At 53.0% G+C, this 83,766-nt stretch carries 76 protein-coding genes, 1 tRNA gene, 1 other RNA gene and 3 pseudogenes (1 of these 81 cut by a window edge); 28 read left to right on the forward strand and 53 right to left on the reverse strand.

Translation table 11 applies throughout. The annotated features are described in order from the left end of the window. From kduI to OGX89_RS16090, 3 genes are all read right to left on the reverse strand, one after another. On the reverse strand, window positions 1-524 hold the 5' portion of the coding sequence (gene kduI / locus OGX89_RS16080) for a 5-dehydro-4-deoxy-D-glucuronate isomerase (protein WP_003825578.1). It extends 313 nt beyond the left edge of the window; the window shows 524 of its 837 coding nt (coding positions 1-524); it begins with the start codon at window positions 522-524; its stop codon lies beyond the left edge, outside the window. Between the two features lie 484 nt (window positions 525-1,008). After that, entirely contained in the window at window positions 1,009-2,187 is a 1,179-nt protein-coding gene (locus OGX89_RS16085; protein ID WP_032944867.1) for an acetyl-CoA C-acetyltransferase, read from the reverse strand. Between the two features lie 102 nt (window positions 2,188-2,289). Next, window positions 2,290-3,174, reverse strand: coding sequence for a LysR family transcriptional regulator (locus OGX89_RS16090; RefSeq protein ID WP_003825574.1), 885 nt, complete (start codon window positions 3,172-3,174; stop codon window positions 2,290-2,292). Between the two features lie 101 nt (window positions 3,175-3,275). On the opposite strand from OGX89_RS16090, the gene OGX89_RS16095 reads away from it, so the two are divergent. Together OGX89_RS16095 and OGX89_RS16100 are read left to right on the forward strand one after the other, a co-directional pair. Continuing rightward, window positions 3,276-3,731 (forward strand): multidrug/biocide efflux PACE transporter, encoded by a 456-nt coding sequence (locus OGX89_RS16095; protein ID WP_008785723.1) that lies wholly within the window; start codon window positions 3,276-3,278, stop codon window positions 3,729-3,731. Window positions 3,732-3,873: 142 nt separating this feature from the next. Further along, window positions 3,874-5,103, forward strand: a complete 1,230-nt coding sequence (locus OGX89_RS16100; protein ID WP_003825569.1) for an amino acid permease — start codon at window positions 3,874-3,876, stop codon at window positions 5,101-5,103. 52 nt (window positions 5,104-5,155) lie between these two features. Here the strand turns inward: OGX89_RS16100 and rcnR are convergent, their stop codons facing one another. Further along, window positions 5,156-5,428, reverse strand: coding sequence for a Ni(II)/Co(II)-binding transcriptional repressor RcnR (gene rcnR / locus OGX89_RS16105; RefSeq protein WP_003825567.1), 273 nt, complete (start codon window positions 5,426-5,428; stop codon window positions 5,156-5,158). Window positions 5,429-5,548: 120 nt separating this feature from the next. On the opposite strand from rcnR, the gene OGX89_RS16110 reads away from it, so the two are divergent. After that, window positions 5,549-6,439 carry a nickel/cobalt efflux protein RcnA gene (locus OGX89_RS16110; RefSeq protein WP_126956631.1) on the forward strand — a complete coding sequence of 297 codons (891 nt, stop codon included), beginning with the start codon at window positions 5,549-5,551 and terminating at the stop codon, window positions 6,437-6,439. 45 nt (window positions 6,440-6,484) lie between these two features. On the opposite strand, the gene OGX89_RS16115 is transcribed toward OGX89_RS16110, so the two are convergent. The 7 genes from OGX89_RS16115 to OGX89_RS16145 all read right to left on the reverse strand — a co-directional run bounded on the left by OGX89_RS16115 (window position 6,485) and on the right by OGX89_RS16145 (window position 14,988). Then, complete coding sequence (locus OGX89_RS16115; RefSeq protein WP_063940928.1) at window positions 6,485-7,867, reverse strand: amidohydrolase family protein; 1,383 nt, start codon at window positions 7,865-7,867, stop codon at window positions 6,485-6,487. Window positions 7,868-7,879: 12 nt separating this feature from the next. Further along, on the reverse strand, window positions 7,880-8,830 hold the full coding sequence (locus tag OGX89_RS16120) for a carbamate kinase family protein (RefSeq protein ID WP_103284757.1): 951 nt from the start codon (window positions 8,828-8,830) through the stop codon (window positions 7,880-7,882). Window positions 8,831-8,856: 26 nt separating this feature from the next. Next, a complete protein-coding gene (locus OGX89_RS16125; RefSeq protein ID WP_003825560.1) occupies window positions 8,857-10,407 on the reverse strand; it encodes a hypothetical protein in 1,551 nt (516 codons plus the stop codon). A gap of 117 nt (window positions 10,408-10,524) precedes the next feature. Beyond that, window positions 10,525-11,943 carry a YlbE family protein gene (locus OGX89_RS16130; protein WP_126956628.1) on the reverse strand — a complete coding sequence of 473 codons (1,419 nt, stop codon included), beginning with the start codon at window positions 11,941-11,943 and terminating at the stop codon, window positions 10,525-10,527. Beyond that, a complete protein-coding gene (gene fdrA, locus OGX89_RS16135; protein WP_003825557.1) occupies window positions 11,943-13,490 on the reverse strand; it encodes an acyl-CoA synthetase FdrA in 1,548 nt (515 codons plus the stop codon). The genes OGX89_RS16130 and fdrA overlap by 1 nt, the downstream gene beginning before the upstream one ends. Beyond that, window positions 13,468-14,367 carry an oxamate carbamoyltransferase subunit AllH family protein gene (locus OGX89_RS16140; protein ID WP_082190868.1) on the reverse strand — a complete coding sequence of 300 codons (900 nt, stop codon included), beginning with the start codon at window positions 14,365-14,367 and terminating at the stop codon, window positions 13,468-13,470. Before OGX89_RS16140 ends, fdrA begins: the two co-directional genes overlap by 23 nt. Before the next feature lie 15 nt (window positions 14,368-14,382). Next, a complete protein-coding gene (locus OGX89_RS16145; RefSeq protein WP_003825553.1) occupies window positions 14,383-14,988 on the reverse strand; it encodes an ankyrin repeat domain-containing protein in 606 nt (201 codons plus the stop codon). A 390-nt stretch (window positions 14,989-15,378) separates the two neighbouring features. On the opposite strand from OGX89_RS16145, the gene OGX89_RS16150 reads away from it, so the two are divergent. After that, complete coding sequence (locus OGX89_RS16150; RefSeq protein ID WP_003825551.1) at window positions 15,379-16,308, forward strand: LysR substrate-binding domain-containing protein; 930 nt, start codon at window positions 15,379-15,381, stop codon at window positions 16,306-16,308. 42 nt (window positions 16,309-16,350) lie between these two features. On the opposite strand, the gene OGX89_RS16155 is transcribed toward OGX89_RS16150, so the two are convergent. The 6 genes from OGX89_RS16155 to pgaA form a co-directional block, all read right to left on the reverse strand. Next, window positions 16,351-16,623 carry a GNAT family N-acetyltransferase gene (locus OGX89_RS16155; protein ID WP_003033869.1) on the reverse strand — a complete coding sequence of 91 codons (273 nt, stop codon included), beginning with the start codon at window positions 16,621-16,623 and terminating at the stop codon, window positions 16,351-16,353. A gap of 11 nt (window positions 16,624-16,634) precedes the next feature. Next, window positions 16,635-16,865 carry a 4Fe-4S mono-cluster protein YjdI gene (yjdI, locus tag OGX89_RS16160; protein ID WP_003825544.1) on the reverse strand — a complete coding sequence of 77 codons (231 nt, stop codon included), beginning with the start codon at window positions 16,863-16,865 and terminating at the stop codon, window positions 16,635-16,637. 82 nt (window positions 16,866-16,947) lie between these two features. Further along, window positions 16,948-17,454: a poly-beta-1,6-N-acetyl-D-glucosamine biosynthesis protein PgaD gene (pgaD, locus tag OGX89_RS16165; protein WP_003825542.1), complete on the reverse strand. Its 507-nt coding sequence runs from the start codon at window positions 17,452-17,454 to the stop codon at window positions 16,948-16,950. Next, window positions 17,451-18,785 (reverse strand): poly-beta-1,6-N-acetyl-D-glucosamine synthase, encoded by a 1,335-nt coding sequence (gene pgaC, locus OGX89_RS16170; protein WP_003033859.1) that lies wholly within the window; start codon window positions 18,783-18,785, stop codon window positions 17,451-17,453. Before pgaC ends, pgaD begins: the two co-directional genes overlap by 4 nt. Then, window positions 18,782-20,803, reverse strand: coding sequence for a poly-beta-1,6-N-acetyl-D-glucosamine N-deacetylase PgaB (gene pgaB / locus OGX89_RS16175; RefSeq protein WP_003825535.1), 2,022 nt, complete (start codon window positions 20,801-20,803; stop codon window positions 18,782-18,784). The genes pgaC and pgaB overlap by 4 nt, the downstream gene beginning before the upstream one ends. 9 nt (window positions 20,804-20,812) lie before the next feature. Then, window positions 20,813-23,275, reverse strand: a complete 2,463-nt coding sequence (gene pgaA / locus OGX89_RS16180; RefSeq protein ID WP_003825533.1) for a poly-beta-1,6 N-acetyl-D-glucosamine export porin PgaA — start codon at window positions 23,273-23,275, stop codon at window positions 20,813-20,815. A gap of 816 nt (window positions 23,276-24,091) precedes the next feature. Here pgaA and OGX89_RS16185 point away from each other — a divergent pair. Then, entirely contained in the window at window positions 24,092-24,628 is a 537-nt protein-coding gene (locus tag OGX89_RS16185) for a GNAT family N-acetyltransferase (protein WP_126956626.1), read from the forward strand. A gap of 33 nt (window positions 24,629-24,661) precedes the next feature. Here OGX89_RS16185 and OGX89_RS16190 read toward each other — a convergent pair. Both OGX89_RS16190 and actS read right to left on the reverse strand, forming a co-directional pair. Beyond that, a tRNA-Gly gene (locus OGX89_RS16190) sits at window positions 24,662-24,735 on the reverse strand. Window positions 24,736-24,814: 79 nt separating this feature from the next. Beyond that, window positions 24,815-25,573: an amidase activator ActS gene (gene actS / locus OGX89_RS16195; RefSeq protein ID WP_003825529.1), complete on the reverse strand. Its 759-nt coding sequence runs from the start codon at window positions 25,571-25,573 to the stop codon at window positions 24,815-24,817. Window positions 25,574-25,739: 166 nt separating this feature from the next. Here actS and idi point away from each other — a divergent pair, with 166 nt between their 5' ends. Continuing rightward, on the forward strand, window positions 25,740-26,288 hold the full coding sequence (gene idi, locus OGX89_RS16200) for an isopentenyl-diphosphate Delta-isomerase (RefSeq protein WP_126956624.1): 549 nt from the start codon (window positions 25,740-25,742) through the stop codon (window positions 26,286-26,288). A 95-nt stretch (window positions 26,289-26,383) separates the two neighbouring features. Here idi and lysS read toward each other — a convergent pair whose 3' ends face one another. The 5 genes from lysS to xerD form a co-directional block, all read right to left on the reverse strand. Then, a complete protein-coding gene (gene lysS / locus OGX89_RS16205; RefSeq protein ID WP_003026911.1) occupies window positions 26,384-27,901 on the reverse strand; it encodes a lysine--tRNA ligase in 1,518 nt (505 codons plus the stop codon). A gap of 9 nt (window positions 27,902-27,910) precedes the next feature. After that, window positions 27,911-29,009 (reverse strand): peptide chain release factor 2 gene (gene prfB / locus OGX89_RS16210; protein ID WP_100194817.1). Its coding sequence is split into 2 segments (ribosomal slippage): window positions 27,911-28,933 and window positions 28,935-29,009, totalling 1,098 coding nucleotides; the frame shifts between segments, so codons are not numbered across the junction. A gap of 91 nt (window positions 29,010-29,100) precedes the next feature. Then, window positions 29,101-30,834 (reverse strand): single-stranded-DNA-specific exonuclease RecJ, encoded by a 1,734-nt coding sequence (recJ, locus tag OGX89_RS16215; RefSeq protein WP_126956622.1) that lies wholly within the window; start codon window positions 30,832-30,834, stop codon window positions 29,101-29,103. Window positions 30,835-30,839: 5 nt separating this feature from the next. Beyond that, window positions 30,840-31,553 carry a bifunctional protein-disulfide isomerase/oxidoreductase DsbC gene (gene dsbC / locus OGX89_RS16220; protein ID WP_003825520.1) on the reverse strand — a complete coding sequence of 238 codons (714 nt, stop codon included), beginning with the start codon at window positions 31,551-31,553 and terminating at the stop codon, window positions 30,840-30,842. A 23-nt stretch (window positions 31,554-31,576) separates the two neighbouring features. Further along, window positions 31,577-32,473 carry a site-specific tyrosine recombinase XerD gene (gene xerD, locus OGX89_RS16225; protein WP_003825519.1) on the reverse strand — a complete coding sequence of 299 codons (897 nt, stop codon included), beginning with the start codon at window positions 32,471-32,473 and terminating at the stop codon, window positions 31,577-31,579. A gap of 113 nt (window positions 32,474-32,586) precedes the next feature. Between xerD and fldB the strand changes: the two genes are divergently transcribed. Next, a complete protein-coding gene (gene fldB / locus OGX89_RS16230) occupies window positions 32,587-33,108 on the forward strand; it encodes a flavodoxin FldB (protein ID WP_003825517.1) in 522 nt (173 codons plus the stop codon). Window positions 33,109-33,209: 101 nt separating this feature from the next. Here fldB and OGX89_RS16235 read toward each other — a convergent pair whose 3' ends face one another. Both OGX89_RS16235 and sdhE read right to left on the reverse strand, forming a co-directional pair. Continuing rightward, the gene (locus OGX89_RS16235; protein WP_126956620.1) at window positions 33,210-33,617 is read right to left on the reverse strand and encodes a protein YgfX; all 408 of its coding nucleotides are present in this window, start codon (window positions 33,615-33,617) and stop codon (window positions 33,210-33,212) included. Continuing rightward, on the reverse strand, window positions 33,598-33,864 hold the full coding sequence (sdhE, locus tag OGX89_RS16240; protein ID WP_126956618.1) for an FAD assembly factor SdhE: 267 nt from the start codon (window positions 33,862-33,864) through the stop codon (window positions 33,598-33,600). The genes OGX89_RS16235 and sdhE overlap by 20 nt, the downstream gene beginning before the upstream one ends. 257 nt (window positions 33,865-34,121) lie before the next feature. Between sdhE and ygfZ the strand changes: the two genes are divergently transcribed. Beyond that, on the forward strand, window positions 34,122-35,105 hold the full coding sequence (ygfZ, locus tag OGX89_RS16245; RefSeq protein WP_126956615.1) for a tRNA-modifying protein YgfZ: 984 nt from the start codon (window positions 34,122-34,124) through the stop codon (window positions 35,103-35,105). A 131-nt stretch (window positions 35,106-35,236) separates the two neighbouring features. Here ygfZ and trhA read toward each other — a convergent pair whose 3' ends face one another. Together trhA and yqfB are read right to left on the reverse strand one after the other, a co-directional pair. After that, the gene (gene trhA, locus OGX89_RS16250; protein ID WP_063940912.1) at window positions 35,237-35,899 is read right to left on the reverse strand and encodes a PAQR family membrane homeostasis protein TrhA; all 663 of its coding nucleotides are present in this window, start codon (window positions 35,897-35,899) and stop codon (window positions 35,237-35,239) included. Window positions 35,900-36,062: 163 nt separating this feature from the next. Continuing rightward, window positions 36,063-36,374: a N(4)-acetylcytidine aminohydrolase gene (gene yqfB / locus OGX89_RS16255; protein WP_048225466.1), complete on the reverse strand. Its 312-nt coding sequence runs from the start codon at window positions 36,372-36,374 to the stop codon at window positions 36,063-36,065. Between the two features lie 52 nt (window positions 36,375-36,426). On the opposite strand from yqfB, the gene OGX89_RS16260 reads away from it, so the two are divergent. Both OGX89_RS16260 and bglA read left to right on the forward strand, forming a co-directional pair. Beyond that, complete coding sequence (locus OGX89_RS16260; protein WP_008785744.1) at window positions 36,427-37,155, forward strand: MurR/RpiR family transcriptional regulator; 729 nt, start codon at window positions 36,427-36,429, stop codon at window positions 37,153-37,155. A 120-nt stretch (window positions 37,156-37,275) separates the two neighbouring features. Next, complete coding sequence (gene bglA, locus OGX89_RS16265) at window positions 37,276-38,709, forward strand: 6-phospho-beta-glucosidase BglA (RefSeq protein WP_126956613.1); 1,434 nt, start codon at window positions 37,276-37,278, stop codon at window positions 38,707-38,709. A gap of 93 nt (window positions 38,710-38,802) precedes the next feature. Here the strand turns inward: bglA and OGX89_RS16270 are convergent, their stop codons facing one another. The 8 genes from OGX89_RS16270 to OGX89_RS16305 form a co-directional block, all read right to left on the reverse strand. Further along, window positions 38,803-39,546, reverse strand: coding sequence for an SDR family oxidoreductase (locus OGX89_RS16270; RefSeq protein ID WP_003825501.1), 744 nt, complete (start codon window positions 39,544-39,546; stop codon window positions 38,803-38,805). A 77-nt stretch (window positions 39,547-39,623) separates the two neighbouring features. Then, on the reverse strand, window positions 39,624-42,497 hold the full coding sequence (gcvP, locus tag OGX89_RS16275) for an aminomethyl-transferring glycine dehydrogenase (RefSeq protein ID WP_279892147.1): 2,874 nt from the start codon (window positions 42,495-42,497) through the stop codon (window positions 39,624-39,626). 131 nt (window positions 42,498-42,628) lie between these two features. Next, the gene (gene gcvH, locus OGX89_RS16280) at window positions 42,629-43,018 is read right to left on the reverse strand and encodes a glycine cleavage system protein GcvH (RefSeq protein ID WP_003026965.1); all 390 of its coding nucleotides are present in this window, start codon (window positions 43,016-43,018) and stop codon (window positions 42,629-42,631) included. A gap of 25 nt (window positions 43,019-43,043) precedes the next feature. After that, window positions 43,044-44,138 (reverse strand): glycine cleavage system aminomethyltransferase GcvT, encoded by a 1,095-nt coding sequence (gene gcvT / locus OGX89_RS16285; RefSeq protein ID WP_003825494.1) that lies wholly within the window; start codon window positions 44,136-44,138, stop codon window positions 43,044-43,046. Window positions 44,139-44,590: 452 nt separating this feature from the next. After that, window positions 44,591-45,793, reverse strand: coding sequence for an FAD-dependent 2-octaprenylphenol hydroxylase (gene ubiI, locus OGX89_RS16290; protein WP_126956609.1), 1,203 nt, complete (start codon window positions 45,791-45,793; stop codon window positions 44,591-44,593). 115 nt (window positions 45,794-45,908) lie between these two features. Next, on the reverse strand, window positions 45,909-47,087 hold the full coding sequence (gene ubiH / locus OGX89_RS16295) for a 2-octaprenyl-6-methoxyphenyl hydroxylase (protein WP_126956607.1): 1,179 nt from the start codon (window positions 47,085-47,087) through the stop codon (window positions 45,909-45,911). Further along, window positions 47,084-48,409, reverse strand: coding sequence for a Xaa-Pro aminopeptidase (gene pepP / locus OGX89_RS16300; protein ID WP_126956605.1), 1,326 nt, complete (start codon window positions 48,407-48,409; stop codon window positions 47,084-47,086). Before pepP ends, ubiH begins: the two co-directional genes overlap by 4 nt. A gap of 24 nt (window positions 48,410-48,433) precedes the next feature. Then, window positions 48,434-49,012: a YecA/YgfB family protein gene (locus OGX89_RS16305; protein ID WP_003026978.1), complete on the reverse strand. Its 579-nt coding sequence runs from the start codon at window positions 49,010-49,012 to the stop codon at window positions 48,434-48,436. 167 nt (window positions 49,013-49,179) lie between these two features. Here OGX89_RS16305 and zapA point away from each other — a divergent pair, with 167 nt between their 5' ends. The 3 genes from zapA to OGX89_RS16320 all read left to right on the forward strand — a co-directional run bounded on the left by zapA (window position 49,180) and on the right by OGX89_RS16320 (window position 50,350). Further along, entirely contained in the window at window positions 49,180-49,509 is a 330-nt protein-coding gene (gene zapA, locus OGX89_RS16310; RefSeq protein ID WP_003026980.1) for a cell division protein ZapA, read from the forward strand. Window positions 49,510-49,550: 41 nt separating this feature from the next. Further along, window positions 49,551-49,734, forward strand: a non-coding RNA gene (ssrS, locus tag OGX89_RS16315) — 6S RNA. Window positions 49,735-49,753: 19 nt separating this feature from the next. Beyond that, window positions 49,754-50,350 (forward strand): 5-formyltetrahydrofolate cyclo-ligase, encoded by a 597-nt coding sequence (locus tag OGX89_RS16320; protein ID WP_003825482.1) that lies wholly within the window; start codon window positions 49,754-49,756, stop codon window positions 50,348-50,350. A gap of 120 nt (window positions 50,351-50,470) precedes the next feature. Here OGX89_RS16320 and serA read toward each other — a convergent pair whose 3' ends face one another. Both serA and rpiA read right to left on the reverse strand, forming a co-directional pair. Then, the gene (gene serA, locus OGX89_RS16325) at window positions 50,471-51,703 is read right to left on the reverse strand and encodes a phosphoglycerate dehydrogenase (RefSeq protein ID WP_003825480.1); all 1,233 of its coding nucleotides are present in this window, start codon (window positions 51,701-51,703) and stop codon (window positions 50,471-50,473) included. 271 nt (window positions 51,704-51,974) lie between these two features. Next, window positions 51,975-52,634, reverse strand: coding sequence for a ribose-5-phosphate isomerase RpiA (rpiA, locus tag OGX89_RS16330; RefSeq protein ID WP_003825479.1), 660 nt, complete (start codon window positions 52,632-52,634; stop codon window positions 51,975-51,977). 170 nt (window positions 52,635-52,804) lie between these two features. On the opposite strand from rpiA, the gene argP reads away from it, so the two are divergent. From argP to scpC, 5 genes are all read left to right on the forward strand, one after another. Then, the gene (gene argP / locus OGX89_RS16335; protein ID WP_003825477.1) at window positions 52,805-53,698 is read left to right on the forward strand and encodes a DNA-binding transcriptional regulator ArgP; all 894 of its coding nucleotides are present in this window, start codon (window positions 52,805-52,807) and stop codon (window positions 53,696-53,698) included. 233 nt (window positions 53,699-53,931) lie between these two features. Then, the gene (gene scpA, locus OGX89_RS16340) at window positions 53,932-56,076 is read left to right on the forward strand and encodes a methylmalonyl-CoA mutase (protein ID WP_206160005.1); all 2,145 of its coding nucleotides are present in this window, start codon (window positions 53,932-53,934) and stop codon (window positions 56,074-56,076) included. Continuing rightward, a complete protein-coding gene (meaB, locus tag OGX89_RS16345; protein ID WP_003825474.1) occupies window positions 56,069-57,064 on the forward strand; it encodes a methylmalonyl Co-A mutase-associated GTPase MeaB in 996 nt (331 codons plus the stop codon). Before scpA ends, meaB begins: the two co-directional genes overlap by 8 nt. A gap of 10 nt (window positions 57,065-57,074) precedes the next feature. Next, on the forward strand, window positions 57,075-57,860 hold the full coding sequence (scpB, locus tag OGX89_RS16350; protein ID WP_003825473.1) for a methylmalonyl-CoA decarboxylase: 786 nt from the start codon (window positions 57,075-57,077) through the stop codon (window positions 57,858-57,860). A 24-nt stretch (window positions 57,861-57,884) separates the two neighbouring features. Then, window positions 57,885-59,351 carry a succinyl-CoA:acetate CoA-transferase ScpC gene (gene scpC / locus OGX89_RS16355; protein WP_048225482.1) on the forward strand — a complete coding sequence of 489 codons (1,467 nt, stop codon included), beginning with the start codon at window positions 57,885-57,887 and terminating at the stop codon, window positions 59,349-59,351. Here the strand turns inward: scpC and srsR are convergent. The 8 genes from srsR to tkt all read right to left on the reverse strand — a co-directional run bounded on the left by srsR (window position 59,348) and on the right by tkt (window position 68,974). Next, window positions 59,348-60,244 carry a LysR family transcriptional regulator SrsR gene (srsR, locus tag OGX89_RS16360; RefSeq protein ID WP_003026999.1) on the reverse strand — a complete coding sequence of 299 codons (897 nt, stop codon included), beginning with the start codon at window positions 60,242-60,244 and terminating at the stop codon, window positions 59,348-59,350. The genes scpC and srsR overlap by 4 nt on opposite strands. A 123-nt stretch (window positions 60,245-60,367) precedes the next feature. Next, window positions 60,368-61,114 (reverse strand): oxidative stress defense protein, encoded by a 747-nt coding sequence (locus tag OGX89_RS16365; RefSeq protein ID WP_003825465.1) that lies wholly within the window; start codon window positions 61,112-61,114, stop codon window positions 60,368-60,370. Window positions 61,115-61,207: 93 nt separating this feature from the next. Then, entirely contained in the window at window positions 61,208-61,843 is a 636-nt protein-coding gene (gene argO / locus OGX89_RS16370) for an arginine exporter ArgO (RefSeq protein ID WP_003027005.1), read from the reverse strand. Window positions 61,844-62,039: 196 nt separating this feature from the next. Further along, window positions 62,040-62,900: a small-conductance mechanosensitive channel MscS gene (locus OGX89_RS16375; protein WP_003825461.1), complete on the reverse strand. Its 861-nt coding sequence runs from the start codon at window positions 62,898-62,900 to the stop codon at window positions 62,040-62,042. 191 nt (window positions 62,901-63,091) lie between these two features. Beyond that, window positions 63,092-64,171, reverse strand: coding sequence for a class II fructose-bisphosphate aldolase (gene fbaA, locus OGX89_RS16380; protein ID WP_003027029.1), 1,080 nt, complete (start codon window positions 64,169-64,171; stop codon window positions 63,092-63,094). Between the two features lie 88 nt (window positions 64,172-64,259). Beyond that, a complete protein-coding gene (pgk, locus tag OGX89_RS16385; RefSeq protein ID WP_003027032.1) occupies window positions 64,260-65,423 on the reverse strand; it encodes a phosphoglycerate kinase in 1,164 nt (387 codons plus the stop codon). 39 nt (window positions 65,424-65,462) lie between these two features. Then, entirely contained in the window at window positions 65,463-66,491 is a 1,029-nt protein-coding gene (gene epd / locus OGX89_RS16390) for an erythrose-4-phosphate dehydrogenase (protein WP_008785759.1), read from the reverse strand. 491 nt (window positions 66,492-66,982) lie between these two features. Next, window positions 66,983-68,974, reverse strand: a complete 1,992-nt coding sequence (gene tkt, locus OGX89_RS16395) for a transketolase (RefSeq protein WP_003825453.1) — start codon at window positions 68,972-68,974, stop codon at window positions 66,983-66,985. A 279-nt stretch (window positions 68,975-69,253) separates the two neighbouring features. On the opposite strand from tkt, the gene loiP reads away from it, so the two are divergent. Further along, a complete protein-coding gene (gene loiP / locus OGX89_RS16400) occupies window positions 69,254-70,012 on the forward strand; it encodes a metalloprotease LoiP (RefSeq protein WP_126956601.1) in 759 nt (252 codons plus the stop codon). A 99-nt stretch (window positions 70,013-70,111) separates the two neighbouring features. Here the strand turns inward: loiP and speB are convergent, their stop codons facing one another. The 4 genes and pseudogenes from speB to yqgG form a co-directional block, all read right to left on the reverse strand. Further along, the gene (speB, locus tag OGX89_RS16405) at window positions 70,112-71,032 is read right to left on the reverse strand and encodes an agmatinase (protein ID WP_003825449.1); all 921 of its coding nucleotides are present in this window, start codon (window positions 71,030-71,032) and stop codon (window positions 70,112-70,114) included. 207 nt (window positions 71,033-71,239) lie between these two features. Beyond that, on the reverse strand, window positions 71,240-73,216 hold the full coding sequence (gene speA / locus OGX89_RS16410; RefSeq protein WP_071692619.1) for a biosynthetic arginine decarboxylase: 1,977 nt from the start codon (window positions 73,214-73,216) through the stop codon (window positions 71,240-71,242). Between the two features lie 8 nt (window positions 73,217-73,224). Next, window positions 73,225-73,356 carry an acid stress response protein YqgB gene (yqgB, locus tag OGX89_RS16415; protein WP_003027062.1) on the reverse strand — a complete coding sequence of 44 codons (132 nt, stop codon included), beginning with the start codon at window positions 73,354-73,356 and terminating at the stop codon, window positions 73,225-73,227. 258 nt (window positions 73,357-73,614) lie between these two features. After that, window positions 73,615-73,716, reverse strand: a pseudogene (yqgG, locus tag OGX89_RS16420) (small protein YqgG); the annotation flags it as partial. Between the two features lie 418 nt (window positions 73,717-74,134). Here yqgG and metK point away from each other — a divergent pair. From metK to ruvX, 8 genes are all read left to right on the forward strand, one after another. Further along, window positions 74,135-75,289, forward strand: coding sequence for a methionine adenosyltransferase (metK, locus tag OGX89_RS16425; protein WP_020996311.1), 1,155 nt, complete (start codon window positions 74,135-74,137; stop codon window positions 75,287-75,289). Window positions 75,290-75,687: 398 nt separating this feature from the next. Beyond that, a complete protein-coding gene (gene galP, locus OGX89_RS16430) occupies window positions 75,688-77,082 on the forward strand; it encodes a galactose/proton symporter (RefSeq protein WP_126956597.1) in 1,395 nt (464 codons plus the stop codon). 76 nt (window positions 77,083-77,158) lie between these two features. After that, on the forward strand, window positions 77,159-77,656 hold the full coding sequence (locus tag OGX89_RS16435; RefSeq protein WP_126956595.1) for a SprT family zinc-dependent metalloprotease: 498 nt from the start codon (window positions 77,159-77,161) through the stop codon (window positions 77,654-77,656). 94 nt (window positions 77,657-77,750) lie between these two features. Further along, the gene (endA, locus tag OGX89_RS16440; protein ID WP_003825437.1) at window positions 77,751-78,458 is read left to right on the forward strand and encodes a deoxyribonuclease I; all 708 of its coding nucleotides are present in this window, start codon (window positions 77,751-77,753) and stop codon (window positions 78,456-78,458) included. 74 nt (window positions 78,459-78,532) lie between these two features. Further along, window positions 78,533-79,264 (forward strand): 16S rRNA (uracil(1498)-N(3))-methyltransferase, encoded by a 732-nt coding sequence (gene rsmE, locus OGX89_RS16445; RefSeq protein WP_008785768.1) that lies wholly within the window; start codon window positions 78,533-78,535, stop codon window positions 79,262-79,264. Window positions 79,265-79,283: 19 nt separating this feature from the next. Then, the gene (gene gshB, locus OGX89_RS16450; RefSeq protein WP_003027083.1) at window positions 79,284-80,231 is read left to right on the forward strand and encodes a glutathione synthase; all 948 of its coding nucleotides are present in this window, start codon (window positions 79,284-79,286) and stop codon (window positions 80,229-80,231) included. Between the two features lie 176 nt (window positions 80,232-80,407). Continuing rightward, window positions 80,408-80,971 (forward strand): YqgE/AlgH family protein, encoded by a 564-nt coding sequence (locus OGX89_RS16455; RefSeq protein ID WP_003027086.1) that lies wholly within the window; start codon window positions 80,408-80,410, stop codon window positions 80,969-80,971. Continuing rightward, window positions 80,971-81,387, forward strand: a complete 417-nt coding sequence (gene ruvX, locus OGX89_RS16460; RefSeq protein ID WP_003825428.1) for a Holliday junction resolvase RuvX — start codon at window positions 80,971-80,973, stop codon at window positions 81,385-81,387. Before OGX89_RS16455 ends, ruvX begins: the two co-directional genes overlap by 1 nt. On the opposite strand, the gene OGX89_RS16465 is transcribed toward ruvX, so the two are convergent. Beyond that, window positions 81,384-82,364: a type IV pilus twitching motility protein PilT gene (locus OGX89_RS16465; protein ID WP_003825426.1), complete on the reverse strand. Its 981-nt coding sequence runs from the start codon at window positions 82,362-82,364 to the stop codon at window positions 81,384-81,386. The two genes, ruvX and OGX89_RS16465, sit on opposite strands and share 4 nt — an antisense overlap. A 17-nt stretch (window positions 82,365-82,381) precedes the next feature. Here OGX89_RS16465 and OGX89_RS16470 point away from each other — a divergent pair. Beyond that, a pseudogene (locus tag OGX89_RS16470) lies at window positions 82,382-82,552 on the forward strand (YggS family pyridoxal phosphate enzyme); the annotation flags it as partial. A 5-nt stretch (window positions 82,553-82,557) separates the two neighbouring features. Here the strand turns inward: OGX89_RS16470 and OGX89_RS16475 are convergent. Together OGX89_RS16475 and OGX89_RS23900 are read right to left on the reverse strand one after the other, a co-directional pair. Continuing rightward, window positions 82,558-82,977 carry a DUF3828 domain-containing protein gene (locus tag OGX89_RS16475; RefSeq protein WP_126956593.1) on the reverse strand — a complete coding sequence of 140 codons (420 nt, stop codon included), beginning with the start codon at window positions 82,975-82,977 and terminating at the stop codon, window positions 82,558-82,560. 710 nt (window positions 82,978-83,687) lie between these two features. Continuing rightward, window positions 83,688-83,766: pseudogene (locus OGX89_RS23900) on the reverse strand (hypothetical protein); the annotation flags it as partial.

Genomic DNA, 83,766 nt, shown 5'->3' on the forward strand with positions numbered 1-83,766 from the left:
CAGGTTTCCAGAACATCCGGCACAAAGTATTTGTTGATGGTGCGACGATTGCTGGTGAGGTTATCGCCCAATGTCACTGGCGCAACGTCTGCAGGCGTGACTTTCTTAGTTGGGTAAGTCGAGTGTGCCGGCGCGCAGTTGTAGTAAAATTTCGCCGGTTTCGCCGCATCAATACTGGCGAAGACCACTTCTTTTGCCCCTTTTCCGACGTACAGCGCGTCGCGATGACCAATTTCATAGCACTGGCCGTCAACGGTAATCGTGCCCGGGCCGCCGATATTGATCACACCCAGCTCACGACGTTCGAGGAAATAGGTTACGCCCAGCTGTTTGCCGACTTCGCCACCCACAGAGACGGTTTTGGCCACTGGCATAATGCCGCCAACAATGATGCGGTCGATGTGGCTGTAGACCATGGTGTATTCATCTGCGACAAACACTTCTTCGACCAAAAACTCATTACGCAGCCCCTGAGTGTCCAGGGTTTTCGCATGCGCACTATGGATACTTTGTCTTACGTCCACATTTACCTCCAGTGATAAATTGACCGTGAATGCTTAAACGAATAGCAAAACGCTGTTCCGTTTTATCTTATGCGCTCATGATATCCCTCCCTGAATGTGTTTTCAATTATAACTAAAACGATGTTTCACTTTTTCCGCATCTTATTATCAAAAGTGTAAGTGTGATCACGCTAGCGCATATAAATCGCAAAATTTGTTTCAATAAAATCATTTAAAACAATTAGATAGATAAAAACACAAAAAAGCAGATCATTAGTGGCAGGGATAAGATATTGAAAATACAGCCAGGCTCATACGTCATTCACACACCTTTTCTAACAAAGTGCGCTATCAATCACATGAAATGAAACAACGTTTTGATATGTTGGTAGGGTTTAGAGTGTATGTTTCTGTAACTGGCCTTGCCCTCCTGTTGGAGGGCTTTTTTATAGATGCAGGAGAAAATCATCAGAAAAGGCGTTTAAGCAGAGAAATCGAAGGGAAATTAGTCTCGTTCGATAGCGAGCGCCACCCCCTGACCGCCGCCGATACACAGCGTTGCCAGTCCTTTGTGCGCCCGACGCTTCACCATTTCATGTACCAGCGAAACCAGAATACGACAGCCAGAAGCGCCAATCGGATGACCGAGCGCAATGGCCCCGCCGTTCACATTTACCCGCCGTTCATCCCACTCCAGCATTTTCCCAACGGATAATGCCTGCGCGGCGAAGGCTTCATTAGCTTCGATAAGATCAACATCAGCCAGTTGCCAGCCCACACGCTCAAGGCAACGGCGCGTTGCATACACTGGCGCAATCCCCATGAGCGCGGGATCGACCCCGACGCTGGCAAAGGCGCGAATACGGGCCAACACAGGTAAGTTCAGTTCCTGCGCCTTGGCCTCACTCATCATCATCACCGCAGCGGCGCCATCGTTGATGGATGACGCGTTACCCGCCGTTACCGAACCGAGTCTGTCAAAGGTAGGATCCAGACGCGCCAGCCCCTCGGCGCTGGCATCGGTACGCGGTTGTTCGTCGGTGTCCACCACGAACGATTGCCCATTACGCTGTGTTACCACCGGCACGATTTCATCTTTAAAGCGTCCGGCATCAATTGCCATCCGCGCTTTGTGCTGCGAGTGCAGCGCGTAGGCATCCTGCAATTCGCGGCTGATTCCGTATTCTCGCGCCAGGTTTTCCGCGGTAACGCCCATGTGATAATCGTTGAAGGCATCCCACAGACCGTCATGTACCAGGCTGTCGACCAGTTGGCTGTTCCCCAGCTGTGCGCCAGTGCGGCTATCGGTAAGGACATGCGGTGCACGGCTCATATTCTCTTGCCCGCCCGCAATCACAATGTCGGCTTCGCCACACTGGATAGCCTGGGTCGCCAGATGCAGCGCTTTCAGACCCGAGCCACAGACATCGTTAATGGTGATGGCGGAAACGGTATTGGGTAGCCCACCATTGATGGCAGACTGACGTGCAGGGTTCTGCCCGGCACCTGCGGTAAGCACCTGTCCGAGGATCACTTCATCCACAGCGTGAACGTCCACGCCCGTGCGTTCCAGTAACGCCTTGACCACCATGCTGCCTAACTCAACGGCAGAGTGGCGCGCCAGCGTCCCCTGGAAGCAGCCAATCGGTGTCCTTAATGCCCCGACGATCACAACCTCTTTCATCACTACCTCAGCGCAAAATAACACCGCAATAGTAGATGATTGTTAAAAATAGTTATCAAGGTTGTTTAAAAACGGTGATTTTTATCACAAAGGAAATTCGTATCACTTATTGGTCATCTGAACGCCACTCTGCTGCAAATGGTCACGCAACCAGCTTCCTGCCACACCAGGCGGTGATTTCTTATTCCACAACAGATCGATCGAGATAGCCTTTGGCCAGCCGGGCAGTTGTAATTGAACCAGTGGTTTTTCTGCCGCAAACTCCTCCACCAACGCACAAGGGAGCGCGCACCAGCCAAATCCCTGAACAGCCATACTCAGCAATAACAGATAGTTAGGAGCAGACCAGACGGGACCGCGCGCCACGTTGGTGCCGCTTTCCAGATAGGTATTCAGACGCAGCTCGCGCCAGGTGTGGAGTTGCTCCCACTGCAGTTTTTCTTGAGCCGCGAGCGGATGCGACGCTGCAACGTATAATCCCATCCAGGTTTGCATCGGCAGACGCGTAACACCCATGTCGGTCGGGTAATCTTCCCGCGCTTCGATCAACCCCACCTGTGCGCGTCCTTTTTGCAGCAGATCGATCACGTCTTCATCTTCGCCAATCAGGCATTCAAACTCGGTATGGGGAAACTTGCGATCAAACTGCACCATCAACTCTTCCAGCACATCCGGATGCAGCGTGTCAGACAGCACAAAGGTCAGACGCGCCTCAGTTTCACCCGACAGCGAGATCGCCGCCTCATCGAGACGTTCGCTGGCCGTCAGAATAGCCTGCACATAACCCAACACCCGCTTACCTTCTTCGGTCAGCGTTGGCTGGCGGGATGAGCGGTCAAACAGTGCAAAACCAAGATCGGCTTCCAGATGCGCAATGGCCGTACTGATAGTGGACTGGCTTTTACGCAGCCGCCGGGCCGCCGCAGAAAATGAACCGCAGGAAACGGTCTCCACAAATGCCGTTAATGCTTCAGGAGAATAACGCATGAGCTATCTACTTTATCGATGGATACTATCTTTTAGATATCACATAAAACGATAAAATTGCCACCATTCCGTTATCCGGGCATCAAAGAAGGTTTTAGGTTATGCAACACGATACTGTCCAACGCCGCTCGTTAGTTGAGCGTATTTTTCATGCCGTCTGCTTTGAAGGCATTGCCACCGCGATCCTCGCACCGACCACCGCATGGTTGATGCAGCGCTCGGTGCTGGAAATGGGCGGACTGACCATTCTTCTCGCCACTACAGCGATGATCTGGAATATCATTTATAACGCCCTGTTTGACCGTCTGTGGCCGTCGCACCTGGTAAAACGTACGGCGAAAGTGCGAGCATTTCACGCCTTAGGTTTTGAGAGCGGTTTTATTGTGATCGGGGTGAGCATCGTGGCGTATGTGCTAAACGTCAGCCTGGTTCAGGCATTCACGCTGGAAATAGGTTTTTTCCTGTTCTTCCTGCCGTACACCATGTTCTATAACTGGGCTTATGACACGTTACGCGAGCGCGTTATGAAGCGCCGCCAGCAGCGCGTTACTGCCTGATAATTAAAATAATAGTCGGAATATTCTCGGTTCCGGCTATTGTCCCATTCACTCGCCCGCTTGTTCACATCTCCCCCAGCCCCTGCCATTTGTGGTAAATTGCGCTTCTTTTTGTTTATTTTATAGTTGATACGTTCAAATAATGTCGAAATTTTGGTCAAAAGAAGAGACTCTCTGGAGCTTCGCACTATATGGGACTGCCGTCGGCGCAGGAACCCTCTTCCTCCCCATACAGCTGGGTTCTGCAGGCGCGGTGGTATTGTTTATCACCGCTCTCGTCGCCTGGCCTTTAACCTACTGGCCGCACAAGGCGCTATGCCAGTTTATCCTGTCCTCAAAAACGTCGGCTGGTGAAGGGATCACTGGCGCGGTTACCCACTACTACGGCAAGAAGATTGGCAGCCTGATCACCACCCTCTATTTTATTGCCTTCTTTGTGGTGGTGCTGATCTACGCCGTAGCGATAACCAATTCACTCACTGAACAGCTGGCAAAACATATCACTATCGATCTGCGGATCCGCATGCTGGTCAGCTTTGGCGTGGTGCTGGTGCTGAACCTGATTTTTCTGATGGGCCGACAAGCCACTATTCGGGTCATGGGCTTTTTGGTGTTCCCGCTCATCGCGTACTTTTTGTTCCTTTCGCTCTACCTGACCGGAAGCTGGCAGCCAACGCTACTCACCGGCCAGATGTCTTTCGATCAGCACACGCTTCATCAGGTTTGGATATCTATTCCCGTGATGGTTTTCGCTTTTAGCCATACGCCAATTATCTCTACGTTCGCCATCGACAGACGAGAGAAATACGGCGAGCAGGCCATGGGTAAATGCAAAAAAATCATGAAGGTAGCCTACGTCATCATCTGCCTGAGCGTACTGTTTTTCGTCTTCAGCTGTTTGCTTTCGATTCCGACAAACTATATCGAAGACGCGAAAAATGAAGGCGTGACGATTCTTTCCGCGCTGTCGATGATGCCAAACGCGCCGGCATGGCTGTCGATTTCCGGGATCATCGTTGCCGTCGTAGCGATGTCAAAATCGTTCCTCGGCACCTACTTTGGCGTGATTGAAGGGGCAACGGAGGTAGTAAAAACGTCGTTGCATCAGGTGGGTGTGAAGAAAAGCCGGGCCTTTAACCGCGCTCTGTCCATCATGCTGGTCTCGGCTATCACGTTTATCATCTGCTGCATTAATCCTAATGCCATTTCAATGATTTACGCGATAAGCGGCCCGCTGATTGCCATGATTCTGTTTATCATGCCGACATTGTCTACCTATCTGATCCCGGCGCTGAAGCCGTACCGTTCAGTGGGTAATCTGATCACCCTGATTGTCGGTCTGCTGTGCGTATCTGTGATGTTTTTTGGCTAAAACGTGTTGTTTAACGGCTCATTCCAGTAAGCGGATGAGCCGTTAAACTGACTTATTTGATGTACGAATCCAGCACTTTCAGGACCACATCCAAATCCTCTTCGCGCTTAATTTCATCGCCCTGATGCACAATGTGCTCGGTCAGATGACCTTTAATCACTTCACGCATTAATCCGTTTACTGCCCCGCGGATCGCCGCTATTTGCTGCAATACCGCCGCGCATTCATGCGGTTCATCCAGCATGGTTTTCAACGCCGCTACCTGCCCCTGAATCTTGCTGGTTCGGGCTTTCAGCTTTTGTTTGTCGCGGATCGTATGTGACATAACTTTACCTTTTTAACGTCTGGCTGTAGGGACAATACCATCGACATTCTACTGGGGGGTAGTATTTGATACTGGGGGGGAGTAGAATCAGACGAAACTAAACAACTAAGAATCATTCTCATGGGTGAGTTTTCTACGCTTCTTCAGCAAGGCAACGCCTGGTTTTTCATTCCCAGCGCGATTCTACTGGGTGTGTTACACGGCCTGGAGCCGGGGCATTCCAAGACGATGATGGCGGCCTTTATTATTGCCATTAAGGGGACCATCAAACAGGCGGTGATGCTGGGGCTGGCAGCAACGCTGTCGCATACCGCCGTAGTTTGGTTGATTGCGCTCGGTGGCATGTATATCAGCAAAGCGTTTACCGCCCAGGCCGTTGAGCCCTGGCTGCAATTTGTCTCGGCGATAATTATTCTCGGGACCGCATTCTGGATGTTCTGGCGAACCTGGCAGGGAGAGCAGAACTGGCTGGCCCAGACGCATCACGACCACGATCACGGGCATCACCACCACCATGATCATGACGACCATCATCATGACCACGATGACGATCATCACCATCATCATCACGAACACGAGCATAATCACGACCATGCCGCACTGGCAGGACTCACCGAAGGATCGAAAGAGTATCAGGATGCCCACGAACGGGCGCATGCCACCGATATTCAGCGCCGCTTTGCGGGCAAAGAGGTCACCAACGGCCAAATATTATTGTTCGGTCTGACCGGCGGGTTAATCCCGTGTCCAGCCGCCATTACGGTGCTGCTGATTTGCATCCAGCTCAAAGCCTTCACGCTGGGTGCCACCATGGTGCTGTGCTTTAGCCTCGGGCTGGCACTGACGCTGGTAACGGTGGGCGTGGGAGCGGCAATCAGCGTGCAGCAGGCGGCCAAACGCTGGAGCGGATTTAACACGATTGCACGCAAAGCACCCTATTTTTCCAGTGTGCTCATTGCTATGGTCGGCTTATATATGGGGATTCACGGCTATATGGGGATCGTCGGTTAACACTAAGAGAGCGCAGCAGCGATTGCCGCTGCGCGTAAAACCAGGCTAGCTTTCGACATTGCCCCACACCAGTTGCCCTTTATGGAAGGTCGCGGTGCGTGGGGAAATTCGCGCGACCGCTTCCGCCGAACAGGAGGCATCCACCAGCACAAAGCTGGCTTCATCCTGCGCTTTCGGCCAAACGCGCTCACCTTTTTCGTTAAGCGGCAACACATCGCCGGTGGCGAGGAACAACGCCCGCGACAGGTTGAGTTCGTTGGGGCGAATATAGAGCTGCGCGTACAGATTTGCCTTTTCCAGCATGTCGCCCAGCCCGTACGGCGACCAGTGATCAATTACGCTGTCGGTTCCGGTAATCACTTCCACGCCTTTATCGCGCAGCTGCTTGAGCGGCATGTGCAAGGTACCGATCGGCACCGTCGAGGCAATGGTAATCTGCTGCGTCGCCATGCGGCCCGCCAACGTGTCTACCTGCTGTTCGTTCAACGTTGCCAGTGCAAACGCGTGGCTGATGGTCAGTTTGCCCTTTAACTGCGGCGTTTTCTCCACCGTTTCCACCATGTAATTCACCGCCGCCACGCCTGCCGGACTGGTTTCATGCAGATGGATATCTACGCCTTTATCGTAATCCAGCGCAATCTGGAACATGGTGTCGAGGGATTTTTCCATCGCCCCATCGACGCTGGTTGGGTCCAGACCGCCGACGTAATGCGCTCCCGCCTGCATCGCTTCGCGCATCAGCGGTTCAGATTTTGATAACAGCAGGCCATGCTGCGGAAATGCCACGATTTCACAGGCAAAACCCGGCTGACGACGCGCCAGTACCGCCTGCAGGTTTTCGAGGTTTTTCAGCCCGGAAACCGGTTCTATGTTGCAGTGGCTGCGGGCGATCGAGGTGCCTTTTGATTGCAGCAGATCGATCAGCTTTTCTGCGCGCTCCTGCGTATAAGGCTGGAGTTCAGGCAGCAGCTTTTGTTCCAGGCGGATCATATCCTGAATAGTGGTGCCAGCCGGGCGGTTCAGCGAACGCCAGGGACCGCCGTAAAAGGTTTTATCCAGATGGATGTGCATGTCGCGCATGGCGGGCAGCATCAGCTTTCCACCCGCATCATAGTGGGGCAGCGTCGCATCCGGATGCTGCTTATTCTCGCGCAGCGCAACGATTTTTCCGTCCTGGATTTCAACGGTTTGCAGCGCGGTACGGGTGTGCACCACCACCGAATTTTCGTAATCAAAGCCCGCTTCCAGCAGGACGTTATCCAGGTAATAGTGTTTATCGTTAATCGTCATTGTGCTCTTCGACCCGCAGGTGTTCCCGACAGGATTAGCAGCATACGCGACCGGAGCGACCGCGCCAAACAGCGCGGCAGCGGTCACCATTTTTCCGCTCTGGCTTAAAAATTCACGGCGGCTGTTACTTTCCTTCATTCACGTCTCCTCTCAGGAATGGACAATATGGGTGCCCGTTTCGCCGCGCAGTGCGGCAGGCAGGCATTCCGGCGTGGTGATGATCACTCGTTTACCGCCACGCTCCAGAAACGCCAGGCTGGCAACGATTTTGGGTAACATGCTGCCAGGCGGGAAATGTCCCTCCTGCATGTAACGGGTCATCGTTGCAACATCCACCGTATCCAGCGCCTGCTGGTTGGGTTTGCCAAAATGAATACAGACCTGCTCGACGCCGGTGGTGATCACCAAAATGTCGGCGCGGATCTCCTGCGCCAGTAGCGCCGTGGAGAGATCTTTATCAATCACCGCGTCCACGCTCTGGTAATCCCCTTGATCGCTACGCACCACCGGGATCCCGCCGCCGCCCGCGCCAATAACCACAAAGCCTTGCTGGGTCAGCGTTTTGATCGCCTCCGCCTCGACAATGCGCTTCGGTTGTGGAGAGGCGACTACCCGACGGTAGCCGCGCCCCGAATCCTCAACAAAGCGCCAGCCCGGATTGACCCGCTGCAGTTCATCACGCTGCGCTTCGCTAAAGAACGCCCCGATGGGCTTGGTCGGATTAGCGAAGCCCGGATCGTTTTTGTCGACCTCCACTTGCGTTACTACCGTAACTGCCTTCTGCTCACCGCGCCGCGCCAGGCGGTTATTCAGCGCCTGTTGGATCAGATAGCCGATACCGCCCTGCGTATCGGCAACGCAGTTTGCCAGCGGGGTAAGCGGCAGCCCTTCACGCTCGTGCGCGATTTCCGCACGCCGCAGATCCAGCCCTACCTGTGGCCCGTTACCGTGCGTCAGCACAATGTTGTAGTCCGATGCCAGCATCTCCAGCACCGTATCCGCTACCGCTTTCACCGCTTCAGCCTGGTGTTCAATCGACTGGCTGGCGTTATCTTTGATAATGCTGTTGCCGCCAATGGCAACGACCACAAGTTCTTTCATAGTGTTATCTTCCGCTTGCAGGCAATTCAGGTCGTTTTCGTCGGTTCCTGCTCAGGCGCAGTCACCGCTTCACGGCTATCAAGAACATGCTTGAGGACAAACATGCCGCTCATCATCAGGTAGGCCACAACAAACATCATCGAGCTGCCTTCCGCAAAGCCAACCGCAGGGGAGTGAATCACGCCAAACAGCGATAACAGCGCGCCAAAGGCTGCGGCAATCGCGCCGCGCAGCGGCTTGTTCATAATGGCGAAGATAGCGACGCAGCCCCACAGCATGCTGGCCAGCGGTGCGCCGCTTCCCAGATGCACCAGTCCGTCGTAATAGACACCTTTGCTGTGCAGCAAGTCGCTACCCAGTTTCCCCGCGGATGTTCCGGCAGCGCCCATCACGCTGTTGACGATGGTCAATGCCCAGTTGGCAATCCACGGGAAAAGACAGATGAAGATGACGGGAACCTCGACTTTGGGCGTTTCTCGCACCACCTGGTTGGCGGTCACCACGCCGATAAACACCAGAATCGGCACTATCGCGGTCATCGGAATAATGGCGAGCATAAACGCCCCCAGCCCAAACAGCGGCACCAGGAACATGGTGATGCCTGAAGCGAGGGTATAGCCGATGCTGGCGCCCATCGCTTTCCAGCCCGCATGCCCAACATATACGGTCACCGGGAACGGGTTACCCAGCATGCAGCCGAGCATGGAAGCAAAGCCGTTCGCCATCATGACCTTACGGGTGTTGTACTCATCGCCCGCCGCGTGCGCACTTTCAATGTTCTCAAGGTCAAAAATATAGTTCGCCAGTCCCAAAGGAACTGCAGAAGCCAGATACGGTAGTGCGTGCGGTAAACCTTGCAGGAAGCTGTCGACATGAATTTCCGGCGGGTTGAAGCCAAAGGAAGACATCGACGCTTTAATGGCTTCCGGGCTTTGTAAACCGGAGATCCATGCCAGGGCCGTACCGGCAATCAGCAGCAGCAAACCGGTAGGAATACGAGCAAAAATCGGCTTCTTACCGAACCAGTTAATGAAGATCAGCAACAGGACGATGAAAGAGACGGTCGGCGCTTCGAATGCCTGCAGCATCGGGTTCATCGCCAGCAGCAACAGCCCCAGGCCGGACAGACAAGAAAGCAGTACCGTACGTGGGATCATCTTGCGGATGGTCTCGCCCAGGAAGGAGCCACCGACCAGGATCAACGCTTCGACAAAGCACCACACCAGGGCTATCTGGATAGCGAAGTTGGCATCTTTGGTTTGCTGATAAACCGGCATCAGCACCAGGAAGGTCACGGTGAAGATTGACGGTGCACTTGGTCCGGACGGCAGCGCCGTTACGTCGTTACGCCCGGTGTGCTTTGCCATCTGCAGGCCAAACCAGGCGTAGCAGACGCTGGCCACCAGCACCGCCAGACCAAAGGCAGGCGCAATGCGACCATAGACAATTTCGGTAGGGATCCCGACGACAAAAATGAGTAGCCCCATCATTGTCAGCAGGTTAGTCAGGTTGTTGGTCATCAGCCCAAAGTAAGCCGCCCAGTCACCACGTTTCCATTCTAGTTTTATGCTGTTCATGGAATATCCTTAACAGGTTAAGCATCGTTTGCGATCGCGGAGATCGCCCAGCCCTGCAGGTAAGCAACGTTTTTCGCTTCGCTACTGTGGGGCTAACCGCGTTAGCCCCGGTTATTGTTATTGGCAGTAGCGGTCGCACCAGTTGAGGATCGCCTTTTCAAAACAGGCGAACGGCGGGTGAACTATTCCGGCGCCGATCATGCCGATCCCCGCGTCTTTGTGCGCAATAGCGGTGTTGATCACCGGCAGAATGCCAGTGCTGCCTACGCGCGTAATATCGATAGCGGTCGGTACGCCCATAAAACCAAGCAGCGGAATGGTGACGTTGGGGTTTTCGCCGAGAGTGATTTCACGCATCTGGCGCGAGAAATCAACGGCCTCTTCGACCGTACCGCCCACCAGCGCTACGATGGCCGGTGCCGTCGCCATAGCGAAACCGCCAATGCCGTAGGTTTCGGTGATTGCGCTATCGCCGATATCACGTCCGGAATCTTCCGGCTTATAGCCCGCAAACATCGGCCCAATCACCTGCTGCGCCGGACCGGTAAACCACTGGCCCGGTAAACCGCTAATGCGCAGACCGAACTCAACGCCGTTGCGCGCCATCGTCGTCACCACGGTGCTGTATTCAATACCGTGCGCAGCGTCCATTGCGGCTTTACACATCGCCATCCAGGTCGGTCCGGAGAAGTAATCACTACTAAGGACGAACTCGAACACCTCACGTTGCTGCTCAACCGGATAACCGGTCTGAATAATCCACGGCGTCAGCGCCTGAATCAGCAGCGCCGTCCCGGCGTTGTTGCGGTTATGGCACTCATCACCCATGTGCAGCGCCTGCGCCAGCATCAGGCGCAGATCGATTTCGCCCGCCAGCTTCATAGCATCGCGCAGCATCGGTCCCAGCACATCGCGCATCCAGTGCAAACGATCGATAACGCTCTGATCGTTCGCGCCCATGCGCAGGATCTTCGCCATCTGCTCGCTCATATTGGTATATGCGCGGTTGCCATAGGTTTTGTTCTCGACGATGTGCATAAACATCGATGCCGATGTCACGCCCGCCATCGAGCCGACACAGTCATGCTCGTGGCACGGAGAGAAGATGATTTCACCCGAGGCGGCCAGTTCCGCGGCTTCATCCAGATCTTTCGCCAGCCCTTCAAAGACCAGCGCCCCGGTTACCGCCCCCTTCATTGCGCCGCACATTTTTTCCCAGCGGATTGGCGGCCCGGCGTGCAGGATGGTGTTACGGGTCATGCCCGGCACGACGTTGATCGCCTGGTCATAGCCAATCAGCACCGGATGCGACTGGATAATACGTTCCAGCGCCTGCTGGTTAGCGGCCGCGATTTTGTCTGCCAGCGGCGAATCGGCAATCTCGTCCAGCGCGGCCACGACCTGCATGTTGCCCTGCCCCGGCGGCGTCCAGTCGAGCTGGGTCACCGGTATGTTCTGCTTTTTCAGGTCATCGCTGAACATTGCGATGCCAACGTTAATCACGTTCAGCGGCTGGTTAAACAGTGTCTGGCTCATCAGGCTTCCTCCCCTTTACAGATAAATTCACGCGCCAGCAATCCGGTGTTGGTGCTACTGCTCGCCCAGATAACCCCGGCGTCGGTCAGCATCTGACACTGTTTTTCCAGCGACGGCGTATCAAGATCGGTTCCCAGCACATAGCCGAGGATCTCAAGCGGACGACCGTCTGCGGCGGCGATCGCTTTGGCTTCAACGATCGCATCGAGCATCACGCCAACCGGATCTTCATGTGATCCAAATCCAAGGACGAAGTCCATCACGATCACGCCAACTTCAGGATCGCGCGCTTCCTGTAACAGACGACTAATGCGGTTGGTGGGATCGATCATCGGGTGCGGTTTGCCGTTGGTAAAATCGTCATCACCGAAATCCAGGAAGGTATGCGCCACGCTGCGGTTGAGATCTTTCAGGCGGAACGCCGGATCCGGATGAATGTTGCTGTAAACTTCGGCATGTTTTTCCATGGCAGCAAACATCGCCTCATCGCACAACGTGCCGCCACAGAACAAGCCACGGATGTACTTTTGTTGCGGGGTCAGACGGGCGCGAACCTCTTCAATCAGCGGCCAGTTAAGCGGATGCAGATCCAGACTCTCTTTTTTCACGCCGGTCAGCAGTACCGCTTTCAGCGCCGCCTCTTTAGTACCGCGGGCAAACTGCAGGCCTTTTTCATCCGCAGGCGCGGCTTCACGTCCGAGGAAACACACCACCACGGGCTTATGACAGGCGCGTGCACGTTCCAGCACCTTGTGCGCCACCGCTGGCGCAGGCGGTTTGGAGATAAGTGTGATGATCTCAGTTTGCGGATCGGCCTCCAGCATGCCAATCGCGTCAAGCATCATCAGGCCGCCAATCTTTTCACTCAGATCGCGTCCACCTGTGCCAATTAGCTGGGAAATCCCGCCGCCAAATTCGTGAATGCGTACGCTCAGCTCCTGGCTGCCGGTACCGGAGGCACCAATAATTCCGATGTTGCCGCGACGCACCGCGTTGCCAAAACACAGCGCCGCACCGTTAATGATGGCGGTTCCGCAATCGGGCCCCATCATTAACAGCCCTTTTTCATGCGCCAGCTGCTTAAGCGCCAGCTCGTCCTCAAGAGAGACGTTGTCAGAGAACAGCATCACATTGAGGTTATTTTGCAGCGCCTGACGCGCTTCACGCGCGGCAAACAGGCCATTGACCGAGATCACCGCCAGATTGCTGTCGGGAACATGCTTCTTCGCGCTGGCAAGCGTGGCATAGTGCGCTTCATGCTGGCCACCCTGCTCTTTATGCGTAAACAGATCGTCAATCGCCACCAGCGTCTGGTCGTTCGCCGCCTCACTGGCACCTTTAATGACAATCATCAGATCGCCACTTTTCGCCTCTTCCAGCTCAGGCGTCAGCAGGCCGAGATTCTTCAGCACGCCCTTATTCATTTCTGTCGCCATAGCCACGAATGCCTGCTCAACGCCATCGAGCTTATTTGCGCGCGTAGAGATAGACATCAGTGAGACAGAATCAAAATACGTGTTCTTTTTAACAACTATCCTGATCGACATAATTCCCTCCGGACCTGTGGCTCAGGGCGCAGGCATCCGCCATGCCATACAGCATGTCGCAGCCAGAACTTGAGCCGATATTTTTAATGTCAGTAATATATTGCGTAGAAACGGGTTGTTGCTCAGTAATAAATTGGTTCAGCAGCCGTCCGATGCTTTCCCGATAACGCTGATTAAATGCTTCCTCTAGCGTTATTTTGCTGAGTAGCGTTGTATTATTTCCGGCACGTTGTAATGCTGCTAAAAAATCGTCTCGATATTTCCTCAGCGGATGTCCGGGAATAAATAAAATGGTGCTTAAACCTACTAAATAATCATCCGATGAGGGCGTCAGCCCTATCCCCAAACCAATTAAATGGCTGACCGCCGTAGTAATATTTTCTCCTGTACGCAACGCCGTCAGTAATGTTTGTCGGCGGTTGAGTAATTGACGGGTGATTTCCTGATAAAACGGATTGTCACCCCGGTACAGAAATAATGTGTCGTCGCTTTTTAGCTGTTGGCGGATAACCTCTTCCCAATGCTGCCAGCCGACTGCGGCAAGGCTTGCTGCATCAGATGTCCACCGTGGTATTCGCCACAGCAGGCAACCTGCGGTTTCTATCCATTTATCATTGCCAACAACTATTCCCGACCCGCTAAAACTGACCCGCTCACCGGGGTGAAACAGGTCTTCACAATGCGTCAGCGCCACCCGACAGCTGTTAGGTGCGTTATCACAATCTTCACTCAGTAACGTCAACATCCGCTGCTGTTCGGGTATCAACAGGTTTACCGCGTGGGAAAAAACCTGTTCAACCCGTCCCGTTCCCCGGAAAGTGAGAAACGCGCCGTCTGCGGTTAGCGCCCGTACGCATCGCCGTAATGGCGTAGCGATAATGGCGCTCCTGTGTCAGGCTCCGGCCGCAATCAGCAGCTCGGCAATTTCGTGGTACCCTTTCTCTCGCGCCAGTTCCAGCGGGGTTTTACCGTATTTATCCGTCATGTGCGGGTTTGCGCCATGGTCGAGCAGCAGCTTAACGATCTCCTGCTGCTTCGCACCACCGTCATTCAGCACGATGGCTTCCAGGAGCGGCGTCCAGCCAACAAAATTAGTATGGTTGACATTGATATCGGTACGCAGCAGCAGCTCACGCACGATCTCGACATGGCCTTTTTCGCTGGCTGGCGTAATACCGACGCCGCCAAAACGGCTCAGGCAATTGAGGTCGGGGTTAGCTGGTAATACCGTACGCAACAGCGTTAAATCATTCGTCAGGCAGCTAATCAGGAAGGGGTTAAAACAAGTTTGATCTTGTTTATTAATATCGGCACCCGCAGCAATCAATAAAGAAACACAGTCATAATGTTTATTCAGGCTGGCAATAATAATGGCAGTTCGCCCCTGGCGGTTGGTGGCGTTAATATCCACATTTTTTGCCAGACAGGATTTTAATCCATCGACATTGCCCTGTTCTGCCGCCAGCAGAAATTCAGTAATGAGTTCTTTCTCTGACATAATCGCTCTCCTGCAGTTTTTTAGACTTTTTAAATATCCGATAACCTGAGAATAGCAACAGAGTGCAGAGAATAACATCCGCTTAAATTTCATTCATCGTTAGCGCATCGATTATTGAATCAATTTTAACAATGAGGACAAAACGTGCTGTAGTGCAATCTTTCCCTTATGGCTGTGGCCCTTTTAGCCACTAATCAGTAGTCCGGGAAATCAGGCGGTATGCTGCACGGATAGCGGCCTGCAATTAAAATACAGAAGTGTGATTGCCTTCAAACCAAATGTAAAACTAGTGTTAAATTCTGTTCAAAACTGATTGCTCTGTATAAGGATTACAAATACATTCAACAATCATCGTGTTGCGGATGCGCATTGTTGCCGGAGGGGAGAAAGATGAATTCAATATTTACCGAGGAAAACCTACTGGCATTTACGATGGCTGCCCGCTATAGCAGTTTCAGCAAGGCGGCGGAGGAGCTTGGCTTAACCACATCGGCAATTAGTTACACCATCAAGCGCATGGAAATGGGTCTCGACGTGGTGCTGTTTACCCGCAGTACTCGCAGCATTGAGCTGACCGAGTCCGGGCGCTATCTCTTTCGCAAAGCAACTGACCTGCTGAATGACTTCCACGCCATCAAGCGCAGCATTGATACCATCGCTCAGGGCATTGAAGCCCGGGTACGCATCTGCATTAACCAGCTGTTGTATACCCCACAGCACACTGCCCGGCTATTACAGGTGCTCAAAAAGCAGTTTCCGACCTGCCAGATAACCGTCACCACCGAGGTGTATAACGGCGTCTGGGATTCGATCATCAACAACCTGGCCAATATCGCCATTGGCGCGCCCGATACGTTACTGGACGGCGGCGGAATTGATTACACCGAGATCGGCGCGATCCGTTGGTCATTTGCGATTGCCCCGGATCATCCGCTGGCGTTTATGCCTGAACCCATCTCTGAGAGCCAACTGCGCCTGTACCCGAACATCATGGTGGAAGACACCGCACACACCATCAACAAGAAGGTTGGTTGGCTGTTACACGGTCAAGAGTCGATTCTGGTTCCCGATTTTAATACCAAGTGCCAGTGCCAGATCCTGGGGGAGGGAATCGGTTTTCTGCCAGACTATATGGTGCGCGAGGCGATGGAAAAGTCGTTGCTGGTGACACGGCAGATCCACAACCCACGTCAGGATTCACGAATGCTTTTGGCAACCCAGCATTCGGCAACCGGTCGTGTCACTCAGTGGATTAAAAAAGAGTTTGGCCCACAAGGGATACTGACGGGGATTTATCAGGATTTACTGCATCGGGCGTGATGCACCGGATGGCTGTTATACCTTCCAGTGCATATAAGATAATCAGGCGCGGATATCGTCGTACTCGCGGGTTTTATCAAATTCATGTTTGGCAAACGGGCACAGCGGAATAACTTTGCGGTTTTCAGCGCGCATCTTCTCTACCACTTTCGCCACCAGCTGTTTGCCGACGCCCTGACCTTTCAGGCTGGGATCGACATCGGTATGTTCAATGATGCTCAGATGCTCGCCCGTCGGCACGAAAACAATCTCGGCAACCTGGTTGCCCTCAGCATCATTGACATAAAACTTGTTATGGCCTGCAAGAATTTCCATGCTTCCCTCACTCATTTTTGGCGATATTTCAGCGCACCGCTCGGACAGGTATCGATGACCTTGATGACCGTGGCAACGTCCACTTCATCCGGAATAATCCACGGTTTACGTTTCAGGTTAAACAGCTTCGCGCTTCCCCGCACGCAATTGCCCGAATGCTGACACATCGCCGTGTTGAAGTAGACGTCAATCTTCTCGCCGGTATAGGCCCGGTAACCTGCATCCAGTAGTTCCTTATCCACGACATTGCCTCGCATTTTTTTATTGTCTGGGTCTAATCATAGACCTATGCGAGGCTGAAGGAAGTGGCTGAAAGCAGAAATATCATTCAGGCTTTTTCTGTATCGACGGCTGCGGCTCTGGCGGCAAATACTCCAGCATCGCAGGCGTCGGCGGCGGGAGGCGGTTATCGGCAATATCCCTGTCCACATCGATATGACTGATTTCGCCATTCTCATGATGGTGGACCGTCAGCACCCTCGCCTTGTTCAGTTCCGTAACTAGCTCCCGGGTAATACGCAAACTTTCTGCCAGCTCATGGTCTTCAAGCCCGGGTCTGCGACTGCGGCGTTCGACCCGAAAACGAAACTGGTTGTACTTCGCCCAGCCAATCAGCACCAGGCCGTTGACCAGGGCGACAAGGATATAAAACGTGACCGTATCCAGCGTGGTGAAAAAGGGTCGCACCCCCATATACGGCGAATGCGCCAGGGCTGTGATCAGCCCTTTATAGATCAAATAGATAAATCCAACCCATGCGATGGCCGTCAACAACACATCGATGATGCGCGGCAGCAAACGCCGCTCCGTGAAGATCAGTGGCTGGTTCATGATTCGATCCTCCCAATACCGCGGTCAGGACTCACCCAACGCGCTCTGCCACGTTTGCGTTTGAGCATCACTTTCGGGAACGCGACCAGCGTGGTGAACAGGCTTAGCATCCAGTACACCACCGGGAACCAGATAATCCAGAACAACGAGGCGCCAATGCCTTTTTCATAGCGTCGTTCAATCATCAGGCTCACCGCAAACTGCAGCAAGCACACCACGCCGAGGATAAGTCCGGTAAAGGCTGGCGGGAACAGATGCTGTACATACAGCGAGTCCGGCATCGGGATCATCAGCCCTAACAGGAACAGCACGATACTGATCGCATAGGCAAACGACCAGGCGGTAGAAAAACAGAACTCAAGAAACAGCGGCCACATGCGGCGGAACTCCCACGACCACAGGCGACGCATGTTAACGATAAACACCTCTGCACCACCCTGCGCCCAGCGCAAACGCTGCTTCCATAGCCCTTTTAATGTTTCAGGCATCAGGATCCAGCACAGAGCGCGCGGCTCAAAGAATACCGACCAGTGGCGCAATTGCAGCTTCCAGCTGATATCGATATCTTCGGTGATCATGTCCGGGCTCCAGTAACCGACCTCGGCCAACGCGCGACGACGAAACGCCGCAACTACGCCGGAAACGGTAAAGATCTGCCCATAGACTCGCTGAGTACGCTTAATTAAGCCGATAATGGAAGAGAACTCACCGACCTGCACACGACCGATTAACGTAGAGCGGGTTCGAATACGCGGGTTCCCCGTCACCGCACCAACGCGCGGGAACTGGATCAGCGGAGCCACAATATAGGCAACGGCATCACGATCCAGTAACGCATCGCCATCAATACACACCAGGTAATCACTGCGCGCCGCGGCCGCACCGGTCTTGAGCGCCAGCGCTTTACCCTGGTTTTCAGCCAGATGAATCACCCGTAGGCTGGGGTATTCCACTGCCAGTTGTTCCAGCACGTCGTGAGTGTCATCCGTCGAACCATCGTTGATGGCGATCACTTCGATATTCTTATATCGCTGTGCCAGTGCTGCCTCAATGGTTTCACGCGCGTTGATCCCTTCGTTAAAACAGGGGATCAGAATGGAAACCAGTGGATTCCCCGGCAGAGTTGGTGGTGGCGTGTCATCTCCCCATTTCCAGTGACGTTCACGGTAAAACCAGAAATAGACCCCGCCGCTTATCCACAAAGCAGACATGAACAAAGGCCAGAAGAAGACGAAGTTCAACATCACTTCACCTGTAAAGATGACAGCCACGCCAAACGGCAGGCTGAACATCAGGCAAAGTATCAGGAAAGCAATAATGCGATCGGTCATTTTTGCGGATACCAGTATGAGGAGAACGTCGAGCGAATCTCTGACATCTCAGGTTTGTCGCTGATGAAATCATCCGGGTAATAGCCGTAGTTACCTGCACCGCTTAATTTCAGCTGGCGCATCCATTCGGCTATTTGTTTTCCGCTGATTTCAGCCTGATCCCCGGATTTACGCCAGTCTCGTGCCTGCAGTTCAAACACGGTTTTATCCAGCGCCCCAGGGGTTTGTGCAACGGCATTCACCAGTCGGTCAAGCCATGCGTTGGCATCATTGGCCGGGATTTGTTCCATGAATGGCATCGCCATCGGCGCCGTCCAGTCATAGGTATTGAGGAAATCATTCAGGTTTTGTGCAAACCAGGCTTCACTTTCAGGCTCCAGTACCGGCATGGCGTAAATATTGCGCGCAGTTTGCACCTGTGGACCGCGAATATTACGCACCGTCCGGGTCAGTTGTTTGGTGAAGTCAATAAGCATCTTACTTTTCAGGCGAGTCCAGCGCTCGAACGCCTGAGGATTATTACGTATTTGCTCGATACTGCCTGGAAGCCCTGCGGCACGGTAGGCGGCTAACGCCTCCGGTGACGCATCTTCAAAATCCGTCAGGAAAGCATCGTCATGGAACAAAATACCTTTGAAACTGGCGTGCTTCGCCAGGTCTTCATAGATTTCAGTGATGCGTTTGCGCGCTTCGCTGTCCCAGGGCGAGAGACGAACATAGTTTTCGTGATTGATAGCAGTGCGTCCCGTTTTCGGATCCCATGCGGTTACGCGTGGAATGGACGCGTCGAGATCGAAAGCCAGAACCGGCATCCAGGCATACACCGTCACCCCAGCCCGCGTTTGTAACTGCCAGGAGATATAGTTAAAGAGATCGGCACGCATCGGCAGCCAGCGGTTGGGGAAATAGACCTCGCGAATATTCCCGTCGCCCTGCGGATCGGCGTACGCCTGCAGGAAGACATGAGAAATACGCATGTCATAAACGCGCTGGATCAGCTTATCGATATTTCGCTTCTGCTGAGCAGGGTCTTTGTCATACACGTAATCCAGATCGACATGCATCACGCGCATCGTCTGTGGTTCACGGACCTGAGCGACCTGACTGGCAAAGCGCTTAAGGGATGGGTTATCAGAGATCAGCACGCGCGGAATATCGTCGAGAAACGCGGCATTCGCCAACCCCTCATTAAGCGTAAAGGCCATCTTATAGCCATGCTCTTTGGCCAGGTTTAACGTTGTACCGTTGGCTGCGCCGTAAGGCCATACCCACGCACGCGGCGATTTTCCGGTCACCGCTTTGATCTTGTTAGTGATCAGAGAGATATCCGTGTTAATACGTCGTGTGTACTGTTCGTCCGTTTCGTAAGTGCCAGTTTTCTTATCATACAGGCGGTTCGCCACAGCGGGCTCTTTACTCCCCTGCGGGTTGGCCTCAGCGCCAAAGTGCGAGTTCCAGGTGTGCGCACCGACTTCCACCAACGGCGATTTCCCCATTTCTTCGACCATTTTCCAGGTGGCGAATTTGTCTCGCGCGGTCATTAAGCCACCAAAATCGACTTTTTTGTTGGCTGGCGCATCAACCCAACTGCCTACTGGCGCCCAGAGCGCAGGCCAGTTGTAGGCTTTCAGCAATGGCCAGACGCGGGTATAAAAACTGCTATACCCGTCGTCAAAGGTGAGTAATACCGCTTTTTCCGGCAGTACAATTTTACCGTCATGGGCGTCCAGAATTTGCTGCACGCTGATCGGCTGATAGCCATTATCACGCAGCCAGGCCATTTGGTCGCTCAACGCGCTGGTACGCACAGAGAGGTAGCGCTGGTCGGCTGCACCATCCTCCACATCATGGTAGCCGAGCACCAGAAAGCTATTTTTCGGCCACGGATGATCCGCCGTCAGCGGTGTTCTCTCCCCGGGAGGAACATAGCGAGGCGTTGTATTGTGCGCGCTGCTGCACGCGGTAATCATCAACCAGCCAGCGATTAATGCGCTAAGCCACAGGCATCTTTTCAGCATGAACAATCCTTAAAACCTGACATTTAAATCGAAAGCGAGGGAGATATTCCGCTCACGTTTACCGTCATAGGGGCGTTTATCCCAAATCAGCATCACCCCGCCGTCTACGACGTTGTTCCATTTAAGCCGTTGCCCGTATCCCACCTGGACGATAGCGCCTGCATCTTCACCTTGCTGCCAGTAGCCACCTACGCCAGCCAGACCTTGCTGCGTCCAGACGGTATCATAGTGGCGGTAAAGAACCTGCTCTGCGCTCAGGCCAGGGACAACCGAAAAATCACTCTTCGGGTTGTAATACGGCACATTTTCTTTGGTGTTGGTGCTCCCGCCAATGCCCGGCGTAAAGTCCAGCGTGAAGCGTGGCGTGGTCCACATGCGCTCTTTTCCGCTGAGTCCGTATTCGATGCGATCGTTACCGTCCGAGAAATGTGATGCGGCAAACGACAGTTGATATTCACGTCGTTCGTTTTGATACCAGCGAACAAACATATCGCCGCCGTTGGCATACACGCCACTACGCAGCGCGCGCAACGGGGTATTGCGAGAGAGGCGCTCGGCCGAACCACCAACGCGCCAGTTGTCATTGAAGTCATGCCAGCCGGATAGACGCCCACCAATCTTCTGCCCATCGCCATAATTTCGGCCAGACACTTCCATTTCCGCCCAGTAATCACGGGAAGTCCATTCTGCACCCGCCGCCAGATCGCGGCTGATGCCCTTCCCTTCCTCAAATTCACCGGTAGCGAAGTTGAATCCGGTAAACAGTCGCCAGTTGTCATTAATCGGCGGACTGTAAATAGCCGTGTTGATGTTGAAGTCATTCTTACCGCTGACCGGGCTATCGGACGAGATCCCCTGCGTTCCGCTAATACGCACTTCCGACATTTTGTGGACATCACGAATACGCGCGAGGCGCAGCGTCGCTTCATCATCCGGGCTACGGGCAATAACGTCATCCGTCAGTTCATCTGCCTGTTTCCACTCCTGAAGATCCAGTGCAACGTAAGCCTGCTGACGTTCCAGCTCCAGGTTGCTTGGCTCAATTACTTCCGCCAGCTTAAGCTCTTTCTCCGCCGCATGCGGCAATCCACGCGCTTCAAGCACAGAGGCATAAGATATGCGCAATCCCTGGTTACCAGAGCCTGTTCGTGCCAGATGCTCTGCGAGCTTTTCTGCCTCTGGCAGTTCATTGGCAGCGATATGATATTGCGTCAGTAGCGACTGTCCGAGCAGCCAGTTATCGTTAGGCTGCGGCGTTGGCGAGCCATAGATACGCCGCAGATACGGACTCTCTTTGATCAAATCATCGACTTGTTTTTTGGCAGCATCGAAGTTTTCATTATCAATGTGCGCGTAGAACAGATCTTGTTGATCCTCAGGACTGAGCGGCGTCACCGGGATAGGTCCATTCGGGTAGAAGATGCTCGCCAGCATCGCTTCGGTTTTTTCCGGCTGACGTTCGCTTAACCATGCTGATGCCACCCAGCGTTTTGCATAGTTTGGTACTTCACCGCTTGCAGAAAGGGAGTCATACTCATCAATCACTTCGGCAGTACGCTTACGCACCAACAGGGCACCCATACGGTCAATTCTCGCCCGACGGACATCATTCTGCGCAGACGGCTCATCTTTCCAGGCCGCCAATAGTTGGTCATAACGGGCCAACGCTTTATCCGCTACGATAAAACGTTCTTCTTCATTACGTGCGGACGTATAAGAGGATCGGACCATTTCGGCCGCCGCATCAAGCTCAAGACGGCGCTTCACTGGATCAGCCGTGGGAACGACCTCCGCCATATTTAAAGCGGGTCCGGAAACGCGGTTCGCCGACAGCGCAGATAGCAGCGTGGATTTTGCATTTTTATTGCCTGGATCAACATCATCCGCCTGGCTGGCAACCAACAGCGCATCCCAGTTTTTCCCCTGAGAATGATATACGTAGGCAAGTAGCGCGTCGGAATCTGCGCCCGGATGTGCCTGAGCCCATTTATTCGCTTCAGTAAGGGCTTGTTGGTTGTAGCGCGCATCCGCCAACGTCATTATCCAGCCGGTGCGTACATCCACGTTATCAGGCTCTTCCTGTAAAACGCTTTCCCACACCGCCAATGAATCATTCCAGTTTTTCTGGTTACGGTACGCACGTGCAGCGGCGACTTTGCCGCGCGCAGGCACATCCATCTGCCCACGATACCGCTGCCAGATTTCAATGGTAGTTTTATCGTTGTTCTCAACCCAACCAGAAACTTGCAGCCAGTCGGCAACCTGATTTGGCGTTAGCGCACTTTTCTTTCCCTGATCCTCAAGGTAGTGCAATAGCGGCGCACTATTACCACCTCGCGCTTCAATAACCAAAGCGTCATAATCTGATACTGCTGCTGAGATTTGCATAGGGAAAAGAACGCTTGCCGTAAATAAACAGCTTACAGACTTAAAACGTTTAATGAAGTTGGCATGTCGACGCATACTGAACATATCTGCCCTTATATCTTACAACAGAGTAAAAATAAGCGTTTTCAATAAGTTACGGTCAATCCCTGACAGTTGCCGACCATGTAAGATGCACTACCGCTTATTTCGTAATAGGGTTATGAAGCTATTAATTCTTTCGTCTTATTGACTACCTGTGCCTCGTCCTCTAATCGTTGGATAGGAGGCATAAACTTGTGAATTTTATCACTCTGCGTAGTTCGTGGCTACGTAATAAGAAAAGCCTTAGGCAAAAAAGCATTTTAGACTAGATTATCCTAATACTCTTGGGATTGAATTCTGGATTTAAACAAAGTTTGCCCGATGACGCCATGTGACGATGCTTACTATTGCTGGTTAGCATAGCCACACCGCGCAACTGTTTGCATGGTAACTATTTTGAGAGGTGAGCAGAGAAAAATCTGATAATAGGCACTCTGCTAACAACAAAATATAACTTAATTTTTAGGGCTCAAACAGGGCCAATGAAATTAAAATAAGGGTATAGACGCAAGAAGAATTAGATACAGTAACAATGCGTTGAAATCAAACAACTTTATTTATCATTTTTCGAAACCTACCATAATTGGTATTTGGAAAATCAATCAAATACGTGCGTGAATAATTGTGTATTACTTTACCTGTTAATATATTTACCAACCTTGCGTACTATTGACAATATCAACCACAATCAATTATTTCCCCTTACAATATGCAAGCCTATTTGCATTACAAGCAACTGATAGAAGCATAATTTTTTGCACTTACCTTCCCCTCAGTCTTTCAGGTAATCTGGGCAAAGACGCCAACAGGGACTGAACAATGAAAATCGTTAACGCAGAAGAAGAGCACATCCACGCCATACGCGATATCTACGCCCACCATGTTATTCACGGTACCGGCAGCTTTGAAACTGACCCGCCGGATACCCGAGAGATGCTGGCACGTCTGGAAAAAATCCGCAGTCTGGGACTGCCGTGGGTTGTTGCACTGCAGGAAGATAAGGTCATAGGGTATTGTTATCTCACTCGCTATCGCGAGCGTTATGCCTACCGCTATACCCTCGAAGATTCGATTTACATTGACCCGACGGCACAGCGTCAGGGGGCGGGAAAAGCGTTGCTCCGCCATGTCATTGACTGGGCCGAAATGCACGGTTATCGGCAGTTGATCGCCATCGTCGGCGGCAGCAATAATCAGGGATCGTTAAAAGTCCATCAGCAGGCCGGATTTACGCAAATCGGCACACTGAAAAACATTGGCTTCAAACATGGGCTATGGCTCGACACGGTATTGCTACAACGTAATCTGGGTGAAGGTAACGGCACGCTACCACCGGATTCCGGTGTAGCTATCTAACGTTTTTAAGGATTAACTACAGGGAGAGAATTTTGGAGCGGGCGAAGGGAATCGAACCCTCGTATAGAGCTTGGGAAGCTCTCGTTCTACCATTGAACTACGCCCGCATCGAAGTGCGTAAGGGATTATAAACCTTACGCTCTTCTTGGCAAGGGACTAACCGACTGACTGGCGATTAAATCACCGTCAGCATTTTGGCTTACTGCCCTGCGGCGGCAAATAACGCAGTGGATCGATAGCTGTCGCCCGATAGCGGATTTGGAAATGCAGCCGCACCGTATTCGCATCCGAGCTGCCCATCGTCGCGATTTTCTGCCCGGCCTTCACGTTTTGACCGTTGTTCACCAGCATGGTGTCATTATGCGCATACGCAGTGATGTAGTCCTCACTGTGCTTAATCATGATGAGATTACCATAGCCCCGCAGCTGATTACCGACGTAAACCACCTTCCCGGCGCCGGCGGCATAAATCGGTGTACCGCGCGCAGCCGAGATATCAATGCCCTTATTGCCGCCGTCCGCGGTTGAATAAGGCAGGATCACCTTACCGCTGGCAGGCCACTGCCAGCAACGTTGCCCTACTGGTGGCCAGGAAGACTGCGGTACGGACGAAGACGGTCTGACCGCTGCCGTTTTGGTTGAGGATTTCTTGGTTGTTTTGCCAGAGTTAGAACTGGTTTTCGCGCCACCGCTGACCTTCAGTTTTTGCCCTACTTCAATGGTATAGGGTGGTGAAATATTATTCAGGCGGGCGATCTCTTTCACGCTGGTCCCGGTAGCGCGCGAAATACGGTATAGCGTATCCCCCCGCTTCACGGTATACACGGAGCCGGAATAACTTCCTGTATCAGACGACTTGCTCCCGGAACACCCTGCTAACAGCAGACCGACACACAGCAACATCACGATACCCAGGCCATTTTTCTTCAGGCGTCCTGCACTCAAAACAATACCTCGCAACATTTTCAGACGCTTTATCATAGCAGCCAGAAACCGGATGCCAAATCATATCGCGCAACGAACCGTCGGTCCTGGCATTTCACACCCTCTGTTAATCAATCTGACTTAATTAAGCATATAATATGGGTGCTTAAGATTGATGGTGGACGCTATGCGACAGGAACATGTCATTTTATTGAATGAGCAGGACCAACCCTGCGGAACGCTGGAAAAATATGCGGCGCATACCGCCACAACTCCCCTGCATTCCGCTTTCTCGTGCTGGATATTTAACGAGCAGGGCCAACTGCTGGTCACCCGCCGCTCGCTGCACAAAAAAGCCTGGCCTGGCGTCTGGACCAACTCTGTCTGTGGTCACCCGCAGCTGGGTGAAACCCACGAAGACGCTACTGTCCGCCGGGCTCGCTTCGAACTGGGTGCAGACATCGACTCGCTCAGCCCCGTATATGCTGACTTTCGTTATCGCGCTACAGACCCGAGTGGAATTGTGGAAAACGAAGTGTGCCCGGTTTATGCCGCACATATCGTCAGTGAGCTACAGCTAAACCCAGATGAAGTGATGGATTGCCAGTGGAGCAGTCTTGAGGATGTCTTAAGCGGGATTGACGCGACGCCGTGGGCTTTTAGCCCGTGGATGGTAATGCAGGCATCGAATGATAAAGCACGAGAATTATTGCGCGAGTTTGCTAACCGTAATTGATTGCCGGATGGCAACGCAAACGCGTTTTATCCGGCCTACGAATCGTCTCCACGTAGGCCGGATAAGGCATCAGCCGCCATCCGGCATTTCACATCTTACTTAACCGGGCGCATTGCCGGGAACAGGATCACGTCGCGGATGGTATGGCTGTTGGTGAACAGCATAACCATACGGTCGATACCAATGCCCAGACCCGCAGTCGGCGGCAGACCGTGTTCCAGAGCCGTAACGTAGTCTTCGTCATAGAACATTGCTTCGTCATCGCCCGCATCTTTAGCGTTAACCTGATCCTGGAAACGCTGCGCCTGATCTTCCGCATCGTTCAGCTCGCTGAAACCGTTACCGATTTCACGTCCGCCGATGAAGAATTCGAAGCGGTCAGTGATTTCCGGGTTTTCATCATTACGACGCGCCAGCGGAGAAACTTCTGCCGGGTACTCGGTAATGAAGGTCGGTTGAATCAGGTGCGCTTCCGCAACTTCTTCAAAGATCTCGGTCACGATACGGCCCAGACCCCAGCTCTTCTCAACTTTGATGCCGATAGATTCAGCAATCGCTTTTGCAGAGTCGAAGTTATCCAGATCGGCCATGTTGGTTTCTGGACGGTATTTCTGAATCGCTTCGCGCATGGTCAGTTTTTCGAACGGCTTACCGAAGTCGAAGACTTCTTCACCATAAGGCACTTCAGTCGTTCCCAGAACGTTCTGCGCCAGCGTACGGAACAGCGATTCGGTCAGTTCGATCAGATCTTTGTAATCCGCATAAGCCATGTAGAGTTCCATCATGGTGAACTCTGGGTTATGGCGAACAGAAATGCCTTCGTTACGGAAGTTACGGTTAATTTCGAATACGCGTTCGAAGCCGCCAACCACCAGACGCTTGAGGTACAGTTCCGGCGCGATACGCAGGTACATGTCCAGATCCAGCGCGTTATGATGGGTGATAAACGGACGCGCTGCCGCACCGCCTGGGATCACCTGCATCATCGGGGTTTCTACTTCCATAAAGCCGCGAGCAACCATGAACTGACGGATGCCAGCCATAATCTGTGAACGCACTTTAAAGGTATTGCGGGATTCATCGTTAGAGATGAGATCCAGGTAACGTTGACGATAGCGCGCTTCCTGATCCTGCAGACCGTGGAATTTGTCCGGCAGCGGGCGCAGTGCTTTGGTCAGCAGACGCAGTTCGGTGCAGTGGATAGACAACTCACCGGTCTTGGTCTTGAACAACTTACCTTTCGCGCCGAGGATATCGCCCAGATCCCATTTCTTGAACTGCTCGTTGTAGACGCCTTCCGGCAGGTCGTCGCGAGCTACGTACAGCTGAATACGGCCGCCAACGTCCTGCAGCGTAACGAATGATGCTTTACCCATAATACGACGGGTCATCATACGGCCAGCAACGGATACCTCAATGTTCAGCGCTTCCAGCTCTTCGTTTTCTTTCGCGTCGAAGTCAGCATGCAGTTGGTCTGAGGTATGATCGCGACGGAAATCGTTCGGGAACGGGATCCCCTGCTCACGCAGGCTCGCCAGCTTCTCACGGCGCGTTTTCAGTTCATTGTTAAGGTCGGCTACCGCGTCAGCGCCCTGTACGTGTTGTTCAGACATGTTGGTTCCTCATAACCCTGCTTTCAAACTTGCTTCGATAAATTGATCCAGGCTGCCATCCAGCACCGCCTGCGTGTTACGGGTTTCAACCCCGGTACGCAGATCTTTGATGCGGGAGTCATCAAGGACATAAGAACGAATCTGGCTACCCCAGCCGATATCTGACTTATTGTCTTCCATCGCCTGTTTCTCGGCATTCTTCTTCTGCATTTCCAGTTCATAAAGCTTCGCTTTCATCTGCTTCATGGCCTGGTCTTTGTTCTTGTGCTGTGAACGGTCGTTCTGACACTGCGTCACAATCCCGGTCGGGATGTGGGTAATACGCACCGCAGATTCCGTACGGTTAACGTGCTGACCACCTGCACCGGAGGCACGGTAAACGTCAATACGCAGATCCGCCGGGTTGATATCGATATCAATATCATCGTCAACTTCTGGATAAACAAACGCAGAGCTGAACGACGTATGGCGACGTCCGCCGGAGTCGAACGGACTCTTACGAACCAGACGGTGTACGCCGGTTTCAGTACGCAGCCAACCGTACGCATATTCGCCAGCAATTCTGATGGTCACGGATTTAATACCCGCCACTTCACCTTCAGACTCTTCAATAATTTCAGTCTTGAAGCCGCGCGCTTCAGCCCAACGCAGATACATGCGCATCAGCATGCTTGCCCAGTCCTGCGCTTCCGTACCGCCAGAACCTGCCTGAATATCGAGATAGCAATCTGCGCTGTCATATTCACCGGAGAACATACGACGGAATTCCAGCTGGGCCAGCTTATCTTCCAGCGTATCGAGTTCTGCTACGGCTTCGTTAAAGGTTTCTTCGTCGTCGGCTTCTACAGCCAGCTCCAGCAGGCCGGAGACATCTTCCAGGCCCTGGCTCATCTGATCGAGCGTATCGACGATGGCCTCAAGAGAAGAACGCTCTTTACCCAGCGCCTGCGCGCGTTCGGGTTCGTTCCATACGTCCGGCTGTTCCAGCTCGGCGTTTACTTCTTCCAGACGCTCTTTCTTGGCATCATAGTCAAAGATACCCCCTAAGAACGTCAGAGCGCTCCGTGAGGTCCTGAATGCGGTTATTTACCGGATTAATTTCAAACATTGTCTGATTTCTTTTATTGGACTAGTCAAAATGCGGTGATAAGAGCGGGATTGTAACTAATCCACGCCCTTTTTTATAGCGATTAGTGACGCTAAAGTGGCCAGATATTGTCGATTATAATCTGCAAACTACGGTTGCCGCGAAACTCATTAATATCCAGTTTGTAGGCAAGCTGAACTTCGCGCACGCCGTTGTCCGGCCAGCAGGTGGTATCGACATTAAACGCAATACCGTCCAGCAGTGGACCACCGCCTACGGGCTCGACCATTACCTTCAGATGACGCTCACCGACCAGACGCTGCTGGAGCAAACGGAAATGCCCGTCAAACAGCGGTTCCGGGAACATTTGTCCCCACGGTCCGGCATCGCGCAGCATTTGTGCGATCTCCATGGTCATCTCCGACGCGTTCAGTGGGCCATCCGACACCACTTCACCTTGCAGTAAGGCGGGATCCAACCACTCGGTTACCAGTTCGCCAAAACACTGCTGGAAACGCTCAAACTGCGCCTCTTCAAGCGATAAGCCCGCCGCCATGGCGTGACCGCCAAACTTGAGGATCATGCCCGGATAAAGGGTGTCCAGGCGCTCCAGCGCATCGCGCATGTGCAGCCCCTGAATCGAACGCCCGGATCCTTTGAGGGTACCGTCACCTGCCGGGGCAAACGCTATCACCGGGCGATGGAATCGCTCTTTAATACGCGATGCCAGAATCCCCACTACGCCCTGATGCCACTCGGGATGATACATAGCCAGACCGCCCGGTAGCGTATCGCTACTGCGTTCCAGCTTTTCACACAGGGTCAGCGCTTCTGCCTGCATACCCTGCTCAATTTCTTTGCGCGTCTGGTTGAGTGCGTCCAGCTCATTGGCCAGCACGCGCGCTTCACCAATGTTGTCGCACAACAACAGCGCTACGCCAACGGACATATCGTCCAGACGCCCTGCCGCATTCAGCCGTGGCCCGAGGGCAAAACCTAAATCACTGGCTGCCAGCTTTAGGGGGTCGCGATTGGAAATCTCCAGCAGCGCTTTAATACCTGGGCGGCATTTTCCGGCGCGGATACGGCTTAAGCCTTGCCACGTCAGAATGCGGTTATTGGCATCCAGCGGGACCACGTCCGCCACCGTGCCAAGCGCAACCAGATCGAGCAAATCAGCCAGGTTCGGCGGTGCAATGCCTCGCTCATCAAACCAGCCTTTGTCACGCAGGAAAGTGCGCAGCGCCAGCATCAGATAGAAAGCTACACCAACGCCTGCCAGCGATTTCGACGGGAACTCACAGTCGTGCAGGTTAGGATTGATGATCGCCTCTGCGCCCGGCAGCGTATCCCCTGGCAGGTGGTGATCGGTTACAACGACCGGGATCCCCAACGTTCTGGCATGTTCGACACCCGTGTGAGACGAGATGCCGTTGTCTACGGTAACAATCAGCTGAGCACCACGGGCATGGGCCTGATCAACGACTTCCGGGCTTAAACCATAACCGTCCTCAAAACGATTTGGCACCAGGTAGTCAACGTTACTGCAGCCCAACGCGCGCATCGCCAGGATGCTTAGCGCCGTGCTGGTCGCGCCATCGGCATCGAAATCGCCGACAACGATGATGCGAGTTCCCGCACGAAAGGCGTTGTAGAGGATCTCAACCGCCTTTTCGACACCGTTTAAATGCTGCCACGGCAGCATTCCTTTCACGCTACGCTCAAGTTCCTGCGCGCTGCGCACGCCGCGACTGGCGTATAAACGGCGCAGCAGTGGCGGCAAGTCGGCAGGTAACTCGGCTGTCTCGTCGGCCTCACGCCGACGAAGTTGTATCTGTTGTTTCACGCGAATTATTTACCGCTGGTCTGTTTTGCATGTGCGTCGAGGAATTCTTTCATCTCTTTCGGGCCCTGATAACCAGGTACGACATAGCCATTGCTCAGCACAATCGCCGGTGTACCGCTGACGCCAAACTGTACGCCCAGCGCATAGTGGTTAGCGATATCCACATCACAGGTCGCCGCTTTCACGCCCTTGCCAGTCATCGCGTCGTCAAAGGCTTTGTTTTTGTCCTTAGCACACCAGATAGACTTCATGTCCTGCTCAGCCTGACTGTCCAGCCCCTGACGTGGGAAGGCCAGATAACGTACGGTGATCCCCAACGCATTGTAATCTTTCATCTCTTCATGCAGCTTGTGGCAGTAACCACAAGTGATGTCGGTGAAAACGGTAATGACGTGTTTTTCCTGCGGCGCTTTGTAGATGATCATCTCTTTTTCCAGCGCGTTCAGATGTTTCATCAGCAGTTGGTTGGTGACATTCACCGGACTTGCGCCGCTCACGTCGTACATCGGTCCCTGAATAATATGTTTACCGTCTTCGGTAACGTACAGCACGCCGCTATTGGTCAGTACAGTTTTCATGCCCGCAACCGGAGCAGGTTGAATCTCGGTGCTCTGCACACCCAGCTTTGCTAATGACTGACGAATTGCCGCGTCGTCTGCATGTACCATGCCGGAAAACGCCGTCGCCAGCAGGGTGAACATCATAAAACGTTTTTTCATAGCCTATCCTATCCTGTCAGCACTCACGCTCGCGGGTGATGCTGTTGATGTAGTTGCCGCAAGCGCTCCGTTGCGACATGAGTATAAATTTGCGTTGTCGAGAGATCGCTATGCCCCAGTAGCATCTGCACCACGCGCAGGTCTGCGCCATGGTTAAGCAGATGCGTGGCAAACGCGTGCCGCAGGACGTGCGGTGACAGCTTTTCGCTGTCGATTCCCGCCAACACAGCATAGTGTTTGATACGATGCCAGAAGGTCTGACGGGTCATCTGTTGCGCCCGCTGACTAGGAAACAGCACATCAATCGATACGCCGTTGAGCAACCATGGACGCCCATGCTCCAGGTATGTTTCCAGCCAGTACACAGCCTCCTCACCTAACGGGACAAGGCGCTCTTTGTTACCTTTACCGATCACCCGTACCACACCCTGGCGCAGGCTGACGTCACTCATCGTCAGTCCTACCAGTTCAGACACGCGCAGGCCTGTTGCATACAGCACTTCCAGCATGGCCTTGTCGCGTAGCTCCAGCGGTTGCTCAATAAGCGGCGCTTGCAGCAGCCGCTCAACCTGCGCTTCGCTGAGATCTTTAGGCAGGCGCTGCGGAAGTTTAGGTGATGCAAGCGAGGCGCTGGGGTCATCTTCACGATATTTTTCGCGGTACAGATGCTGAAAAAAACGTCGCGTCGCACTGAGCAAACGTGCGGAACTGGTGGCTTTATACCCTCCATCCATCCGCTCAGCCAGCAAGGCTTGCAGATCATCACTTTGCGCGGTCGCAAGCGAAGCGCCGCGGTGATGTAACCATTCCACAAGCATGGTCAGATCGCGACGATACGCACTTAATGTATTTTCCGCCAGATTTCGTTCCAGCCACAGGGCATCAAGAAACTGCTCGATGCGCGCCAGATCCTGTTCCACTCGCGCCCCTTATTCCACTCTCATTTTTGATGCATTATGCCTCATTGTGCCGAGAATGCGGCGATTCTGTTACACTACCCGCAACGCTACAGCAGAATTGAGATGTTTACGTCATGAACATGGGTCTTTTTTACGGTTCCAGCACCTGCTACACCGAAATGGCAGCAGAAAAAATCCGCGATATCCTGGGTCCCGAACTGGTGACACTGCACAACCTCAAAGACGATTCCCCGACCCTAATGGAGCAATATGACGTGCTCATTTTGGGCATTCCAACCTGGGATTTCGGTGAAATTCAGGAGGACTGGGAAGCGATCTGGGAGCAACTGGACGACCTCAACCTGGAAGGCAAGATTGTCGCGCTTTACGGTATGGGCGATCAGTTGGGATACGGCGAATGGTTCCTGGATGCGTTGGGTATGCTGCACGATAAACTGATCACCAAAGGTGTAAAGTTTGTCGGCTACTGGCCCACAGAAGGCTACGAATTCACCAGCGATAAACCCGTCATTGCTGATGGACAACTGTTTGTTGGCCTGGCGCTGGATGAGACGAACCAGTACGATCTCAGCGATGAACGCATTCAGGCCTGGTGCGAGCAAATTCTTGGGGAAATGGCCGAGCACTGGTCCTGATAACCGATTTGCCGGATGACGGCGTAAATGCCTTATCCGGCCAGCATGACGCACCTAACTGTAGGCCTTCAAGCTGCGCGCCATCAGGCATGTGTCATGCGTTACCCTTGCTTCGTCTTTTGCAGCATCAACCGCCGTAAATCCCGCCACTCTGCATCATCCATACTGTCTGCTGCCAGCCACAAATGTTGACGTTTTCCGGCATCAGATCGCAAACGCAGCATCATGCCTGTTTTAACCATCCAGGGGGCGCTAACGATAGACCACTCTTGCCCTTGCCAGCGCAAACGGCCATCCATCAACAGCCGAATCTCACCCTGACAGGCGTTGATTCGACGCTGACTGCGAACGCTATCGAACACCACCAGAGAGAGCAAAACCAGCCATAATGGGGTGTAGCTCAATGGCCAGGGCATCAATAAAATAAATACCGCGACCAGCCCATGAATTAGCAGTGAAAGCCACTGCGCGCGCCATGATACGCGTAAATCAGATTGCCACTGGACCACGTTCCCGATTCCGTGTCTGGATAAGTCGCACCATCTGTTCCAGCTGCTCATCAGCTGGTTTCCCATGATTCATCAACCAGTTAAATAAATCTGGATCATCACATTCTAGCAGACGGATAAAGATACGTTTTTCTTCGTCACTTAAGCTGTCATAATCATGTTCGAAAAACGGCATGATCGAGATGTCCAGCTCGCGCATACCGCGGCGGCATGCCCAATGAATACGTGCTTTGTTGTTAATATCCATGTTCTTCTCCCTGTCTCGCGAAAACGAAGTATCCCGCTATTGTAACGTGTTTTTCCCACTCTTTTTACGGGAATATCAGTAAACTGAAGCTCGCTCGCTAAATAAAACCTTATTAAGCCAAAGGATTCACCATTTTTGGATGTCTCCTCGCAAAGCGCAACATATGGCACAAATAGCCTGTTTAAACCGCTTGCAATGGGCCATAGCTCTTTTACCATTAGTCATTATCACTGCGTTAAGCAAATCAGGACATTATTATGGCTTTTACATCTTTTCCTCCTCGCCAGCCTTTCGCGTCAACGCGTTTGCCTCTGACGCTAATGACGCTCGATGACTGGGCGCTCGCCACCATCACCGGTGTCGACAGTGAGAAGTATATTCAGGGTCAGGTCACGGCGGATGTCAGCCAGATGACCGAGCATCAGCACCTGTTGGCTGCACATTGTGACGCCAAAGGTAAAATGTGGAGCAACCTGCGTCTGTTCCGCCAGGGCGACGGTTTTGCATGGCTTGAGCGCCGTAGCCTGCGTGATGCGCAGCTCAGCGAGCTGAAAAAATATGCGGTCTTCTCGAAGGTGGTGATTGCCCCGGACGATGAACGAGTACTGCTGGGCGTAGCGGGATTCCAGGCACGTGCAGCGCTGGCCAATCTCTTTAGCGAATTGCCGAACAGTGATAAGCAGGTCATTACCGAAGGTGCCTCCACGGTATTGTGGTTCGAACACCCTGCCGAACGTTTTCTGCTGATCGTTGATACCACCACAGCAGAAACCTTGGTTGAAAAGCTGCGTGGCGAAGCTGAGTTAAATAACAGCCAGCAGTGGCTGGCGCTGGATATCGAAGCGGGTATCCCCGTTATTGATACAGCCAACAGTGCACAGTTTATTCCACAGGCTACCAATCTGCAGGCTCTGGGCGGGATCAGCTTTAAAAAAGGCTGCTACACCGGTCAGGAAATGGTGGCTCGTGCAAAATTCCGCGGAGCCAACAAACGCGCCATGTGGACTTTGGCGGGTGCCGCCGGTCGAGTACCGGAAGCGGGTGAAGACCTGGAGCTGAAAATGGGCGAGAACTGGCGCCGTACCGGCACCGTACTCGCCGCAGTACAACTGGCTGATGGTCAGGTACTGGTGCAGGTTGTGATGAATAACGACATGGAGGCCGACAGCGTGTTCCGCGTTCGTGAAGACGCGAAAACGCTGCATATCGTACCGCTGCCATATTCGTTAGACGAAGAGTAATTGGTAGGCCTGATAAGCGCAGCGCCATCAGGCAATTCGGCACAGGCTACCGGATTGCGGCGTTGGCTTGTCCGGCCTATAAAATACAGTCCGGGCGAGGCGTTTACGCCGCCCCCGGGGTTGCACTGAATCTATGCGTGTTGCCCCACGTACAGATAGATCGCCAGGAAATGGCAAACGCTGCCGCCCAGCACAAAGCCGTGCCAGATCGCATGGTTGTAAGGAATACGCTTACAGACGTAGAAAATTACGCCCAGCGAATACACCACACCACCAACAGCCAGCAACGTCACGCCTCCCGCCGCCAACTTAACCGCCAGTTGATACACCACAATCAGCGAAAGCCAGCCCATTGTCAGGTAGGTCACCAGTGACAGAACCTTAAACCGGTGCGCAATGGTTAGTTTGAATAAAATACCGATCAGCGCCAGGCTCCAGATAACAATCATCAGCCCACGTGCCAGCGGCGAATCAAGCCCCACCAGCAGAAATGGCGTGTAAGTCCCGGCAATCAGCAGATAAATCGCACAGTGGTCGAATTTTTTCAGCCAGACTTTCGCTCTCTGATGGGGGATCGCGTGATACAAAGTTGAGGCGAGGAACAGCAGGATCATGCTGCCGCCGTACAGGCTATAGCTGGTAATCGCCATAGCGCTGGCGTTGGTATCCACTGCCTGGACCAGCAATAACACCAATCCGACAATCCCAAACACCAGCCCGATACCGTGACTGATGCTGTTGGCTATTTCCTCTGCCAGCGAATATCCCTGCGCGATTAATGGCTTCTGAACCATAACTTACTCCCGAGAAACGAACCCTATCGTGATTGCTCCTCTAGCGTAACTGAGAATGGTTCCAGTGAACACCTGTTAGCTAAAATAATTACCAGATAAATATTTATCATTAAAAATCAAAGTGTTAGATTTTAAATTTCAGCTAACATGCGTACCATTAAAATCAAAGGCATTTAAAATCAATCACATAAAATTGCGTCTGATCCGGGTAAATCTCGGCAATGACATGTTTAAGTTCTTCAAGCGTCATGTTTTCCTGCTGGGCATGTTTATCCGTCAGCGTATCCAGCGTGACGGTTGAGGTGCCTACAACCTCAATCGTGCAGAAGTAACCGTCATCTTCGAAGCGCCCAACCCGTAAAATGTCCCCGGCTTTGAAGTGTGATTCGGACTCGTCACGAATAGTGATGGTCTTGCGTCCGGCCAGAATGTCATCCTGGAAACGCTGAAAAAAAGTGATGTCATTTGGCTGCATGTTATTATTCCCTGTAGATGAAGTCTGATGAGTGAGTTTTGCCATTGTGAGTATGTTCTCCCACGCTGCCATCGCCAGTCTCAACAATCTTGAGATGCTGGTCTACAACTATGTCATCAAAAACCGTGACAAAGTCATGTACATGACCATTCGCGAACTGGCCGATGCCGTGGGTGTTTCCACTACCACCGTACTGCGCTTTTGCCGCAAGCTTAAGTGTGAAGGTTACTCAGAATTTCGCGTGCGCTTCAAATTATATTTAGAGCAGAATGAACCGCAACAGGCTAATTTCGGTGCCAGCGAAATTATCAGTTTCTTTAAAGGTGTTAATAACGATGAGTTCGATAATCTGCTCGATCAGGCTGTTGATATTATATTATCTTCCGAACGTATTATATTCGTCGGAGCGGGAACATCCGGAGCCTTAGCCAAATATGGCGCACGTTTTTTCTCAAACGTTGGAAAATTCAGTAATCACATTGATGATCCTTATTTCCCGGTAACGAATGACATGGCCAGAAACGCGCTGGCGATCGTGCTTTCTGTTTCCGGTGAAACAGAAGAGATCCTGCGCTTTGCCAGCCAGTTCAGCCTGCATAACTGTAAGGTCCTGTCTGTCACCAGTCATGAACATTCGCGGCTGGCCAAATTGGCTGACTTTAATCTCTCCTGGCACGTTCCACAGACGCGCATTGCCGGAGTATACGATATAACCACACAGATCCCTGTTATTTATATTCTGGAGTCACTCGGCCGCAAGTTGGCGAAAAGAATAGCGTAAAAAAACAATCTGTTTTTTGGATGTAACAAATCACATTAGCGCTATTTTGTTATATCGTGACATTTATCTTTCCTTTGTTAGACTCAAAATCAGATTGTATTAATTTGAGACTGAGCGCAGATGAAAAAACTTACCTTACCAAAAGATTTTTTATGGGGTGGCGCGGTTGCGGCGCACCAGGTTGAAGGCGGCTGGAACAAAGGTGGCAAAGGCCCCAGCATTTGCGACGTACTGACCGGAGGGGCACACGGCGTTCCGCGAGAAATCACTCAGGAAGTTGAACCCGGTAAGTACTACCCCAACCACGAAGCTGTCGATTTTTACGGTCATTACAAAGAAGACATCAAGCTGTTTGCTGAGATGGGCTTCAAATGCTTCCGCACCTCAATCGCCTGGACCCGTATCTTCCCCAAAGGGGATGAAAGCCAGCCGAATGAAGAAGGGCTAAAGTTCTACGACGACATGTTCGATGAACTGCTGAAGTACAACATCGAACCGGTCATCACCCTTTCCCACTTTGAAATGCCGCTGTACCTTGTTCAACAGTACGGTAGCTGGACCAATCGTAAAGTCGTCGATTTCTTTGTCCGATTCGCTGAAGTCGTTTTTGAGCGCTACAAGCACAAGGTCAAATACTGGATGACCTTTAACGAGATCAATAACCAGCGCAACTGGCGCGCACCGCTGTTCGGTTATTGCTGCTCCGGCGTGGTGTATACCGAGCATGAAAACCCGGAAGAAACCATGTACCAGGTGCTGCATCACCAGTTCGTGGCCAGTGCTCTGGCAGTGAAAGCCGCACACCGCATCAACCCGGAAATGAAAGTCGGCTGCATGCTGGCGATGGTGCCACTGTACCCGTTCTCCTGTAAGCCTGAAGATGTGATGTTCGCGCAGGAATCGATGCGTGAGCGCTACGTTTTCACCGACGTTCAACTGCGCGGCTACTATCCATCATATGTACTGAACGAGTGGGAACGCCGCGAATTCAATATCCGAATGGAAGCCGGAGATGAGCAAATCCTGCGTGAAGGCACCTGTGACTATCTCGGATTCAGTTACTACATGACCAACGCGGTAAAAGCGGAAGGCGGCAGCGGCGATGCCATTTCTGGTTTTGAGGGCAGCGTACCGAACCCGCACGTAAAAGCGTCCGACTGGGGCTGGCAGATTGATCCGGTCGGTCTGCGTTACGCCTTATGTGAACTGTATGAGCGCTATCAGAAACCGCTATTTATCGTAGAAAACGGATTTGGTGCCTACGACAAAGTGGAAGAAGACGGCAGCATCAACGACGACTATCGCATCGACTATTTGCGCGCCCACGTTGAAGAGATGATGAAAGCGGTAACCTATGATGGCGTAGACCTGATGGGCTACACGCCGTGGGGCTGCATCGACTGTGTCTCGTTCACCACCGGTCAGTACAGCAAACGTTACGGCTTTATCTACGTGAACAAACACGACGACGGCACCGGCGATATGTCGCGTTCACGCAAGAAAAGTTTTAACTGGTACAAAGAGGTGATTGCCAGCAACGGCGAGAAACTTTGATTTTTTGCCGGATGGCGGCGTAAACGCCTTATCCAGCCTACAGATTAAATTCCTGTAGGCTGGATAAGCATAGCGCCATCCGGCGATTAAATCCTACTTCCCGCCAGCCAGTTCCAGAAAACTTCCCGTTACGTAGGACGCCTTCTCGCTCAGCAGCCAGGTAATCGCCTGCGCGACCTCTTCCGGTTGTCCGCCGCGCTGCATAGGCAACATCGATTTCACGCGATCGACCCTTCCCGGCTCGCCGCCTGATGCGTGCATTTCAGTGTAGATAAGACCAGGTCGCACGCAGTTTACGCGGATCCCTTGCGCCGCAACCTCCAGCGCAAGGCCGGTGGTGAGCGTGTCCACAGCGCCTTTTGAGGCTGCGTAATCAACATATTCGAATGGCGCACCAAGCCGCGATGCAGCCGAAGAGACATTTACAATCGCCCCGCCTTGCCCTCCGTGTTTGAACGACATCCGCTTTACCGCTTCCCGACAACACAAAAAATAGCCGGTAACATTGGTCGCCAGCACGCGGTTAATTCTTTCAGCGGTTAGGCTTTCCACCGTGCTCTGTTCAAACAAAATCCCGGCATTATTCACTAACGCAGTCAGTGGTTCACCTTCGCGGTCAATAGATTCAAACATTGCCACAACCTGGCTTTCATCGCTGATATCAGCCCGTAGAGCAAACGCCTTTCCCCCGGCAGCGACAATGGTATTCACCACCTCCGTTGCCGCACGGATATTGTGATGAAAGTTAACCGCAACCGTGTAACCCTCTTGCGCTAACTGCAGCGCAGTTGCCCGCCCGATGCCGCGACTGCCGCCAGTAACCAGTGCGATTCCCATGGATACCTCCAGATATGAAAAAGCCGGGAGGCGACTTCGCCTTACCCGGCCTACAAAAGCTTTACTGCGCGGAAAAGTTACTGATATTCGCTCATCGGCACGCAGGAGCAGAACAGGTTACGGTCACCGTAAACATCATCAAGGCGTTTCACGGTCGGCCAGTATTTGTTCGCCACACCAGCCGGGAAGACGGCGATTTCGCGGCTATAACCGTGATTCCACTCCGCGACAAGCTCGTTTTGCGTGTGCGGCGAGTTAACCAGCGGGTTATCTTCCAGTGACCATTCACCGGCTTTCACGCGATCGATTTCAGCGCGGATTGCCAGCATCGCATTGATAAAGCGATCAAGTTCCACTTTGCTTTCAGATTCAGTCGGTTCAACCATCAGGGTACCCGCGACCGGGAATGACATAGTCGGCGCATGGAAACCGTAATCGATCAGACGCTTGGCAATATCCAGTTCGCTGATGCCGGTCTCTTCTTTCAGTGGGCGAATGTCGAGAATACATTCATGCGCCACGCGACCGTCGCGACCGGTATACAGTACCGGATAAGCATCTTTCAGACGGCTGGCAATGTAGTTAGCATTAAGGATCGCCACCTGGCTTGCCTGCTTCAGACCTTCTGCGCCCATCATACGGATGTACATCCAGCTGATTGGCAGAATAGATGCGCTACCGAACGGCGCCGCAGAAACTGCGCCCTGACGGGTGAGCATTCCTTCAATCTGCACTACGCTGTGACCTGGTACGAACGGTGCCAAATGTGATTTGACGCCAATCGGTCCCATACCTGGGCCGCCGCCGCCGTGCGGAATGCAGAATGTTTTATGCAGGTTGAGGTGCGAGACATCTGCGCCGATAAAGCCTGGCGTGGTGATCCCAACCTGAGCGTTCATGTTCGCGCCATCAAGGTAAACCTGGCCGCCAAACTGGTGTACAACGTCGCACACTTCACGGATCGTTTCTTCATACACGCCGTGAGTAGACGGATAGGTCACCATGATGCAGGAGAGGTTCGCAGCATGTTGTTCTGCTTTTGCTCGCAGATCGTCCAGGTCAATGTTGCCGTTCTTATCACAGGCGACAACCACTACCTGCATCCCCGCCATCTGTGCGGATGCCGGATTGGTGCCGTGGGCAGAAGCCGGGATCAGACAGATATCGCGATGGCCTTCGTTACGGCTTTCGTGATAGTGACGAATCGCCAGCAGACCCGCATACTCGCCCTGCGCGCCGGAGTTCGGCTGCATGCAGACGGCGTCATAACCGGTCAGTTTTACCAGCCACTCGGAAAGCTGGCCGATCATCTGGTGATAACCTTCTGCCTGCTCTGGCGGGCAGAACGGGTGAAGTTCAGCGAATTCCGGCCAGGTGATAGGGATCATCTCGGCGGCAGCGTTCAGCTTCATGGTGCAAGAACCCAGCGGGATCATTGCCTGGTTCAGCGCCAGATCTTTGCGCTCCAGCGAGTGCATGTAGCGCATCATCTCGGTTTCGCTGTGATAGCGATTAAACACCGGATGGCTGAGGATCGCATCGTCACGCAGCATGCTGTCCTGAATGGAACGGCTGTCGAGCGCCACATCTTTATCCAGCGTATCGATATTCAAACCGTGGCTGTCGCCCAGCAGAACATTGAACAACTGCACCACGTTTTCACGGGTGGTGGTTTCATCAAGCGTAATACCTACCGCGTTATGGATATCGCTACGCAGGTTGATTTCTGCCGCTTCGGCACGCGCCAGAACAGCCGCTTTGTCGGCCACTTCAACACACAGAGTGTCGAAGTAGTGCGCATGGCGCAGCTTCAGCCCTTTCTGCTGCAGACCGGCCGCCAGAATATCAGTCAGGCGGTGGATGCGATTAGCGATACGTTTCAGGCCAACCGGACCATGATAAACGGCATACAGGCTGGCGATGTTGGCCAGCAGAACCTGCGAGGTACAAATGTTGGAGTTCGCTTTCTCGCGGCGGATATGCTGCTCGCGAGTCTGCATCGCCATGCGCAGTGCGGTATTGCCCGCCGCATCTTTCGATACGCCGATAATACGGCCTGGCATGGAGCGTTTGAATTCGTCTTTAGCGGCGAAGAATGCCGCGTGTGGGCCGCCGTAACCCATCGGAACGCCGAAGCGTTGCGCAGAGCCGAAAACAATATCCGCGCCCTGTTTGCCCGGTGCAGTCAGCAGTACCAGCGCCATAAAGTCGGCAGCGACACTGACCACAACTTTACGGGATTTCAGCTCGGCAATCAGTTTGCTGTAGTCGTGTACTTCACCGGTGGTGCCAACCTGCTGCAACAGCACGCCAAACACATCCTGGTGATCCAGTGCTTTCGCCGCGTCATCAACAATGACGTCAAAGCCAAAGGTTTCTGCACGGGTGCGAACCACGTCCAGCGTTTGCGGGTGAACATCAGCCGCCACAAAGAAACGGTTGGCATTTTTCAGTTTGCTGACACGTTTGGCCATCGCCATGGCTTCAGCAGCCGCAGTGGCTTCATCCAGCAGAGAAGCAGAAGCCATATCCAGGCCCGTCAGGTCCAGTGTGACCTGTTGGAAGTTCAGCAAAGCTTCCAGTCGTCCCTGGGAGACTTCCGGCTGATACGGCGTATATGCGGTGTACCAGCCTGGGTTTTCCAGCATGTTACGCTGAATAACCGGTGGCAACTGCACGGCGGTGTAGCCCATGCCAATGTAGGACGTGAAGCGCTTGTTACGCCCGGCGATGGCTTTTAATTCAGCCAGCGCAGCGTATTCGGTCGCCGCCTCGCCCACCTGTGGCGGGGTTGCGAGCTGAATGTCTTTCGGCACAATCTGGCCGATCAGCGCGTTTAACGACTCGGCGCCAACCGCATTCAGCATCTCTTGCTGCTGCGCGGCGTCCGGTCCGATGTGGCGTTCAATGAAAGCGCCGCTGTTTTCAAGCTGGCTTAACGTCTGTGTCATGGGCGATGGTTCCTGAAACGTGCAGTGAATCGTGATGGTCTCTGTCTACGTGCCCGGTGGCGCTAGCGCTTACCGGGCCTACGCATGCTTTGTAGGCCGGATAAGCGCAGCGCCATCCGGCAAAAGCGTATTTACTCGTCTTCTAACAAAGCTTCGTATGCGGTCGCATCCAACAGCGATTCAATTTCGCTTTCATCGCTGGCTTTGATTTTGAAAATCCAGCCACCCGCATACGGCTCGCTGTTGACCAGTTCCGGGGAGTCGCTGAGCGCATCGTTAACCGCAACAATCTCACCGCCTACTGGCGCATAGATATCGGATGCCGCTTTTACGGACTCCGCAACGGCGCAATCATCGCCCGCGCTGACGGTGGCGCCAACTTCTGGCAGGTCAACGAAAACCATGTCACCTAACAGCTCCTGAGCGTGTTCGGTGATACCAACGGTGTAAGAGCCGTCAGCTTCTTTGCGCAGCCATTCGTGTTCTTTGCTGTATTTCAGTTCTGCAGGTACGTTGCTCATCAATCAATCTCCAAAAAAGGATGAATTACGCGACGGCTTTGCCGTTACGCACAAAAACAGGTTTAGTCACTTTTACCGGCATTTCACGGTTACGGATCTGTACGATCGCAGTCTCACCGATACCCGCAGGCACACGCGCCAACGCGATGCTGTAACCCAGGGTTGGGGAGAATGTGCCACTGGTGATAATGCCTTCATGCTGGTTGCCAGAAGCATCGGTGAAACGCACCGGCAGTTCATTACGCAGCACGCCCTTCTCAGTCATCACCAGCCCGACCAGCTGTTCGTGGCCTTTTTCACGCTGCATTTCCAGCGCTTCACGACCAATAAAGTCGCGGTCAGCCGGTTCCCACGCGATGGTCCAGCCCATGTTGGCCGCCAGCGGAGAAATACCTTCGTCCATCTCCTGGCCATACAGGTTCATACCCGCTTCCAGACGCAGGGTGTCACGCGCGCCGAGACCGCAAGGTTTGACACCAGCCTGAACCAGCGCACGCCAGAAATCTGCCGCCTTTTCATTCGGCATGGCAATTTCATAACCTGCTTCGCCGGTATAACCGGTGGTTGCGATAAACAAATCACCTGCCTGAACGCCGAAAAACGGCTTCATGCCTTCAACCGCATGACGCTGCTCGTCAGTAAACAACGTAGCTGCTTTTTCCTGCGCGTTTGGACCCTGCACCGCAATCAGCGACAGGTCGTCACGAACGGTGATGTCGATGGCGTAAGGTTCAGCGTGTTGGGTAATCCAGGAGAGGTCTTTTTCGCGGGTGGCGGAGTTTACAACGAGGCGGAAGAAATCTTCAGTGAAGTAGTAGACAATCAGGTCATCTATCACGCCGCCCGAAGCGTTGAGCATCCCGGAGTAGAGGGCTTTACCCGTCTTCGTTAGCTTCGCGACGTCGTTTGCCAGCAGATAACGCAAGAACTCCCGGGTGCGGCTACCGCGCAGGTCGACGATGGTCATATGCGACACATCAAACATTCCGGCGTCGGTGCGAACAGCATGGTGTTCATCGAGCTGAGAACCGTAATGCAGTGGCATCATCCAGCCGTGGAAATCGACCATGCGCGCGCCACATAGCGTGTGTTGTTCGTACAAAGGAGTCTGTTGAGCCATCTTTTCCTCGTTGAATAAGCGGGGCTACCAACTCTTTCGCGGTGAAATTTTCGCCACGAAACCCAGCACCGCAGCCGCTCCAGGGGCTACGACGCAAACGTTCTCTTTGTCCTGAACTTACCACCGAAACAGACGCTAAACCATAAGTCAAAATTAACCATCACATTAGCTTATGGCGAAAAACAGCCAGATCGCTAACAGAATAAAACTCCATACACATAACAATTAATCAGAACAACAAACGAATATAAGCGCAAAATTACAGCACCAATCCATATTAAATGTGGAAAAAATGTCAAAAATGGCGTTATGAAAAAAACGTAAAATTAGAAAAACTAATGCGAAAAAAGGAGTGGAATTAGATTATTTCAAATGAGAGAAGCACCCCGGCGCGAAGGCCGGGAGAGGAAAGTGTGACGGGTCTCAAACTCTTAAGATTGTCCTTACGGACACTAACGTAACCACTCGGGAAGATCGTTCAGTCCCATCGCCTGACGGATGAGTTGTGGTTTTACGCCCGGGAGGGTATCGGCCAGTTTCAGCCCAATATCGCGTAGCAGTTTTTTCGCCGGATTCTCGCCTGCAAACAGTTCACGGAAACCCTGCATCCCCGCCAGCATCAGCGCTGCGCTATGCTTACGGCTGCGCTCGTAGCGGCGTAAATAGAGATACTGACCAATATCTTTTCCCTGACGCTGTAGCCGCTTAAGCTCATCGATCAGTTCCGCCGCATCCATAAAGCCAAGGTTAACCCCCTGACCCGCCAGCGGGTGGATGGTATGCGCCGCATCCCCCACCAGCGCCAGACGATGGGCCGCGAACTGGCGGGCATAACGTCCCGTCAGCGGAAACGCCTGACGTTCGCTTTCAAGGCTGCACAGCCCCAGACGATTATCAAAGGCGATATTCAGCGCCTGATTAAACTCGTCAACGCTTGCCTGCTGCATACGTTCTGCTTCCTGCGGCGAGAGCGACCAGACGATAGAGCACAGGAGCGGATCGCTGAGTGGCAGGAATGCCAGAATCCCCTCGCCATGAAACGCCTGACGCGCAACCGCACCGTGAGCTTCCTGCGTACGGATAGTCGCCACCAGCGCATGATGACGGTAGTCCCAGAAGGTGAGCGGAATGTCCGCTTTATTGCGCAGCCAGGAATTAGCGCCATCGGCACCGACGACCAGACGCGCCGTCAGCATTGTGCCATCTTTGAGGCTCAGAAATGCTTCGTTCTCGCCCCAGGCCACCTGCTGTATTTCAGCTGGCGCCATCATCGTAATATCCGCTGAACGCTGCGCCTTTTGCCACAGTGCATAATGGATTTCTGAGTTTTCAACGATGTGACCCAAATGGCTGTAGCCCATGCTCTGGTCATCAAACGCAATACGTCCAAAGCTGTCTTTGTCCCAGACTTCCATGCCGTGGTAGCAGCAAGCGCGACGAGCAACAATGTCGGACCAGACGCCAAGACGGGTAAGCAGTTTTTCGCTGGCTGCATTAATGGCCGAAACGCGAAGCTGAGGAGGAGCATCCGCCGCCAACGGCTGCGGAACATGTTGTTCTAACACCGCAACGCGCAACCCGCTGCCCTGCAGGCCGCAGGCAACCGCCAGTCCCACCATGCCGCCACCAACAATTGCTACATCAACACTTTGCACTGTTTATACCTCGAAACCTGTAATCCGTAGGCCTGATAAGCGCAGCGCCATCAGGCATTTTTGCGGGGACCCTTGCCGGATGTCGGCGTTGCCTTATCCGACCTACAGGTCATATTTATCGTGCAACCCAACCCAGGGTCCGCTCCGCCAGCGCATCGCGCGCAGGGGTGAATAATTCCATCGCCATCAACCCGATATTGCGCCCAACAACCAGCGGGGCCCAGTGATTGGCAAACAAATACACTAAATTGTTGGTCACACCAATCGTCGTCTCGCGATCGCGCTCGCGGCGCTGCTGATAACGTGCCAGCACCGCATAATCACCGACATCTTCCGCGCCGTTTTGCGCCTGCGTCAGCGTCTCAGCAAGGCTCATTACATCGCGCAGGCCAAGGTTGAAACCTTGCCCGGCAATGGGATGCAGCGTCTGGGCGGCGTTCCCTACCAGCACGGTACGATGGGTAATCGCTTTCAGCGCCGTAGTTAACGAAAGCGGATAAGCGCTGCGTTTACCAGCCTGGGTAATACGTCCCAGTCGCCAGCCAAAAGCGGTTTGTAGTTCACGGCAAAACTGTTCGTCGGACCAGGTCATGATCTCATCACGCTGCTCCAGTGGATGGCACCACACCAGCGAGCAGCGACCGTCAGACATTGGCAGCATTGCCAGCGGGCCATATTGCGTGAAGCGTTCAAACGCTCGCCCGTCGTGCGGTACAGAAGTCGTGACGTTGGCAATCACCGCCAGTTGCTCATAAGGCTGTTGCAGCCAGTCAACACCGCAGGCAGTCGCCAGTGCGGAACGCGTGCCGTCAGCAGCCACCAGCAGGCGGCCGGTAATCATCTCGCCATTCTCCAGCGTCACTTCAACGCGCTCCTGCGTGCGCGACACGCTGGCTACGCGGTCGGGGCAGTGCAATGTGACACCCGGTGCTTTGCGCAGCAGCGCAAACAGACGCAGCCCGACGTCGTGCAGTTCTACCACCTGGCCCAGAGCAGGAATACGGTATTCCTGCGCATCCAGCGTCACAAATCCGGCATGGCCGCGATCGCTGACGTGAACCGTTTTAATGGCCGTTGCGCAATCTGCAATCGCCTGCCATACGCCAATTCGCGCCAGCTGTTGGCAGGTTCCTGCCGCCAGCGCGATCGCCCGGGCGTCAAACCCGGGATGGCGGTCAGTTTCAGGTTCGCTCGCTTCTATCAGATGAACCGGCAGAGTCCCATGGCTGAGCTGAGAAATGGCCAGCGCCAGCGTCGCGCCAACCATACCACCACCAACGATAATCACACTCATTGCAGTCGCGCCGCAGCCATTAAGGCTTCAATGTCATCAGCTTTCTTCACTACGCTGGCGGTCAGGTTTTCATTGCCGTCCTCGGTGATGAGGATGTCATCCTCAATACGAATGCCGATACCACGATAAGCCGGTGGTACATCAGCATCCGGCGCGATATACAGTCCCGGTTCGACGGTGAGTACCATTCCCGGCTCAAGAATACGTGAGCGGTCCTGACCATAAACGCCGACGTCGTGCACATCCAGACCCAGCCAGTGACTTAGACCATGCATAAAGAATGGGCGGTGCGCATTTTCGGTAATCAACTGATCGACATCACCGTGCAGAATGCCAAGCTGCACCAGGCCCGTAATCATGATACGCACCACTTCGCCAGTGACTTCCTGAATGGACGTTCCGGGACGATACAGACGCAGGCTGGTCTCTAAGGATTCCAGTACGATATCGTAGATTTCACGCTGTGCTGGGGTAAATTTACCGTTTACCGGGAAGGTACGCGTAATGTCACCCGCATAGCCTTTGTATTCACAGCCAGCGTCAATCAGCACCAAATCGCCATCGCGCATTTCACTTTCATTTTCGGTGTAATGCAGGATACAGCCGTTTTCACCGCTGCCGACAATCGTGTTATAGGACGGATAACGCGCGCCATGACGGGTAAATTCATGGTGAATCTCCCCTTCTAACTGGTATTCAAACATTCCCGGACAGCATTTTTCCATCGCGCGGGTATGCGCCAGTGCGGTGATTTCTCCGGCACGACGCATGACCGCGATTTCTTCCGGTGATTTGAACAGGCGCATTTCATGCACCATCGGACGCCAGTCGATAATCGCGGCAGGCGCGTGCAGATTTTGTCTGGAGCCTTTGCGCAGTTTATCCAGCGCCGTGCACACAATCTCGTCGGCCCAGGCATACTCGCCCTGGGCGTGGTATACCGCGTCCAGACCATTGAGCAGCAAATACAGCTGTTGATTGATTTCACTGAAGGCCAGCGCCCGGTCAACGCCAAGTTTTGCCGGGGCAGCATCCTGGCCTAGACGGCGGCCAAACCAGATCTCCGCCGTCAGATCGCGAACCCGATTGAACAAAACGCTGTGGTTATGAGTGTCATCACTTTTGATCAGCACCAGCACGGCTTCAGGTTCGTTAAAACCGGTGAAGTACCAGAAATCACTGCTTTGGCGGTAAGGGTATTCACTGTCCGCGCTACGCGTCGTTTCCGGTGCGGCAAAAATCAGCGCGGCGCTGCCGGGCTGCATTTGTGCCAGTAAAGCCTGGCGACGACGCTGGAATTCTTGCTGAGATATCTCGCTCATCACACTCTCCTTTGCGTTTCGTTCTTAGTGCAGAGTCGGTTTACGGACTTCCGGCGCGGTCGGCTGCTGACGCGTAAACGTGTCATGACACAGCAAGGCGGCTACGCGCACGTATTCGATGATCTCTTCGAGCGACATTTCCAGCTCTTCCTGATCTTCGTCTTCGTCATATCCCAATTGAGCGATATTGCGCAGGTCGTCAATCGCTTCCCCGGTTTCGCCGGTCACTTTGTCGAGCTTCGGTTGCGTGACGCCAAGGCCCAGTAAAAAGTGGTTTACCCATCCCGCCAGCGCATCGGCGCGATCGAACACGCTGACGTCATCCCCTTCAGGCAGATAAAGCTGAAAAAGGAAGCCGTCGTCTTCGAGGGCATCACTGGTGGCTGAGTGCATTTTCAGCAGCGCCTGAGCCAGCTCGTGACCAAAGGCCAGACCTTCGTTCGTCAGGTCGTGCAGCAGCGGCTGCCATGAGCTGTCGTTATTTCCGCCGCAAATCATTCCGCTTATCAAGCCGTGCATTTCGGCCGGGGTTAATCCAGCCCCTTGTTGGTTCAAAAACTGGCTAACTTCGTTGTAACCAGGCATTTCGTTCTGTATAGACATAAGCATTCGTCATCAAAGGGAGGAATATTCATGGTATGCTACCACTTTGGACCCTGGTGGACCAGAAAAGGGCTTGTATCTTGATACCAGGGTAGCTATAGTGTCGCCCCTTCGCGGACCCACGGTCTGGAGACGAAGGCAGCGCAGTCAATCAGCAGGAAGGTGGCATGTCTGCACAACCCGTCGATATCCAAATATTTGGCCGTTCACTGCGAGTGAATTGCCCGCCTGAACAAAGGGATGCGTTGAATCAGGCTGCGGACGATCTCAATCAGCGATTGCAAGATCTGAAAGTTCGCACTAGAGTCACAAATACTGAGCAGTTGGTTTTCATCGCCGCGTTGAACATCAGCTATGAATTAACTCAGGAAAAAGCGAAGACGCGTGAGTACGCGGCGAGCATGGAACAACGTATTCGGATGCTACAACAGACCATCGAACAGGCGTTGCTTGATCAGGGTCGCATAACCGAAAAAACGGGCCAAAACTTTGAATAACACTTTTCGGTTTACTGTGGTAGAGTGACCGTGAAGACAAAATTTCTCTGAGATGTTTGCAAGCGGGCCAGTCCCCTGAGCCGATATTTCATACCACAAGAATGTGGCGCTCCACGGTTGGTGAGCATGCTCGGCCCGTCCGAGAAGCCTTAAAACTGTGACGACGCATTCACCTTGAACCAAGGGTTCAAGGGTTACAGCCTGCGGCGGCATCTCGGAGATTCCCTTCTACCTGGCAACAGCCATGACATTACTTTCTGAACTCCCTTTATCCCGGCAAGAAATCCGTCAACTGATTCGGCAGCGTCGTCGTGCGCTTACTTCCGAACAGCAACGACAATACGGTCAGCAAGCCGCGACCCGAATGCTCAGTTATCCCCCTGTTGTACTCGCTCATACCGTGGCGGTATTCCTCTCGTTCGATGGCGAACTCGATACCCAGCCGCTAATAGATCAGCTGTGGCGAGCGGGCAAGCGCGTCTATCTTCCAGTTCTTCATCCCTTCAGCCCTGGCAACCTGCTGTTCCTGCACTATCATCCGCACAGCGACCTGGTAACCAATCGCTTAAAGATCCAGGAACCACGACTTGATGTACGTGACGTATTGCCGCTCTCACAACTGGATGTACTGATTACGCCGTTAGTGGCGTTTGATGAGGTCGGGCAACGCCTGGGTATGGGCGGTGGATTTTATGACCGTACGTTGCAAAACTGGCAGCAGCATAAGATCCAGCCCGTAGGCTACGCGCACGATTGTCAGCGAGTGGAAAAGCTGCCTGTCGAAGAATGGGATATCCCACTGCCTGCGGTGGTGACGCCATCCAAAATCTGGGAGTGGTAGCTTTTTTTGCCAATTACGGCAAGGCTCGAAAACAGAATGTATGCGTGACAGGAAGAGATTTTGAGGCCGGGAAATCAGAGGGAAGATGGGCAGGTCAACCGCCTGCCCATGTAGATGAAATCAGTACAGCAGACGAGCGCGAATGGTTCCCGGAAGGGCTTTCATCGCCAGCAGCGCTTTCTCTGCCACATCTTCATCCGCTTCAATATCAATAACCACGTAACCTACCTGTGCGGAAGTCTGCAGATACTGCGCGGCAATGTTGACGCCCTGCTCGGCAAAAATCTGGTTCAGCGCAGTCAGTACGCCCGGACGGTTTTCGTGAATGTGCATCAGACGACGACCGCCGTGCAGCGGCAGCGAAACTTCCGGGAAGTTAACTGCAGACAGCGTAGAGCCGTTGTCGGAATACTTGGTCAGTTTCCCAGCCACTTCCAGACCGATGTTTTCCTGTGCTTCCAGCGTTGAACCACCAATGTGCGGCGTCAGGATCACGTTGTCGAAATCACACAGCGGCGAAGTGAAAGGATCGCTGTTGGTTGCCGGCTCGGTTGGGAATACGTCGATTGCTGCCCCTGCCAGGTGCTTGGTCGCTAACGCGTCGCACAGCGCAGGAATATCAACAACTGTGCCGCGTGCGGCGTTAATCAGCAGCGCGCCTGGTTTCATCAAGGCAATCTCACGCGCGCCCATCAGATTTTTGGTGGAGGCATTTTCCGGTACGTGCAAACTGACCACGTCGCTCATATTGAGCAGGTCGGAAAGATGCTGCACCTGCGTGGCGTTGCCGAGCGGGAGTTTATTTTCAATATCATAGAAATAGACGTGCATCCCCAGCGATTCCGCCAGAATGCCTAGCTGAGTACCAATGTGGCCGTAGCCGATGATCCCCAGTTTTTTGCCACGCGCTTCAAACGAGCCGGTAGCCAGTTTATTCCACACGCCGCGGTGTGCTTTGGCGTTTGCTTCGGGTACGCCGCGTAGCAGGAGCAGCAGTTCGCCAATCACCAGTTCCGCAACGGAACGCGTGTTAGAGAATGGCGCATTAAACACGGGGATCCCGCGCTTTGCCGCAGCGCTGAGATCAACCTGGTTGGTGCCGATACAGAAGCAGCCAATCGCGACCAGTTTCTCTGCGGCGTCAATCACATCTTCAGTCAGATGGGTACGGGATCGCAGGCCAATGAAGTGGGCATCACGGATGGACTCTTTCAGTTGTTCAGTGTCCAGAGCGCCTTTATGAAACTCGATGTTGGTATAACCTGCTGCACGAAGGCTTTCGAGCGCTTTTTGATGCACGCCTTCAACCAGCAGAAATTTAATCTTATCTTTCTCCAGTGATACCTTTGCCATTTCCCCGACCCTGTCTTTTTTTGTTCAAACTGATGTGTTGTGTGTGGGATTTTCATCCGTCTCTTCAACATATCAAAAAATAATATTGCGGCAATATGAACGTTTGCGTCGCCGTGCTGAAGAAATGTCATTCAGAGAGAAATGTCAGAGGAAAATACTGGCGATAACTTTTTCTTTGGAGAGATCGGCAGGACAATATTATAAACGTGACACAAGTCACCAAATTTGCCCTGCCAAAATTTTTTTAACGGGAGAAGACACTCCCGTCAGATCATTTTACGATAGTTTTCACGCCGTCTGGCGTACCGATCAGCGCGACATCCGCACCACGGTTGGCAAACAGACCGACGGTTACCACGCCCGGAATCGCATTGATGGCGTTTTCCATCGCGATGGCATCGAGGATCTCCAGACCGTGTACATCAAGGATCACGTTACCATTGTCCGTCACTACGCCCTGACGGTATTCAGGACGACCGCCCAGCTTCACCAACTGGCGAGCCACAGCGCTGCGCGCCATTGGGATCACTTCAACCGGCAGCGGGAAGTTACCGAGAATATCGACTTCTTTGGACGCGTCGGCAATGCAGATAAATTTCTTCGCCACGGAAGCAATAATTTTTTCACGGGTCAACGCTGCGCCGCCGCCCTTGATCATCTGCATGTGGCCGTTGATTTCATCCGCGCCGTCAACGTATACGCCGAGGCTGTCCACTTCGTTAAGATCGAACACGTGGATACCGAGGCTTTTGAGTTTTTCGGTTGAAGCGTCCGAACTGGATACCGCACCTTCAATCTGACCTTTCATTGTGCCCAGCGCATCAATAAAGTGTGCGGCTGTTGAACCTGTACCTACGCCCACAATGGTACCGGGCTGTACATACTGAAGTGCCGCCCATCCTACTGCTTTTTTCAGTTCATCCTGCGTCATGATCGTTTCGCCTGTGGTGTGAATATGGTGGGAAAATTCACGCGCATTATAGAACATTGTGCAGAAAAATGTTCCCACACCCGCTCGCAAGCGGCGGATTTCGTCTTTACCCAACCTAAATTTGTGTCATAGTGCAGAACAAGCAAAATTTTCAGGAGTGCGTCAAAGCAATGAAACGTCCGGACTACAGAACACTACAAGCACTGGATGCGGTTATTCGTGAACGAGGATTTGAGCGCGCGGCGCAAAAGCTGTGCATCACGCAATCCGCGGTTTCACAGCGCATAAAACAGCTTGAGAATATGTTCGGACAACCGCTGCTGGTGCGTACCGTACCACCACGCCCAACCGAACAGGGGCAAAAACTACTGGCGCTTTTGCGTCAAGTTGAACTGCTGGAAGACGAGTGGCTGGGTGATGAACAAACCGGTTCGACGCCGCTGCTGCTCTCACTGGCGGTGAACGCCGACAGTCTGGCGACCTGGTTGCTTCCGGCGCTGGCTCCGGTACTGGCAAATTCGCCGATTCGGCTTAACTTGCAGGTTGAGGATGAAACCCGAACTCAGGAACGTCTGCGTCGTGGTGAAGTGGTCGGTGCGGTGAGTATTCAACATCAGGCGCTGCCAAGCTGTCTGGTGGATAAACTCGGCGCGCTGGACTACCTGTTTGTTGGCTCTAAACCTTTCGCCGAGCGTTATTTCCCTAACGGCGTCACCCGCTCTGCCCTGCTGAAAGCTCCAGCGGTAGCGTTTGACCATCTTGATGATATGCACCAGGCGTTCCTGCAACAAAACTTCGACCTGCCGCCGGGCAGCGTGCCGTGCCATATCGTTAACTCGTCTGAAGCCTTTGTTCAATTGGCGCGTCAGGGAACGACCTGTTGCATGATCCCCCACTTGCAGATTGAGAAAGAACTGGAAAGCGGCGAGCTTATCGACTTAACGCCGGGCCTGTTCCAGCGCCGGATGCTGTACTGGCACCGTTTTGCGCCGGAAAGCCGCATGATGCGCAACGTCACCGATGCGCTGCTGGCCTATGGTCACAACGTACTGCGTCAGGATTAAACCGCTCATAACCTCTGAGTGCCGGATGGTGGCGTAACGCCCTATCCGGCCGACAAGTCTTTTACCCTCTTTTCATGCTATTCCCGCCACGTCTTTGAAATAAATCACAAAATCAAACACGCCACGCGGCAAAAAACGACGCCCTGTTGGCTATTTTTTGCTGGCGACAAGCCAAATGAAAAAGCTCACCGTATTCGCAAAGATTCAACTTATTGCGTAATACGGAGCAAAAAATGGCAAACGTGCAGGAGTGGCAAACACTCGCCAATAAAGAACTCAGTCGACGGGAAAAAACCGTCGAGTCGCTGGAAAGACAGACGGCGGAAGGGATTGCCATCAAGCCGCTGTACACCGAAGAAGACCTCGATAATCTGGAAGTCACGGGCACCCTTCCCGGTCTGCCGCCTTACGTGCGTGGCCCGCGCGCCACCATGTATACCGCGCAGCCGTGGACCATTCGTCAATACGCTGGTTTCTCTACCGCCAAAGAGTCCAACGCCTTTTACCGCCGCAACCTCGCCGCCGGGCAAAAAGGGCTTTCCGTCGCCTTTGACCTTGCCACCCATCGTGGATATGACTCTGACAACCCGCGCGTGGCGGGTGACGTCGGCAAAGCGGGCGTGGCGATCGATACCGTCGAAGATATGAAGATACTGTTCGACCAGATCCCGCTGGATAAGATGTCGGTATCGATGACTATGAACGGCGCGGTTCTACCGGTGCTGGCGTTTTATATCGTCGCTGCAGAAGAACAAGGCGTAACGCCGGAACAACTCACCGGAACCATTCAGAACGATATCCTGAAAGAGTACCTGTGCCGCAACACCTACATTTATCCACCAAAACCGTCCATGCGCATTATCGCCGACATCATCGCCTGGTGCTCCGGCAACATGCCGCGCTTTAACACCATCAGCATCAGCGGCTATCACATGGGTGAAGCCGGAGCGAACTGCGTGCAGCAGGTAGCGTTTACGCTGGCAGACGGTATTGAATACATCAAAGCCGCACTCTCCGCCGGACTAAAAATTGATGACTTCGCCCCGCGCCTGTCGTTCTTCTTCGGTATCGGCATGGATCTGTTTATGAACGTCGCCATGCTGCGCGCAGCGCGCTATTTGTGGAGTGAAGCGGTCAGTAGCTTTGGTGCGACCAACCCGAAATCTCTCGCTCTGCGTACCCACTGCCAGACGTCCGGCTGGAGCCTGACCGAGCAGGACCCGTACAACAACGTGGTGCGTACTACCATTGAAGCACTCGGCGCTACGCTTGGCGGTACCCAGTCGCTGCATACCAACGCCTTTGATGAAGCGCTCGGTCTGCCCACCGATTTCTCCGCCCGTATTGCGCGTAATACGCAAATCATCATTCAGGAAGAATCAGAGATCTGCCGCACCGTCGATCCGCTGGCCGGATCGTATTACGTCGAGTCACTCACCGATCAAATCGTGAAGCAGGCACGCACGATCATCAAACAGATTGATGAGGCAGGCGGCATGGCGAAAGCGATCGAAGCCGGGCTCCCTAAACGGATGATCGAAGAAGCTTCCGCGCGTGAACAGTCGCTGATCGACCAGGGTAAGCGCGTTATCGTCGGCGTCAATAAGTACAAGCTGGATAAAGAAGACGAGACGTCGGTACTGGAGATCGACAACGTGAAGGTGCGCAACGAGCAGATTGCCTCGCTGAAACATATCCGCACCACCCGCAACAACGATGCCGTCAAGACCGCGCTATCCGCGCTGACCCACGCCGCGCAACATAATGAAAACCTGCTGGCTGCTGCCGTCAACGCCGCCCGCGTTCGCGCCACGCTGGGTGAAATCTCCGACGCGCTGGAAGTCGCTTTTGATCGGTATCTGGTTCCCAGCCAGTGCGTCACCGGAGTGATTGCGCAAAGCTATCATCAGTCTGATAAATCCGCCGATGAGTTCGATACCATCGTTGCGCAAACCGAACAGTTCCTCGCGGAAAATGGCCGCCGCCCGCGTATTCTGATCGCCAAGATGGGTCAGGACGGCCACGATCGCGGCGCGAAGGTGATCGCCAGCGCCTACTCCGATCTCGGCTTTGATGTCGATCTCAGCCCGATGTTCTCCACACCGGAAGAGATCGCCCGCCTGGCGGTAGAAAACGATGTGCATGTGATTGGTGCCTCATCGCTGGCCGCCGGCCATAAAACGCTGATCCCGGAACTGGTTACCGCACTCAAAAAATGGGGGCGTGAAGATATCTGCGTGGTAGCAGGAGGTGTTATTCCGCCGCAGGATTACGCTTTCCTGCACGAACATGGCGTGGCAGCCATTTATGGCCCCGGCACACCAATGCTCGACAGCGTCCGCGATGTGTTAACCCGTATCAGTCAGCATCATGATTAACGCCGCCACGCTTGAAGATACCGTCCGTCGTTTGCGACTCGGTGAACGGGCTACGCTCGCCCAGGCGATGACGCTGGTCGAAAGCAACCACCCGCGCCACCAGCCGCTGAGTACGCAATTGCTGGACGCGATTATGCCGTTCACCGGTAACGCCCTGCGCTTAGGGATCACCGGTACGCCGGGCGCGGGCAAAAGCACTTTCCTGGAAGCATTCGGCATGTTGCTTATCCGCCACGGATTACGGGTAGCGGTGATCGCCGTCGATCCCAGCAGCCCGGTCAGCGGCGGCAGCATTCTTGGCGATAAAACCCGCATGACGGAGCTGGCCCGCGCCGAATCTGCGTTTATTCGACCGGTCCCTTCCAGCGGTCATTTAGGCGGTGCCAGTCAGCGCGCCCGGGAATTAATGCTGCTGTGCGAAGCGGCTGGCTTTGACGTGGTGATTGTAGAAACCGTCGGCGTAGGGCAGTCAGAAACCGAAGTCGCAGGCATGGTGGATTGCTTTATCTCACTGCAAATCGCTGGCGGTGGCGACGATTTACAGGGCATCAAAAAAGGCCTGATGGAAATGGCGGATCTGGTCGTCATCAATAAGGACGACGGTGATAACCATACCAGCGTTGCCATTGCCCGCCATATGTACGAATCCGCCCTGCATATTCTGCGCCGTAAATATGACGAGTGGCAGCCGCGGGTATTAACCTGTAGCGCCCTGGAAAAACGCGGCATTGAGGAGGTCTGGCAAGCAATAACCGATTTTAAAACGTGCCTGACCGCCAGCGGTAAACTGGGAAAAGTTCGCCAGCAGCAGGCGGTGGACTGGTTACACCAGCAGGCTGAAGAAGAAGCCCTGCATCTGTTGTTTGCCCGCACTGATTTCGACCGCTATTTCCAGCAGACGCTACAGGCCGTCAAAAACAATGATCTTTCGCCACGCACCGGTCTGCGGCACATCAGCGAATTTATTCAGCATCATTACTTTCAATAAAGAGAACATTATGTCTTATCAATACGTCAACGTGGTCATCATCCAGAAAGTCGCGGTTATTGAGTTCAATTACGCCCGCAAGCTCAATGCCCTGAGTAAAGTGTTTATTGACGATCTGATGCAGGCGCTGAGCGATCTCAATCGTGCGGACATTCGCTGCATCATTCTGCGCGCCCCGAGCGGGGCCAAAGTGTTTTCTGCCGGGCATGATATTCATGAACTCCCGACCGGACGTCGCGATCCGCTCTCCTATGACGATCCGCTGCGTCAGATAACCCGTATGATCCAAAAATATCCGAAACCGGTGATCTCCATGGTCGAAGGCAGCGTCTGGGGCGGCGCGTTTGAAATGATCATGAGTTCCGATCTCATCATCGCCGCTGAAACGTCCACCTTCTCAATGACCCCAGTCAACCTTGGCGTACCGTATAACCTGGTGGGCATCCACAACCTGACCCGCGACGCTGGTTTTCACATCGTGAAAGAGCTGATTTTTACCGCTTCGCCCATCACCGCTCAACGCGCCATGGCGGTCGGGATCCTTAACCATGTCGTGCCCGTCGAGGAACTGGAAGATTTCACTCTGCAAATGGCGCACCACATCTCGGAAAAAGCACCGCTGGCCATCGCCGTCATCAAAGAAGAACTTCGCGTGCTGGGTGAAGCGCACACCATGAATTCCGATGAGTTCGAGCGTATTCAGGGCATGCGCCGCGCGGTGTACGACAGCGAGGATTATCAGGAAGGGATGAACGCGTTTATGGAAAAACGTAAACCTAATTTTGTTGGCCATTAATCACGTCCGAGGAAGGAGACGGCCATGAAACGGATGAGCGCCGAACAGGCGGCAGAAATTATCCAGCACGATGATATGGTGGCGTTTAGCGGCTTTACCCCTGCGGGTTCACCCAAAGCGTTACCCAGCGCAATTGCCCAACGCGCCTGCGAACGGCATCAGAACGGGCAGCCTTTTCAGATCCGCCTGCTGACCGGAGCATCAATTGGTGCCGCCGCTGATGATGTTCTATCCGCGGCGGATGCCGTTTCCTGGCGTGCGCCTTATCAAACGTCATCGGGCCTGCGCGAGAAAATTAATCAGGGCCAGGTGAGGTTTGTCGATCTCCATTTGAGTGAAGTGGCGCAAATGGTTAATTACGGTTTTTTTGGCGAAATCGATGTTGCCGTCATTGAAGCCTCCGCTATCGCGCCAGATGGCCGGATTTGGCTTTCCAGCGGTATTGGCAATGCACCCACCTGGCTGCTGCGGGCGAAAAAGGTGATAATCGAGCTGAATCATTACCATAATCCGCGTGTGGCGGAGTTTGCCGACATCGTGATACCCGGTGCGCCACCACGGCGTAACAGCGTACCCATTTTTCATACCATGGATCGCGTAGGCAGTCAGTGCGTACAGATAGACCCCAAAAAGGTGGTTGCGGTGGTGGATACCGAGCTGCCCGATGCCGGAAATGCGGCGGATAAAACCAATCCGGTCAGCCAGCAAATTGCCGATAACGTCGTCACTTTCCTGCTGGCAGAAATGGCTCACAAACGTATTCCAGCTGAGTTTCTACCCTTACAAAGCGGCGTGGGCAATATCAACAACGCGGTAATGGCGCGACTGGGCGAGAACCCGGATATCCCGCCCTTTATGATGTATTCGGAGGTGTTGCAGGAGTCGGTGGTGCATCTGCTGGAAACGGGCAAGATAACAGGTGCCAGCGCCTCCAGCCTGACCATTTCAGCCCCGTCGCTACAGAAGATTTACGACAACATGGACTTCTTCGCCAGCCGGATTGTGCTGCGCCCGCAGGAGATCTCCAATAACCCAGAGATCATCCGTCGGCTGGGGGTTATTGCGCTCAACGTCGGTCTGGAGTTTGATATCTACGGCCATGCCAATTCCACGCACGTTGCGGGGGTGAACCTGATGAATGGCATCGGCGGCAGCGGGGATTTCGAGCGCAATGCCTACCTGTCTATCTTTATGGCGCCGTCGATTGCCAAAGGCGGGAAAATCTCCACCATCGTACCGATGTGCAGCCATGTCGACCACAGCGAACATAGCGTTAAAGTGATCGTGACCGAACAAGGGATTGCCGATCTGCGTGGGCTATCTCCGATGCAGCGGGCGCACACGATTATCGATAACTGTGCACACCCTCTTTACCGGGATTATCTGCACCGCTATCTGGAGAAAGCGCCCGGCGGGCATATCCATCACGATCTCAGCCATGCGTTCGATCTGCATCGCAACCTTCTCGAGACTGGATCGATGCTCGGTTAACTTGCGCTACCGTCACGATCTTCAGCAATATGCTGGAGCATGGTGGCGGTATAGCGATGATTTTTCAGCGAATAGAGAAACTCCTGCATATACATGGGGCTGCCGGGTGCATCGAAATACTTTAACGTCGACGGGTTCACCAGCCGCCAGGCGAAGTGAGGGATTACCGTCAAAAACTGCCCGCGCTCTACCGCGCTAATCTTGGCCATAAAGCTATACGGACGGTAGATAATCGTCGGGTTGATCCCGCAGGGTCGCATGTATGCATCCAGCATCGCCTCAAAGTTGGCGCGATTCTGGAAGCGCATTTGCAGCCAGGGCAGCTCACGCAGCAGATCCTGCGGCTGTTTTTCTTCGTAGCGCCGGGAAACGAGAAACCCCAGACGCAGCGGAGGCAGCTCGCTAATCGCCAGATTCTCCAGTTCCTGGACGCGGGGGGAAACGTGCTGCGGCGAGATAATAAAATCCAGTTTGCGATCGAACAGGTTATCAATCACCCCATTCTCGCTGAATTCAACGGCCTGAGCCGTCACGCCGTCATACTTGTCACCAAGGCTAATCAACTGGTCAAAAATAATCGTTGGGTAGGTATTGTCGATACCGATGACGATTTCCCGCGAGCGGCGAGAGGCGTTATGGATTTCGTTATCAATGGCAGAAAGGCGCTGATAAACGGGAAACAGCTTCTGATACAGTTCCTGTCCGGCTTTATTCAGACTGATGTTGTTATCTTTGCGGGTAAACAGCGTATAGCCGATTTGATCCTCCAGTGCGGCAATGCTTTTACCGAAAGGCGATGCGGTCATATGTATTTTTTCTGCCGCTCTGGCAATGTTATTGGTTTGCGCCAGCAGAATGAAATTACGCATCTTTTTCGAGATAAAAATATCCATAGCGTCCCCTTAAAAATCGCTATGGCCTATCCTCATTACGGCGAAAAAAAAGACTGGATGTGGGGTCTCATTTTTACAGTTGCTCACAGAAAAAACCCGGCTGGAAAGCCGGGTCTGCAATGATTACTGGGTTTTGGCTGGCGTTGCTGCTGGCTGCCCCGCCGTCGGCTCAATCTGGAAGACCACATCAACCTGATCGTCAAACTGAATAACCGGCTGTTCGTAGGTTTCCTGAGCGGATGTCGCAGGCGCTGCATCTGCTTTCATCATCCGTACCATCGGGCTCGGTTGATAATTGGAAACGTGGTAACGCACGCTGTAAACGGGCCCCAATTTGCTGTTAAAGCCCGCAGCTAACTGCTCAGCCTGATGAATAGCATCATCAATTGCTGCTTTACGCGCTTTATCTTTGTAAGTATCCGGCTGGGCAACGCCAAGCGATACCGAACGGATCTCATTCAGACCGGCCTTCAGCGCACCATCAAGCAGCGCGTTGAGTTTGTCCAACTGACGCAGCGTGACCTCAACGGTACGTACCGCACGATAGCCTTTAAGGACGCTTTTACCATTCTGGTAGTCGTAGTCCGGCTGGGTGCGCAGGTTTGCCGCGCTAATATCTTTCTTCGCTATCTGGTTCTGTTCAAGGAAGGACAGATATTGCGCCACGCGCTCATCTGCCTGCTTCTTCGCTGAAGCCGCATCCTTTGCAGCAACGTTCACTTCAATCGCCAGAGTAGCGATGTCTGGTGTCGCATCCACGCTTGCCGTTCCGGAAGTCACGATGTGCGGTCCATTTGGCAACTCATTTGCCTGTACCGATAGTGCGCTGAATCCGACTAATGCCGCCAGGGCCATTATTTTGAACTTCACGGTCGTTCCTCCATGTTTCATTAATTACCCCGAAACTCAGGGCACATGCAGGCAAGCTTAGCCGATCTCGCTGCGTTGTCCATCAGACAACACTTAGTTGAACAACGCATGAACGTGCGCAACACCTTCTTTTGCCAACTGAAAAGCGATAAACCACATCACCAATCCTACCAGGGTATTGATGATCCGCTGTGCTTTAGCAGTGCGCAAACGCGGAGCGAGCCAGGCCGCCAGCAATGCCAGGCCGAAGAACCACAGGAACGAAGCGCTGACGGTACCCAGCGCAAACCAGCGCTTAGGCTCAACGTCCAGTTGGCCTCCCAGACTCCCCAGCACCACAAAGGTATCCAGGTAAACATGGGGGTTGAGCCATGTCACCGCCAGCATAGTAGCGATAATTTTCCAGCGGCCCTGCTTCATCACCTCGGCGCTGGCCAGTTCCAGGTTACTGCTCATCGCCGTTTTTAACGCCCCGAAACCGTACCAGAGTAAAAATGCCACCCCACCCCAAGTGACAAGCGCCATCAGCCATGGTGACTGCATCAGCAAGGCGCTACCGCCAAAGATCCCCGCGCAAATCAGCACTAAGTCGCTGATAGCGCAGAGTAAAGCAATCATGATGTGATACTGGCGACGGATCCCCTGATTCATCACGAAGGCGTTTTGCGGACCGAGCGGAAGTATCATAGCCGCACCAAGTGCAAGCCCTTGAAAATAATACGATAACACGTTAATCATCCCGAACTGTTTCTCTTAGGAGCAGACTATAGCGCGGGGAAAACATTAGCGGAAATGGATAATTTTAATCAGGGATAAGAAGAATTAATACCACGGGGGGAGGGGGAAATGCCGGATGACGGCTGACGCCTTATCCGGTCTATAAAACCTGTGGGCCCGGTAAGCGATAGCGCCACCGGGCACGCGATTACTCTGCCGCGCTCTCTTTCACACGCTTGAAGTTCACATCCATCTGCGGGTACGGGAAGCTGATACCGTTGGCGTCAAACTCGCGTTTAATACGCTCCAGTACGTCCCAGTAAACGCTTTGCAGATCGCTACTGTTGCTCCAGACGCGTACCACAAAATTAATCGAGGAAGCGCCCAGCTCATTCAGGCGCACCGTCATTTCACGATCTTTAAGGATACGCTCGTCAGACTGAATGATATCGGTGAGGATTTTTTTCACCTGATCGATATCGGAGTCGTAAGCCACGCCGATGATAAATTCGTTACGACGAACCGGCTCACGAGAGAAGTTAATGATGTTCCCGGCAATGATTTTACCGTTTGGGATCACCACAATCTTACCGTCTACGGTACGCATAGTCGTGGAGAAAATCTGCACGTTGAGTACGGTTCCCGCTACGCCTCCGAGGTCTACATACTCACCTGCGCGGAACGGACGGAACATCACCAGCAGCACGCCAGCGGCGAGGTTGGACAGCGAACCTTGCAGCGCCAGACCAACGGCTAAACCTGCGGCACCGAGAACGGCAATCACAGAAGCGGTTTGTACCCCAACGCGACCCAGAGCGGCAATCAGCGTGAACGCGATAATACCGTAACGCACCAGTGCAGAGAGGAAGTCAGCAACGGTTGCATCAATTTTACGTGCCACCATCAGGCGGTTAACGGTGTTTGATACGATGCGCGCCACAATCATACCGATAATGACAATGGCGATGGCCGCAACGATGTTGACGGCATAGCTTAACAGCAGCTCCTGATTGCGGACCAGCCAGGTGCCCGCACCATTTATGCTGTCGACAACATTCAAATCTTCCATTCAATATTCCTTTTTTGCTTACCCAAATGGGAAAAATAAAGCCGTCCCAACGGGACTGGCAATCTGACAAGGGTAAACAATAAACCTGGATTTTGCCAAACAGATCACAGAATTCTCTGCCAGCAGCATATTGAAATGGCAATAAAAAAGGCCCGCATTTGCGGGCCTCATGTCATGTAGAACGGCGTAAATTACAGAACGTCAACCGCGTTCAGTTCTTTGAAAGCCTGTTCCAGACGGGTGATCATGGTTGCCTGACCAGCACGCAGCCATACGCGCGGATCGTAGTATTTCTTGTTCGGCTGATCTTCGCCTTTCGGGTTGCCCAGCTGGCCCTGCAGGTAAGCTTCGTTCGCTTTGTAGTAGTTCAGAACGCCTTCCCAGGTAGCCCATTGGGTATCGGTGTCGATGTTCATTTTCACTACGCCGTAGCTTACGGAGTCTTTGATTTCCTGAGCAGTAGAACCGGAACCGCCGTGGAAGACGAAGTTCAGGCTGTTGTGCGGCAGGTTATGTTTCTTAGAAACATAGTCCTGAGAGTCGCGCAGGATGGTCGGGGTCAGAACAACGTTACCCGGCTTGTAAACGCCGTGAACGTTACCGAAGGAAGCTGCGATGGTGAAACGCGGGCTGATTTTGCTCAGCTCGGTGTATGCGTAATCAACGTCTTCCGGCTGGGTGTACAGTGCAGAAGCGTCCATGTGGCTGTTGTCCACGCCGTCTTCTTCGCCACCGGTGCAACCCAGTTCGATTTCCAGGGTCATGCCCATTTTGGACATGCGCGCCAGGTATTTGGAGCAGATTTCGATGTTCTCTTCCAGAGACTCTTCAGACAGGTCGATCATGTGAGAAGAGAACAGCGGTTTGCCGGTTGCTGCGAAGTGTTTTTCACCCGCGTCCAGCAGACCGTCGATCCACGGCAGCAGTTTCTTCGCGCAGTGGTCAGTGTGCAGGATAACCGGAACACCGTAGTGTTCAGCCATCTGGTGAACGTGATGCGCGCCAGAGATAGCACCCAGGATTGCAGCGCCCTGAGGAACGTCAGACTTCACGCCTTTACCCGCGATGAAAGAAGCACCACCGTTGGAGAACTGTACGATTACCGGCGCTTTAACTTTTGCAGCGGTTTCCAGAACGGCGTTGATGGAGTCGGTACCCACGCAGTTAACAGCTGGCAGAGCAAAGTTGTTTTCTTTTGCTACCTGGAAAACTTTCTGTACGTCATCACCAGTGATTACGCCTGGTTTTACGAAATCAAAAATTTTAGACATATTACGAATCCTGTATCTTCGGCCTTGGAAAGGGCGCGCGCTCTAAAGCGCGCTAATAATTGGGCAGGTTTCCCTGCCCATTAAATGCTTACTTTTTAGCGCGCTCTTCGAGCATCGCTACTGCTGGCAATACTTTACCTTCCACGAATTCGAGGAAAGCGCCGCCGCCAGTGGAGATGTAGGAGATTTTGTCAGCAATGCCGAACAGGTCGATTGCTGCCAGGGTGTCACCGCCGCCTGCGATAGAGAACGCTTCGCTGTCTGCGATAGCGTTAGCAACGATTTCAGTACCTTTGCGGAAGTTCGGGAACTCGAACACGCCAACCGGGCCGTTCCACAGAATGGTTTTCGCATTCTTCAGGATGTCAGCCAGCTGCTGTGCAGAAGCGTCGCCGATGTCCAGGATCTGCTCGTCTTCTTTCACATCGCTAACGGACTTCAGAGTAGCCGGTGCAGTTTCAGAGAATTCAGTCGCTACGCGAACGTCGGTCGGGACCGGGATGTCACAAGTGGTCAGCAGACGCTTAGCTTCGTCAACCAGGTCAGCTTCGTACAGGGATTTACCCACGTTGTGGCCTTGAGCGGCAACGAAGGTGTTCGCGATACCACCGCCAACGATCAGCTGGTCAGCGATTTTTGACAGAGAATCCAGAACGGTCAGTTTGGTGGAAACTTTAGAACCGCCAACGATAGCAACCATCGGACGAGCAGGTTCTTTCAGTGCTTTACCCAGCGCATCCAGCTCAGCAGCCAGCAGCGGGCCTGCGCAAGCTACATCAGCGAATTTACCGATACCGTGAGTAGAAGCCTGTGCACGGTGAGCTGTACCGAAAGCGTCCATTACGAATACGTCGCACAGCGCAGCATATTTTTTGGACAGTGCTTCGTCGTCTTTCTTCTCGCCTTTGTTGAAGCGAACGTTTTCCAGAACTACCAGTTCACCGGCAGCGACTTCAACGCCGTCCAGGTAATCTTTTACCAGGCGAACCGGAGCAGACAGTTTGTCTTTCAGGTAGTTAACAACCGGCAGCAGAGAGAATTCTTCGTTGTACTCGCCTTCGGTAGGACGACCCAGGTGGGAAGTTACCATCACTTTCGCACCCTGTTTCAGGGCCAGTTCGATGGTCGGCAGAGAAGCACGGATACGCGCATCGCTGGTTACTTTCCCTTCTTTAACTGGTACGTTCAGGTCCGCACGGATAAAAACGCGTTTACCAGCCAGATCCAGATCGGTCATCTTAATTACAGACATGGTGAATCCTCTCGTTGATTCATAAAGTTTTGTCGACGCTCAAGCGTCGAGCCTGAAACCAATAGCAGCCATCGCTAACGTAGTGTCGAGCATACGGTTAGCAAAGCCCCATTCATTATCACACCAGACCAGCGTTTTGATCAGGTGAGCGCCACTCACACGCGTTTGCGTACCATCAACGATGGCGCTGTGCGGGTCGTGGTTAAAATCTACAGAGACCAACGGTAATTCCGTATAGTCAACTATACCATGAAATGCACCTTGTGCTGCTTTTTGCAGCAACTGGTTGACTTCACTGGCTTTTACTGGTTTTTTCACCGTCACGCTTAAGTCGATCGCCGTCACATTTATGGTTGGTACACGCACCGCTATCGCTTCAAAACGATCGTTAAACTGCGGGAAAATTCGCGTGATGCCCGCCGCCAGTTTGGTATCAACCGGAATAATCGACTGGCTGGCCGCTCGCGTGCGACGCAGGTCAGGATGATAAGCATCAATAACCTGCTGATCGTGCATCGCAGAGTGGATCGTGGTGACGGTACCAGACTCAATGCCGTAAGCATCATCCAGCAATTTAATGACGGGTATTATGCAATTCGTGGTGCAGGAAGCGTTGGAAACGATCCGGTGCTCAGCGCGCAGCTGATCCTGATTAACGCCATACACAACGGTTGCGTCGATGTCGTGACTACCAGGATGTGAAAAGAGCACTTTTTTTGCACCAGCGGCAATATGCGCCTCGCCGTGTTCGCGATTGCCGAAGACCCCCGTACAATCCAGCACGATGTCGACACCCAGTTCGCGCCATGGAAGTGCATCGAGTGTTCGCTCATGCAGAATGCGGATAGCGTCATCGCCAACGATGAGCTGGTCACGTTCCTGACGAACATCCCAGGCAAAACGTCCATGGCTGGTGTCATATTTCAACAAATGCGCCATGCCTGCAGCATCCGCAAGTTCGTTGATTGCCACCACGGTGATTTCCGCCCGACGCCCGGATTCATACAAAGCACGAACCACGTTGCGTCCGATGCGACCGAAACCATTAATCGCTACGCGTACGGTCATAGGTCTCCTGCAAGGATTTCTCAGAAACGATGTGGCAGACAGAGTAATGCAGCAAATCGCTCAGGGAAACCTTACCTGTCGCAAACTGCGACTAATTGGTTAATTGTCGAACATTTAATCGACTGAAACGCTTCAGCTAGAATAAGCGAAACGCGGAATAAAAGGAATGATTGTCCAGCAACAGAACACAGTTATCTGACTTGCGTCACATTTTAACGCCCTTCAACGCTAAATTTATTCCATATTCCAGAATGACGAATAACCGTAGCAAAATTATTTCGTTGTCGTGTTACACACCCTGATTTAAATCAGAAAGCCCCCTAACCTACATCTAATCACCAGCGCGAGGTCCGAGTCCCGGAGCCCTTCAACGATGCCGCAGACGGTCTGGATAGCAGACTGCGCCGTGCGATTGCGCAACGCGCGGCGCGTTCCGGAAAAGCAAAAAAAAACGGGCCGCCTGAGCGACCCGTTTTCACCTGTAATCGAAATTACAGCAGTTCTTTTGCTTTCGCGACAACGTTGTCTACGGTGAAGCCGAACTCTTCAAACAGCAGCTCTGCCGGAGCAGACTCACCAAAGGTGGTCATACCGACGATTGCGCCGTTCAGGCCCACGTATTTGAACCAGTAGTCAGCGATACCTGCTTCCACTGCAACGCGAGCGGAAACCGCTTTCGGCAGCACAGACTCACGGTAAGCGGCATCCTGTTTGTCGAACGCGTCGGTAGACGGCATGGAAACCACGCGAGCCTTCACGCCTTCGGCAGTCAGTTTGTCCCACGCAGCCACAGCCAGCTCAACTTCAGAACCGGTAGCGATGAAGATCAGTTCCGGCTGACCGTCGCAGTCTTTCAGCACGTAACCACCGCGAGCGATGTTTGCCAGCTGCTCTTCGGTACGCTCCTGCTGTGCCAGGTTCTGGCGGGAGAGGATCAGCGCGGTCGGGCCGTCCTGACGCTCAACGCCGTATTTCCACGCAACGGCGGATTCAACCTGGTCACACGGACGCCATGTGCTCATGTTCGGGGTCACACGCAGAGAAGCAACCTGCTCTACCGGCTGGTGAGTCGGGCCGTCTTCGCCCAGACCGATGGAGTCGTGGGTGTAGACCATGACCTGACGCTGTTTCATCAGCGCAGCCATACGCACCGCGTTACGGGCATATTCCACAAACATCAGGAAGGTGGAGGTGTACGGCAGGAAACCACCGTGCAGCGAGATACCGTTGGCAATCGCGGTCATACCAAATTCACGCACACCGTAATGGATGTAGTTACCGGCGGTATCTTCGTTAATCGCTTTCGAACCAGACCACAGCGTCAGGTTAGACGGTGCCAGGTCAGCGGAGCCGCCGAGGAATTCAGGCAGCAGAGGACCGAAGGCTTCAATCGCGTTCTGAGAAGCTTTACGGCTGGCGATTTTCGCCGGATTAGCCTGCAGCTTAGCAATGAACTCGTTCGCTTTTGCGTCGAAGTCAGACGGCATCTCACCTTTCATACGACGGGTAAATTCAGCCGCTTCCTGCGGGTAGGCTTTCGCATAAGCAGCGAACTTCTCGTTCCATGCAGCTTCTTTTGCCTGACCGGCTTCTTTCGCATCCCACTGCGCGTAGATTTCAGACGGGATTTCGAACGGTGCGTATTTCCAGCCCAGCTGTTCACGGGTCAGTGCGATTTCTGCATCGCCCAGCGGTGCACCGTGAGAGTCGTGAGTACCCGCTTTGTTCGGAGAACCGAAACCGATGATGGTTTTGCACATCAGCAGGGACGGTTTGTCGGTCACTGCGCGTGCTTCTTCTACTGCACGTTTAATGGCGTCAGCATCGTGGCCATCAACGCCACGAACCACATGCCAGCCGTAAGCTTCAAAACGCTTCGCGGTGTCATCGGTGAACCAGCCTTCAACGTGGCCATCGATAGAGATGCCGTTGTCATCGTAGAACGCAACCAGTTTACCCAGCTTCAGCGTACCAGCCAGGGAACATACCTCGTGAGAGATACCTTCCATCATGCAGCCGTCGCCCATGAAAGCATAGGTGAAGTGGTCAACGATGTCGTGACCTGGACGGTTAAACTGCGCCGCCAGCGTTTTTTCAGCGATAGCCATACCCACTGCATTCGCAATGCCCTGACCCAGAGGACCTGTAGTGGTTTCAACACCCGCGGTGTAACCCACTTCCGGGTGACCCGGAGTTTTGGAGTGCAGTTGACGGAAGTTCTGCAGCTCGGACATCGGCAGATCGTAGCCGGTGAGGTGCAGCAGGCTATAAATCAGCATGGAGCCGTGGCCGTTGGACAGCACGAAGCGGTCACGGTCAGCCCAGGACGGGTTAGTCGGGTTGTGGTTCAGGAAATCACGCCACAGGACTTCGGCAATGTCAGCCATACCCATCGGGGCACCCGGGTGACCGGATTTGGCTTTCTGTACTGCGTCCATGCTCAGCGCACGAATAGCATTGGCAAGCTCTTTACGTGAGGACATTTTGACTCCAGATCGGATAATGAAGGCTGAGCCCTTAACGACTTGACGACAGCGCGTTTTGGGCTACGCCGGAAAAAAGTGCCAACAATGTAACCCAAGCCGCGTGTCATGTACATGGAGCATCCTTTTGCCGCTTCAGAAATCTCTGGATCATGCGCGCAAGTTGCGCAATCTTCTCGCCCGCGTATTGTTCTTTTCTTTATACTTAGGCCGAGCGTCGGTTCACCTGCAAACGACGTAATTTTTAGAATAATCCTGACTTTGTGCGGAAGAGAAAAAATGAAAATTCGCGCTTTACTGCTTGCTACGAGCATGGCTGCGGCATTGACCGGCTGCCAGAACATGGACTCCAACGGACTGCTTTCTTCTGGCGCGGAGGCTTTTCAGGCCTACAGTCTGAGCGATGCTCAGGTAAAAGCGCTGAGCGATCAGGCCTGTAAAGATATGGACAGCAAGGCTACTATCGCTCCGGCCAGCAGCGAGTACGCAACGCGTCTTGGCAAAATCGCCGCCGCGCTTGGCGATAACATAAACGGCCAGCCGGTGAACTACAAAGTCTATATGGCGAAAGATGTGAATGCCTTTGCCATGGCAAACGGCTGTATCCGCGTGTACAGCGGCCTGATGGATATGATGACCGACAACGAAGTCGAAGCGGTAATCGGCCATGAAATGGGCCACGTCGCGCTGGGTCACGTGAAAAAAGGTATGCAGGTTGCGCTGGGTACTAACGCCATACGTGCAGCGGCGGCATCCGCTGGCGGCATTGTCGGCAGCCTGTCGCAGTCGCAATTGGGCGATCTTGGCGAGAAACTGGTGAACTCGCAGTTCTCCCAGCGTCAGGAATCCGAGGCGGATGATTACTCGTATGATTTGTTGCGCAAACGCGGGATCAATCCGGCAGGTTTAGCCACCAGCTTTGAGAAACTGGCCAAACTGGAAGCTGGACGTCAAAGCTCAATGTTTGACGATCACCCGGCATCCGCAGAACGTGCGCAACATATTCGCGATCGCATGAGCGCAGACGGGATCAAATAACCGTTAATCGTGCCGGATGCGGCGTGAACGCCTTATCCGGCCTACAAACATCAACCAGCTGTAGGCCGGATAAGCGTTAGTGCCATCCGGCAAAACAACTTATTCGCCTTTTTTCGCTGCCTGGATGTACAGCATTTCCAGAGCCAGCGTAGCCGCTGCCAGCGCGGTGATCTCTGACTGATCGTAAGCCGGAGCCACTTCAACAACGTCCATCCCGACGATGTTCAGATCTTTCAGACCACGTACCAGCTTGATCGCGCGATCGGAAGTCAGACCGCCAATCACTGGCGTACCGGTACCCGGCGCAAACGCTGGATCCAGACAGTCGATATCAAAGGTCAGATACACCGGCATATCACCGACAATCTGCTTAACCTGGGCGATGATGTCATCTACGCTGCGATCGTTCACCTGGCAGGCATCCAGCACGGTAAAGCCGTTGTCTTTGTCGAATTCGGTACGAATACCAATCTGCACAGAGTGATTCGGATCGATCAGCCCTTCGTTCGGCGCCGTGTAGAACATAGTGCCGTGGTCGAATTCGCAGCCGTTCGCGTAGGTGTCGGTGTGGGCATCAAAGTGCACCAGCGCCATTTTACCAAAGTGTTTAGCGTGCGCGCGCAGCAGCGGCAACGTGACAAAGTGGTCGCCGCCAAAGGAGAGCATACGCTTACCGGCAGAAAGCAGCTTCTCAGCATGCGCCTGCAGTTTTTCACTCATTTCACGCGCATCACCGAAGGCATAAACCAGATCGCCGCAGTCCACCACGTTCAGGCGCTCGCGCATATCGAAGTTCCACGGGAAGCGGTTGTGTTCCCACGCCAGGTTAGTGGAAACCTGACGGATTGCCGCCGGACCATGACGCCCGCCCGCGCGGCCAGACGTTGCCATATCAAACGGTACGCCGGTGATCACCCAATCGGCGTCGCTTTCGTATGGCATGAAGTTCATCGGCAGACGTAAAAAACCAAAGGCGTTAGAAACCAGGGAGTTGTCGTATTGATGACCTAAGGTGCTCATGTACTGACCTCTTTAAAAATCGATGAAAAAAAATCCCCTCCGCGTCGTTAAGCCCGACGAGGAAGGGATTGATTTGGTAGCTGCATATTTACGGCAAATTATCGCCGTTATTTTGTACGGATTCAAGTAAGTGCCACAAATGCGGCTTCGCCTTATCCGGCCTACTTTCGTAGGCCCGGTAAGCGTAGCGCCAGCAGGCATTTATCGTTACTCATCTTCCAGATAAGTATAACCGTACAGACCGGCCTCAAACTCTTCGAGGAACTGTTGCTGCAGCTCGGTATCCAGATCGGTGTTTTTCACCTGGTCACGGAACTGCGTCAGCAGGGTGTTCGGATCCAGTTGCACGTACTGCAACATATCCGCCACGGTATCCCCTTCATCAGACAGCTCAACTTCCACACTGCCGTCAGGGAAGACGAACACGTCAACCGCTTCGGTATCACCAAACAGGTTGTGCATGTTGCCGAGGATCTCCTGGTACGCCCCCACCATAAAGAAGCCCAGCATCGGCGGGTTCTCCGGGTCGTATTCCGGCATCGGCATAGTGGTCGCAATGCCATCACCGTCAACATAGTGGTCGATAGCGCCATCAGAGTCACAGGTGATATCCAACAGCACCGCACGGCGCTCAGGTACCTGGTTCAGTCCTTCCAGCGGCATTACCGGGAACAACTGATCGATCCCCCACGCATCCGGCATCGACTGGAACAGCGAGAAGTTGACGTAAATCTTATCCGCCATACGTTCCTGCAGCTCGTCGATAATCGGGCGATGCGCGCGGTTGCTCGGGTCGAGTTGTTTCTGCACTTCATGGCACATGTTCAGATAAAGCTGCTCAGCCCACGCGCGCTCTTGCAGGCTAAAGGTACCTGAAGAGTAACCAACGTGAATATCGTGCAGATCCATCTGGCTGTCGTGCAGCCATTCACGCAGCGAACGGCGAGTTCCCGGTTCATGCATTTCTTGCCAGGTTTCCCACATGCTTTGCAGAGCACGCGGCGCATCGTCAGCCGGAGGCGTTGCTTCTGTGTGTTCACTACGCTCAACGCCGATAATGTTAGATACCAGCACGGTATGGTGCGCGGTAACCGCGCGGCCAGACTCGGTGATTACCGTCGGATGCGGCAGACCGTGTTCTTCACAGGCGTCGCCAATAGCCCAGATGATGTTGTTGGCATATTCGTTCAGGCCGTAGTTTACAGAACAGTCAGACTGCGAACGGGTACCTTCGTAATCCACGCCCAGACCACCGCCCACGTCGAAGCACTGGATATTGACGCCAAGCTTGTGCAGCTCAACGTAGAAACGCGCCGATTCACGTACGCCGGTGGCGATATCACGAATGTTCGCCATCTGCGAGCCAAGGTGGAAGTGCAGCAACTGAATGCTGTCCAGACGACCGCGCTCGCGCAGAATTTCGACCAGTTGCAGCACCTGGTTTGCCGCCAGGCCGAATTTCGATTTTTCCCCGCCGGAGGACTGCCACTTGCCAGAGCCCTGCGACGCCAGACGCGCACGCACGCCCAGACGCGGAACGACATTCAGGCGTTCAGCTTCATCCAGCACGATAGCGATTTCAGACATCTTCTCGATGACCAGATAGACCTTATGGCCCATCTTCTCGCCAATCAGCGCCAGACGGATATATTCGCGGTCTTTATAACCGTTACACACGATCACGCTACGGGTCATTCCGGCATGGGCCAGAACGGCCATCAGTTCAGCTTTGGAACCCGCTTCCAGCCCCAGCGGTTCGCCAGAGTGGATCAGCGATTCAATCACGCGACGGTGCTGGTTGACCTTGATCGGGTAAACGAGAAAATAGTCACCGTTGTAACCGTAAGATTCACGGGCACGTTTAAACGCGGCGTTAATCGAACGCAGACGGTGTTGCAGGATCTGCGGGAAGCAGAACAATGCAGGCAAACGCTGGCCCTGCGCTTCACGGGCTTTCACCAACTCAGCAAGGTCAACGCGCGCTTCGGGTACGTCCGGATCCGGGCACACGCTGATGTGACCCAGTTCATTGACGTCGTAGTAGTTATTACCCCACCAGGCAATATTGTAAGTACGCAGCATCTTGCTGGCTTCCTGGGAACTCATTGCAACCTCCTGCATGGAGCGTAGTACACCGTGTTCGCCTGCTGACGAAGGCGAACCCAAAGAAATGTCGTCAGACATAGCGAACCTCAAATTTTATTAACAAGTGTAAAACAGTTGACTACTATCGCAATCCGAAGACGCGATAACAACCCAAATACAGGCAGAATTTGCAGCAGATAGTGCTGACGCTCCGACTGTGCGACCGGTTTCTTTTTCATATCAATGTAAACACGTAACCGAACTTAATGCTGACGGTTCGGCGAAACCACGAGAAAACTCTTGTTTACCAAGAGCGCCCTTGTTCAGTTCTTAGTGACCGTTACCGGCTCTTGAGTCCTGAGATACGCCGAGATGGGTATACACTTCATCCTTCATGCAGCCTCTTTGTTGGCTACGCTCATTCGCCCCAGTCACGTACTACTCGTACGTTCAGGGGACTCATTCACTTGCCGCCTCGACGCAGCATAAATGATTTTGTGTATATAACATCGACAGGTATGCAAAGCAGAGATGCAGATTGCGGGGGACATATGTACACCAGAACGGTGCGACAGATTCTGCAGAATACAACGGTTCATTATCTCGTATCACCTCCACGGTTGCTCCTTACGGAACGAACCCACAAGCCAAAGCTAAAGTTTTAACCCGGCTGGAAGTGGCAACACGATGAAAACGTCGTGTGCTTTTATATGAGCCGCGCGCCGCGTTTTATACCGACAACAGTACGAAAATGCAAAAGATAAATATGCACATTGCCAGCACCGTCAGGAAAAATTTCCAGTTACATTTTCAGTACAATGCGACCTCAATCAAAAAAAGCTGGAAATCAGGCGAAGAACTGTCCTAAAATAGCCGTCCAGATGTTAATCCATCTATACCGATTAACACTCAGACTGCCAGTGTCCGTCATCTGCAGACTCATGGTAGAATCTTCTACACATGGCTATTCCACTCGACAGTTTGAGCTAACCAAATTCTCCTTAGGTGAAATTAAATATGGCAAAACACCTTTTTACGTCCGAGTCCGTATCAGAAGGGCATCCTGACAAAATCGCTGACCAAATCTCTGATGCTGTGCTGGATGCAATCCTGGAACAGGATCCAAAAGCACGCGTTGCCTGCGAAACCTACGTCAAAACCGGTATGGTTTTAGTTGGCGGTGAGATCACCACCAGCGCATGGGTTGATATCGAAGAGATCACCCGTAACACGGTTCGCGAAATTGGCTATGTGCATTCCGACATGGGCTTTGACGCCAACTCTTGCGCGGTACTGAGCGCGATTGGTAAACAGTCTCCGGACATCAACCAGGGTGTTGACCGTGCCGATCCGCTGGAACAGGGCGCAGGCGACCAGGGCCTGATGTTTGGTTATGCAACCAACGAAACCGACGTGCTGATGCCAGCACCTATTACCTATGCTCACCGTCTGGTGCAGCGTCAGGCTGAAGTGCGTAAAAACGGCACCTTATCCTGGCTGCGTCCGGATGCAAAAAGCCAGGTAACCTTCCAGTATGACGACGGCAAAATCGTCGGTATTGATGCGGTTGTTCTGTCTACTCAGCACTCTGAAGATATCGACCAGAAATCGCTGCAAGAAGCCGTTATGGAAGAGATCATCAAGCCGGTACTGCCGACTGAATGGCTGACCGCTTCGACCAAATTCTTCATCAACCCAACTGGTCGTTTCGTTATCGGCGGCCCGATGGGCGACTGCGGTCTGACCGGTCGTAAAATCATCGTTGATACCTACGGCGGCATGGCGCGTCACGGCGGCGGTGCATTCTCTGGTAAAGATCCGTCTAAAGTTGACCGTTCCGCAGCCTATGCAGCCCGTTACGTAGCGAAAAACATCGTTGCCGCAGGCCTGGCTGACCGTTGTGAGATTCAGGTTTCCTACGCAATCGGCGTGGCGGAACCGACATCTATCATGGTGGAAACGTTCGGTACTGAAAAAGTGCCTTCAGAGCAGCTGACCCTTTTGGTGCGTGAGTTCTTCGACTTGCGCCCGTATGGCCTGATTCAGATGCTGGATCTGCTGCACCCGATTTACAAAGAAACCGCTGCTTACGGTCACTTTGGTCGCGAACATTTCCCATGGGAAAAAACCGACAAAGCACAGTTGCTGCGCGACGCTGCCGGTCTGAAGTAATTTAAACCAGACTTAACGCTTATGAAGACCAGCCTCGCGCTGGTCTTTTTTTATACCTATTTCCTCTCCCACATCCATCACCAAACCGCGCTGATTACTATTGCTTTAAATGAAAATGAAAGCGATTACATCACACAATATTTCCCTCTACCTTGAATTAACATCTCTTAGCCAGCACACTTGCATCACTGTTACATTATCTTTCATCATTGTCTTAAATTCAGACGACAAACATTATTTAACCCCAATAAATAATGTTAACTTTCAATGAATTAACTAATAACCCGCATGAATGACAGTGTAAGCGATTACACTAATGTGATGTGATTCGCATTTTTTTACCCCGTACTCACCTACCCTTAACATCAACAAAACTAGCTACCCAACCGGAGGGCATCATGCCTGACAATAAAAAAACGGGGCATTCCAACAAAGCCATGACATTTTTTGTCTGCTTTCTGGCAGCCCTGGCTGGATTACTTTTTGGCCTGGATATCGGTGTTATTGCCGGTGCTTTACCGTTCATCACCGACGAGTTTCAAATTACCCCGCACACTCAGGAATGGGTGGTGAGTTCCATGATGTTTGGTGCGGCGGTAGGTGCTGTCGGCAGCGGTTGGCTCTCCTTCAAACTGGGACGCAAAAAAAGCCTGATGATCGGTGCGATCTTGTTTGTTGCGGGTTCACTGTTCTCCGCCGCTGCGCCAAACGTTGAAGTCCTGCTGGTTTCCCGCGTGCTGCTAGGCCTGGCTGTAGGCGTTGCGTCTTATACCGCGCCGCTGTACCTGTCTGAAATTGCCCCGGAAAAGATTCGTGGCAGCATGATCTCTATGTATCAGCTGATGATCACCATCGGTATTTTGGGCGCGTATCTTTCCGATACAGCGTTTAGCTACAGCGGCGCATGGCGCTGGATGCTGGGTGTAATCATCATCCCTGCCCTGCTGCTTCTGGTCGGCGTTATCTTCCTGCCGGACAGCCCACGTTGGTTTGCAGCTAAACGTCGTTTTGTTGATGCTGAACGCGTCCTGTTGCGTCTGCGTGACACCAGCGCAGAAGCCAAACGCGAGCTGGATGAAATCCGTGAAAGTCTGCAGGTAAAGCAGAGTGGCTGGGCGCTGTTTAAAGAAAACAGCAACTTCCGTCGTGCGGTATTCCTTGGCGTTCTGTTGCAGGTGATGCAGCAGTTCACCGGGATGAACGTCATCATGTATTACGCACCGAAAATCTTTGAGCTGGCGGGCTACACCAACACCACCGAGCAGATGTGGGGGACTGTTATCGTCGGTCTGACCAACGTGCTGGCAACCTTTATCGCCATTGGCCTGGTTGACCGTTGGGGCCGCAAGCCTACGCTGATCCTTGGCTTTATCGTGATGGCCGTTGGTATGGGCGTGCTGGGTACAATGATGCACGTGGGGATTCACTCGGCATCCGCACAATACTTCGCAGTACTGATGCTGCTGATGTTTATCGTTGGCTTTGCCATGAGCGCCGGTCCGCTGATTTGGGTACTGTGCTCTGAAATCCAGCCGCTGAAAGGCCGCGATTTCGGCATCACCTGCTCTACTGCAACCAACTGGATTGCCAACATGATCGTCGGCGCAACCTTCCTGACGATGCTGAACTCACTGGGCAGCGCCAACACCTTCTGGGTCTACGGCGGCCTGAACGTACTGTTCATCTTCCTGACTCTGTGGCTGATCCCTGAAACTAAAAACGTCTCTCTGGAACACATTGAGCGTAACCTGATGAAGGGTCGTAAACTGCGCGAAATTGGCGCACACGACTAATCACCAAAGGCTTCCTCCCCAGCGGAGGAAGCCTTCCTCTTGCAGTCCCTTCCCTGTCGCACTATCCTCTGGCGTTATGAAAACCGCCCGTCTCCCTATCGCCATCCAGCAAGCCGTTATGCGTAGCCTGCGGGAAAAACTCGCCCAGGCCAATCTCAAGCTCGAACGCCAATACCCGGAGCCAAAGCTGGTTTACCAACAGCGCGGCACCGCCGCGGGCACTGCGTGGCTACAAACCTATGAAATTCGCCTTAATCCCGTCCTGCTGATGGAAAACGTCGACGCATTCATTAACGAAGTTGTGCCCCATGAACTGGCGCATTTACTGGTGTGGAAGCACTTTGGGCGCGTGCCGCCACACGGGAAAGAGTGGAAATGGATGATGGAAAGCGTTCTGGGCGTACCGGCCCGGCGCACGCATCAGTTTGAACTGCAATCGGTGCAGCGCAAGACTTTTACTTACCGCTGTAAGTGTCAGGAGCACCAACTGACCGTCCGGCGCCATAACCGCATTGTGCGCGGTGAGGCCACCTACCGCTGTGTTCACTGCGGCGAACCACTGGTTGCAGAATAATCTTCAGAATTATCAGGAACTTTTCTGACCTAACTGATTGCATACTGGAATAACTTTCGCTACGTTGCGGGCTCGTTTTGACACGGAGTTTGTGATGTACCGTCATTTTTCTTTTGCTGCGGCCCTGTTAGCCGCTGCGTTTTCAGGCCCGGTTTTAGCCGAAGGCATCAACAGTTTTTCTCAGGCAAAAGCAGCAGGCGTCAAGGTTAACGCCGATGCGCCGGGCGATTTCTACTGCGGTTGTAAAATTAACTGGCAAGGCAAAAAAGGGGTCGTTGACCTCGAATCCTGCGGCTATAAAGTGCGAAAAAATGAAAACCGCGCCAGTCGAATTGAATGGGAGCACGTTGTCCCCGCCTGGCAATTTGGTCATCAGCGTCAGTGCTGGCAGGACGGAGGGCGTAAAAACTGCGCCAAAGATCCGGTCTATCGCAAAATGGAAAGCGACATGCATAACCTGCAACCTGCGGTGGGTGAGGTAAATGGCGATCGCGCTAACTTCATGTACAGCCAGTGGAACGGTGGCGAGGGTCAGTATGGGCAATGCGCCATGAAGGTCGACTTCAAAGAGAAAGTTGCCGAGCCGCCAGCCCGCGCCCGCGGTGCCATTGCTCGTACCTATTTTTACATGCGCGACCAGTACTCTCTAACGCTCTCCCGCCAGCAAACTCAGCTTTTTAACGCCTGGAATAAGCAATATCCGGTCACCGACTGGGAGTGTGAGCGCGACGAACGCATTGCAAAGGTACAGGGGAACCATAACCCATATGTGCAACGCGCTTGCCAGGCGCAAAAGAGCTAACCTACACTAGCGTCAATATTTTTAACCATGCCCTGGCCTTTCGTAGCCCAGGGCCATGACGCGGATGTTTAACTATGCGCATTCCTCGCATTTATCACCCTGAGCCAATCACTTCCGGCAGCCAAATTTCACTGTGTGAAGATGCAGCCAACCATATCGGCCGCGTGCTGCGTATGGGACCGGGCCAGGCGCTACAGCTGTTTGATGGCAGCAATCAGGTATTCGACGCTGAAATCACCCACGCCAGTAAAAAAAGCGTGGACGTGAAGGTACTTAACGCTGAACTCGACGATCGTGAGTCGCCGTTGCACATCCACCTGGGTCAGGTGATGTCGCGCGGTGAAAAAATGGAATTTACTATCCAGAAATCGATCGAACTGGGTGTAAGCCTCATTACGCCACTTTTTTCTGAGCGCTGCGGCGTTAAACTGGACAGTGAACGCCTGAACAAGAAGCTCCAGCAGTGGCAGAAAATCGCCATTGCCGCCTGCGAACAGTGCGGTCGTAACCGGGTGCCCGAAATTCGCCCGGCAATGGATTTGGAAGCATGGTGCGCGGAACAGGACGAAGGTCTGAAACTGAACCTGCATCCGCGCGCCAGCGCCAGCATCAATACGCTGCCGCTGCCGGTGGAGCGCATCCGCTTGCTGATTGGCCCGGAAGGCGGGTTGTCGGCAGATGAAATTGCCATGACCGCACGTTATCAGTTTACTGATATTCTGTTAGGACCTCGCGTTCTGCGTACTGAGACAACCGCGCTCACCGCCATTACTGCGCTACAGGTGCGTTTTGGCGATCTAGGCTAAGGCATAAACGGAGAAGAAAATGATCAAGCTCGGCATCGTGATGGATCCCATCGCAAGCATCAACATCAAGAAAGATTCCAGCTTCGCTATGCTGCTGGAAGCGCAACGTCGCGGTTACGAAATTCATTATATGGAGATGGCCGATCTTTATCTGATCAACGGTGAAGCCCGCGCCCATACGCGTACCCTGAGCGTAGAGCAGAACTACGACAAATGGTATGAGTTCAAGAGCGAGCAGGATCTCCCGCTGGCAGACCTGGACGTTATTCTGATGCGTAAGGATCCGCCGTTTGATACCGAGTTCATCTACGCAACCTATATTCTGGAACGTGCAGAAGAAAAAGGGACGCTGATCGTCAACAAACCGCAGAGCCTGCGCGACTGCAACGAAAAGCTGTTCACCGCATGGTTTGCCGACCTGACGCCGGAAACGCTGGTCACGCGTAACAAAGCGCAGCTGAAAGCCTTCTGGCAAAAACACAGCGACATCATTCTCAAACCGCTGGACGGCATGGGCGGCGCATCTATTTTCCGTGTGAAGGAAGGCGACCCGAACCTTGGCGTCATTGCTGAAACGCTGACCGAGCACGGTACCCGCTACTGCATGGCGCAGAACTATCTGCCAGCAATTAAAGATGGCGATAAACGCGTCCTGGTGGTCGATGGCGAACCCGTTCCTTATTGCCTGGCGCGTATTCCGCAGGGCGGCGAAACCCGTGGCAACCTGGCCGCTGGCGGTCGTGGCGAGCCGCGTCCATTGACCGACAGCGACTGGGAAATTGCACGTCGCATTGGGCCAACGCTGAAAGCGAAAGGTTTGATTTTTGTCGGTCTGGATATCATTGGCGATCGTCTGACGGAAATTAACGTTACCAGCCCAACCTGTATTCGTGAAATTGAAGCGGAGTTCCCGGTTTCGATTACCGGTATGCTGATGGATGCCATTGAGGCGCGTTTACAGAAATAAATACGTTGCCGGATAGCGACGCTATCGCGTCTTATCCGGCCTGGAATTGCACCCCGCAGGCCGGATTAGGCGAAGCCGTCATCCGGCAATGCTATCTTCAGAGGGTGACATCTTCGAGCTTTGCCCACATACTGGGCTCTGTTGCTTTTTTGAACCAGGAAACAGAACCTCTGACAATGAATTTACAGCATCACTTTCTGATTGCCATGCCTGCTCTCCAGGATCCGATTTTCCGCCGTTCCGTGGTGTACATCTGTGAACATAATGAGAACGGAGCAATGGGGATTATCGTCAATAAGCCTCTGGAAAACTTACAAATTGAAGGGATTCTGGAAAAGCTGAAGATTACCCCAGAAGAACGCGATCCGGCCATTCGTCTGGATAAACCAGTGATGCTCGGCGGCCCGCTGGCGGAAGACCGTGGATTTATTCTCCACACTCCACCGTCACGCTTTGCCTCCAGTATTCGCATCTCAGATAACACCATCATCACAACCTCCCGCGATGTACTAGAAACCCTGGGCACGCAAGAACAACCGTCCGAAGTGCTGGTTGCTCTGGGTTATTCATCATGGGAAAAAGGTCAACTGGAACAAGAGCTACTGGATAACGCCTGGCTCACGGCGCCCGCAGACCTCAACATCTTATTCAAAACGCCGATTGCCGACCGCTGGCGCGATGCGGCGAAGCTTATCGGGATAGATATTCAGACCATGCCTGGCGTGGCGGGACATGCCTGATGAGCGGAACATTACTCTCTTTTGATTTTGGTACGAAAAGTATTGGTGTTGCTGTTGGTCAGCGCATTACCGGTACGGCCAGACCGTTGCCCGCCATTAAGGCGCAGGACGGTACGCCAGACTGGAGTTTGATTGAACGCCTGCTGAAAGAATGGCAGCCGGATGAAATCATTGTCGGCCTACCACTCAACATGGATGGCACAGAACAGCCCCTTACCGCACGCGCGCGTAAGTTCGCTAACCGTATTCACGGTCGCTTTGGCGTAACCGTAACGCTGCACGATGAACGCTTGAGCACCGTCGAGGCCCGCTCCGGCCTGTTCGAACAAGGCGGATACCGGGCGTTGAATAAAGGCAAAGTGGACTCCGCTTCTGCCGTTATTATTCTCGAAAGCTATTTCGAGCAGGGCTACTAAAGCCGACCCTGCGCCTGGCGCTGCTGCTGGCTCTGCGTAAACGTCTGCATACCTGTCTGCTGCCCGGTTTGAATTACGCCGGGTAGCTGATGCGTTTTCCCTTCACGAATCAAATTGCCCACGGCTGGCGTGTTGACGAGCAGCTCAAATAGCGCCACGCGTCCTCCCAACTTATCTTCCTCCAGCTTTTGCGAAAGTACCGCCCGTAGGCTGTCTGCCAGCTGATTACGCACCGGATCTTTCTCCTGTGCGGGAAAGGTATCCACCAGCCGCGCGATGGCCTGCGCCGCCCCTCGCGTATGTAACGTTGCCAGCACCAGATGCCCGGTTTCCGCTGCCGTTAACGCCAGGCGAATAGTTTCCGCGTCGCGCAGTTCGCCCAGCAAAATGACGTCGGGATCTTCACGCAGCGCGCCGCGTAAACCGGCGGCAAAAGAAGCGCAGTGTACGCCCACCTCCCGTTGGTGAATAAGACAACGCTGGCTGGTGTAGCGATATTCAATGGGATCTTCCAGCGTCAAAATATGTCCCGCAACGTGCTGGTTAAGATATGCCACCATCGCCGCCAGGGTCGTTGATTTACCGCTACCGGTAGCGCCTGTCACCAGAATTAACCCATTTTCACTGCGCAGCAGTTCAGGTATGACGTCAGGGGTCTGGAGATCGTCTAAACGTGGACAATCAAGCGGGAGCAATCTTAGCGCCAGCGAGGTTCCCTGTTGATGAACAAAAGCACTGGCGCGCAGCCGCTGGGAACCTGCCAGCGCAATAGCAAAATCCAGCTGCCCCTGTTCCTGCCACTGTACCTGTTGTTGCTCATTGAGCCAGCACATCAGCAGATTCTCCACGTCAGGCGTAGTAAAGGGTGCGATTTCGACTTTTCCACGTATGCGCCAGCGCGCAGGCCATGCATTGCACAGGTGTAGATCCGACACGTTATGCTTTACACTAAGGGCCACTATTTCTTCCATATTCATATGAACATCCTCGGAAAATGAACGATATCGCGCATAACCTGGCACATGTCCGGGACAAAATCTCAGCCGCCGCGACACGTTGCGGGCGGTCTTCAGAAGAAGTTACGTTGCTTGCAGTCAGTAAAACCAAACCTGCGAGCGCCATCGAAGAAGCCATTACGGCAGGATTATTTTCAATTGGTGAAAACAATAACTAATGGCGAGTAGCCACGCTCTTGATTTTCCATACACCATTTTCTTCTACCATGCAGTCAATGACTTTTTGAGATGACTCACCTGTTCCAAATGTCAAATAGACATTGGTACAAATAGGATCAGTTATAGTTAGATCAATACTAATATGCTTACTCCAGTCTTCATTTGCAAAATCCTGAACCTTTAGAAAATAATCCTCTTCAAGCTCATTGTTCATATAAGCTTGTTTTAATTCATTCAATGTATCAATACTAACAAAAGGCTCTAATGCCGTCGGGTTATCTGCAACTGGGATGATATTATGAGTAATCTGCTTTATATACCAGGCATTGAATTTTAATGCTTGCATATCAGCAGGAACTATTTCTGCCAAAGCAAATGATGAGAATAGAAAAGTAAATAATATTAATCGCTTCATCAGTTGTGCCTATATAATTTATACGAAGGCTGACTTTTACGATAACCAGGTCCGGGGTACACGCCATGTTCCTGCTTGAAATCTGACCACCAGTAATGCCCATCAAAAATCGCCATATGACCTGCTGTATTTCCTCCAGTATATGGTTGGATTATAGCAACATCACCTTTTATAGGATTCCCATATACTTCACGAAAACCAGCTAATACTAAATATTTACCCATATTTTTAGCATTATCATGATGTAATGATACGCCACCATGTTCGATAGCTGCTGTTACTGCCCTGCACAATAACCCGTAGCGTGTGGATGAGCATTATGTCTAACAAAATTTATAGCGGCTTCTTTATTCCACATTTACAACACCTCATTTATAAATGAAGAATATTAAATATCACAAAGCGAACCATTAGCATGAACATTAAATGCTTCCAACTCCATTTATTGACATCATCACCATGTCCCAAACTTATATTTGCAATGTGTATTATCGTTTAGTTATAAAATAAGCAACAATATTCACCCCACCAATTAAGTAATAGCTTAACTTTATTAGAGATATAATTTTACACCTGTTTTTATTACTTTAAACCTTTAAATTAAAGCGAACTTGAGCTAAATAAAAACGAATTAAAAATTCTGTTTGTTAAATCTGTTTACATCTTCCTACAGACTCACATTTTGTACTCAGCACATCCACAGTCCCACCAGGCGTAGTAAAGGGTGCGATTTCGACTTTTCCACGTATGCGCCAGCGCGCAGGCCATGCATTGCACAGGTGTAGATCC

The sequence above is a fragment of the Citrobacter sp. Cpo103 genome (assembly GCF_030332605.1).
GTDB classification, from domain to species: domain Bacteria; phylum Pseudomonadota; class Gammaproteobacteria; order Enterobacterales; family Enterobacteriaceae; genus Citrobacter; species Citrobacter portucalensis.

Excerpts from the sequence above, each read along its gene's own strand:
- OGX89_RS16115 (WP_063940928.1), bottom strand. The coding sequence starts at position 7,867 with ATGAAGGAAAGTAACAGCCGCCGTGAATTTTTAAGCCAGAGCGGAAAA.
- OGX89_RS16110 (WP_126956631.1), top strand. The coding sequence starts at position 5,549 with ATGGGTGAGTTTTCTACGCTTCTTCAGCAAGGCAACGCCTGGTTTTTC.
- speB (WP_003825449.1), bottom strand. The coding sequence starts at position 71,032 with ATGAGCACCTTAGGTCATCAATACGACAACTCCCTGGTTTCTAACGCC.
- gcvP (WP_279892147.1), bottom strand. The coding sequence starts at position 42,497 with ATGACACAGACGTTAAGCCAGCTTGAAAACAGCGGCGCTTTCATTGAA.
- galP (WP_126956597.1), top strand. The coding sequence starts at position 75,688 with ATGCCTGACAATAAAAAAACGGGGCATTCCAACAAAGCCATGACATTT.
- ygfZ (WP_126956615.1), top strand. The coding sequence starts at position 34,122 with ATGGCTTTTACATCTTTTCCTCCTCGCCAGCCTTTCGCGTCAACGCGT.
- OGX89_RS16185 (WP_126956626.1), top strand. The coding sequence starts at position 24,092 with ATGAAAATCGTTAACGCAGAAGAAGAGCACATCCACGCCATACGCGAT.
- OGX89_RS16085 (WP_032944867.1), bottom strand. The coding sequence starts at position 2,187 with ATGAAAGAGGTTGTGATCGTCGGGGCATTAAGGACACCGATTGGCTGC.
- pepP (WP_126956605.1), bottom strand. The coding sequence starts at position 48,409 with ATGAGCGAGATATCTCAGCAAGAATTCCAGCGTCGTCGCCAGGCTTTA.
- pgaA (WP_003825533.1), bottom strand. The coding sequence starts at position 23,275 with ATGTTCAGTATGCGTCGACATGCCAACTTCATTAAACGTTTTAAGTCT.
- OGX89_RS16155 (WP_003033869.1), bottom strand. The coding sequence starts at position 16,623 with ATGGAAATTCTTGCAGGCCATAACAAGTTTTATGTCAATGATGCTGAG.
- tkt (WP_003825453.1), bottom strand. The coding sequence starts at position 68,974 with ATGTCCTCACGTAAAGAGCTTGCCAATGCTATTCGTGCGCTGAGCATG.
- fdrA (WP_003825557.1), bottom strand. The coding sequence starts at position 13,490 with ATGTCGATCAGGATAGTTGTTAAAAAGAACACGTATTTTGATTCTGTC.
- lysS (WP_003026911.1), bottom strand. The coding sequence starts at position 27,901 with ATGTCTGAACAACACGTACAGGGCGCTGACGCGGTAGCCGACCTTAAC.
- OGX89_RS16270 (WP_003825501.1), bottom strand. The coding sequence starts at position 39,546 with ATGGGAATCGCACTGGTTACTGGCGGCAGTCGCGGCATCGGGCGGGCA.
- trhA (WP_063940912.1), bottom strand. The coding sequence starts at position 35,899 with ATGGTTCAGAAGCCATTAATCGCGCAGGGATATTCGCTGGCAGAGGAA.
- rpiA (WP_003825479.1), bottom strand. The coding sequence starts at position 52,634 with ATGACGCAGGATGAACTGAAAAAAGCAGTAGGATGGGCGGCACTTCAG.
- gcvH (WP_003026965.1), bottom strand. The coding sequence starts at position 43,018 with ATGAGCAACGTACCTGCAGAACTGAAATACAGCAAAGAACACGAATGG.
- pgaC (WP_003033859.1), bottom strand. The coding sequence starts at position 18,785 with ATGACCGATCGCATTATTGCTTTCCTGATACTTTGCCTGATGTTCAGC.
- meaB (WP_003825474.1), top strand. The coding sequence starts at position 56,069 with ATGATTAACGCCGCCACGCTTGAAGATACCGTCCGTCGTTTGCGACTC.
- rsmE (WP_008785768.1), top strand. The coding sequence starts at position 78,533 with ATGCGCATTCCTCGCATTTATCACCCTGAGCCAATCACTTCCGGCAGC.
- OGX89_RS16150 (WP_003825551.1), top strand. The coding sequence starts at position 15,379 with ATGAATTCAATATTTACCGAGGAAAACCTACTGGCATTTACGATGGCT.
- OGX89_RS16145 (WP_003825553.1), bottom strand. The coding sequence starts at position 14,988 with ATGTCAGAGAAAGAACTCATTACTGAATTTCTGCTGGCGGCAGAACAG.
- gshB (WP_003027083.1), top strand. The coding sequence starts at position 79,284 with ATGATCAAGCTCGGCATCGTGATGGATCCCATCGCAAGCATCAACATC.
- yqfB (WP_048225466.1), bottom strand. The coding sequence starts at position 36,374 with ATGCAGCCAAATGACATCACTTTTTTTCAGCGTTTCCAGGATGACATT.
- OGX89_RS16435 (WP_126956595.1), top strand. The coding sequence starts at position 77,159 with ATGAAAACCGCCCGTCTCCCTATCGCCATCCAGCAAGCCGTTATGCGT.
- metK (WP_020996311.1), top strand. The coding sequence starts at position 74,135 with ATGGCAAAACACCTTTTTACGTCCGAGTCCGTATCAGAAGGGCATCCT.
- epd (WP_008785759.1), bottom strand. The coding sequence starts at position 66,491 with ATGACCGTACGCGTAGCGATTAATGGTTTCGGTCGCATCGGACGCAAC.
- OGX89_RS16305 (WP_003026978.1), bottom strand. The coding sequence starts at position 49,012 with ATGTCTATACAGAACGAAATGCCTGGTTACAACGAAGTTAGCCAGTTT.
- gcvT (WP_003825494.1), bottom strand. The coding sequence starts at position 44,138 with ATGGCTCAACAGACTCCTTTGTACGAACAACACACGCTATGTGGCGCG.
- OGX89_RS16125 (WP_003825560.1), bottom strand. The coding sequence starts at position 10,407 with ATGAACAGCATAAAACTAGAATGGAAACGTGGTGACTGGGCGGCTTAC.
- OGX89_RS16120 (WP_103284757.1), bottom strand. The coding sequence starts at position 8,830 with ATGAAAGAACTTGTGGTCGTTGCCATTGGCGGCAACAGCATTATCAAA.
- loiP (WP_126956601.1), top strand. The coding sequence starts at position 69,254 with ATGAAAATTCGCGCTTTACTGCTTGCTACGAGCATGGCTGCGGCATTG.
- OGX89_RS16375 (WP_003825461.1), bottom strand. The coding sequence starts at position 62,900 with ATGGAAGATTTGAATGTTGTCGACAGCATAAATGGTGCGGGCACCTGG.
- pgk (WP_003027032.1), bottom strand. The coding sequence starts at position 65,423 with ATGTCTGTAATTAAGATGACCGATCTGGATCTGGCTGGTAAACGCGTT.
- idi (WP_126956624.1), top strand. The coding sequence starts at position 25,740 with ATGCGACAGGAACATGTCATTTTATTGAATGAGCAGGACCAACCCTGC.
- OGX89_RS16100 (WP_003825569.1), top strand. The coding sequence starts at position 3,874 with ATGTCGAAATTTTGGTCAAAAGAAGAGACTCTCTGGAGCTTCGCACTA.
- OGX89_RS16475 (WP_126956593.1), bottom strand. The coding sequence starts at position 82,977 with ATGAAGCGATTAATATTATTTACTTTTCTATTCTCATCATTTGCTTTG.
- OGX89_RS16260 (WP_008785744.1), top strand. The coding sequence starts at position 36,427 with ATGTTCTCCCACGCTGCCATCGCCAGTCTCAACAATCTTGAGATGCTG.
- serA (WP_003825480.1), bottom strand. The coding sequence starts at position 51,703 with ATGGCAAAGGTATCACTGGAGAAAGATAAGATTAAATTTCTGCTGGTT.
- endA (WP_003825437.1), top strand. The coding sequence starts at position 77,751 with ATGTACCGTCATTTTTCTTTTGCTGCGGCCCTGTTAGCCGCTGCGTTT.
- speA (WP_071692619.1), bottom strand. The coding sequence starts at position 73,216 with ATGTCTGACGACATTTCTTTGGGTTCGCCTTCGTCAGCAGGCGAACAC.
- ruvX (WP_003825428.1), top strand. The coding sequence starts at position 80,971 with ATGAGCGGAACATTACTCTCTTTTGATTTTGGTACGAAAAGTATTGGT.
- OGX89_RS16095 (WP_008785723.1), top strand. The coding sequence starts at position 3,276 with ATGCAACACGATACTGTCCAACGCCGCTCGTTAGTTGAGCGTATTTTT.
- ubiH (WP_126956607.1), bottom strand. The coding sequence starts at position 47,087 with ATGAGTGTGATTATCGTTGGTGGTGGTATGGTTGGCGCGACGCTGGCG.
- OGX89_RS16465 (WP_003825426.1), bottom strand. The coding sequence starts at position 82,364 with ATGAATATGGAAGAAATAGTGGCCCTTAGTGTAAAGCATAACGTGTCG.
- OGX89_RS16455 (WP_003027086.1), top strand. The coding sequence starts at position 80,408 with ATGAATTTACAGCATCACTTTCTGATTGCCATGCCTGCTCTCCAGGAT.
- scpB (WP_003825473.1), top strand. The coding sequence starts at position 57,075 with ATGTCTTATCAATACGTCAACGTGGTCATCATCCAGAAAGTCGCGGTT.
- pgaD (WP_003825542.1), bottom strand. The coding sequence starts at position 17,454 with ATGAACCAGCCACTGATCTTCACGGAGCGGCGTTTGCTGCCGCGCATC.
- sdhE (WP_126956618.1), bottom strand. The coding sequence starts at position 33,864 with ATGGATATTAACAACAAAGCACGTATTCATTGGGCATGCCGCCGCGGT.
- srsR (WP_003026999.1), bottom strand. The coding sequence starts at position 60,244 with ATGGATATTTTTATCTCGAAAAAGATGCGTAATTTCATTCTGCTGGCG.
- OGX89_RS16090 (WP_003825574.1), bottom strand. The coding sequence starts at position 3,174 with ATGCGTTATTCTCCTGAAGCATTAACGGCATTTGTGGAGACCGTTTCC.
- scpC (WP_048225482.1), top strand. The coding sequence starts at position 57,885 with ATGAAACGGATGAGCGCCGAACAGGCGGCAGAAATTATCCAGCACGAT.
- pgaB (WP_003825535.1), bottom strand. The coding sequence starts at position 20,803 with ATGCTGAAAAGATGCCTGTGGCTTAGCGCATTAATCGCTGGCTGGTTG.
- OGX89_RS16130 (WP_126956628.1), bottom strand. The coding sequence starts at position 11,943 with ATGAGCCAGACACTGTTTAACCAGCCGCTGAACGTGATTAACGTTGGC.
- OGX89_RS16320 (WP_003825482.1), top strand. The coding sequence starts at position 49,754 with ATGACATTACTTTCTGAACTCCCTTTATCCCGGCAAGAAATCCGTCAA.
- yqgB (WP_003027062.1), bottom strand. The coding sequence starts at position 73,356 with ATGAAAAAGAAACCGGTCGCACAGTCGGAGCGTCAGCACTATCTGCTG.
- fldB (WP_003825517.1), top strand. The coding sequence starts at position 32,587 with ATGAACATGGGTCTTTTTTACGGTTCCAGCACCTGCTACACCGAAATG.
- bglA (WP_126956613.1), top strand. The coding sequence starts at position 37,276 with ATGAAAAAACTTACCTTACCAAAAGATTTTTTATGGGGTGGCGCGGTT.
- argP (WP_003825477.1), top strand. The coding sequence starts at position 52,805 with ATGAAACGTCCGGACTACAGAACACTACAAGCACTGGATGCGGTTATT.
- zapA (WP_003026980.1), top strand. The coding sequence starts at position 49,180 with ATGTCTGCACAACCCGTCGATATCCAAATATTTGGCCGTTCACTGCGA.
- rcnR (WP_003825567.1), bottom strand. The coding sequence starts at position 5,428 with ATGTCACATACGATCCGCGACAAACAAAAGCTGAAAGCCCGAACCAGC.
- fbaA (WP_003027029.1), bottom strand. The coding sequence starts at position 64,171 with ATGTCTAAAATTTTTGATTTCGTAAAACCAGGCGTAATCACTGGTGAT.
- dsbC (WP_003825520.1), bottom strand. The coding sequence starts at position 31,553 with ATGAAAAAACGTTTTATGATGTTCACCCTGCTGGCGACGGCGTTTTCC.
- scpA (WP_206160005.1), top strand. The coding sequence starts at position 53,932 with ATGGCAAACGTGCAGGAGTGGCAAACACTCGCCAATAAAGAACTCAGT.